This window comes from Psychrobacter glacincola (assembly GCF_904846075.1).
GTDB classification, from domain to species: domain Bacteria; phylum Pseudomonadota; class Gammaproteobacteria; order Pseudomonadales; family Moraxellaceae; genus Psychrobacter; species Psychrobacter glacincola_C.
Genome location: NZ_CAJGZH010000003.1, coordinates 230,686 through 346,028 on the forward strand (window position 1 = coordinate 230,686; position 115,343 = coordinate 346,028).

Consider the following 115,343-nt stretch of genomic DNA (forward strand, 5'->3'; position numbering starts at 1 on the left):
CAGCACCTGCTTCATTTGCATCATCCCGTAACGGCGACTTTTGAGTTGAGTTAGCTCATCTTGATTGGCATGCTGCAGAATTTCCTTTTTACTGTCATCTAATATTAGTAACAAAGTACGAAACATATAGATAATAAAAATAGCTTTTGGTAGCGCCATATAAATATGTGTAGAACGCCAAAAAAAAGCGGAAGATCGGCGCAATTGATCAACACTGTCCCAATTTAGCGTGCCATTTTGAAAAATAGAGGCAGAGATGGCATTTTCGATTGTCGTAATTTCACTATAATTGATATAACTATAATAGGTATCAAGAGGAATGACCGTGAGCGTCATTTGACGCAGATTGGGTAAAGTAACGCCAAGATAAGGAATAAATGTGACTGCTAGAATGACGGCTGCATGTCCTAAAAATGCTCTCCATACATAGCGCCGACGTATAAGCATCATCCCCAATATCGCACCGCCGACTAAAGAGACGCCCGCGACCAAGCTACTATGTCCTAGAACTAAAATAACCATTGCAATATAGGCACTATAGACCGTAATTAGTATGCTTTGCCATTTATACAAATTGCTATTGGCTTTTTTGACAGGTGAAAAACGACTGGTCATCCATAATAAAAACAAAGCTACCAGTGTCACGCCGAACCATAGTGGATACAGCAGCGCTATATCGACATAGGTGTCATAAATATCGCGGCGCCACCAAACAAATAAGCACCATAGCCAGTGTAAAGACACCTCCATCACCATAAATAAAGCCAGTAATGACGTTTTATCAGCAGCTTGCCACTCAAAAATTGCTTGAGATAGCTTGGTGTAGCCTAGATGAGATATCGATACAGCCATAGTAGGGCTACCGCAAATAGTGAAAGTAATTAAGTCGACATTAAAACCATTAAATAAAAATCAAAAGCCTGAATCAATAATAATAAATGATATGACTTTTTACCTTATACCATTCCCAAAAACTTAAGTAGATAAGAATGCGAGTGTCGGTACTACATTTTGTAAACTAAATGGGAGTTAACCCCGACAATTTCATTTTTAAAAATAAATCCCACTTATCTAGTGTGGCAATTTCTGTCGCAGTTATCAATCTATTTAGTGCCTTCATGCGTCAATATATGACGCATGGTTTTTGGATAACCTGTCAATTGATATTTCAGCTGAGTTAACATTCAAAACTGTATTCAGCAATGAATTTTCGGCTAAGAAAACATTGCAAAAGACTGCCAAACTCCTTGCTGATCAGGGTTCATTGTCGGTACATCACCCAAACGACGCCACGGCATATTGCTACCATGAAAGTCACTGCCGATCGAGGCGACAAGATTGTGGGCAGCGATACTGCGATCGACCATTCTGCGAGTACTAACCGGTTCGCTATTCGACGGCAGCTCACAAGCATCGCCACCAAGACCAGCAAACTCTTCAATCAGTTTACGGACTCGTGTTGCTGAAAGCTGATAACGCGTGGGATGCGCCAACACCGCCTTGCCACCACAAGCATGGATCAGCTCAATGCCGTCAGCCATGCTCAGTGCATCAATCGCCACATAAGCAGGCTTATTGTCTGCCAAATACTTATCAAAGGCTTTTTGTACCGTCTTGACTTCACCACGCTCAAACAATACTTGACCAATATGCGCACGCCCGACTGCTTGCGGATTGCCGCCAGCTTTATCAAGTACGGCTTGCCACAGCTCATCATAGTTAATATCTAATAGCGCGCTGAGCTTTTCAGTGATTCGTTGACCACGCGTGGCACGGCTATCCTGTAATTGTTGCAGCGTTGCATGCATTTTTTCGCGATCGGTAAAATCTAGCCCCAGCACATGGATGATTTTATTGGTTGATTTATTTTTTCCATAACCACCAATAAGTGTATGCTCACAGCTTATCTCGACCCCATTAATCAGCTGCATATCGCAGGCAATGGCAGCCGCACGCGCCTCATCAATTCCTGCCAGCGTATCGTGATCGGTCAATGCCAATACATTGACGCCGGCCGCATGGGCGCGCTGCACCACTTCCGTTGGTGCATAAGTACCATCAGAGCAAGTGCTGTGACAATGTAAATCGAATTTCATAAGAGAAGCCTTAGCATTAAAAATTAAAAGTGTAGAAAATAAAAAAATGAGCACATTGGCAATAAGCCGTTATATTTGGCAGTTGTCATGATTATGAGTCATAATCATCAGATATTGCTACGCAGGCCTGTGATATAGCATGATTATCGTGTTGATTGCTTTTTTTTGGCGCAGTAGACGTGTAAACTACCCCATACGTTTTTGTCGGACATCCCCTTTGCTATGAAAGCTTTATTAGACTTTATTCCCTTAATTGCCTTTTTTATTGCTGCTCGCTACAGTGGTATCCTAGCGGGGGCAGGTGCGTTGCTCATCGCCACTATCATTGTTTATGCCATTCATTTTATTCGCCAAAAAGGCACGTTTGATAAACAGCAATGGGTTGTCTTACTATTAACCATTTTGTTTTGTGGTGGTACTTTATTATTGCGTGATGATATCTATCTGCGCTGGAAGTCACCTATTATCAACGGTATCTTTGCACTAACACTTTTAGTCAGTGCTGCGATTAATAAGCCACTGATGCAACTGGCAATGAAAGATGTTTTTTTGCTGACGATGAGTGGTTGGAAAAAACTCACTCTCGCTTGGGCACTATTCTTCGCCTTTATGGGCATACTGCATTATATCACAGCGTTTACGATGTCAGATGAGGCATGGATTAACTTTAAAACTTATGGCTGGATTCCGATTATGTTGGTATTCGTCATCGCCCAGTTTGCCGTATTAAAAAAGCACCTCAACCCTGCGCTCACGGATAAAACCGTCAAATAATACTCAATTCATCATTTTATAATAAAGCCAATGCTATTTCTAAATGCCAATAGTGACAATCATTAATCGCAATTAGCTCGGGCGCATTAAGCAAAACACTTTAAATCAATCATAATTTTTATTAATCGAGGAAGTCTCATGTCCTTATTTGCCATTATTGGTCATGACGTGGCCAATAGCAGCGCACAACGTCAGATTACCCGCGCTGAACATGTCGAACGCTTGCAAGCTTTAGATCATGACAATCGACTGATTATCGCTGGTCCAACACCCATCGAGCATGGCAAAGGTGAGATGTCAGGCAGCTTAATTATTGCTGACTTTGACTCTGCAGAAGCAGCGCAATCATGGGCAAACGATGAGCCTTACTTACGTGATGGCGTGTACAGTCACGTAGATATCAAACCCTTTATCCATACATTGCCAAAAGCGGATGACAGCGCATCAGTTAAAGTAGCAAAATCGTGATTCAGTGCCTATCTTTGTTAAAAAGTCGCTCTTATCAGCGTAGCATTGTTAGTATGATTTTTATGGCTACTGTTTCAGCACAGGCTGCGCCAACAGTGACGACTATCGATGTGGCTGATCCAACACTCACGACACCCGTGCCAGCTCAACCAATATCGACCGCTCAACCAACAAAAAACTCAGTGATGAATATCAGCGATACATTGGCGGCGCAATTACAACCATCTGATAAGGCCTTATCCGATGCCAATCAGCAGCTATTAAGCCGTAATGCACAGTTGCAGCGCGAGTTGAATGACTTGCAAACTCAAGTGAATGTTTTGGTCTACGAGAGCAAAGGTCAGCTTTTTTTATACGGTGCATTCACTGTCTTAATTAGCTTGCTAGTCGGTATTTTTATTTCTTGGCTGGTGTTTGTTCGCCGTGAACGTTGGTAACTAGTACCACGCGCTTTTTATTGATTTATCTTATGTGACTGTCTATGTCTAAATCCATGTTCGAATCAAAAGATACTGATACATCGTCGACAACCTCTAAAAACACTCAGTCACTAAGCTTTCACTCATCAAATATCACCCCTGCCAAGATTGATTGGCAGATGGATGATACGGGTAATAAAGTGCCGGTATCGGGTGAGTTTGGTGATGTTTACTTCTCAAATGCTGATGGTTTAGCGGAATCGCGTCATGTGTTTTTGGCACACAATCAATTGCCTGAACGACTGACCAATCTTGCACCAAATCAATGCTTTACGGTTGCTGAATTGGGCTTTGGTACTGGACTGAATTTTCTCGCTACATGGCAGCTATGGCGACAGCTGCGGGATATACACCCTCAATTAGCAACTGCAAAACTGCAGTTTATTACCACTGAAAAGTTCCCGATACCCCTTACCGACCTTACCCAAATACTTGCCTTATGGGGACAGCGCGCGCCTGAATTGACAACACTAATAGAGCTATTATTGGCGGCCTATCCGCCTCTTATTGCGGGCTGTCATCGTTTGAGTTTCTTTGATGATAATTTGACCGTTGATATATGGTTGGGTGACGCAGCTGAGAGCTTAGCCAAACTGGCAAATAACTCTTCTAGCTCGCATGTACCTTATGTTGACGCTTGGTTTTTAGATGGTTTTGCGCCCTCTTGCAATAGTACCTTGTGGGCGGATAGTATTTTTGCACAAATGCAGCGTTTATCACGACCCAATACAACTGCCGCCACCTATAGCTGTGCCGGTATCGTCAAACGTGCGCTGCAAGATTGTGGCTTTCAGATTAAAAAAGTGAAAGGCTTTGGTCGTAAGAACGAAATGCTAACGGCGATCATGCTGGATACCATAAATTTAACTGACAATAATAATGGCAACAATAGTAAAGACACCAATAGTAAAGACACCAATAGTAAAGACATCACCTCTTACAATAATACTAGCACCGCCGCGCCCGACAACGATAGCCAATCTGCCAAACCCACTGACAACCTGCCCGCCCATAGCATTGTCATTGGCGCTGGCGTTTCGGGGCTATTAACGGCTTGGTCATTGGCCAATCGTGGTATTCAAGTGACTTTGCTAGATAAATCAGCACCTTTGGCAGGCGCATCAGGCAACCCTCGCGCCCTACTTGCCCCCAAGATGACGCCCATTCATCATGTCGATGAACATTTGCATACCATGGGCTATCTCTATAGCAGCAGGCTATATCGATGCTTAAATGTAGACGCTAAAAAATCAGGATTAGTGCCAATAGTTGAACCAACGGGTGCTCTTGATCTGCTTATGAAAGCCAATATTGGCACAGAGCAAATCGCTGATTATCCCGATGAGATGGCCACCACACTATCCCATGAGCAGGCGCAAACTGTCAGCGGGTTAAAAACACAAGATTTATCAGAGAATTTGTATTTACCGCAGTCTGGCTTGGTCAATCCACAAGCATTAAAAGATACTATCCTAATGCATCCGCTCATCCACTTTCAGCAAGTAGACGTTAAGAGTATTAGCGAAACAAAAGAAAGTGTTTGTATCGAAGGCAGTAATGAGGATAAACAGACGATATCCATTAGCGCTGATAACGTGGTCATTTGCGCAGCTTTTGAGAGTCATCAACTGGACAAGCGTATTTTTGATTGTCGTAAAATTCGTGGTCAGCTTTCTTGGTTTACGCCCACAACTGAGCAGCTCACCATATTGCCCAAAATACCGCTTAAATACAGCGGTTACTGTGCGTTATTTACCGCGCAAACAGGCGATGCACAATTGAACGATGTTGTAGAACAGCACTCTCAGTTTTTATTAGGCGCAAGCTTTATACGTAATGATACAGACATAGATATCCGCACAAAAGAGCATCAGATTAGCCGCGACAAACTAGTGACTGCCATTCCTGAGATGGACTCGATTATTCCAACAGATATTAGTTTGTGGCAAGGACGGGCGGGGATTCGCACGCAAACGCCTGATTATCATCCTATCGTTGGCGTACTAGCAGACAGCAAAAGAATTTGGGTAATGAGTGCGATGGGTGCTAAAGGGTATGCCATTGCACCAATATGTGCTGAAGCGTTAACAGATATGATGTTAGGAACATTTGCCCCCTTATCAACAGCGATGCTTGCGCGCCTGTCGCCAAATCGTACGCGTTTACAAACACCGCTTACTTGAGATTTTTAGTCAAAGGTTTAATCACTGCCTTCCATTCTAGATTTAACCGCACCAAAAAGTGATTTTCCAGTGTCAGAGTCGCGGGACTCTTGATGACCAATTTTAGTACTACTTTGAGTATCAGTCGTAATCATTGGTGCAGTTAAAGTGCGAATCTGTGCTTCGTCACGGGTATTTTTTTGGATGGTCACTGCAGCAAATAAACTCATGGTAAATGCCATCATATAAAAGCCCTTTTCACTTAAGCTTAAACTTCCCGCATTCATCAAACCAATAGCGATTAGCGCAATGGATAATCCAAGAGCCGCCCAGCTGATTAGATAATACATATTGGTTGTTGGAATACCTTCACTACGATCACGAAGGGTTTTTTGCAAACTAATTGCTGAATAAAGACCTAGCGCCAGCACCGCTATATAATAGCCTTTTTCATTTAATAACATACTCTGTGCATTCCATAAGCCAAGTAAATACGCTAGGACACCCACCAACATCACCGCCCAAGAAGTCCCGACGTAAGCAGTAGTTGGTTTATAAGCGGCTAGCTGACTCTTCGTAATCGTGTCATTATTCATCATCTTCCTTAATTAGAAATAGGCAAACACTTAGTCGTAAAATATATAGTGGTAAGATACATAATAGCGAGATAAACAGTAGCGAGATACAACTTTTATCGACCGCTATTTTGCCTTAACATAACACAAGCATGTTATATTGTAATCTAAAAACTTTTTTTAGATAAATAGCATTGTTTATGAAAGAGCCCCGACATGTCTTTTTTTACCTTACTCATTTTGCTTAGCCTAATTGTTATTGTGCCCATATTTTTTGTGATGAAAGAAAAGTCTAAGCACACACAGATTGCTTCTATACAGCGGCATCAAGAATACTTAGCTTCTGCGAATCTTGTCGCTACCCAGTCTAAAGCAGAGATGGCGGTAAACAACGAGGTAAATCATGAGCGAGCTAACGGGCTCAGCATGATTAATTTTTCAGCTCGACATCCTTTTATCAAGCTACTTTATGACGAGCAAGTACCTAAGGCGTTTCGTTCTGTGATGGATGATATTGGACAACAATATGAGTCCACCCATCATGAAGAAATCACTGAATCACAGCTATTTACCCTTAATAAACTCATCACCACACGTGTTCCAGAATTGATTGGCGACTACCTTAGCCTCGATCAACATTATGCCAAAACAGTCATTATTGATACCGGCAAACAAAATACCAGCTATGACATGGTATTAGATCAATTAAACTGATTTTAGACTTCTCTCAAAAGCTCAATATCCAAAGCCAAAGTGGCGTTGTAGACAAGCTACTTGCCAGCCGTCGATACTTAGATGACGTGTATAAAGAAAGCGGTATGGCAGCCGACAATCTAAAACTGAAATAATAATGCGTGTAGATAGTAAGCAAGAAATTGATAGTAATAGCAAATGACGGTCATATTTGACTTTGAGGGATAAATAAGTCTACGTCGTTCACTATATTTAAACAAAAACTCTGCCAATGGGTAGCCGTATGATTATGAAAATCGATGCTCTTACAATTGCAAAATCAAAACCCTTTTTTCAGGCAATTTCTGCTATTTTTTTAAGTCTCTCACTATTGAGTGCTTGCCAAAAAACACCAGAGCCTGAGACAGATAACGAAACAATCTCTGAAGCGGCGGTACAAACCACACCCGTGACTACCAATATTAATGTTGATAAGACCGCTAATAATGGTGATGATATCGCAAATTCTGAAGTAAGCTCAGAACAAGATGTAAGCTTAACTGAGCTAGAGGATGACCTTGGTGCAACAGACTCGGCAGTAAACAATACTGCACCAGCACCAAATCCAGAACAAGCCATTAAAGGCGCGCAAATTACTGATGTCCGTTATAAAAATGCGGCTGGTGAATCACTCTCGGTCGTTTTTGAAACCTCAGCAGCAGGCGTACTCAACGCTATCATTAGCCTACCGAACAAACCAAAAATGACACTAAGTGCGCCAGAAGGCCAAGGCAATAACCCAACTTATCGATCAAGCGATGGCAGCATCCAACTGGTCAGTCATGCAGGCGGCGGCAGCATTGATTTTATTAAAAATAATAAAGTCACTAGCTTTGATGCAGTCAGTGCCGAAGCAGAAGTCATCACTGATTAATTGATTAAAAAATACAGCTTAGAACCTTTAAAAGGTTACATAAAAGAAATCTCTTGAGCATTAAAAAGGCGGTAAATATTTATTATATTTGCCGCCTTTTTAATGCTATTAACTTTTCTCTAGCCAAATCCAGTTACCTTGCCAAACAGACTGACCAGCCAACTGATTACTGCCCACAGTCCCCAACCAACCACCACAATAACGATTAATCCCAACAGATCAGGAATGTGCAAATACAGCCATGCAATGATAGGATTGTGCCAAAAAGCGCCAAAACGGCTACGTTGCTTATCTTCTAGCGATTGATGCAAAAATGGCCGATCCATATGCATGGTTTCGGTGATGCCATATTCATCGTGCAGATGCTCATGCACGATACCCAAGGTCTTACGACTGGGGCGAATAAAAATATCGAGCAGCGTGCCAATACCCGGTACGATACCAACGACCATGTCAATGAGTGCCAGTCTGACCGCAGGCGTCATTTTATGCACTGGCACTCCCAACTGACGCCCTAATACAAAAGCATAGCTGGTTAAAGCCAGTCCCGCTAAATCTCCTGCCAGCGGAATCGTCGAAAGCGCCGCATCTGCACCCATGCCTTGTTTGGTAAAAGGCACACGTACCAGCGAATCCATCGTATTAGCAAACTTAGCCAATTTACGCTCGGTGGCGATCACTTGTTCGCGTGTGAGCCCATGCTCAGCTAACTTTGCTTGATAATCGATAACAGGTGCATTGGCATCAGAAGATTTTTTCGCTTTTGACTTTGAGAGCTTTTTGAAGTTATCCATTAAAAGTCGTCCATAAACAAGCGATTGCGATGAGAGCAAAGACGTAACGCCCTACCCATATATTGGCTAAAAACGCTTGGAAACAGGCTCTTGCATTACGAGTAGCACAAGCGCTATTTTGCTTAGCAAACATCATCGCCACTAACGCCAAGCCAAATACTGGCGTCAGGCCTAAGCTTGTCGGTGCAAAGTAATGCCAAATGGTCGCGCCCATAATAAGCAAAAACAATGTTTGTAACAGCGAGATAATAATCACATCATAGCGACCAAATAATATCGCCGTTGATTTGACCCCAATTTTTAAATCATCTTCACGGTCAGCCATAGCATATTGGGTATCATAAGCCACGGTCCAACACATATAAGCAATAAACAACAACCAACACCAGATATCAGGCGCGCCTTGTATCGCCACATACGCCATCGGTATCGCCCAACCAAAAGCCGCTGCTAAAAACACCTGCGGCAAATGGGTAAAACGCTTCATAAATGGATAAATGAATGCCAATAACACTGCGCCAAGCGACCAGTAAAATACGGCTATAGGCAAAAAGAACAGCAAACTGGCACTGAGTAATACCAATACTAAAAAAGCAGCGATTGCTTCTTTAGCAGACAGACGCCCATCAGCTAATGGACGTCCTTTGGTGCGGGTCACATGACCATCGACCTTACGATCGGCAAAATCATTGATCGCGCAACCTGCCGCCCGCATAAAAATTGCGCCAAGCGCAAAAATCACCAACATCTTAAGACTTGGTAGACCTGCACTTGAACCTTGCTGTTGCGCTTGACCCATCGCCGCCAGCATTACGCCCCATAGCGTTGGCCATAATAATAGCTCAATACCTACTGGTTTATCAAAGCGCGTCAGCTGCAGGTAAGCTTGTAGTTTGTCGTTAAATGTCATGGCTTTTTATTATCATTAATAGAAGGTTTTTTTGTGCGTGTTTGCCTACTTTTTCGGCAGCTCTTATATGAAGTGCTATTACATTGAATTATTAATACATTGGCGAGCTACTGAATTTGCTGCCACAATTTGTTGGCCTCGATGAGCGAAAGCTCAGGATATTGTTTGCGTAAGGCTTTAATGGCAGGAATTTTGTCTTTTTGTGCGGCTTGTTGACGTAAAAATGCCAGCTGCTCTTTAGGATTACTTAACTCTTTTAGACGTGCTTCAAGTCGCAAAATTCTGGTACGCAGCATAATATTGATTAACAATAACGCCGCGCCCATCACCCAAATTATTAATACAGACATTCCCTGCTCCTAAATCCAATCACTCTAAATTTTACAAATATGAAGTTGCTAACTGCGCGCTCTAAGCTCAATAACTGAGTCAAATAACTTAGTTCAACAGCTAAGTTCAATCGCTAGGCGCATTTATTATGATGAGAAACGGCTATTAAACAAAATAACCATCAAAGCGTACGGCTTCGTTATGCCAGCTCTCACTTGGTTGTTGATGCGCAAGTAACGGCGCAAATTGCGGACGCTTAACGACCACGCGCCCCTGTATGTTTGTGTTCTGTCCCTTTTGACGGATGACTGCTTGCGCACTTTGTAGCAACTGTTCTTCTTGTTCTAGCGTTGGTGGGCTAGCCAATTGGTGTAAGGCTTGCATGTGCTTGCCCACTTTAGCGCCTTTACCCGTTTTGCTATCTTGATAACTGTCTTCCGGAAACATAGGATCCAGATACACCACATCGACTGCTTTCATATCGATTTCTTTAGTGTCATCTATCGCATCTGCTGCTAGAGTTGCAAAATAGCCAAGCGCATCGGTATTGATAATATGCAGACGGCTCATCAGCTTTTGCCAATTTGCTAGCCCACTCATACGCTGCTGTTCTACTAACAATAACAATGCCATTAAGGGCTGCTGCTCGAGCATAATGACCTGTGCACCCGTACTGGCTAATATCAAACTGTCATGACCAAAGCCTGCTGTGGCATCGATAACATGACTGTCAGATGTGATTTTGACTGCTTGTAATAATAACTCAGACTTACGCCCCGCACTCACCACACGGCGTTGCAGCTTATCCCATTCTGGTGCAACGCTTAACCCATCGCTCAGCCATGATAGCTTGTTTTTTTTATCCAACAACAAAATAAGCTGGGTAGCTGTCTGGCTTAACTGCTGGCGCCGTTTTTGACTAAGCTTATCGGTAAACAGCTCAAGGTGTAAGATAATGGGTAGCTGATGTGCGATTATCAACGCTTGTATATCTGCAACCTGACTATGCTGCGACTCGCTGGCATAGTATAGTTGGCAGTGCATAATGTTACTACTCTCTTTGAACCCTTGGCGTGAAGCGGTCATCTCTACTTTCCTATTCGCGGCTTATAGACTCATCCCACAATCGGCTCTAGCCTGCCATTTGATAACCAAAACCCCAAGCCGCTATTAATACAATGATGCCAGTAATAATGCGTAACCACGCAAATATTTTAAAATCACGACGACTGACCCATTCTACTAGCAAACGGATACAGAGTAAGGCGACGATAAATGACACCACCGTACCTATACCTAATACCAGCCAATCCTCGCTATTGGTCAATACATCATGGTGCTTCAGCAAATCCAATAATGCCGCGCCCACGATGACTGGAATACCCAAAAAGAAAGAAAATTCAGCGGAAGCTTTACGTGAGACGCCGAGCCATAGCGCGCCGATAATTGTCGCGCCTGAGCGTGATGTTCCCGGTATCAATGCCAGACATTGCAGCAGACCAATCATCAACGCGGTTTTTAGACTGACGTCTTCTGCTTCTTGCGCAATAATCGTTTTCGGGCGATTTTCTACATAGAATATCAATAAACCACCGATAATCAGCATAATTGCCACGACGATGGGATTAAATAAATATGATTTAATCTCATCAGCGAAGGTGAAGCCAACGATCATCACCGGAATAGTCGCCACAATCAAGCTAAGTCCTAGCTGGCGTGGATTACTCATGCCTTCAGCTTTGCCTGTCAGCAGACCCATAAGCGCTTGCCATAGTCTGTCCCAGTAATCATAAATGACCGCTAAGATAGCGCCAAGCTGCACCACTACCACAAATAAATCGACTTTTTCTTTGGTCCAAAAGCCCATCAAATCCGCTGATAAAATCAAGTAGCCAGTGCTAGAGATGGGTAAAAATTCAGTGATACCTTCAACGATACCCATGATAACAGCTTGAATTAATAAAATGATATCCACGATGGCTTTCCTAAATATGGATCTATTGGCTAATAGCGTTTTAGAGTATTTTTATATTTTATATAGCGCTGATAATGGCTGGCATTAATATGATGGCTACGCTTTACCTTGTTCTTTAAGTGTTTTCCACGCTTGATTGCGCAGATACTTTGGTAACGCTTGCGAGGCTTCTGTGCCGCCTGTCTCCATAAATTGAGCAATACCAAGCTGCCCTATCACAGTAGCATCAGGGTGAATATCTGCCTGAATGATCTGACCGTCATGTAATGTTAATAACGGCGCACCATTGCCAGCAATGGGAATATTAAGCACTGTCTGGCTGTCATAATCGAGCAACTGCTCGGTATCTTCGCCATTTTCTTGATTAACCGCCTGCATAAGGTTGTCTATTAGCACATATTGCCCAAAATAAACTTGCTGCATACGCGCATCAAGGGCGCTATACACTTCGGTCACACCATATTTTTGATACGCCGCTTGCGCAATCGCTTGTAGGCTTGAGACTCCGACACAAGGAATATCATGGGCGACAGACAATGCTTGTACTACTGCCGTATTAATCCGTATGCCGCTAAAGGCACCAGGACCACGGTTAAATATCAAGGCTTGTAAATCAGCAAGGTTGAGCTTAGCCTCGGACAAAGCGGCATCAATCATCGGTAGAATTTGCTGGGTTTGCTGGCGTTTACCCGTCTCCGTATGACTCGATAGCACTTGACCACTGGCATCTAAAATCGCGATCGAACACTGATCAAACACGGTATCCATTGCTAAAAACATCATAACCTCGGCCTATTCACTTAGCATTATAAAACAGCGCCTATCATAGCATTTAGGATAGGCAAATTTTATTAATTTCTAAATTTTCATACTTAATCCATCAATATTTATGGGAACATGACAGACATAAAAAACCCCAAAGCGACTTGCACCTTGGGGTTTTCATTAAGAATTCAATACTATAGCAATCTAAGCATCTATCAATTAAAAACGGGTTTTAAACTTTTTTGGCGCTTGATTCTGCATTTCCTGCATTTGTTTTTGCATCTCTTCGGTGCTTGGCATGTTGTTTGGATCTAGACCCATCTGCTTAGCCATTTGTTGTGGATTCACATCCTTGACGCCGCCTTGCTGACCGCCGCCACCAAATAAAGGACCGCCACCGCCGCCACCTGCACCGCCGCCACCCATCAACCCTTGCATCGATTTCATCATTTTACTGATACCTTCAGGCTTAGAGATCATTTTCATCATTTTTGCCATTTGTTTGTGTTGTTTAAGCAAACGATTGACGTCTTGAATCTCACGTCCAGAACCTGCGGCAATACGGCGCTTACGGCTTGGGTTAATTTTATCGGGATTTTTGCGCTCAAATGGCGTCATCGAATTAATCAACGCTTCCATTTCACGTACTTTTTCTTCTGGCTTAGCATCTTCGACCGCTTTTTGCATATCCGAGCCGCCCATACCTGGCATCTTATCTAAGAAGCCTGCCATGCCGCCCATACTTTTCATTTGTTGGAACTGGGTCAATAGATCCTCAAGGTCGAAATCGCCGCCCTTTTGCATCTTTTTAGCCATTTTTTCGGCTTTATCACGGTCGATTTTTTGTTCAACTTCTTCGACTAGGCTTAAGACGTCACCCATACCAAGAATACGCTGAGCGATACGTTCAGGATGGAACAGCTCTAACGCGTCTAGTTTTTCACCGCGACCTAAAAACTTAATCGGTTTGCCAGTAATCGCACGTACAGAAAGTGCCGCACCGCCGCGAGCATCACCATCGGTCTTAGTTAAAATCACACCCGTTAATGGCAGCGCATCATTAAAGGCTTTGGCAGTATTTGCCGCATCTTGACCAGTCATCGCATCGACGACAAATAGCGTTTCAGAAGGATTGACTGCTGCAGTTAACGCCTTAATCTCAGCCATCATAGTCTCATCGATAGCCAGACGACCAGCGGTATCAATAATCAAAATATCTTGGTACTGAATCTTTGCTTCTTCGATAGCACGTAAGGCAATATCAATCGGGTTTTCGTCGCTACTTGAATTAACAAACTTGGCATTCACTTGACCTGCCACTTGCTCAAGCTGAGCAATCGCCGCTGGACGATAGACGTCAGCGGATACTAGCATCACCTTTTTCTTATGACGCTCTTGTAAAAACTTCGCCAATTTACCGGCAGTCGTGGTTTTACCTGCACCTTGCAAACCAGCCAGTAAATAAACAACTGGTGGCTTACCCGTCATCTCAAGCTGCTGATTGGCACTGCCCATCATTTCGGTCAGCTCGTCATGGACGATTTTGACAAAGGCTTGCCCCGGTGCCAATTCTTTCAGCACTTCCGCGCCAAGCGCTTGCTCTTTGACGCGCTTTACAAAGTCACGGGTGACGGGTAGCGCGACGTCGGCTTCTAGTAGCGCCATACGCACTTCACGCAGGGTATCTTTGATGTTGTCTTCGGTCAACTGCCCAGTACCGACGATATTGCGCAGGCTCGACGATAAGCGTTCTGTTAAGGTATCAAACATAAATAACTCTCAGTTAAAATAATTCTTGGTGAAAACAATATTTACTTAAAATAATGCTTACTTAAAACAATACTTAGTGAAACTGGCTTCAGCTCAAATGGCGGATAAATATTATTAGGGAATACTGTAAAATATTTAATCGTATCTTCATAAAAACAATGATAAAAAACAGTCTATTATCAACACTATAGCACCAAGAAGATGCCAAAATTATAATGATTTTGCAAATACAGCATTACCAAAGCTTGGCGCGGCACTTTATGACTTATAGACAATCGCTTTATAAGCTAGGCATATTAGCGCTCATTCAAGCAAACTTGGCCAAGCATTTATAAGGAATAAGCAAGTTGGTGCTCAATTGGCACCCATTTTATGATAAATTGGACGATTATTCTAATCATTCCGATAATACCACTTTAGCATTAAATTGAGCGGCTATTTTGCGCTCAGTATGAGATGAGGCATTATATCTGTGCACTTTGCATTCTTACTTGCTAGCCTAGCCTATATCTTAGTCAGTGCTTACCTTAGTTGGGCACTGACTCGGGATAAGCCTATCCATAAAGGCATCAGTTTGGGATTATTGATGGTCGGCATGCTCGCGCATGCGGCGCTACTTTATCCTTATGTTGTGACGCTTTACGGGCTAAACTTTAATCTTTTTAATATCATCAGCCTAATCAGCTTATTCTTTTTGTTCTTCTATTTTTTATTTTGTTTGTATCGCCCTATTGTCAGTCTGGGCATACTGGCAGCGCCAACAGCATTGGTAGGGTTGACAATTGGCTATATTGGCCGTGCGCCTTATCAACCCATTACAAATATCAGTATTGGGCTTGAAGCTCATATATTACTATCACTTGCCGCCTATTGTGTGCTGCTGATGGCAGCGGTGCAAGCGCTATTTTTGCGCCTACAAATACGCGAACTCAAGCACCACTCTATTCATCGCTTTTGGGTCAATAAACTACCGTCACTACAAAGTATGGAGAGTCTATTATTCGATATGCTATTGGTCGGTTTTGTCCTACTAAGTATCGCATTGGGCATTGGCTTTATCTATGTAGAGGATTTGATGGCGCAGCATATTGTGCATAAGACCGTGTTTAGCCTGCTGTCTTGGTTATTGTTTGGGGCGCTTCTGGTCGGTAACTGGCGTGCTGGATGGCGGGGCAAACGTGCCGCCAATATGACTATCTATGCTTTTATCCTATTAGCCATTGGCTTTGTGGGCAGCAAGTTTGTGTTAGAGATGCTGATATAAAATCAGCGCTGCAATAGCAATAGGTCCAGAAAAAAGCCGTGAGTATTAATGAATAATACTCACGGCTTTTTTTAACCTTCTGTTAAACAGCACTTCTCAATTTGAACTCGCTCTAATTAAAGGCTAATTAAAAACCACGGTTTTATTACCCGCTACAATCACGCGGTTTTGTACATGCCAGTTCACGGCGCGTGCCAAGACATTACGCTCGATATCACGACCAATAGCGCGCAGCTCGGTCACACCTTGACGGTGAGTGACTCGGTGTACATCTTGCTCAATGATAGGGCCTTGATCAAGCTCAGCGGTAACATAATGCGCGGTCGCGCCGATGAGTTTCACACCTTTATCATAAGCCTGACGATAAGGGTCAGCCCCCACAAATGCAGGCAAAAATGAATGGTGAATATTAATGACTTGCATCGGCCAACGCTTGACAAAATCAGACGACAATATCTGCATATAACGCGCCAACACTAGCAAATCATTACCTTCCATCAACTCATGAATTTGCTCTTCTGCTTCTGATTTATTGTCTTTGGTCACTGGTACATGATGGAAAGTGATGCCAAAGTTTTCTACCGCTTGACGCAAATCTTCGTGATTACTAACGACAGAGGTAATCTCGCAATCAAGTAAACCTCGCTGATGCCGCCATAACAAATCCAACAATGCATGATCAAACTTCGATACTAAAATGCCAACTTTCGTCTTAATCGCATTATCATGTAAACGCCAAGCCATGTTATGGCGCTTGGCTACCGTATGCGCAAAACTGGCTTCAAAATTATCAATGATTTCGCTCAATCCTGCCAAAGCAAACTCTAAACGCATAAAATATTGACCACCCTCATGAGCAGTTGAATACTGATCGAGAGTGATAATATTAGCGCCATAGCGATGGATAAACTCAGATACCGCTTGCACGATACCGGCTTGATCACGGCATTTAATCAATAATGTGGCAGTATCGATTGCCGTCTTGTTAAACAGGTTATTAGATAGTTTATAAGATGAGTTTTTTACTGAAGTAATTGTTGCAGTGTCTGACATAGTGCGCCCAATCAAAAAATTAAACTTGCTACTGACTTTCAATACGGTCGTTAGCATAGGAAACCGACTATTCTAATCGCTTTTACCTAACTTTGCTGATTGAGTTGGTTGTATTTCGTTATTGAGGTTATAAATACAAAAACCCCCAACGCGAGGTTAGGGGTTTTTGTATTTATAATGGATTCTATTTAGAACTAGAGCAACTTAAATCAGTACCAAATGGACTTGTCCAGTTTGGTCGAATTGGTATGCCAATATTCACGTCAGTTACTAGAGTAGGGAAACCTATCACACGAGATTGCTGTGACTCACTACCATCTACACTAGTATTGACTGTAACGCTAGCTTTGTACCAGTTTGCATACTCTTTAGGGTAACGTATAGAGAAATCTACTCTACCAGTATCATCTGTTATAAAATTAAAATTCTGGCTAGAAGTTACTTCTTGACCATTCTCATTGATAACTGCCGCTACGTTAACAGGATCTAATTGACCGTTATTGTTGAAATCTTCATTAGGATCTAAAATGCCATTATTATTTTTATCTTCTTTGCCACAAGAAACCGACTCTTGGAACCAGACAGTCCTGCCAAATATATCCTTAATGATACTAAACTCACCTTTTAAATAACTATCAGGAATCAAATTAATAGAGACTGGTTGATTAATAGCTGGCTTACCAGCACTATTGAGCACACTGATTGATCCTTTCTGGAAGTAATATACTTGATTACTACCTGCAGAAACTTTGTCTGCAAATGCAAAACTAATATAGGTCGACTTTGTTTGGACTGTGATTGCTGAATTATCTAAGAGTGTGTTTACTGCTTTTTCCTTACCATCTGGTAATCTAATTGACTGAACCTGTGCTTCAATGACAACACCATCTGTACTTGTTGAGTTTTGGCCTGCATTATAAGTCGTTACAGCTCGACCATTATCATCAGTATACGCCACCGCTTGGCTTAAACTTCCACCAGATGCATCTCTGGTCGTCGTAAACTGTACAATAGCATTTTTGACAGGAGCATCATCCTTGTCCAAAACTCTAGCCATTACAGAGGTAGAGCCGCCCACACTTAAGACTGCACGCTCAATCTGTAGAATCAATTTTTTCGGCTCGATAGAGACAAAACTCAATACTGTCTCTTTACTATCATTGCCATATTCCGCTCTTACAGTTGCAGTTCCAGGTACATTAGATTCTACATAAAACTCAACTTTTTTACCCGTAACAGTCAATGTACGACGCGAGCTTCCTTGAACATCATTCACTGATGCAAATATTTTTCCCTTATTTGTTGAGACATTAACGCTATCTCCATCAACAGCATCAGGCACACTCAAGATGACTTTCTGTCGATCACCGACAATAATATCTGTAGTTGGAGAAAACCCTATGTTTGAGCTACTCGTAGATACTACCGTTAAAATATCAGGAATACGCTGGCTAACTTCAACGCCTTTACCTCAAGACTGAATAAATAGTTATCATCTACTGGTTTTAAACTAGAAGCATTTAAGTCAACTGCAAAATTACCATTGTTGTCAGACTTTCCAACCCCAGCTTCCGTATCGTTGCTATAAATAATAAAATCAGCATTCGCAACTGGTTTTGCTGCGCCATCTAAGAGTTGCCCAGATACTCTAAAATTATCTCCTGCATTTACTGCATTCTTAGAAGATACCACGTTACTTACACGAGTACCTGAAGCTATGATTGGTAAGTTTTGTTCAACAATACTGTTTTTACCATCATCAACAACAACGTTCAATACACTCTCGTGGTTCAGTTGAGCATCAACACTTACTCTACTTTGTATCAGCTCGATTTCGACTAGCCCTTCATTATCTGTAAGCTGCCGAGAAGTTCCATTCAATGACAAGCCATATAATGCAGCATCAGCAATACTGACGATGACAGGCACTCCTGCAATAATACCGCCTTTTTTATCAGTTACTCTAATACTAACTGTTGTCTTATCTTGGCCAGTCAATAGCTGATTTTTATCAGAGGAGATAAAAACATCATATACATTTTGTTTTTCAATATCAGCGTTGTCATTCGAGCCATATAGTTTAATAGATTTTGTTACATTACCAATACTAGCTTCTACTATCAATCCATTGTTTATAAGATAATCACTTTGCTCTGTAGATAATTGATTTAGCACCTCTAATCTGATTACTGCTTTGCCATTTTCATCCGTAGTAATCTTGGATTGAGAGTTACTAAATACACCTGTAGCTTTAGGGTCAGTAATTTTAAAAGTTACAGGTTGCTCTGCTAGATTACCATTGTTTGCATCTAACACTAAGGCAGTCACTTCTATAGAAGCTCCCTTAGTCATTTTAATCCCACTATAATTGGAAGATATATATATTTCACTTGCTTTAGTAGCAGAATCACCTGGAATTTGACCATCAGGGGTTACCTGCACCAAACCTGTATCAGGAGTGGGTGCAATAGAATCTACAGTATCACCGCCACCGCCACCACCACATCCAGCTAGAGTTAGTGATATTGTTAACGCCGTAAGCTGAAATAATTTAGAGGTAAAAGGTAATGAGCTATATGACATGTTTTGGACTCCGCGTCAGCAGTAATTTATTCGAGCAAATAAACAAAAATCATTACACAGAATCATAACAGATTGGTAATGATACATAGATTTACATTAACACCCGTTGTATTAACAGATTGTATTAAATATATAACAGCAACTTTACTGACTTTTGTCATAACTTACAACTAAAAATTAATTTTTACTATTAAATAATCAACAACATAGCCAGTGAATTTCAGGGTATAATAGCCATCCTTTAGATCGACAATAATCATAAAAATATTTGAGTATTCATCTCTTTTATGGTATAAATGTCGGCTTTAAAATTTTCTGAATTGGTACGCTTGTTATTTGCCTTTAGATAACAGCAATATCAACTCAACATTCATATAGTTTTGTTTGGTGCAAAGCTGCCGCTTGCTGTGTCCATGCCGCAAAAACGTGCAACTTGCCCAGACTGGTATGAGAAAAACTCATACCTCATAGATTAGGAGTTCGCCATGTCTCGAGTTTGCCAAGTGACTGGAAAGCGCCCTATGGTGGGTAATAATGTTTCGCACGCAAACAACAAAACCCGTCGTCGCTTTCTACCAAACCTTCATAACCATCGTTTTTGGGTAGAGTCTGAAAATCGTTTTGTACGTCTACGTGTGTCTACCAAAGGTATGCGCACTATTGACAAACTTGGTATCGATAAAGTGTTAGCAGATATGCGCGCACAAGGTCAAAAAGTATAAGTTAAGACTGGCAGCTTAATGTCTCGATAATTTTCGTCATTTAAGCTGCTTTTCTACTACATCATTATATTTGTAGTTACTTAATATTTTAGATCCGTACCTATCGTTTGAAGACCCCTCATTTACAGGAAAGCTATCATGAGAGATAAAATTAAATTAGTATCAACAGCTGGTACTGGGTATTACTACACCACTACTAAAAACAAACGCACTATGCCTGGCAAAATGGAAATGAAGAAATTCGATCCAAAAATTCGTCAGCACGTGATGTTTAAAGAAGCTAAAATCAAATAATTGCTATAATTTATAGAATATATTTTTATAAATACGTTCTATATATAAGTTACTTGAAAAAAAAGGGTATATCAATTGATATACCCTTTTTTACGCTTGCTACTTTTAATGATGATTATTTTAATTAACGACTACTAGCCAACTTAACAGCAACCCATCTCATCACTAACTATAGTGCGTCGGCTCTTTGTCATAAACATGCGCATGCCATTGGCTCATCTGCTTTTGCATAATGACCTGAATCGCGGCATGAATCATATGCTGACCTATCGCTTGGGTGTCACTACCGAGCAGCTCTTTAAGCTTTTCAGAAAAATCAATGGTCATCAGCGGCGCTTCGTCTTGTTCCGCGTCACGTAACAATAAGCGACCATCTTCTGCCTCTACCAACTCAAGGGTAGTCTCTTTGGCAAATCCTGCAAATTGATCCGTACTTTCGTTATCTACTTCTATATCATTATCGATATCGTATGGCATGAATTGCTTCCTCATTGTCCCGTCTAATACTTGCAAGAAAAATCGCGCACCGCAACATTATTGTTTTACAGTAATACGGGTAAAACTATCTTAGTCATACAATGGACGCTTTGGTCTTGAAATTCAAGGCTTGTCACATAAGTCTTCTACATAAAGGCTCTTTGGGTGTGCTATCACTGATAGTATTAGCGCCAGTAGCGTAATTTTGCCACAGTAAATAAGAAGGCAACAAACATACCGAGATAGTACATAAGCTTTAACTCTAATGTCGGATCTCGATATTTAAACGGTAAGGCTACAGTGGCGGTGGCGGTCGGAAATATCAACAGCATAAGCAGCCAGTTTTCGATGACATTTAGCCAGCCTTGTAAATCAGTACCGTTACGCAATGATGCCAGCCCAAGTAGCAAACAGGCGATAATTAAGCTGGTGAATAAGCCATTGGGTAGGTCTTTTGGATAGATGATATTGGCAATCTTGGTCGGTATGATTCTCATGTAAAATTCCAGTCACGCTTGTAGCGCGTGACTTAATAATTAAAAATTGTGTAAAAACAGCCTATCATAAATATTGCAGTGCACTATTTACCAAACAGCTTTATCTCTGCTCATAAGACTCTAACTGTAAGTACCCATTAACCAAAGCATCGATATACAAGAGGTTAAATAGCCCAAGCTAATAGCATTCCAGCTCTCTATATGCATGCCTTTGACTTTGTTAAGTATCTTAGAACCTAGCCAAAAAAACAGGGGAATGCCCAGCATAAATGCAGGCACAATGACCGCAGCATGACGTAATACTTCACCAGTATCATCACCCACCATTAGCCGAAAGCCGTAACCTGCCAGACTTAGAACCAAGGCAAATACAGCCAAGCCAATAGTGATACCCTTTGGCACCAAGCTGCGTTGCTGTGTCTCATTCTGAATTGGCTGCTCAGTGCTTTGCTCTGACTCAGGTGATTCTGACGAATTGATTGAGTTTTTTGTGTCCATATTTCACCTTTACGTAACTTGCCGTTATGCATCGTTATCCGTTATACAGCACATTTTGCTACTATTCTTTTATGACGAAAATGACTGACGAACGTATTTACCAATCACATAAGACCGTGGTTATTCATTACCATTAGCCAAAGCCAGCTCAGCACGCATAGCATCAATAGCCACTTTATAGTCATCTTGGTTAAAGATCGCCGACCCTGCCACAAACATATCAGCACCCGCTTCGGCAATGGCTCGGATATTACTGGCTTTGATACCGCCATCTACTTCTAATCTGATATCACGACCACTGGTGATGATGCGCTGACGAACTTGGCGCACTTTTTCTAACGTCCCTTCAATAAATGACTGACCGCCAAAACCTGGGTTGACGCTCATCAATAAAATTTGATCTACCTTGTCCATCACATAGTCTAAATAATGTAATGGCGTTGCGGGATTCAATACTAAACCACATTCAGCACCGCCATCTTTGATCAGCTGTAAAGAGCGATCAATATGCCCACTGGCTTCTGGATGAAAAGTGATAACACTCGCACCTGCTTCCAAAAACTGCTCAATCATGCCGTCAACTGGTGAGACCATCAAATGTACATCGATTGGTGCATCAATCCCATAATCACGCAGCGCCTTACAAATCATACTACCAAAAGTGAGATTGGGTACATAATGGTTGTCCATTACATCAAAATGAATCACATCAGCGCCTGATTCCAACACCCTTTCAACTTCTTCACCTAGACGTGCAAAATCAGCTGAGAGTATTGATGGGGCGATAAGATAAGGTTTAGAAGGAATAATCATAGTTGAGCTACCTGATTCTGTTGAAATAAAATACGAATAAAATAAAAAGAAACTAAGGACTGGCTTAAAAAAACTGTGCCTTTAAAGCAATAATGTTAAGAACTCAAACTACTAGCGCTGCTTATACTGGGTTTTGCAATAAGCACGACCGACATCGAAGCCTCGCTTAGCTTGATGTTTGGTCGCGCGATTACTGACACGCTGACGCCATAAGCGAAAAGATGACGGCTTTAGCGTTTGGCGCATCAGCTTAATCACGCCTGCTTCATTCAGACCATAGCTATGCTCTATCGCCGCAAACGGTGTTCTGTCCTCCCACGCCATTTCTATTACTCGTGAGACTTGCGCGTCATCTAGCACTTTATCACCAGACTCATTGACTACGGTTGCGATAAGCTCATCTGAACGTGTCTGTCTGTCATTTGATTCAGTACTAATATCAGCAGGCTGATTATTTTTTAGAGCCGCTTTCATATCGGCTTGCATGGTCGCAAGCGATGACTCAACGGTTTGCTGCTTACAAGCCAAACCATCGGCTACTAATGCTGTCAGATTACTTACCATAAAACCTTACCTTTAAAGATGCTTAACAGATACTTAGCCGACTTTCATTTTATATTAATCTATTTTATATCAATAAGTACGCTTGACTAAATAATCAGCGTAACTGTCTGTCAATTTATCGATCAGATCATCATTCTAATACTGGACTTAGCTCATTTGCGCCATACGCCAGTGATGTTCAATATGATCGTTAATCACCGTTTGAATAAAATAGTAGCTATGATCGTGACCCGCCTGATAACGCAAGGTTAAGGGCTGATTGGCTTTGTTACAAGCATGTTGCAATTTGGTGGTTTGCAGTTGACCCTCTGCTAAAAAATTATCAGCCGCGCCTTGATCCACCAAGATACTTGCATACTGCTGCCCCGATTTTTCAATCATCTGCGCAGCATCTGCCTGCGCCCATCGTGATTTATCATCGCCGAAGTATTCTGTATAAGCGGCTTGCCCCCATGCCGACTCACTGGCCGCGCACACAGGCGATAAAGCTGAGACACTCACAAACTTGCCTGGAAACTTAAAGCCCAATAGTAATGCTCCGTGACCGCCCATCGAATGCCCTGTCACGCCGATACTGTCAATAGGAAATTCTGAGCGTAACAAGTCATATAACTCATCAACGATATAGCTTTGCATATTAAAATGCTCTGACCAAGGTGCTTGCGTCGCATCGACATAATAGCTGGCACCCTGACCGACAAAATAGCGGTCGTCGTTTGGCACATCGCTGTCATCACTACTTCGAGGTGATGTATCAGGGGCGATAAATATCATGCCAAGCTCGCTGCATTTTTGCTGAAAATGCGCTTTGTGGGTGACATTATCAGCATTGCAAGTGAGACCTGATAAATATAGAATCGCAGGACAACGGCGACCAGCAAGCGCTTCATCTGGCAGATAAATGCTAAAGGTCATCGGCGTTTTGGTCGATGATGATTGATGCCTATAGTAATGCTGCTCACCATCAAAACAGCGGTTGACGCTGATCTGCGTGATTTTTGAGTTGGTAGATAAACTGTGTTTATAAGAGTTGTTCATAAGCGACATCCTTTTTATCCAAAGTAAAGTACACGATGACTTATAAAAAGCATTGGTAAAGTAATACTAGTACTTCTCCAAACTCACTTAGTACTCAATCATTATACCATTCACAAGAATTAAAGTAGTAAGGAAAGCGAGTGTCAGTATTACAGATTCTAGACTGAACGAGCTTAATACGGCTCATCGTGATTTTTGGGTTGCGGGTTTGGGGTTTACTGTTAGTTGTTAATTGGCAGTGATCGCAGTATTAGCCACTGGCTGACCAGAAGCACTATCCTCTACGATATTAATGGCGATAGAATCACTGTCATTAATAATGCTGGCAACTGGTGGTCGGGTTTTATCAAACAATACTTGTTCGAACGCTGGCAAAGCAGTCTCCATCAGACTACCAATCACCATCTGCGGCTCTGATGGTTCAAAACCCATCGCACTTTCACGCTCATTCACACGCAAACGGGCAGCTTTAAAGGCAGATTCAAAACTGGTATTGCTACGCAGGCTTTCAGCAAAAAACGCTTGCCCAAAATAGGTCATCTCAGCAGTATTGGTACAGCCAAACGATGCCTTATCCACCGCTGATGCGGTAATCACCACCGTGGTTGGAGAGGCCAATTCATCGATAAATGAGCCTGAATAGCAAGCAGATACCACAATCACCCGCCAGCGAATACCTGAAGCGTCTAGCGCCTCCCGTAACCATGCGGCGTCTAGATTCTCCATTGCTAATGGTGGATTTGCTAATTGAATGATATTTTCGTTGCCGTGTGAAGACAAGGTTAGGAATAACACATCCTCATCGGCATTCATCTGCTGACCAATTTTCTTTAATCCACGCAGAATACTGGTTTTGGTAGCGATTGGCTCATCAAGCCAACTATAAGTATTGTTGATCAACGAGAGTGAATGTCCACTAGTGCCAAAACGCACATCGAACAGCTCACGCACTTTATTAATCTCAGAGCGAAAAACGTCTTGACCAGAGAATCCTGCCACACCCATAAAATACCAGTCGGTCTTGCCTGAAGTACTGGGATCGATACTATTTAATGCTTGCTGTAACAAACGAGGTTGCTCATATAATGCTGCTTCTGCTAAAACAGGCTCTACAGGAATCTGCTTAAATATAGGCTGGTCCGCGACATTACGCTGCCAAATCGTCAACAGTGCGACTGCACCTACCAATACAATGACCCGCTCCCACCACGGTATGCGTAGACGACGAGAAAAAATCCATAATAACGCCAAGGTCTGCCATAAAAACAGCACCAAAAACAGTATGGGTAAAAGTGAATAGCTCCAATCTGGCAACCAACCATAACTGCCTAAAAACTGCACCAAACTTTGTAATAATGCAGATAAGGTATCAGCCACTAACCACAATACCACGGGCACAAACACCAACGTTTGATTGCCAGAACGCCGTGCCAAAATGATGCCGCCCAATAAAATTATCATCGGCCAAATCAAGTAGCTGACCAACCCTTGCTCATTAAAGATACTGCCATTTTCCGCGGCCAACCACGAAAACAGTACATTACTACCGAGTGCCAATAGTGCAAATACGGCAAACTGGATAAAGGTTGGTTTTACCCAAGAAAACGCGCGCGTCGACCCTACTAGCATCCACAAGGTTGCAATAATATTGGCAGCGAAATTGAGCGAAAAACGCTGAAGCGATACGGTTTTTAACGACGCAAGTGACAAAGACTTAAACCTCTAGCCAGTCGAGAAAAGAAAGTGAGTTGATGATTCTTGGTGTGGCAGCTACCTACGAAATGTCATTAATTCACATTTTTTATATAGCATATGGACATCAAGATTACATGCAATTCACAATGAGATGATTTTAAGAGACGAATAGCAAAGACTAAAAATATGACTAAACAGTTTAGCTCGCTAATATAACGCGATTGTAACGGATTGTCGGTCAAGAGGATAAGGCTGATTTGTAAAATTCGCTTAAATTTGGCTAAGAACATATAAAAAAAGGAGGTCTTGAATCCAAGACCTCCTTTTTTCTCAATAATGACTGTATCAAAGACTCACTACTATCTCATCAAAAGCTCATTCACACGTTTTAAATAAGCGGCTGGATCATCTAATTGACCGCCATCTGCTAGTAAGGCTTGGTCAAAAATTACTTGCGCCAATTTATCAAAATCGACGTCAGATTGCTCGCTAGTCTCTAACTTTTTAATCAATGGATGATCAGGGTTGACCTCTAATGTCGGCTTGCTTTCTGGCACATCTTGACCCATTTGTTTAAGCATCTGAATCATTTGCGGCGATAGCTCACCTTCCCCAACGACCAAGCAGGCAGGACTATCAACCAAACGCGTCGATACTTTCACATCTTTGGCACGTTCGCCTAACGCTGCTTTAAGTTTATCAACGACTGGCTTCATGGTTTCTTGCGCTTTTTCTGCTTCCGCCTTTTCAGCTTCGTCTTGCAAATCGCCCAAATCAACGGCACCTTTCGCGATATTTTGTAGCGGTGTCTCATCAAATGAGGTCAAGAAATTCATCGCCCACTCATCAACACGGCTGGTCATCAAAATAACTTCGATACCTTTCTTTTTAAACAGCTCAAGTTGTGGGCTATTTTTAGCAGCTGCTAGATTGTCAGCCGTTAGATAATAGATGGCTTTTTGACCCTCCTTCATACGCGCTTTATAGTCTTCAAAGCTGGTCGTCACACTATCCTGAGTACTGGTCGCATAACGTAGCAATTTGGCAATACGTTCTTGATTGCCCATGTCTTCGCCAACGCCTTCTTTGATAACATCACCAAATTCAGCGTAGAACTGCGCGAATTTTTCTTGCTTATCACTGTCTTCACTGTTGGCTAGACTGGCGAGCAAAGTCAAAATACGACGGGCGTTACCATCGCGGATAGACTTTACATCACGCGACTCTTGTAATAGCTCGCGGCTGACGTTCAATGGCAAGTCGGCTGAATCAATCACCCCTTTCACGAAACGCAGGTACATTGGCAATAATTGCTCAGCTTCATCCATAATAAAGACGCGCTTCACGTATAGCTTTAGTCCATGCTGCTGGTCACGAGTATATAAATCGACAGGGGCTTTTTTCGGAATATATAGTAGCTGAGTATACTGAACACGACCTTCGACACGGTTATGCGTCCATGCTAGTGGCGCGTCCATGTCATAGGTGATATTTTTATAAAAATCGATATACTCTTCATCTTCAATCTCAGATGCCGTACGTGTCCATAGCGCGCTGGCTTTGTTGATAGTTTCCCATTCATCAGTCAATACCATCTCGCCACCAGCAGGTGCGTCGTCGTTCTCATTCTCTTTGACATCTTCTTGCCAAACTTCTTTACGCATCTGAATCGGTAAGCTGATATGGTCTGAGTATTTATTAACCAACTGCTTAATTTTGCCACGGTCTAAATAGCTGTCTTCACCCTCAGAATATTGCTCTTTTAAATGCAAAGTAATGGCAGTGCCACGAGTTTCTTTAGTGATAGGCTCAACGGTAAAGCTACCCGTACCATCTGATACCCAGCGCACGCCCTTATCCGCAGGCTCGCCCGCTTTACGTGTTTCAACGCTAATCGTATCGGCAACGATAAAACCTGAATAGAAGCCAACCCCAAACTGTCCGATTAATTGACCATCTTGCTTTTGTGATTCAGACAGCTTGTCTAAAAATGCTTTAGTACCGGACTTGGCAATCGTACCCAAGTTTTCGATGGCATCAGCTTCGTTCATGCCGATACCATTATCGGTAAAGGTGATGGTTTTGGCATCTTCATCGACAGCAATGCGAATGCGCAGCTCGCCATCGTCTTCATAAAGACTGTCATCATTGGTCGCTTCAAAGCGCAATTTATCACAGGCATCAGAGGCGTTTGAAACCAGCTCACGCACAAAGATATCAGAATTAGAATAAAGCGAATGGGTCACTAGATGTAGCAGTTGCGCTACTTCCGCCTCAAAGGTATGTTTTTTTAATTCAGGGCTGCTTTTATTAACATTGATGCTATCAACTTTTTGGTTATCAACTGGGGTCTGTTCACTCATAAAAAACTCCTTTAATTTATGTCAAAAACGTATCATAAAATAGCAATCATTTGACTGTCTCTACTCAGCTACAAATTAAGCAGTTCAATTTTGAATATCGCTAAGCTGTTTATACTAATAGGGGCGCAGCAGAAAATTTCAAGCTAAAAAGCACAATTCAACAAAAACACCGCCCTAGTTTCCTAAGGCGGTGTCGTTATATCGATAATAGGTTTAGCAAATAGATTTAGTAATACGTTTTTAGATAAACCTATCAACTATAAGCAGCTTGGCAAATGCAGCGCTGGATCTGACTCACGAGCATTCATCGCATCTTCAACCGTTAAGCCTAGTGCTTTGGCAACGCCTGCGCCATAAGCAGCATCACACCAGTTACAGTTGCGAATGTGGCGATACTGAATAAAGTCCGGCACACCAGCCATATTATTCGCTGTGTTTTCAAATAGCACTTGTTGTTGCTCAGCACTCATCAAATTAAACAATGCGCGAGGTTGGCTAAAATAATCGCTATCATCTTCACGGAAATCATAATGCGCCGCATAGCCGTCAATTTTTAATGGTGGCTCAGCATAATCAGGTTGCTCTTGCCACTGGCTAAAGCTGTTTGGCTCATAATGCGGGCGACTGCCATAGTTATCATCGACACGGCCTTGACCATCACGATGATTGCTCATCACAGGGCAACGCGGCTTATTGACCGGAATCTGTTGATGATTGACACCGACACGATAACGCTGAGCATCGGCATAGTTAACCAAGCGGTTTTGTAGCATTTTATCTGGTGAAACGCTGATACCCGGTACCAAATTACTTGGGGCAAATGCGGCTTGTTCCACATCGACAAAGTAGTTGTCAGAGTTTTTATTTAATTCAAACTCACCCACTTCAATCAGCGGATAATCCCCTTTTGGCCATACTTTGGTCAAGTCAAACGGATGATAAGGAACAGTATCCGCCTCAGCTTCTGGCATGATTTGCACATACATTTTCCATTTTGGGAAATCGCCATTTTCGATGGCATCGTACAAATCTTTTTGATGACTCTCACGATCAGAACCAACCACCTCTGCCGCTTCTGCGTCGGTTAAGTTCTTGATGCCTTGTTGCGTGCGGAAATGGAATTTTACCCAAAAACGTTCTTTGGCTTCATTCCAAAAACTATAGGTGTGCGAGCCAAAACCATGCATATTTCTGTACGAGGCTGGCAGACCGCGATCACTCATAACGATAGTAACTTGATGCAAAGCTTCTGGTAATAAAGTCCAAAAGTCCCAGTTGTTGGTCGCCGAACGCATATTGGTACGTGGATCGCGTTTGACGGCTTTGTTTAAATCTGGGAATTTGCGCGGATCACGTAAGAAGAACACAGGTGTATTATTTCCCACCATATCCCAGTTACCTTCTTCGGTGTAGAATTTCAAAGCAAAACCGCGGATGTCACGCTCAGCATCAGCCGCGCCGCGCTCACCTGCGACGGTACTAAAGCGCGCAAACATCTCAGTCTGTTTACCCACTTCGCTAAAAATATCCGCACGGGTATAATTAGTGATGTCATTGGTCACGGTAAAAGTACCAAATGCGCCAGAGCCTTTGGCGTGCATACGGCGTTCTGGAATCACTTCACGGACGAAATTTCCTAACTTTTCATTGAGCCAAACATCTTGCGCCAATAATGGGCCGCGTTTGCCTGCGGTCATGCTGTTTTGATTGTCTGCCACTGGTGCGCCATTGCCCATGGTCAATTGGGTCGGTGCATAAGGACATTTTTTATCGCTCATATCGTTGTTTATGTCGTTGCTCATAGTCATACTCCTGTGAATAGCAAATGGATTAAAGTACAAAACCTATTCTGAATACGCTTCTATTAATAGTTCCAGAATAGTTGTCAGCTTGTTCGAAAAACGGTTTGTTTTTTTCATAGTAATGTCTAATGACAGTCATGTTCTGTGGTTAGATACTATTACAACCCATTACCATTGATTTGTATAATTAATTAATTACATGATTTCGTTTTGTTTTTCAGAACCACTTAACTTGTTTTTTACTCATCCAAATACTTTACTCCTTAGGATGGTTGTTATTAACATCGATAAATATTAACAGTGCAAGCACTCTCTATTAGCCTTGCTATCACTTTTTTAAAGCGAATTGACCATATCAAATAGAGCTTAATTAAATACCACAGAGCAATTAACGCGGCATCGGACGAATCGTCAATATTTGCTCACTACGACCAAAAGGGCCATTGATGTCATGTAACACAGCGCTCGTTAAACCAATGCCATCATTGCCATACTGTTGCACCGCTTCGATGCCAAGCCAGCGACCTTGCGGCGCGCGATGCATATGAATTTGCAAATCCGTATTGGGAAACATCCATTCTAATTCTGACAAGCCAAGCCCAAGTCGCGGCACAACGCCATTGGCCGTATCGACCATGCCCAATAGATGCACCAAGTCATCAGTTGGCTTGCCCTCAATCATCTCCACATCATTAGTAATCCAGACCATACCGCGTCCTGGGCGACGCTGCGTATCATCAGCGACCAAGCGCACACTCTCAATAAACCCGCCCGGCCAGCCTTTCATGTCTTCCCAAATGGGCAACTCTTCGGGCTTATGTACCGCTTTTTGGTCTTCAATGCCTGCAATATCGCTGGTATCTTGGGTCATTAGACGCCATGCCCGCGCGATAATCGCATCACGACCGCGACTGCTCATGACTGCTTCAATAAGCTCAATGGTCTTGCCCGGACGAATACAACGCGTGGTAACGGTAAAGTCATCCAGTGGAATCAATCCTAAGATATCTAGGCTGATACGAGCGATACGCATGTTTTCTTGCGGCGCATAACCGTTGAGCTCAGCCGTGAGCAATCCTGTCGCTGGTGCCATATGCTGTTCATGCTCATTCCAAGCACCTTGGGCATGTTTGGTTGGCTGATAATGTGCGACGTTGACGCCGTCTTCTCGCTGTTCGCGTTTGATAAAGTTATAATAAGCTGACATGACTGTCCTATGATTTATTTGATAAGCTCTTGTTGTTTTAATTTAAGAACCTGTCGACTCTTAATGACAAAAAATAATGCAACGACCATCGCGGCAATTAATACGCCATAAAAAACACTCTTTTCTCGCATAAAATGCAGAATATTACTGCCTAACACGAATCCCACCACCACGATGACAAACAAATTCACTTTCAATTGTTTATTAACCTCAGCGAGAGTGGCTTCTGCCAATACAAATCCTTTTTTTTGCTTTTTCATTTTGCGTTACCTACTATACGTTACCTATTAGATGTCTTGTACAAAGCCTTATCTACTTACCCACTTGGGTGACTGGGATACGCAAGGCTTTAGGCAGACTGAAAGTGACATTTTCTTCGATGCCTGATAGCTCACTCGGTAAATCACCACCCCAATCTTGCAACTGCTGTAGTACTTCTTGAATCAGTACTTCGGGTGCTGATGCGCCAGCGGTGACGCCGATACTCTGCACACCATCTAACCAGCTTTTATCCATCTCACTGGCATTGTCGATTAAATACGCACGGCAATTCATCCGCTCAGCCAGCTCACGCAGACGATTGGAATTGGATGAATTGGGCGAGCCGACCACCAAGACCACCTCACAGCGACTGGCTAAGTCTTTTACCGCATCTTGGCGGTTTTGCGTGGCATAACAGATATCGTCTTTGCGCGGACCTTGGATACTAGGGAATTTTTCACGCAGTGCATCGATGACGCGCGCTGTGTCATCCATAGATAAGGTCGTTTGGGTAACAAATGCCAAACGTTCGGCATTTTGTACGCTCAATGCTGCCACATCGGCTTCGTTTTCAACCAAATGAATGTGACCGCCGTGGCGACGGTTAAAGCGCCCCATCGTGCCTTCCACTTCGGGATGTCCAGCATGCCCAATCAATACCGCATCCATACCCTCTTGCGCAAATTTAGCGACTTCGATATGTACCTTAGTGACCAGCGGACAAGTGGCATCAAATACGGTCAAATCGCGGCGCTCAGCCTCATCTTCGACAGCTTTTGAGACGCCATGAGCAGAAAAAATAACGATAGAGCCATCTGGTACTTCATGAAGTTCTTCCACAAAGACCGCACCGCGATTGGCCAAATCAGAGACGACAAATTTATTATGTACCACCTCGTGACGGACATAAATGGGCGGTTCAAAACGTGTCAATGCTTCGTTCACAATCGCAATCGCGCGATCCACACCAGCACAAAATCCACGTGGATTGGCAAGATAAATTTGCATAAGAGGGCCTATCATTAGATAATTTATTATTAAAGCTTAAATACACGACATTACTGTCAAAAGCTCTAATTCAAAAATTGGGATGAATTCATTACGCTACTTTAGCATAATTTACTTTTATTGCCTTTGAAAATAGCACGGTACTAGAGGCTGTTTTAACTAGAAGCACCCACATATTCATACGTTCAAAGTATTTCTCCATAGTGGCAGCGTTAACTGCACTTAATGCACCAAAAATGTGATTTATACTGAGTCGCCCTATGCCATCTTTACGCCGCTTCGATGATAACGACTGGTCAAAGGCGGCTTTAATTAAAATAAAAGCCACAAAAGCAGTTTATAATAGTGCATCGATGACAATGTCTATCGCCATACATGATGGCGATTTTTCTTTTTACCAGTTTTGAATTGTTTACTAAAACAGCTTTGGCTCTTTTACTCGCACAGATTTGACTAGCACACACTCCATTAGGACACATTGTATGACAGGTTCATTATTTATTATTACTGCCGCCTCAGGTACGGGCAAAACCTCACTGGTAAAGCAGCTACTTGCCACGACTAACGACTTAACCGTCAGCGTATCACACACCACGCGCACGCCACGTCCCGGCGAGATTGATGGTCACCATTATCATTTTACCGACGTCGAAAACTTTGTGACTGCCATTGGTGAAAACAAGTTTTTAGAACATGCTGAGGTCTTTGGTAATTACTATGGTACCTCGGAGCAAAGTGTGCGGACGCAGTTAGAAGCAGGCGTCGATGTTATTTTAGAGATTGATTGGCAGGGCGCACTACAAGTCAAAAAAATCTTTACTGACGCCATTATGATTTTTATTTTACCGCCAAGTATTGCCACTTTACGTCAGCGTCTATCGACGCGTGGGCAAGATACTATGGAGGTAATAGAGCAACGTCTGGCTGGCGCAGTGACTGAGATGGCGCAATATGTCCATTTTGATTTCGTGATTATTAATGACAATTTTGAGGTCGCTTTAACTGAGCTAAAAGCCATTATCGTGGCGGATAGGCAGACGCTTAAGCGTCAACAGCAGCGGTATCATCGCACCATCAGCAATTTACTTAGCAATAAAGTAGAAGAGTAAAGCAAGAACGAAATACTACTGTCAACTCAGTCGATGAGCGCTTATTAATAGATACGTTAATAGACACGCAAAAAGCAACTACTCGGCTGGGCAAAAAATGCTATAATGTCTCGCTATCCCCCTTTATATTTTGATATTATTTTTATTGAGTGGCGGGCAAGCTCCGTGACTAATAAAAACAACCGAGGTAGCTACATATGGCACGAGTGACGATTGAAGATTGTTTGGATAATGTTGATAATCGCTTTGAACTGATTTTAGTGGCAAGCAAACGCGCACGTCAATTGGCTAAAGGTATCGCTGAACCATTGGTTGATGTGGATAATGACAAGCCTACGGTATTAGCATTGCGTGAAATCGCTGCTGGTAAAATCACTCGCGATATCCTAAATCAGCCAGAGCACAACTTTGCCACCAGTTCATTAGATTTGGCACTGTCAGGCGATCATGGTTTTTAAGACACTGTATTATTAAGATACAGCATTGAAGATTTGTCTTATAAAAACTATAAAGCTAACCACTGCCTTATAAGACAAATACACACAGTGATGACATATTGACGAGAGACCACAGCATAGGCTGTGGTTTTTTGGTTGTAATAGCTGGTTGCTGTGATATTGCTTTGACTGTTTTAGTCGCCATTTATACCTCAAAACCTACCATTGAGTTAGAATTTCTAAATTTTTATAGCACCTGTTCGCTTAGCAGTTGACATTGAATGCGATTTACGATTAATTAGAGGATGGTCTACCTATTTTTATCTTTTTTCTCGAGATTTTTTATATTTATAGTATTCCAGCATTCATTCAGTCACCATTTACCCGATAGACAGTCAGGCAAACAGGTAATGGAAAATAGGATCGTTACTTTATGAGTCAAACCTTACCCAAACTCAGCCATCATTTAGTCGATGAGGCTCAATATAATTTACTGCGCTCAGTAGGTTACCTCACTGCTGCTGAACGCCGTGATATTATTGATGCCTGTGAGTTCGGTGATATTGCGCACATCAAAGATAAGCGTAAATCAGGAGAGCCTTATATCACCCACCCGATTGCGGTGGCCGAGATACTGGCAGGTTTTCGTTTGGATCGAGATACGATTATTGCAGCGATTTTGCATGATACGGTCGAAGACACCGAGGTGAGCGATGAGCAGATTGAGCAGCGCTATGGCAAAATAGTGGCGAGACTGGTCGACGGTGTGACTAAGCTAAAGTCGTCCTCCCACAATAAACAGCAAAACAAAGCAGCCACCTTCCATAAAATTTTGACAGCCACCCTTGCCGACCCACGCGTATTGATTATTAAGCTTGCTGACCGCTTACATAATATGTCGACACTAGATGCGGTACGTCCCGAAAAACAACGCACCACAGCACAAGAAACGTTGGATTTTTATGTGCCGTTTGCGCGGCTAATGGGTCTCAATGATATTGCCGATTATATTGAGGTGCTCTGTTATCGTAATCTTGATTCTGACATGTACAACAAACTGTCTGACAAGCTACTACAGCACGGGCTTGGGCGTAACTTTCAAAGAGAGGCCATCCATCGCTATCTGAGTATTGTCCTCAATAATTTGGGGTTGAATGGTCTGGTCAAAGTTTTAGACAATCGCGTGGTCATCTACCGTCAGTTTTTCCGCAATCGCGGTGAAATCAACGCTCTGCTCCGTCATTATGCCTTTGAGATTGTCCTCGATAATGTCGAAGCCTGTGACAAGCTGGCCTATTACTTAATTAAAAAATACCAGATTGATGACTCTCATATCGCTGATAATATTCGTCGTCCGCTACCGGGTGGCAATCAGTCGCTCACGCTTATCTATGAGCGCGATAACGATGTCGTCAAAGTGACGATTTTGACCAAGCAAATGCAAAGCGCAGCGCGGCTTGGTGTCATCGGTGCAGAGCATGCCTCAGACGTTAGCCAATCGGTTATTCAAGCCTCATTACGCAATATGAAAGACTTGGTCGATGAAGACAGCTTAGATGAAAATAGCCCAGACTTTTCAGCGGCAGTCTCTACCATTAATGAGCTGATGGATTACCTACACTCCAGTAAAATCATCTGTTATAGTCCAAAGGGTCGCGCTTATGAGCTGCCACAAGGCGCAACCGCGCTAGACTTTGCTTACGCTGTCGGACCGATGGTAGGCAATGTAGCCGTTGGCGCCAATATCGATGGTAAAAAAGCCAAACTTGGCACAGTCGTTAAGAATGGACAGCTGGTTGAAATAGAAGTCAATAGCCACTCAGAACCAAAAGCAGAATGGCTAGGATTTGTCGTGACCAATAAAGCGCGTGAAGAGATTTTGCGTTGGTTTAAAGACTTGTCTCCTGCTGATAAGCAACACCATGGTCAACAAGCCTTAGATCGGGCGCTAAAAACCTATCAAAAAAGTCTCGATGACTTAACCGATAGTGATTGGAAAAACCTCACTGAATGGCGTGGCTTGACCGAAAAATCCGAACTATTCGAGCAAATAAGCTCTGGTACGTTATTACCACAGCTGGTAGTAACTCGCTTGTTTAGCGATGAAGTCAATGATTTGCAAGCACAAGAACACAGCGATGATATGACCCAACCACAGCAGCTGATAGTCAATGCGTCTGGGGTTGAGCTTGATTTTGCCAATTGTTGTCATCCTATTTATGGTGACCCTATCGTCGGTCACTTATCCCGTCACGGTCTGGTGGTTCATCGACACAAGTGCTTTTCACTTGACGATATTCGTAAAGACAATCCTTATCAGGTTATACAACTGCGCTGGCGTAATGACAAGGCCGTAAAACAAGGTGACGCTGGCGAGTATGACATAAAAAATACCGGAAAAATTCGCTTTCCAGCCTATTTAAAACTATCTATTGCCCTCAGCGACGAACAGATTACTGAAGTCATCTATCATTTACGCCAATTAAATATAGGGGTAGAAAAAGTAGATGTGCGTAGCAGTGACACCATCATCCATATCATCGTTCGCAGTCGCAATCATCTAGCACAAGGCATTCGCGAGCTACGCTCCTTGCTAGGTTTCCCAAACATCATCAGGCTGTATCAGCTGTAGTGCTGGTAACAAGGTGTAGTGCGCGTGATAAATTGCCACCAACACTCACTCAATAGAACATTGAATAATGGATTTAGAAAATTTTAGAAAGACCTGAAATAATGATAAACTGTGTTTTTTGATTTTTAGCAAATAAACGTAGAGCGTGTCATCATTTGTATGGTGAAAAACGAGATGTAAATGATGAATAATGCGCCCTTACCTACCAAACCAGAAAAAGATAAAAAGGATATAATATGACTCGTCAAACCATTCAAACTGATAAAGCCCCTGCTGCCGTTGGTACTTATTCACAAGCCGTCAAAGTTGGTAACACCGTCTATATTTCAGGACAGTTGGGTTTTGACCCTGATACCATGGAATTAAAAGAAGGTTTTAAAGCACAGGCTGAGCAAGTGTTCGAAAACATCAAAGCCATCTGTGAAGCGGCTGGTGGCAGCTTAAATGACGTGGTTAAATTTAACGTGTCATTAACGGACTTGAATGATTTTGCGGCACTAAACGACGTGTTCGTTGCCAATTTGAGCGAGCCATATCCTGCCCGTGCAGCTGTCCAAGTAGCGGCGTTACCTAAAGGCGGTGTGGTCGAGATTGAGTCTATCCTATATATTGAGTAACTTAAGCCGTATCATCATGTAAATGGTAAGGCTTAATATATCGACGTACTTAATTCTCAAGTCATTACGTCAAAAAAGCCACTGCTAAAAAGTAAGGCCAGAGTAAGCCCAAATATCACTATTTGGGCTTACTGCTATTATTATTATCAATATTACGATCTAGTTATCTAAAAGCTGGTTATCTAAAGTCCATTTACCTGAAAACTGGGAACGCATTCTATGTTGGTACAAGTTGCTCTACCCGTGCCCCTTTATCGGGTATTTGACTATAGCGTACCAGCAGATATAAACGCCTTATCAAGCCCTCCTTTACCCCATATTGGCTGCCGTGTCGAAGTATCCTTTGGTCGTCAAACTTTAATCGGTATCGTCGTCGCTCATATTCCAGAAGCAAATAGCAGCGTGCCATTTAATAAGCTAAAACCTATCAATAAATGCTTGGATGCTGAGCCTATTTTAGAGACCAGTATGCTAAAGCTGGCACATTGGCTGGCGCGTTATTATCACTACCCGCTTGGTGACGTTTTAGCAGTCATGCTGCCAACTCTCGTTCGTCAAGGTAAGCCGCTAGATTTACTGATTACCCATTGGCGAATTTTGCCACAGGTAAGCGACGATGACTTTCGTGCCAACGCCAAAAAACAAAAACAACAATTTGAGATGCTTAAGCTGCATGGCGAGCGCGGCGCGAGTGAAGATGTTTTATTACTAGAGGGCATGGAGCGGAGTTTTTTAAAGGCGCTCGAAGACAAAGGTTTAATCGAGCACTATATTCAGACCAAACAATCACCTGCGCCTGTTAAATTAGCAAAAATGCCCCTTGATCTCAATGACGAGCAACAACTCGCCGTTACCGCTATTATTGCGGCTCATGAAGCCAATCGCTACACGGGATTTTTATTAAATGGCATCACTGGTAGTGGCAAGACAGAAGTCTATCTGCAAGCGATGCAAGCCGTATTGGAAGCTGGCAAGCAGGTGTTGATTTTGGTACCAGAGATTGGATTGACACCGCAAACGCGCGCGCGTTTCGCCAGTCGCTTTGCCGCTCACATTGTCTTATTGCATTCTGGCATGAACAATACGCATCGCCTGCAAGGTTGGCAAGATTGCCGTACCGGTCATGCGCAAATTATCATTGGAACGCGCTCAGCGGTGCTCTATCCCTTTGCAGATTTGGGCTTAATTGTCGTGGATGAAGCGCATGATGGCTCTTATAAGCAGCAAGATACCTTGCGATATCATGCCGCTGACGTGGCGCTTTATCGTGGACTACAAGCTGATATTCCTGTCGTACTTGGTACGGCGACGCCATCTCTTGAGCATCTAAAACTGGTCGATGACGGTAAGCTGGTAGAGTGCCAACTGCAAACTCGTCCAGGTAATGCGAAGCTTGCGACCATGCAACTGATTGATGCGCGCCTGCAAAGTACTCATCAACAAACGACGGACGACGGCGCGCGCTATGATACTGGGCTGACCGATGCGCTTATTGGGGCAATACGGCAAACGCTAGAAGCAGGCGATCAAGTATTAATATTTTTAAACCGTCGTGGCTATGCGCCAGTTTTGCTATGCGAAGCTTGCGGTTGGCAGGCAGATTGTCCGCGCTGCGACGCGCATCTAACCGTTCATTATAATAGCCAGTCCCAACACAACGCTTATAGTAGCTCCTATTTAAAATGCCACCACTGCGACTGGCAAGCTTATATTCCAAAAATCTGCCCTGATTGTGGCAGTCAAAATTTGGATGCCAAAGGGATGGGCACGACAAGGCTCAGCGAAAACCTGCATGCAATTTTTGCCAATCCGCAAACCAGCAAAGAGCTATATCCCATTATCCAAATCGATCGCGATACCACCAGACGTAAAGACAGCTGGGAGAATATCTATCAGCGTATCAATCAAGGCAATCCTGCCATCTTGGTTGGCACGCAGATGGTCGCCAAAGGTCATCATTTCCCCAATGTTACGCTTGTCTGCTTGCCAAACGCCGATCGTGGTTTCTTGTCCGCCGACTTTCGCTCGCCAGAACATACTGCGCAATTGATGATTCAGGTCGCAGGACGTGCCGGTCGCGGTGATAAATCTGGTCGTGTACTCATTCAAACGCTGCAACCAGATAATGAATTACTATTAAAACTGGTCAAAGATGGTTATTTGTCTTTTGCTCGCGAGCTATTGCAAGAGCGTAAAATGATGGGCTTACCGCCACATAGCCATGCTGCCCTGATACGCTGTGAAGGCAAAACTCTTGCTGCCACGACCCAAGCCCTTAAAGATGCCATTGCCATTCTGCCAAATGGACATAATCTGGCCGTACTAGGACCTATCGATGCACCAATGAGCAAAAAGAATAGCCGTTACCACGTCCAACTGCTGCTGTTAGGCAAAGACAGACAGCAATTACACCATGTATTAAACCAATGGTGGCAGCCCGTACTGACCTTGCCAAGTGCCAAGTACCTTAAACTCACTTTGGATATCGACCCTGTTGGTTGGTAGCCGCCAACGCCTAACCATCACTCTTCAATTTGGATTATCACTTTATCGCTGTCCGCTACTAGGGCTTGTGCCCATTTAGAGGATAGTTGATTGAATTGAGGACACACCCCAAAGAACGCTATTCGAAATAGTAACCAATGGTTTACTGCCTAGATACAGCAAACATTTATTAAATATGCTAAATTCTTTATATCTGGCTAGTTTGCGAACAGCAAGCCCAGCCTTATAAGCCATCAAATTTCCTCTTCTGTCATCCTGAGTGTTGTTATGAGTCAAAATACATCAAACGCTGAACAAGGCAAGCATTCTCATCAGAATGATAATGTTAATGTGGCTAACCATCTGCTTAAAGAGGATGAGAGCAACTACACTCATGACAATCAAGCCACTCACGATCACGATGAACACTTAGAGCAAACAACAGCCCCGCGAGATACCAAGGGCTATCAGCGCACCTTGCTGTTCAGCTTTATCATTATCACAGGCTATATGTTTATTGAAGCCATCGGTGGCTGGCTGACTGGCAGTTTGGCGCTATTATCTGATGCAGGTCACATGCTAAGTGATGCAATCGCACTTGGCGCGACGTTAATAGCATTTAAAATTGGTGAAAAAGCAGCCACTCATCAAAAGACGTTTGGTTATAAACGCTTTGAGATTTTAGTCGCAACAGTCAATGGTGCGACGCTGGTCATTATTGCGCTAATGATTTTTTATGAGGCGATTAAGCGCTTCAATTCACCGCCTGAAATTGCTACCCAAGGCATGCTTATCGTTGCTACCATTGGTATGTTGGTCAACATTTTGGTCGCTTGGCTGATGCATCGAGGCAGTCGCAGTGGAGATGCGCATGGTCACAGTCATGCTGGTAGTCATAAAGACAGTCACGAAGACACTCAAGGAAAAAATGAGGGTAAAGCACCGGTCAATCTGAATATGCAAAGTGCTTATTTGCATGTATTAAGTGACTTAATGGGTTCGGTTGCCGCTATTGTTGCCGCGCTTTTGATGATGAGCTTTGGCTGGGTTTGGGCGGATGCGGCGGCCTCGGTGATTGTCGCCATATTGATTTTGTTTAGTGGTTACCGCGTCGTCCGTGATTCGGTCCATATCCTGATGGAAGGTACGCCAGAAGGTATATCGCTAGTTGAGGTCGAAGACAAATTACTTGCCCACCCGCAAGTACGACAAGTCCATGACCTGCATGTTTGGAGTATCACCAGCGGTCTCAACGCCCTATCGTGTCACGTGGTCGTCGATGGCGAAATGAGTATTTATGAATCCAGTATCCTAATTACCAGTTTAGAGCAAAGCCTCCTTGAGCTTGATATTCACCATGCGACCATTCAGGTTGAAAGCTTAGCGCATCCGCAAACCAAGACGCATAGCGATGCGTTAGTTTGCGATATCTCACAGCAGGCGACTGATACCAATAATCATATTGGTCACAATCATTAAGCATGAGACATTGAAAGTCAGACTTTGAAAGTCAGAGATTAAACATTGAAAAGACCATTCTTCATTCAAGTATCAATTTAGACGTTGCCTATGATTGGCGACGTTTTATCAAGTGGTGGCAATCATAACGCCATATGCACCACATTAGCCAAAGCGTTGTTATTAACCAAATACCTAATCCCAATGATAAGAATATGATTCAAATCCAAAAATCTCATGCGTCAGTCCTGATGTGCGTTAAATAAGCAGATGCCATATATGACGCAACTAGCAACCAAAATCCAAATAACCGCGCCAGTCCTGCCCCGAAAATTCTTAAAATTATTTTGCTAAAAGTCTTCAATAATCCGCGCAACTTACAATCAGCGGACGAATCATCATGCATGAACATAACTTCTTATGCGCCGACATAAACAGGCTTTATTTTAAATAAGCTTATATCACGCCGATTTTTAGCATTGTAATAGCATGTTAAAAATGATGGGAAATTTAGCCTCGCCGCCATATTTTTCATATAAATTCTGTATACTTAAAGCTGAAACACCCAATTTACCATTAATGGATTATTTTCTGCCATGTCGAGACGCTCAGCTCCTTTTGTTGCTCCAAGCCACATTGATGACCCTATCTCAGCAGAGGGTAAAAAGCATGCCAAAGCATTGTTATCAACATTGCAAGAGGATATTGCTAGCTTTCGAGATGAGCAGTTTCCGCCTGATATTTTGCATCAAATTCGTGATATGCCAATTTATGAAGGCAATATCGCCGAAGTCCAAGCCTATCAGCAGCGTTGGCATAATCTGCTTGAGCGCGCCATGGCGTTTTATCCTGCGGCCAACCTACCGCCCGATCATCTGCCGCTACCAGCCAGCCTTGAGATACCGCAATTTATCTATCATGTGCAAAGGCTACATTTGACCAAGACCCGTGCAAAAGAATCGAAAAGCTTCGGTTCGGTCGGTGCGCTTACTGATAAGTGTGGTGATTATAGTGCTGATGAAATTGCGCGTATGAGTGCCGTATTTGATAATGATGATGAGGCGCGTTTGGTGGCGCATCGTGAATTTATTGATTTGCGCGCCTATGTATTTTGCCGTGATAGCAAGGGCGAGATGCTGGAGCCTGAACGCGTGCGTTTTTATCGAACGGGGCTTATCGTCCATGCGCTGCCCGATTTCAAAATCGTAGACAGTCGCCAGACCCCGCGTAAACGCCGTAACGATGCTTATAACAATCCACTTGCCGATAATGGTGTGTGGAAGATTTATCGTAAAAAATAACGTATGCTAAGATTTTTTATTTTTGCTATGCCCATATTGTAACGCTTATTTTATCATGATTGCTAAGGATCCCAGATGTTCGCTGCCGCCACCGGCTCACCAAATTTAATGTTACAAGCTACAATCTTCTTAGGAGCAGCCCTGCTCTTTGTACCCCTTGGTAAACGTTTTGGCATTGCGACGGTCTTAGGTTATCTCATTACAGGATTGATATTGGGGCCCAGTGGTCTGGACGTCGCAGGCGATGCTGAGAGCTTGTTGCACTTCTCTGAGTTTGGCGTGGTCATGCTGCTGTTCATTATCGGGCTTGAGCTGCAACCCTCACGATTATGGGCACTGCGGCGTTCGATATTTGTCCTCGGTGGTTTGCAAGTCGGTCTGACTGGCACATTACTAATGGGGCTGTTACATCAAATTTTTGGCTTACAGCTCGATACTGCTTTTATCGTCGGTTTTGGCCTTGCCTTGTCGTCCACAGCTTTTGTATTACAAATACTGACTGAAAAACAGCAGCTTTCTAGCACCCACGGTCGTGAAGCGTTCACGATTTTATTATTCCAAGATATTGCAGTTATCCCTTTGCTAGCCGTCATTCCTTTCCTATCAGGGGTGCGCGAACAAAGTTATGATTTGATTTATTTTGGCAAAGTTTTTGCGGTTTTTGCTGGACTGATTTTTGCTAGTCGTTATGTCGTTCGTCCCTTCTTTAAGTTTGTAGCCTCTAGTGGTGCATCAGAACTGCTGACCGCCATTGCGCTATTTATCGTGATGGGTGTGTCTATTTTGATGGGTCAAATTGGTTTATCGATGGCATTGGGTGCTTTTTTGACAGGGGTACTGCTCGCAGATTCTGAGTATCGCCATGAGCTAGAAGCCAGTATTGAGCCGTTTAAAGGGTTGCTACTTGGCTTATTTTTTATGTCGGTCGGTATGCTGACTGATGTCAAACTTATCTTGGCAAAACCTATGTTTATCATTGGCTGTGCAATGGCATTGATGGCTATCAAATTTGGTGTAATTACCGCCATTGCAAAGATATCAGGCAATCGCTGGCCAACCAGTATCAGACTGGGTGTGACACTCGCTCAAGGTGGTGAATTTGCTTTTGTTTTATTCAGTGTTGCTACTGCTCAAAATGTGTTGCGACCTGAGCTTGCCAACACCCTGAACCTTATCGTCACTATCTCCATGGCACTCACACCGTTGGCATTTTTGTTACTTGAGAAAATCGGTGAGCCGTTATTTGCCAAAAGCAAACCCAGCCGCGAATACGATGCCATCCCCGATCATGAACATCAAGTCATTATTGCTGGCTTTGGGCGCGTCGGTCAGATTATCGGTCGTGTACTACGCATGCACAACATCGAATTTACCGCCATTGAACGCTCAGCGAATCGTGTCGATTTCGTTCGTAAATTTGGTAACCAAGTCTATTACGGCGACCCAGAAAACCCTGAGATATTGCGCGCGGCTGGTATTAAAAAAGCCCGTGTGTTCATTTTAGCCATCGATGACTTAGAGCGCTCTATCACCACGGCTCAATACTTACGTAAAAACTATCCAGACTTGATTGTCTTGGCACGGGCACGTGACCGTCAGCATTATTATCGATTGCGTGAGGTCGGTGTGCGTCATATTTGGCGTGAGACTTACCTATCGTCCTTGGATATGTCGCGTGAATCGCTACAACTGCTTGGCATCTCACCAGAAAAAGCGCGCGAGACGGTGCAAACTTTCCGTGATTACGACGATGACTTGATTGAACGTCAGCAAGCGATCTATGATGATGAAGCCAGCATGATTGAATCCGCACAATCAGCGATGGCAGAGCTAGAAAGCTTGTTTGATGAAGACATTGATAAAGCCCGAAAAATGGACTTAACGGATTTTTATGACGCGCTAAAAAGTAAAGCAACACCCGTTGATAAAAAGGACGACGTTGCAACTGACTCTAACACCTAAGTATTTATATATTTTAAAGCATGTTTTATGATTCACAAATAGGCACTGTCAGTGTCATCGTTAAATCATCAAACATGCCCTAATCAGGCATACAGCTTGCCGGTGCCAGCCTTTTATTTAGCGAACTCGTACAGCTCCAACTATCGCTGTCTGGCACATGGTAAAAAACCAGTGTCTGCTGATTTAGATAGCGGATAGGGAACTGAACATTTTGTATGGTCGCAATGACTGCACAATCCGTTTCTACTATGCCAGCGGCCTTTTTATCGATATCAATTCGTATCTGCTGAGTGCCTGTATCGATAGGCAAATGAATCGGACATTGCCCTGTCTGTTGATAAATCAGTGCCACACGATTTTGTGCCGTTTTGGCTGTATCATACGCATCGAACAGCACTTCATTGGCTTTTGGCTTGGCAATAATTGGTAAAAACTGTATCTTAATGACCATTAAAGCAAAGGCAAAAATACCAAACCCCAATCCTAGCCCAAATAGACTGACCCCGCCTTCTCGGCGCAGATGCGCCTTTTGCGCTGCTTCATCACGCGGATAATCATCGATAGCATCCGCAATCTCACGTCGCGCCATGCGGTAATAATACGCATCCGTCCAACGCGCCACCATAAATGACCAAAATAACCAAATGATCGCAGCAATACCTATGCGTGTCGCCATCTGGTAAGCATCAGGGATGAAGGACATCGCCAAAAATTCAAACGCAACCAGTACCAATGCCACATTGAGCTGGATAAACGACCAGCCTGCTACGCTATAGACAATCGCATCCATATAGCGTTTGCGATAGAGGAGCCAAGGAAACGTCACAAAAAATGCTGCCCAATGCCATTTTGGCGACAGATAACCTTGCGCATCGAACTGCTCAAAACGTTTCAGATAATAATGCTGGCTACGGTGACCGATGAACCATTTATCAAGTTGTGTACGCTTAGCAGGAGTCAGCTGTTCTTGATAAAAAGGGGGCGGCGAATCCGTCTCGATAAATAGCATAGATGACCCCTATTAACGATGAAGAAAAATTTAAATCCATTACTCACTTTATATGATAACGCCAAAACCGATGTGCAGAACAGTAAAACGACAGATAAATACCGTTAATTCAATGTAAAAGAAAGTCAAGGTAACCGAATGCCAATCTATATGTGATACGTCAAACAAGATCAGCGCTTTCACTCTTTTATGTTGGATCAGCAATAACAATATTAAAAAATTATTGTCCGTTCACAGCTGTATAGATTTAACTTATAATGAGCATACATCACCCATTTTATGAAGCCTTGTCAATCCTATGATTCCACATCCTAATATTAATGATAACATCGATAGTACGAGTACTACTGATGAGCAAAAAGTCCTCAGTACTAACACCGAAAGCCTTACTCATACTGACATTGAATCCCGTATTAGTAATGAGAGTGAGCCTGAAGAAAGCAAACATCTACGTATCGTCAATACTTTTATGAAACGACGTACGCACATGAATAAAAATGCCGAACTGGCACTGACCGCGCCAGAATTTGCTGAGTATCTGGTTAATAACAGTTTCGGTGATGGCAATCTTGATGGTATTGACAATCTACGAACGCTATTCGCTGATAGTCCTAACGGTAGTGAAGCACCGCTTACCTTAGAGATCGGTTTTGGACTGGGTGATTCGTTCATTGAGATGGCAGCAGCAGAACCTAGCCGCAATTTCGTTGGTATCGAAGTGCACGAGCCAGGTATCGGTAAATGCGCCTATATGGCAGGTACTCAAAATTTAAATAACGTCAAAATCATCAACGGTGACGCTATTCAACTGCTCAAGCAACTACCAGAAAACCATATTGATCGTATCCAGCTTTACTTCCCTGACCCATGGCAAAAAAAGCGCCATCACAAACGCCGCTTCGTCAGTGCTGAACGCATGGCGATTGTGACTCGTAGTCTAAAGCAAGGCGGCTGGTTCCATACCGCAACCGACTGGGAGCATTATGCCTTTTGGATGGTTGAAGTTTTAGACGGTTTTACTGGTTTAACCAATCAAGCAGGCGCAGGTAACTTCACCGACCGCCCTGACTTTCGTCCAATGACCAAATTTGAGCGCCGCGGTATAAATAGTGGACATGGCGTTTGGGATTTAATCTATATTAAAGACTAGATTCGGCTCACTTATCTTCGATGACTTCTGCATAGCGGCTAAATTATTTAGCCGCTTTTTTGTGCTTGCAAATTATCTAATGACAATATTATTTGATTTTTTTCAGCTACAACCCTTAATAGACAAGCTATAAGTATTTTTATTAAAAATAATAAATTTTTTTTAATACGTGAAACATCGTCTATTTTCATAGAATTTTTAAATAAATAACGCTACATATAGGGGTAAAAAATATATTCCAGCGCCACACTCACAGGTCACCTACCTACTCAAACATTGATAGTATAAGGGATTCATGAGTTCTCCCCATAAGCTGTGGATAACCCTGTGCATAAGTACGCACTTGACAACAATTTCCCTAGATAGCTCAAAGGATGAGGTAAAATCGTTCATTTTTTATACAATTTAAAAAACCTTTTAAATCAGTAAGTTAAATGGCATTTCATAATACTGTAATTTATTTTTAATATATTTTTAAATTAAATTAATCCTCACTGATGTTTCACAAAAGCTAAATTTAGACGCTTTATTTCTTGTGGACAACTTTTAATGCTATTGACAAAGGGCGACATTATCCTATCCAAAAATAGGATGTATTCAGCAACTAGATTACACAAGTTATCACTTATATACAATGCGACAGTTAGTGTCGTTTAGCATCATTGAATCCTCTATATGCTCCTTGGTTTTTGTTATAATCATCTTATCTAATCAACCGCACTTTAGAAAACAGTTAAGGCTTAACGAGCATAATGTTACCTACAAATTACATCTGTTGCCGCTGATTATGAACTTAATTTTACTTTTATCGTTATTTGATTTTACTGTATAGTAGAGTGATATATCCTATATTACTGTCTACACCATCGATACCCTAACCCATTCATCCTAGATAGACATTGAACGAACGCTGCCTATTATTTAGATAGCCATCAGCACTATTGAGCCGTTAACCTTCATAGCTACAAACATTTTATTTATCATACCAAATTTATAGTTTTAACCAATGATTGAAGACAAGGAATCCAGTATGGACGACAATAAAGCCAAAGCCCTTAAAGCAGCACTCGGTCAAATCGAAAAGCAGTTTGGTAAGAATACCATCATGCATTTAGGTGACGACTCAGCTATTATGGATGTCGATGTAGTATCAACAGGTTCGTTGGGTCTGGACATTGCACTTGGCATTGGTGGTCTACCAAAAGGCCGTATCGTAGAGATTTATGGCCCAGAAAGCTCGGGTAAAACGACCATGACGCTACAGGCGATTGCAGAATGTCAAAAACAAGGCGGCACCTGCGCCTTTATTGATGCTGAGCATGCGCTTGACCCTGTTTATGCGCGTAAACTTGGTGTAAACACTGACGAGCTATTACTTTCTCAGCCTGATAATGGTGAGCAAGCACTTGAAATTACCGACATGCTTGTGCGCTCTGGTGCTATCGATATGATCGTCATTGACTCAGTCGCCGCTCTAACGCCACGTGCGGAGATTGAAGGCGAGATGGGCGACTCACATATGGGTCTGCAAGCACGTCTGATGAGCCAAGCACTACGTAAAATTACTGGTAATGCCAAACGCTCAAACTGTATGGTGGTATTTATCAACCAAATTCGTATGAAGATTGGTGTGATGTTTGGTAGCCCTGAGACCACGACTGGTGGTAACGCACTGAAATTCTACGCCTCTGTACGTATGGATATCCGCCGTATCGGTGCGGTCAAAAATGGTGATGAAATCATCGGTAACCAAACCCGTGTCAAAGTTATCAAAAACAAAATGGCACCGCCTTTCCGCCAAGCAGAGTTTGAAATTACTTATGGTGAAGGTACCAACCACTTAGCCGAAGTGATTGACTTGGGTGTTGAAATTGGAGCCGTTGGCAAAGCAGGCTCTTGGTATAGCTATGGCGACGAAAAAATCGGTCAAGGTAAAGCCAATTCTGTGCTGTTCTTAAAAGAAAACCCTGCGATTGCGCAAGAAATCGAAGCTAAAATCCGTGAAGAAAAGCTTGGATCAAAGAAAGAGACCAAAGCCGAAGATAAAGCCAATGAAGCGTTGGTTTCTGACCCTGTACAATAACGGCGCAATGATTAACCGTTATCAATAATCATGACTTGTTATGAAAATTAAAACCTTAGCTGAAATACTCGCTGAATCCGATGCCGATTCAGCGAGTAGTCCTACTATCAAATCAAAAAAACCGTCCAAATCTTCCAAACACTCTGAATCCTCCAAATTTTCTCAGCATTCCTATCAAGGCGATCCTAAAAAAACGGCTAAGACACGCAAGCATTTAACTTACTATCATGAAGACCATTCATTATCTGACGATGCTGAATTTGCAGTAGAATCCGTTGAGGCTCACTCTTCTACCAATAAAAATCCTGCTAAAACTAAGAAACGTAAAAAGCGTTTTCACCCAGCGGCTAACTTTAGCCCTGAGCCTAGTGACGTGCCTGCTTATCAGCAACCAGAAGCGCAAAGTATCAAAGAGATGCTGGCTGAAGTTAAACAAAATATTCATGATGAACCAGACGATAGCGCGGCTACTGATGATGAATTTAACAAAGAATCACAGTATACAACCGATGCTGCCATTACCAACACTTCTGCGCACAGCACAGTCGACAGTCAGATGGATAACCTACCCGCTGCTCTTAAAGCCTATCTGCGCACGCCTGAACAACGACAAGCAGAAATAGATGAGATGAAAGCCGAAAGTCGTTTACGTTGGTTGGCGTTTTATTATTTATCGCGCCGTGAGTACGGCAAGGCTGAGCTGAAGCAAAAGCTTATTGATAAGGAGCAAGCCTTAGATAAAATTGATACGCTACTCGATGAGTTTGAGGAAAAAGGCTACCAAAGTGATTATCGCACGACGCTCATGCTCATTCGTGAAAATATCCGCAAAGGTCGGGGACGTGGACGTATCAAGCAGGAGTTTTATCGTAAAAAAATTGCCATGCCCAGTAATATCGATGAGTTAATCGATATGGCAAATGCAGAGTCAGAAGAGTTTAGGGAGTTTGTAGATGATAGTGCAGATAATCTGGTAGATGGTATCGATTGGCTCAAACTGGCAGTCACAGCGCGCACTAAGAAGTACGGCGATGACATACCCACTGAACAAAAAGACAAAGCAAAGCAGCTACGGTTTTTGCAATATCGAGGCTTTCAGAGCGATATCTGTTTTGCCGCGCTCAATTATACATTAGACACATTAGATGAGCGCTTTTAAGCCACCCTCACCTTTTTTAAGAACACATATCTGTACATAAGACAATATGACTTGAGCGATCTATTAATAATAGCCGAGCACTTTCCACCAAATCAAACCAGCACCGATCCAGATGACCAAATTGACCACACTCATAATCGCGCCAATACTCCACCACTCTCTTAACGTCACATAGCCAGAGTTAAAAATGACTGGCGCAGTACCAGTTGCGTAATGCGTAAGCGTCATCATGATGTTGCCCGCTGCGGCCAAGATAAGCGCATATAACATCGGCGGTGCGCCCAAGCTTAAACCCACCGCATAAAATGCTGCAAATAATGCAGTAATATGAGCCGTGGTACTAGCAAAGAAGTAATGGATATATAAGTATACTAGGGTCAGAATAGTCACAGCCCCTATCCAGCCAAGCCCAGTCGTGCCAATCATCGATTCAATATTGCCAGAGAACCAGCTTATCAGTCCAAGCTTATTAAGATAAGCGGCCATCATAATAAGGGCGCCAAACCAAATAATGGTATCCCATGCTGACTTCTCTTTTAAAATATCGTCCCAAGTCAGTACCCCAGTCAATATTAAGGTCGTCAAACCAATAAATGCTGTGGTGGTAGCATCGACGCTATATTGCTCACCTAACATCAATGCGGGAATATTCGCCCACAATAACAGCATCAGAGCAAATACTCCGAGCATGATTTTTTCTTGGCTACTTATTTTTCCCATTTCTGCCAAATTTTCCTTGGCAAAACCTTTTGCATCGGGCGTGATTTTAACATCAGGTGGATAAATTATATAAATGACTAACGGCATCACAAGCAGGCATAGCATACCAGGTACAAACATCGCCACCGCCCAAGTAGTCCATGACAGCTGAATATCACCGCCTGTGGCTTTATTCACCAAATCTACAACCAGCGGGTTGGGCGCAGTAGCCGTGATAAACATCCCAGAGGTAATAGGATTGGCGTGGTAGTTCACCATCGCCAAATAGCGACCAATCTTATTTTGAGTGCCTTCCTCAGGTGTTGAGTGAAAGCTTTGCGCGATAGACTTCATAATAGGATGAATAATACCGCCGCCACGTGCCGTATTAGAAGGCGTAATAGGTGCTATCATCAATTCAGCTGCAGTCAAAGAATAAGCCACGCCGATGGTTTTTTTACCAAAAATAGAAATAAAATAATAGGCAATACGCCGACCCAAACCCGTTTTTATCAAGCCACGCGATATCATGACTGCAATACCAATTAGCCAAATCAACGGACTTGAGTAGCTTGATAGTGCATCGCTAATGGCTTGTGCTGGGCTATCACTAGTCACGCCTGTAAGTGCGACTAGGGTGACTGCAATGATAGCAATGGCACCAATGGGTAATACTTTGCCGATGATGGCGACAATAGTGGCGATGAATAACGCCAGCATGTGCCATGCTGCAGGGGTAACGCCAGTAGGCACTGGTATCACAAACCAAATGATCAAGCCGACCAAAATGGCAACCGCTGCTTGAATAGGCTTAAATGGCATGATTAACTATCCTTATAAATGCTTATACCATCACGCAGTCATATTATATAAAGGATCATAAAGTAGCCACTGCGACAAAAGACTAAATGAATCATATGACCATCTTATAAGATTTATAGAATTATTTTTCTATTATTCACCATTTTTAACATATCTATTTAGAATAAAGAGTAAATATTCAGTAATTGAGTACCAATAGTAGGGTTAAACTAACAGCCATAAAAAAGAGCACGTTGGATAACGTACTCTTTTTTATAGTACTAACTTTGTGGCATTAACGATTGCGACTTTCTTTAAAAAATAAGTTTATTTTAACGCACCTAATCGACTAGATAGCTGATTGATGATTTGATCAATCTCTTCATTGGCTTCAGATTCATTATCTAAATTGCCACTTGGTGTCAGCTGATTCATTACTTCTGGCAGCAACTCAGCCAGACCTTGACGGACTTCTACGTCATTAGCACCAGTATGTGCTGCAACCTGCTGAATTTCACTTTCATCGAATAACTGACTGATATCATTTGGATCAAGGTTATCATTGTCTTGTTGGTACTCATCCAAGAACGGGCTTGGTTTTCATAACCCATACCTGTGATTTTTGATAATGCACCACTCAAGCCGCCATTGCGTTTGATCCAGCTTAGTACCATTGGCATAAGTGCAGCGATTAGCATACCTTTACCACCGAATCCAGATTTTCTCGTTTGACCACCCATGGCTTGACCACCCAATACGCTGCCTAATATGTCTCCAAGACCGCCGGCATTAGAATTGACGCCGCCACGTTGATTGCCACCAGTGAGTCCACCGCCTGTTAACCCACCGAGAATATCATCTAAGCCAAAACCATTGTCTGGCTGACGATCATACTGGCGTGGATTGTAGCCTCCAGTTTGACTACCACCGCCGAGCACGCTACCCAATATATCCCCAAGACCACCTGTACGACGTGGATCAATGCGTTGATTTACAGGATTACGCTGCGCATCTTCAGGATCCATCGCACGACGGGCCACCTGACTAACCAAATTCCCTAATAAGCTCATTCTCGATTCCTTTTTGTCATATTATTTATTATCTATAAACCGCTAAAAACTTCGCTGCTAATTTAATATATTAAGCAACAGCTCGATTTACTTATGCGATTCACAATTCTCTTGCAATATAACAAATCTCTTTCGCTATCCAGATAGGTGTTTTGTTATGACATGTAGGCGTTCGTAAATTCTTGGAAAAAACCGCTCATTGGGCGCTATAAAAAATGCTGTCTTAACTCGTATTTTCGGCGTTTATATTAGGCATATTGAACATTCAACCATGGCACTGATAAGCACTATTTATGAATATTCAATATAATCTAGCCAAAACATTCAACTCTCGCCATTGTTCAGGGCTCACTTGATCTCGAAAGATGGTTACTGATAAAGAGCGCTGATAAGGCTCTATAACATTGAATTCAAAGCTTATCGCCCATCGATATCCAGAGACAGCGATTAATTGTGCCTGCCATAGCTCATCACCGCGACCTGTACGGATCAGTAGCTGCCAATGTTGATCAACACGATGACTAAGTGGTGGCTGGCTAAGGTGCAGCAGTATGGGTCGTGATAATGTCAAATAAATAATCACCACGGCGGTAACGATTAAAATAAGCACATATTGCCATAACAGTAAAGAAGCGAGCCATGCCAGTACAACCATGACGACGGTCAACCCACTATAAAGCAGCAAACGAAAATAGCTGGCAGGCCGAATAGCCGTATCAATACGCAACGAATTTGCCAAGGTCATATTTTATTACCAAAAAAAAACGGCAGACCATTATGTTGCTCAAGCTTAGCTATGCCAGCTCTAGACAACCATTTTTTATATCTAAATCAGTTTTTAAGTCAAATCTTTGGTATGACGCCATGTCTTAATTTTATTGACCAATGCCCATATCTCTTCATTTTCTGGACGATTTTGATTGGTAAAATAATCTAATAAATCAGGGTCTTCATGAGTCAGCATTTCTGCAAACGTCTCTTGTTCAGCAGGCTCTGCCGTTAAGTAAATCTCTTTGACATAAAGGTCAATGTAAAAGTCTAACTCTTTTAATCCGCGGCGTGCTTGATAGATAATGCGACGCTGTTCATTGGTTGGTTCTGGCTGAATCGAGGTGGTCATAAAAGTACTCTCATTATTTTAAATTAGGGTTAAAGATAATTATGCGCAGATAATTGACGCCACAAGCCGACTGCTTGCTGCATCATCGCCACATTATGGGTGCGTATAATGCCAGCGCCTTGCTGTAGGGCAAAGATACCAGCTGCCGTACCTACCACATCACGATCTACCGCGTTAGTAGTAGTAACGACTTCGACGCCACTCTTGCTCAATACTTCCGCTAAAAAACGCTTGCGCGAAATGCCAAACATCATCGGAAAACCAAGCGCTTGTAGCCTGCTAAGCTGGCTTAATAGTGCGCAATGATGCTCATAATCTTTCGCAAAACCAAAGCCTGGGTCGATAATAATTTTCTCACGCTTAACACCGATTCTTGTTACTTCCTCGATACGCGATAATAGCTCAGCCCTTACGTCACTAATGATGTCGTCATATTGTGCCAAATTATTCATCGTTGTTGGCTCGCCGCGCATATGCATGAGCATGACTGGTATATCAAGCTCAGCCGCTAGTACTGCTGCACCCTCGCGTTTGAGTGCTCGTACATCATTCCAAATATCAGCACCAGCGTCAAAAGCCGCTTTCATAACCTCTGGATTACTGGTATCAATGGATAGCCAAATATCCTCCCCGCAATGCCGGCGGATGGCTCGAACCACTGGCGCAACACGCTGCAGCTCTTCAGACGTGCCCACAGCATTCGCATTGGGGCGAGTAGACTCACCGCCAATGTCGATAATAGTCGCGCCCTCTTCTATCATTTGCTGACAATGCGCAACAGCCTTATCTACCGCATTGAACTGTCCACCGTCTGAAAACGAATCGGGTGTGACATTAAGAATACCCATAATATGAGGCTGCGATAGATCTAGTGTTTTATCACGACTTGATATCTTATAGCTGGGTAAGGGCTGAAATAAGGACATAACCAAATTATCTCTCATTAAAACATTCTAATTATTGCAGACTGCTTGTTATGCGTTGTGCTTATGATACCAGTAAACTCTATTCTGTACTAAACCCTTCACGAAATATGGACAACAAAAAAAGCCCTTTATGATAAAGGGCTTTTTCTATTGAATATGAATCAATTAATAACTACATCGCTGGTAACGGTGGCGGTGTTGAGTTGGTTGTTTTAATATCATTCTTCGATAAGTTGACTTCGTTGTGCTGATAGACTCTAGGTGGACGTGGGTCTTCACCTGCTAAGATATCTTGCAACTGATCTCGGTCAATCGTTTCCCACTTCATTAGGGCATCTACCATCGCATGCATTTTTTCTTGATTACCTTCAATCAATTCACGCGCGATATCATATTGCTCCTCTAACATACGGCGAACTTCTTCATCGACCTTTTGTTGCGTGGCTTCTGAAATCGTACGACTGCTAGAGCCAAAATAGCCTTGCGAGCTGTCCTCATCTTCATAAACCATAATACCAAGCGCATCAGACATACCGTACTTCGTTACCATGGCGCGAGCCATCTTGGTTGCACGTTCGAAGTCGTTAGAAGCACCCGTCGACATTTGATTGATAAAGACTTCTTCAGCGATATGACCGCCGAATAAGATAGCAATATCGCTCAGCATTTTTGATTTATACATGCTGGTTTGGTCATGCTCTGGCAACTGCCAAGTAACCCCAAGCGCAAAACCACGCGGCATGATCGTTACTTTATGCACAGGATCGGTACCTGGTAGTAGCTCAGCGACTAAGGCGTGACCTGCTTCATGATAAGCGGTCGCACGGCGCTCCTCTTCACGAATGACCATTGATTTACGCTCAGGACCCATATATAACTTGTCTTTTGCATCTTCAAAGTCATTCATATCAACGCTGGTCTTGTTGCGACGTGCTGCAAACAATGCCGCTTCGTTGACAAGGTTGGCCAGCTGCGCACCACTAAATCCAGGCGTACCGCGAGCCAGTGCATTGGCATCCACACCGATAGTATTCGGCAGCTTTCTCAAATGCACTTTAAGAATTTGCTCACGGCCTTTAATATCTGGCAATCCTACTTGTACCTGACGGTCAAAACGACCTGGACGCAATAGCGCTTTATCAAGCACATCCGCACGGTTGGTCGCGGCAATGACGATCACGCCTTCATTGCCTTAAAAACCATCCATTTCGACCAATAATTGGTTCAGTGTCTGCTCACGCTCATCATTACCGCCGCCCATACCAGAGCCACGATGACGACCGACCGCATCAATTTCATCAATAAAAATGATACAAGGCGCGCTCTTTTTAGCCTGTTCGAACATGTCACGTACACGTGATGCACCGACACCAACGAACATCTCAACGAAATCGGAACCTGAGATAGAGAAGAACGGTACTTTAGCTTCACCAGCAATGGCTCTTGCTAACAAGGTTTTACCGGTACCTGGAGGGCCAACCATTAAGATACCACGTGGAATCGTCGCACCAAGCTTGGTAAATTTATCAGGGTCGCGTAAAAACTCGACCACTTCGACCACTTCTTCTTTGGCCTCTTCACAACCAGCCACATCTTCAAAGTTCACCTTGATTTGGTCTTCAGTCAACATTTTGGCTTTGGATTTACCAAAGCTCATAGGGCCACCGCCTTTACCGCCAGCGCCACCTTGCATGTTACGCATGAAGAATAAAAACAGACCAATAATCAATAGAATTGGGAAACTGGCTATCAGTAATTGCATCAAGACGCTTTGGCGTTTTGGGGCAGTCCCTTGGACTTCGACTTGGTTCTCACGCAGCAATGGCATGAGCTCATCATCTGACACAGCTGGTCTAATGGTCTCAAATGATGAACCATTTTTCTTTTCGCCGGTGATTTGCTCGCCATCGATTTCAACGCTGGCTACTTGGTTTTCTGACACGGCGGTCACAAACTCAGAGTAGTTAAGGCTATCCGGCTCGGATGATTGGTCAAAGCCGCTAAACACCAGCACCAAAACGCCGATTACCACCAGCCACAATAAGGTATTTTTTACCATGTCGCTCACTAGTTATTCCCATCCCTTACTTATTGGTGTGTTTATTAAACACGTGACGTCTATAAACGTACCGCTCATTTTTTAGTAAATATATTCATAGCCAAAATTTATAAGTCAGACTCATACAACTCAAATTAAGTCAGACTCATACAACTCAAATGCTGCATGGGGACTGTTTTCACAAGTTATAAATATCAATGACCTATATATCTATCGTAGATGAGCACATCAGGCGCTTATTGTCAGACGACTTTGCCTAAAACATATGCTTGAAACAAAGTTAATATACCATGATATGTGGTGCTAACCTGCATAATTCAAGCAGGTTTCGCTATTATTCAGTTAACGATTGTAGCGAGTTCAATACGCTCATGAGACTATGTTATGGTGACACATTATCTCGCTTACAATGGCTGTGAAATAACGACGTTATGATTATTTAATCGCTATCCAAAACATCTCTTTTGACCGTGGTCGTGACGCACCTGGTTTAATACTACGGATTTTACTAAAATCCTGCTGCATCTGCTTGCGTAATTCTTGTGTGCCTTCACCTTGAAACACTTTCATAATAAGTGCGCCACCTTCTGGTAAGGTTGCAAGCGCGAAGTCCACTGCCAGCTCGCATAAATACATCATACGTGGCTGATCGATTGCGCTGTTTCCTGCCGTATTTGGTGCCATATCGGACAGCACTACATCGACCTGCCTATCACCAACCTCTGCCATGATCGCATCAAACACTTCTGCTTCGCGAAAGTCGCCTTGAATAAAGGTCACATCAGGCAATGTATCCATCGGCAGAATATCAGAGGCAATCAAAATGCCTTTTTCGCCTACTAGCTGACCTGCCACTTGAGACCAACTGCCTGGAGCACTGCCCAAATCTACAACCGTCATGCCTTTTTTAATAATATTGGTCTTTTCATTAATTTCTAATAGTTTATAGGCGGCACGGGCACGATAGCCATCTTTTTGCGCTTTTTGCACATAATGATCGTCAATATGCTCTTTCATCCAAGCGCTACTACTCTTTGACAGTTTTTTATTTTCGATACGCGTGGCCAAAATACCTGCTCCTATTGCTTTGCAAAACATTCATACATATTACTGAAGTAGCTAAAAGATTTCTTAAGCACTTCGATATGGTTTAAATTCATTCGAATATGCTATCAATCAAGATTTTTATACATTTGCAGTCTTAAACTGACTAAATTCTATTGGTTAAAACACTGATTTATCAGACAGTAGCGTTTATAATGTGCCCAAACATTCAGTTTAACATTTTCATCACGTAAAATCGTGCAAAATCCTGCTGATCTCATGCAAGATGACCACAGATTATCTATAATGGTCGTCAACTGCTCTTAATAGCACTGTCTTTTATTTTTACCAACACCTAGGAATTCTATGCAACTCGATAACGCTACCATCAAACGCCTAAGAGGCATTGGTCACGACCTCAAACCTATCGTCATGATTGGCAACAAAGGTATTACCCCAACCATTACTGAAGAGATTGATCGCGCGCTATCAGATCATGAGCTCATCAAAGTAAAGCTGCCTGCTGGCACAAAAGAAGAGCGCGATGTCATCGGTGCGGAACTTGCCAAAGCGGCTAACGCGTCTTTGGTTCATTCTATTGGTCGTATGGCATTGTTACTACGTAAAAATCCAAACGCCAACCCAAAATTGTCTAATTTAGCACGTCATGCATAATAATATGTGATGACCAGCTGGTTTGAGTGATGGTATGGTATGCCATATCAACTCAAATCATAGCCATATGGTGACGATAAATGTAAAAGCCGCGATGCATCTTGCTCGCGGCTTTTATGTTGTCTGCTCGTTTTAGATTTACTTAGCGTGTAATATTAGCTCGCTTAGTCGGCACAATTTTTCTTATAGTTACTTCTATATTTTCATTGTCGGGTCTTAACTTATGAATCAATCATTCAATCTCTATGTGGCCACCGAAACCATAGTAAACGATGCGCAGCAACTGGGTGTAACAGTGGATGAGTTGCAGCGCATTTGTATAAATGTGCGTGCTCAGATTATTCGACAACCATCACTCCACTTACAGCTAACCTATCGACTCACCCTGCCCAACCAAATGCTAGCAAAGCAGCTAAACTGGTCAATGTGGCAGCAAGCGCAAGTAAGATTCGATGATTACTTGTGGGAAGAGACTTGCCTTGAGTGTTTTATCGCTGGTCGTCTGATCGATGATAAAAATCTAACGAATACCCAAAAGGCAACGCCCTATATCGAGATTAATGCCAATCCAGACGGTCGTTACGCGCTATATCAATTTGAAAGCTATCGTAATCCTGCGACCTTACCACCAACACCCTTACATGCAGCTGATGGACAAGCGCGCGCGTCTATTAATTGGATAAATAATGTAAAGCCAACATTAAGGTACGTAGAGAATCCTTTATTTAATGATCCATCAGTCGCAAAAAACCCTCATCATTATGAGCGCAGCTTTGGGGTGTCGATGACCCAACTACCGAATCAGCAGTACGTCATCGCAAATACTGTGATTGAGCAAATACATCCTTGCGTTATTTTATGGTTTGGTGAGATTGCTTTATATTTTGCCCCAAACCACGCCTCCCCGCCTGACTTTCACAATCGTAGCCACTGGTCGAGATTTGAGCTTTAACTCTACTTTTAACTTAAGCATTACAACTCCAAGCGCAAAAAAAACCAGCAACGCTATAAAGAGCATTACTGGATTTGGAGAAAACTTTTAACTTAGACTATATCTAACTGTCTACTATTTATCAGCCATCGCAAGGTAAATACCACGGTCTGATGCATCATCGACATATTGCGAATCACGCCATGTCGTATAGCTGTAAGTGCCACTGTATGGGCTAATGCTGTTTTGGCGGAAATCAGATACCCAATCGTTACCATCAAAGATCTGGATATGACCATGTGGACGGTTTGACGTACGATTATAGACAACGACGTCACCCACTTGTGGCTGCATATCATTACTGATCTTGGTAAAACCTGCTTGAGCAAGTGTGCCGCGAGAGGCATACTGATAAGCTGAAGGGTTAGGCGTAAATTCGTAACCTGCTGATTGTAGCGCTTTACGTACATAGCGAGCACAGTAGCCAGAGCTTCTAGATAACGCTACTCGCGATGCACTTGCCGCTGCGATAGCAGGAGCAGAATTGCGATCAGGAGCGCGGCTTGATTGCTGCTGACGCTGCTCATAAGACAAACGGCTAGTAAGCGAAGCAAGCTGGTATTCTTTTTGCTTGGCATGCGCACTTAAATTATCAATGGCTTGACTGATCTCATCGTTGCTATATACATGGGCACCACTGTTAGTGCTATAGATATTGCGGCTAGAACCGTAGTTCGCAGAAGCAGAGATATTAGTGATGGTATGACTCAAGGTATTATTTGGTTGAAAGGTTGTTTCGACAGCACCACTTGTCTGTGCTATACCCATTCCCAATACTGACAAAATTAATAAAGCTTGTTTCATAAATTTACTACCTATTGTTAATACAAGACCGCTCGTCATCCGTGACAAAGCATCAATTAGTTTAGAGGAGATGATCATTACAAAACATGATAAAGTCCTTGTTAAAACAGCCCGCTATTTCTTCTGTAGTGACTAATGCTGGTATTATCTATTAATACCATATTCCGCTTAGTTCACTGTCTCGCAAATCGTTCAGTATCAATTGCCTTTAGCATGTCAATTATGAATATCGATTTTGTCACCTATTAGATGAGTCATCACGATGTCAAAAAAACAGCCAAATCGGCTTGCCCAACTTATCGACCATCAAGCTTTTGCTGGTAGCGCATTACCCCGAACGCTTGCTGACAATATGCGGCTATACATAGAAGCGACCAACGAGGTAAAAGAGCTACTGGTAGATTGTCTACCTGAAGAAATTCTTAATACCTGTTGGGTCGTAGGCCTCACCTCCGAGCAATTAATACTCAGTGTGGGCTCAATGACTGCTGCCAATCATATTCGCTATTTGCAGAGCGCTTATTTGCAAGTCTTAACAGAGCAGTCAATTACATTTAAACAACTCAAGCAAATTCGCGTCGTCGTCGCTAAAAATTCAGCTGATAATCATTCATCTAAACAACTATCAGCAGCAGCATCAACTTTGTCAAAGTCTAGTAAAGCCAATGAAAATCAGGCTCTTAGCCAAAACACAAAGCGGACTATATCACAGGCCGCAGAGCATGTCACCACTGATGAAAATCTCAAAAAAGCACTTTTGCGTCTGGCAAATCATTGAAATTATTAATATTGCTATGTAAAGTTGTGTAAACAAAACCGTAAAAATCAGCTGATAACGCTGCGATTTTGTAATGACGCAAACAAAAAAAATCACCTGCTAGCTCCGTTCACATTATGAACGTCACCAACAGATGATTGAAAAACTATCCACAGCTTTGATATTCTCTACTCTAGAGCAGAATTGTTAAAATAATCTAAACAATACATTCAAAAAAACGAATATTATTAGAATGTAATTACAGCCGGATTATGTAATATTGCGTAAATGTTTCGATACTTCGTGTATATTCCTGTATTCATCCTTCAACAGTCAAACCTTCGAGAGGTAAATACTGAATTGGGCATGTTACATTGTCATCAAAAGTTACAATTTCAAAATTATTATGGTCAGATAGTATCTCACGTACCAATAAATTGTTTAACGCGTGACCAGATTTATAAGCATTAAATCGACCCAAAATCGGATAGCCAATCAAATATAAATCACCTAAAGCATCCAAAATTTTATGGCGAACGAACTCATCATTAAAACGCAAGCCTTCTTCGTTAAGAATATTTGCCTCATCAATAACGATAGCATTATCCATACTGCCTCCTAACGCCAAATTATTCTGACGTAAGGCTTCTATGTCTCGTAAAAACCCAAAAGTACGGGCTGAACTCAATTGCTCAATGAAGTTTTGCGTCGAAAACTGCAACTGGGCATGCTGAAAATCTTTGTCGATAGCAGGATGATCAAAATCAATCTCAAAATTCAGCTCAAACCCTTCATAAGGACGCAGTTCTGCCCATTTATCGTCTACTTTTACTCTTACAGGTCTGACGATTTTTATAAACTTCTTTAAAGCATCTTGTTCACAGAATCCGACGTCAAGCAGCAACGCTACAAAAGGAGCGGCACTACCATCCATAATCGGTATCTCTGAGGCCGATACACGAATTAAAAGGTTATCCACGCCAAGTCCTGCAATGGCACTAAGCAAATGCTCGACCGTCCCCACACGTGTGCCACCAAACACTAGGTTTGACGACATCATAGTGTCTTGTACTAAAAAAGCACTGGCTGGAATCGGCTGGCTGCCTTCGATATCAGAACGCTCGAAAACAATACCCGTATCAATAGGTTGCGGATGAAACTCTAAGTCAACAGGCTGACCACTATGGAGACCAATACCTGTAACAGCAATCGCAGTTTTTATGGTTCTTTGGTTCATGGCTGTCTTCTCACATATTTTGTTACAATTGCCATAGTGTATCATTACCCGCCCCTAGTTCGCCATAGCTAAAACTCGCTAATTTCCTTATCTCCTTGATTGATAACACTTATCGTCAATAAATTTTGATGGTTTTCATGTCTTATTGATCACATTGCCTCTGTTAACACAGGGAAATAACAGCCAAATGTTACAATCATAAATTGTTTTATGCGCCTATTTATTAATGATTATTTTCGCATTGAGAGGCGATTTTTATAAATAGAGCGCTCTCATAGCTGAATCTGTTTGCTAATATATGGACATTTTCTATACGTACAAAAAAGCCAGCAACTTAGTACTGGCTTTTTTTATTCCAAACATCTGAAAATATTATTTATTTTGTTGACGTTTTAGATAGTCTTGAATGCTATTGGTTTTGGTTTTCGCCTGCTCTTGAGGCGCGCTTGAGCGAGTAGCACTAGCCGTTTCTTGATACATCTGAGCTTGCGATTGCTTCTGGCTGTTTAAAGCACTGGTATGCACGTTAGGGTCAACAGGTTGAGTGCTATTGACAGAAGGGACTGGTGCCTCGACTACTTCTGGCTCTTGCCCAGCGTTTTCATCTAAAGTCAGACCCGTTGCAATAACAGTGACATGTAAGTCATCACCCATTTTTTCATCAATCACTGAACCATAGAAAATATGTGCATCGTCAATATCTGTAATTTCTTCGACAATAACACTGATTTTGCTCATCTCATCCAATGAGAGTGATTCAGAAGAAATTACGTTAACCAATAGACCTTTTGCATTTTCTAAACGCAAGTCATCAAGTAATGGTGATCTGATGGCTTTCTCAGTTGCTTGACGCGCACGATCATCGCCGCTAGCACGGCCGATACCCATCATCGCATGACCTTTGGCAGTCATAGCAGTGCGGATATCGTTAAAGTCGATATTGATCATACCTTCACTAGCGATAGTTTCAGCAATACCTTGAACCGCATGTAACAACACATCGTCCGCTTTTTTAAAGGCATCTTGCATAGAGATATTGCCATAGACACTCATCAACTTATCATTCGGAATCGTAATGATAGAATCAACAAAGTTGGTCAATTGCTCAATACCAGCTTTAGCGGCTTTGATACGTTTGCCACCTTCAAACTTAAATGGTGTAGTCACGACCGCAACTGTCAACACTTCCATTTCTTTAGCAATCCGAGCAACTACAGGCGCTGCACCCGTACCCGTACCACCACCCATACCAGCAGTGATGAACACCATGTCTGAATGTTCGAGTAATGCACGGATGGCTTCTTCTTCACTTTCTGCTGCTTCACGCCCAACTTCTGGGTTCGCCCCTGCGCCCAAACCGCGATTCGTTTTTGCGCCAAGTTGCAATTTATGCGGTGCAGTTAAACGATCAAGCGCTTGTTTATCCGTATTAGCACAGACGAACGTTACACCTCTAATCCCTTGTTGTACCATATGTTCAACCGCATTACCGCCACCACCACCAACACCGAATACAGTGAAGCTTGCTTGGCCGTTATTTTGAGGCTGGTTATCATCTGGCATGGTGTATTTTGACATAAAAAGGTTTCTCCAGTTGCAGATAGCGTGATGGTCGATACTTGGTAACACACTTATATGGCGCGCTATCGACTTACTATATATAATTGTATTTAAATAAAACAGGGCAATGGCTTAGATAATTGTGCTAGCCAAAATATGCCAGTATGGTACAGGGTGTTACTTTTCGTATTCTTGCCTATTATATAGCTGCATACTCTTATACTGCTTAATATAAGTATGTTTTGCTAACAGATTATAATATCTTTTTGAGTACACTAGCAAAACGCTGCCCTGCACTTTGAAAAACACCAGTGACTCGATTTTTTTGAATCGCTTCAGGCTCGCTTTTTTCACTACGGCGAAACTGCTCGCTTTGACTATATAATAGTGTACCAAATGCCGTTTGATAAGCACGATCATTTACTTGACTGTTTAGCTGCTTAAATGACTCATCATTATCAAAATGATTATGAGCACTAATAGCAGGATGAGTGTTGGTTAATACTACGGGCATTTTGAGCAATTTTTTGGTAAAGGGTATCATACCTTTAATCGCCGTACCGCCACCTGTGAGTACGATACCTTTGTCGATATAGCCGATGAGATCAGCCTCATGTAATTGACGAGCAACTTCCGTAAATATCTGCACATAGCGCGCTTCAATAATACGGGCTAGATTATAAATACCAATATTAATCTCGTCACCTGTTCCTTGTGGTTTAAAGATAAAGAATGAGCTAGGATCCACACTATTGACATCGACAGTACCATGGGTTTTTTTCAGCTTTTCAGCTTCAATCATGGAGATACCAAAATCAGCTGAGATATCCATCGTTACTTCGTGGCTGCCTGTCGCGATACAATGGGTAAATATGAGCTTGTTTTCTTTATAAACGCAAATACTGGTCGTACTAGCACCAATATCTACCAAACAAACCCCTTGCTGGCGCTCGTCACTCATCAAACTATATTCAGCACTCGTCACTGCATCAAATACAATGTGGTCAATACCAACATCACAGCTTTGCAGTAATTTTTGAATATTCTGACGACTAGCAACGGGCATCATCATCATGTGGTACATCACAGTAATATTATGCGCCATCATTTCGATCGCATCATCCACCATGAAATCTTGATCATCAACATAGATACCCTGCTGACAGCAATGCATTAAATAATAGTCTGAAGATAGATCGCGTGACTTGGCATTAGACAACGCCTGCACCATATCTTTGGCACGTACCGCCTCATCTTCTACACGTACCTCGCCTGCACTATTTTTGCTCGATAATTCCGGTGTCGCTAAGGTCAACCACACACTGTGCACACGGCAATTGGCAGTATCTTCTGCTTCTTGAATGGCTTGCTTAATAGCACCTTGTAGACGTTCACGGTGTTTTATTTGACCTTGGTAAAAATCGCTATTTTTGACTTGTCCCGCGCCCAGAATACGGATGTCTTTTGCAGAGACAACGTTACCAATGACGACATAGACTGCCGTGGCACTTAGATGGACAACAACCAGATTTTCAGTATTTTTCATGGTACCAGACAAATTATCGCTAAACAGGAGACCAAATGACGTCTCCATTAGATCATTAAAAAAAGCGTTATCAACACGCTATGATGTTGTATATTCTGTGCTACAAACTATCAAAATAGCTCAAACTAAAATGCTAACCAGTTTTTGCTTATGCTATCTATCTATCGTTATTCTGCTTCATCGATTTTTGGCTGTGCCATATCCCAAGCGATGGTAAAACCATTTTTATAGCGCAAATCTACAGACTGTATTTCGCCTCGACGCTCACTTAACTGATTGCCGAGCAGCTGACTCAAACTCAGCAGCTTTTGTGCAGTATTCTCATTATCAACAATCACACGCAGTCCATTGTCAAAACGAATCAGCCAAGTCATTCTTGGTGACAGGATAATATCTTCGACTTGCATACCAAGTGGCGCATACCAGTCGTTAACTTGCTGCATCTGCTGCATGATAACTGGGGCTTGCGTTATCTCACCTTGTAAGGTGGCGAAGCGTTCTTGCGTCAGATCTTTACTATCAGCAGGGACAAAAACCGCACCTTTTGCATCCACCAAACGCTCTGTACCAAAATTAGCAACCGCTTGCTTAGGTAATGCAGTAACGACTATGCCCCGTTGCCAATCACGAGAAATGCTGACCTGATCAACCCAAGCCAGACCCGTCGTAATATCTCTTAACGCTTGCAAATCAGAGGTAAAAAAGCTGCTTACCTTTTGTTGATTCATAACCTGTTGCAATGCGCGATACTGGGTAACTGTTAAACCCTGATTATTCACATGGATAGAAGCTGGCGGTGCATCACGCAACGCTTTTCCACCCATTATCAATATCAGTACGAGCAACCCTAGTACCAATACCATAAAAAAATATTTGAGCGAAGTCGGTACTTGGAACTTAGAGTTTGGGCGACGGGTTTTATCACTCATCAAGTCAGTTACCTCGTTGACAGTTTGAGCCATAACGACCTTTGTCCCTATATTTGCATAAAACTGATCATGCTATTTATAAATGTAACTCTGCATATTTTTGCAGAAGCCTATTAAGTTGACATATTATCAAAATATTTTACTAAAACGATTTATAGGATGACATTATGCTCATTTAAACGTAACATTTTTCTTAATTTATGAATAACTTATGAGCTAAATTCATAGAAAACAGAAATATCACTAAAACAGACCTATAATTACAATATTAACGTATTTTATGGTTAAACAATAGCTTAACCCCTACTAGTGACAACGAATTTACACAAGTTTACATGACGCTGTGGTATAGCAGCTCTAGTGATACATTAACCCGTTCTAGTCTAGTAGTATTATCAGGCTATAAGAAAAATTTAACTCTAATGATTCATAAGTTTTGTCACTGGTTTATTAAGACAGCCTATCAATGACAACTGTCTCAATAAATAGCAATAGCATTATGAACAATGCTAAAAAATGAGCAATGTTAAAGAATGAGCAATATTAAAAAGTAGCATTGCTAAATAACTATTTAAGTAATAACTGCTAAACAAATCACTCTAATGTCTGCGCTAAAATATGCCAGCACAATGCATCAAAGTCCATGCCTCGAGCCTTGGCTGCCATCGGAACCAAGCTATGGCTGGTCATGCCTGGCACTGTATTGATTTCAAGCAACCAGAAGTTGCCTGCTTCATCTTGCATAGCATCGATGCGTCCCCAGCCTTTGGCATCAACAGCACGGAACGCTGCAAGGCTCAAATCTTGTAAATGCTTTTCGTCAGCAGCGCTCAGACCACAGGGGATATAGTAACTGGTATCATTGCGATTATACTTGGCTTCAAAATCGTAGAAGTTGGTAATATCAGCAGGCTCAAGACGAATGACTGGATAGGCTTCATCGTCGATAATGACGATTGTAAACTCGCGACCAGTAATCCAGCGCTCAGCCATAACTGCATCACCGCACTGTACCGCCGTTGCATAAGCCGCTGGCAACTCATCAAGATTGTTGACCTTGGTCATACCAATACTGGAGCCTTCATGAACGGGCTTGATAATAAGTGGTAAACCTAGCATGTTGACCACTTGCTGCCAGTCAGTCTCAGCTGTTAATAATGAAAATGGCGCGGTTGCTAACCCACAACCCTGCCACAATTGCTTGGTACGAACCTTATCCATACCCAACGCTGATGCCAGAATGCCTGAACCTGTCTGTGGAATATCAAACCATTGCAGCACACCTTGCAACAAACCATCCTCGCCGCCGCGACCATGCAGTACGTTGAACACGCGGTCATACTCGCGTAGCTCCGTGATGTCTTGATGCTTAGGGTCGAAATGAGTGGCATCAACGCCTTGGTTTTGTAGCGCCTGCAATACAGCGGCACCACTGTCTAACGACACGCTGCGTTCATTGCTACTGCCGCCGTAGACAACCGCCACTTTACCAAATTGTCTGGCATCTTTTGCATCACTGGTCGTCGTGTTTAGAGTGGCATCATTGCTCTCTAAATTATCTGAATTTTGAGTGCTGGTATTTTCTTTAGTATCAGTCGTCATGAAGATCGTTCCTAGAATTTTTTAGCTTACTTAATGTAAAGGTTATTGGCAGCCAAGTCGACAGCGATCTGCCCTACATTACCTGCACCTTGAGTAATGAGCATGTCATTGGCTTTTAATAAACGCTGCATGACAGGAGCTAAATTGTCCTTGTCAATAATTGTCGGTTCAACTTCACCGCGCAACCGAATACTACGTGCCAATGACTTGGTATCAGCGCCAGTAATTGGGCTTTCTCCTGCTGAATATACGTCTAATAATAATAATTCATCAACGCTGGAGAGTACTTCGACAAAATCATCAAAGCAATCTCGGGTACGACTATAACGGTGCGGCTGAAACATCATTACCAAACGACGTTCAGGGAAACTTTGACGCGCCGCTTTAATGGTGGCATCGACTTCTTTTGGGTGATGACCATAATCGTCAATCAATAAAACATTACCATCATTAAGACTGACAGAGGCATGCTGCTCAAAACGGCGACCAACGCCTTCAAATTTTTGCAGAGCGCGTTTGATCGCTTCGTCATCCACACCTTCATCAGTCGCCATCGTGATAGCAGCAAGCGCATTGTAAACGTTGTGAGTACCAGGAATGTTGAGGGTCAAACGTAAAGGTTCACGGTCACGGCGCAGTACCGTGAAGTGAGTTTTAGTACCTTCCGTCACTAAGTCGATGGCTTGAACGTCGTTAAAAGGCTCAAGTCCAAAGGTCAGTACGGGACGACCAATATCATCAATCATGGCATACAATTCTGGGTCGTCACCGCAGACCACCGCCAAACCATAGAATGGCATGTTTTGTAAAAACTGAATATAAGCAGCTTTTAATTTATCAAAACTATTCTCATACGTTTCCATATGGTCTTGATCGATATTGGTGACAATCGCGGCCATCGGATGTAACGATAAAAACGACGCATCAGACTCATCGGCTTCTGCCACCAAGAAACGACTGCTACCTAGCGCAGCATTTTTACCAGATGCATTCAGCTTACCGCCAATCACGTAGGTAGGATCGAGTTGCCCTTCTGCCATCATGGTAGTCAACAAACTGGTCGTCGTGGTTTTGCCATGAGCACCAGCAACAGCGATACCGTGACGATAACGCATCAACTCGCCCAGCATATCGGCACGGCGTACCACCGGCAAACGCGCTTCTAGTGCCGCTTTTACTTCAGGGTTGCTGCGATCAATCGCTGACGATACAACGATGACATCAGCATTAGCGATGTTCTTAGAATCATGACCGATCGCAATATCAATACCAATCTGTGCCAAACGTTTGGTCACTAAGCTCTCAGCAATATCAGAACCACTTACTTGATAACCTTGATTGTTCATCACCTCCGCGATACCGCACATCCCCGAGCCACCAATACCGACAAAATGCAAATGCTCAATACGACGCATTTCTGGTATTTCAATCAAACGCTTAGGTAGAGCTTTCGCAGGGTTAGACATAGGGCTTCTCTTTATTAAAGGCTAATAAAATTTAGTGTATCAAAATAATTGGTAATAAAAACAGTCAGCTATAAGAATATAGGCTACAGCGTTTGCCAGATAATATCAGCAACTTGCTTGCTCGCACTTCGATTGGCAAGGGCATGGCCTTTTTGGGCCATCGCTAGGCACTTCTCTCGATTAAGGGTAGCAAGCTCATTGCTCAAACGCTGCGCTGTCAACTCAGACTGCGGTAACAAAATCGCCGCATCGTGTGAGGTTAAAGTGCGGGCATTAGCAGTCTGATGGTCATCTACCGCGTGCGGCAGCGGTACAAAAATTGCGGCAATACCAACGTTCTGGATTTCCGTAACCGTCAATGCGCCTGCTCGGCAAACAATAACATCTGCCCAACTATAAGCGGCGGCCATATCGTCGATAAAAGGCTGTACCACAAACTTGTGCATATTCAAATCTTGCTCATCGTAAGCCGCTTGTGTGGCAGCCTCATTGTTACGCCCGCATTGGTGACGCACTTCAAAAGGCTGATTGAGCAATGCCAGCGCTTTTGGCACAGTGTCGTTTAAGGCTTGTGCACCAAGTGAGCCACCCACCACCAACAATTTGAGCGGTGAGTTGTCATTAACATCATAACGCACCGTCGGTTCAGAGACACCAGTGATGGCATTGCGTACTGGGTTACCCACCGTTTCAAGCTTAGCATCCTGTGCACTATTGGCAAAGGTATCCTCAAATGCTTGCAGCACCTTGGTTGCAATCTTGGATAGGTAGCGATTACTCATGCCTGCAATGGCATTTTGTTCATGGATAATCAGAGGCGTATTGGTCAGACGTGCGGCGATACCGCCAGGCGCTGTCACATAACCACCAAAACCGACAACTATGTCAATTTGATTACTACGAATCACCTTTATAGCGGCCATTGTCGCTGACAATAAGGTCACCGGCAACTTTAATAAACGCCCGATTCCTTTACCGCGTAAACCCTGCATCTCAATCGCATGAAAAGGATAACCAGTCGGTGCAACCAAGCCATTTTCCATACCATTTGGCGTTCCTAGCCAATGAATAACCGCACCACGCTGAGTCAATTCCTCAGCCACTGCCAGTGCTGGGAACACATGCCCACCAGTACCCGCGGCCATCATTAATATATGCGGTGCTTTCATGAACGCCTGCCTATCTTTTCTTTATTTATATGAAGGACTTATTATCCTATGATCATCTTAGTCATCAGCCAATAATGACCCTATAAAATCTCGCATAGTATAGTGTAAATCGTTGGCTGATATATAGCACTTTATGCACTGTCAATAACAAAAATCCAAGCCGCGAGCAATCACGACTTGGCTTTTATAAATACTATCGAAAAATCATAAAAGCATCGTTTATAAATGACGTTTTATCGCCTTTTTATGCGCTATGAAAATATGCTGTTTATCAATCTATCTTAGCACACTGTTTTTTAAGTATTGTGCGCATAGCTTAGTGATAAATCACTCTATCCTTACAGTGTTGCGCAAACTGCTACTTTATTCTCAATGGCGATGATAAAATCGGTCGCAATATCTGTACCGCATTGATCATCAATCTCACGTACACACGTTGGGCTGGTGACATTAATCTCGGTAATACGACCGCCGATTAAATCGAGCCCGACGAACATTAGACCTTTTTCTTTAACAATCGGGGCGACGACTTCTGCCACTTGACGTTCGACATCGGTGAGCGGCATCGCAACACCGCTACCACCCGCCGCAAGATTACCACGGGTTTCGCCTTTGGTGGGAATACGCGCCAAGCTATAATCGACCACTTCACCATCAACGATCAACACGCGCTTATCGCCTTCTTTGATCTCTGGTAAATAACGCTGTGCCATAATCGGCAAGGTTTCAAGCTCGGTTAAAACCTCAAGCGTGACACCGATATTTGGACTATCTGCGGTCAAGCGGAAAATACCCGTACCGCCCATACCATCTAATGGCTTAACAATGACGTCTTGCTGCTCAGCGATAAACTTGCGAATATGCGCCTGTTTACTGGTCACAATCGTTGGGCTCATATAATCGCTAAACCACGTGGCAAAGAGCTTTTCATTACAATCACGTATCGCTTGTGGGTCATTGACCACTAGCACGCCTGCCGCTTTGGCATGATCAAGCATATAAGTGGCATAAATAAAACGCATGTCAAACGGCGGATCTTTACGCATCAACACCACGTCATAGTCGCTGATTGGCGCTGTCGCTTTATCCTCTAACGTATAAAAATCTTTAGGATCACGCTTGACGGTCACTGACTGCGTATCAACCATCAGTTGCCCACGATCCAACCACAAATCATGAATCTGACAATAGCCAAGGCTGTGCCCACGGTCTTGTGCCGACCACATCATAGCAAGGGTCGTGTCTTTTTTATAATTAACTTGCTCGATAGGATCCATAATAACGAGTATGTTTAACGATTTTTTTTGATTTGCTTGGCTCATAATAAGGCTCACTTACGTTATATTATTAATATAGAACAGCTTCGAACTCAGTGCCCAACTATACGCCGTACTGCGCGCGATAATGTTGCATCTTGGCAAGTTGGGTCGCGTCTTTATGCTGACCGCTTTGTACGCCATGGTCATCTGCCAAATAACTGATTAAATCATCGATATCGACGAGTGCACGCACTGGTACCTCTAATGTCGACGCCAACTCTTGAATAGCAGAATGCTCAGCCTGACCTTTTTCTTTACGGTCAAGGGCAACGATAATACCAGCAACGCTAGCGCCCGCTTGCTCTAAAATCTCAACCACTTCGCGCATCGCCGTACCAGCGGTAATGACATCATCGAGTACCCAGACTGCTTTACCACTAACGTCAGCGCCTACTAAGTTGCCACCTTCGCCATGAGTTTTGGCTTCTTTACGATTATAGCCCCACTTGGCATTGATACCATGATGAATCCATAAGGCTTGCGCGGTTGCTGCCACAAAAGGAATACCTTTATACGCTGCCCCAAATATCACCAGCTCCTGCTCATCTGTACCGTTATGACTAGCAGCCATTTGCTCAGCCAAGGCATCAGCATAACCACACGCGAGCAACGACAACATCTCACCTGACGCCAGCAAGCCTGCATTAAAAAAATACGGACTGATGCGACCAGACTTGAGGACAAACTCGCCAAATTTGAGAACTTGATTGTCTAAAGCCAGTTGGATAAATTGGTGTGAGGAGAAAGAAGGGTGTTGCGCATTAGGCATTGAGGCATTAAGCATGGAAGCGTTCCTATTGACAAAAAGAAGAGCAAAAAATTGGCGTTATTGTACGCATTATTGATCAGCTTGACCAACCATTGATGTCGTAATCCTGCATGTTAGGATAACGAGTCAATAGGCCACTGCGCGATGAGAGATTAAAATAACACTGACCGTCATCACTCACTTGTATCTCCCAACCTAAATGATACGCGGCAACAATAACATGTCCTGTGAAAATGCGTATTTGACGGTAGGCATGGCGCTGCGATGGCTCACAAATGATTTGACTCAGCAGATAACTGCGTATGTGCTGACAGATTTGCGCGGCGCTATAGCGGTGATTGATACTTTTGCGTGTCTCGCACTGCCTCAATGCATGGACAGCGACGCTACACGCCATAATGTCAGTAGCCAAACTGCCCTCGCCTGTCTCAAATTGCTGCGGCTGCAACACCACCTGCCAATCTTCGGCGTAAACACTGTTGAGCAACTCATCTGGATTATACCGTTTGGTCAATGCACGTAAAGAAGCCTGTTTGTTTTTAGCATTACTACTAACGCTCGTATCGATACTTACAGAAGAGCCATTCAGTGCAAAACCGTAACGATGCAGTTTTGGATAAGCACGAAGCGCCTGCTGAATATCAGCCATGTCGAGCAAAGTCATACCATTTAATGATGATAATAATGGTTGCGCGCTGTGATTGTGATAAAAGCTGTCTGGAAACTCGACAAGCTCTGCTGCCCGCAGTAATGACAGATGCTCGCCCAATACTTCTGAAGCAATCAGCGACCATTTTGACAAGCTGTGTTCTTTAGGCTGATAAAAACGCGCAGAGCGACCATAAAGTCGTTGCAACTGACCATTTAAGCGCCTAGCAGGCTCTGGAATATCGCTCAAGGGTCTGGCAGGATCAAGTGCCAAGCGACTCGGGTCAAAATTAGGATGTACAATCGCAGGTTGGGTACTATCTGGCAAAATAGACGACTGCTCAGCATTGCCTTCTGAAATTGTACCGCCTGCTGCTGTAAGATCAGCACTGGGTAAATGAGTGTCAGAAGTAGAAGGCTGGGTCATGAAATCTCCATAAGCTATAAAATATAAAAACAATTCTAATTAAATCAAACTGGCATATTATTCTTGATGTTGTTCTTGATGTTGTTCTTGATGGCGCAAAATATCACGGTAACCAACTTGCCAATCAGGATATGCCAACCAAGCTAATGGAATATTACTGTGCAAGCGTTTTCCCGTAACCGCTGCTTTTTCATTGTCAAGAGCAGGAGGCGTTTCATTTATCTGCTGACTTAACCAGACGCCCAACTCTAAAGTCGTGACTGGCGCGTAATCAGTAGCAATATACAGGGGCTTGGGCGCATCGATAGTCAGTACGTTAGCGATGATAGCGACCAAATCGCGATCCATAATCCGATTGCTCCAATGCGCGGCTGCCACTGCTTCCTTTTGTGGCTCGCGGGCTTTACGCAGACGCATGAGACGCGCGCGGCCATAAATACCGCTTGGACGAATGACAATGGCTTTATCCCCAAAACCTTGTTGTAGGACTTGTTCTGCTTGCAATATCACCTGCGATGCTTCACGCTCTGGCGTCACAGGTGCAGTATTGTCATCAATCCATTCGCCATTATCTTGCCCATAAACACCCGTTGATGAAATAAAAACAATGCGTGAAAGGTTGGTGAGTTTGTCCGCAAGCGTTGCCAAATGCTGGCTAATTGCTAAGTAGCTATTATGATAGCCACTGGTCGAATAATCATCGGGGGTAACGATAATTGCTATCGCCGTAAAATCTTGCAGCTGCTCAGCCGTCAGAGTCAATGCATCGGCTTGCATAAATTCAGCGTTATCATCCAAAGAGTAATGATGGCGCTCACCACGAGCCAAACCTGTGACATTCAAGCCGTCCTGTGCCAGCTGGTTGCTGACTGGCAAACCAATATCACCTTGACCAATAATCAATAAATTTTGCGTACTCATCATTTATCCTCTATTCGAACGCCATTTCTAATGACTGCCCATACATCTTTTCAATAATCTATACACCTTTTCAGTAATAAGTGTTAAAAATAGCGTCTGTACGACAGCTGGATGTCTTCCTTGGCATCGATACGATCTTGCCATTCGTAGTTGGCATTGATACGTAACGCTTGTTTTTTATCGATATCATATTGTAACCCTAATGTCGATATCGGCTGCCAGTAATGACCACGGGCATTAGACTCGTCGCTGCTGCCATGATACCAATATGGCAGTTGTAATTCAGCCTGCGCACGTAACTGATTGTTAATCTGATAACGGCAACCGGCATTGACGCCTGCGCCGACACGATAGCCTTTATTAATATCGCGTCCTGCTTGCGCCGTTCCTGCCAAAAGCGTATAGCATAGCTGTGGCGGCATCTCGCCTGTGCCCGCGCTAGGTGTGCCAAACGCCCACGACCAACCGGTCTCATAGCCCAAACTACCGACTAAATGATCGCTGCCCTCTTGCTGCGAGCCGTCATTTACACGTGTCGCTTCAATACTGGCGCCCCAGGTTTTGCCTTTTTTAGCAGAATTAACCGGATTAAATGAGCGCCCTCGCACCAAGGTCACATTTTGCAAGACCACACTACTTGGCTGATTGGCTTTATCATTATCGGTGTCATATAGACGCAAGGTTGCAGCCGCGCCTTCTAAATCAAAGAACTGCGGAAATCCTGAAGGACGATCGAGGGTATCGTGATAACCTGCCCGTAGACCTAAATCGATATAGTTATTATCACCGCGCTGCCCTAGCCCGATAAACCCAAGTTGCAGCGGATGCCTGTCTATAGGATTGTTATCCGCTACTGCAATACGCCGTGGCAATAGCGTTTTTCCGTCGGCGGCTATGCTCGAGGTTGGATTCAATTGGGCAGATTTAATCTCATTTAACGTCTGCTTGGCGCTATTATGATAGCCCAATTGCTCACGCTGCTCTTTAACCTTATTTAACTGTGCTTGGCGTAAGGTGCTATCGGCGGGCGTATAGTTGGTGCTGGCAAGTAAGCCTTCGCTATTAAGTAACTGCACGACATCTGAAGGAATCACGGCATAAGGCAAGCGACTTAATAAATGCTGCTGCGGACGTACCACGTCAATCAAGCGTAAAATCTCAGAGGCACAGTTATCAGTGGTGAAATAATACGGCAACTTCAAATCTTTGGTTTCCCAAACATGTAGCATAATCTGTTGCACTTCCGCTGGGGTCAAATCCAATTGATACGTCCACGCATCACGCTCATCTTCTTGCAGATACTTCGCCAGCTTTTCTGGATAAGGGTCAATTTCAATCAGATTGTCATAACCGCCGGTCATCGATTTGATGGCATATACCAAAAAACTATCGGTTGCATCGCCGCCTACCGTATAATTTAGCGCAACTGCATGATGAATTTGGCTCGGATCTGCCACACTGGCTTTTGAGTCGATACGCAATAAAGTATGAGCAAAGGCTGATAAAGGGTTGTCTAAATACTCTTGGGCAAACATGATAGATAGCTGCTCGGGAGCAATCTTCTGCATCCATTCATTCAATTCGGGACAGTCAACTTGTAGCGTCGCCTTATCAATGTTCAATGTATCGGTCAACCATTGTACACGCGCTGGAAAACGACATAATACCGAATTGTTGGCAGTATTTTTTTTGACAGTACGGTTATTCGTCGTCGCTACCTCATTAGCGAGAGCGACGAGTAATGCATCTAGCTCGGCAGCTGAATCATGCTGTCCATTCTCACTTAAAAAAAAGTCAGCCTCATCAACCATGCTGGTGTTTTTTTTCTTACCAATCAAATTCTTTTGATCATCAAAGAAATATAATAAACGTCGCCATGTCGTATGTTGGGCTAAGTTTTGTGTTGCTGCTTGCTCACGCCACTTGGCTAATAATTGCTCAGCGTTACTTTTTTCTAGCCCTTGGGTATCTTCTGGAGCGTCATTATTTGGCGTATTATTAGCGATTGCAGCAGCTTGCGGCGTAGGCGCTAATGCCTCTGTCGTTACTAATGATGATGGGGTTGGCAAAAAAGCTTGCGTTTGTGCAGAGAGTAGCAATCCTGCAATAGCAAGTGGTAAACGCGCTCGTTGACTCATAGTAGTTAGGGTACAATCTACAGATAAAAAATTAGGCTTTAGAGACATGGGGTAAACCTCGCACGTTATTATTCATACGCCGATAGCGTGATTGATGGCTGGTTGATAATGCCGATTGGATCGTCCACTAAAATAACCTCAAAAACCATATAAGAGCTAGATCATTGAAATATCTTAGTCAAAGTGGCTGTTATCAAAGTTGTTACTATCAAAGCTACTGTTATCAAGGTAGCTATTATCAGACTGGCTATTGATTGATAAAAATGGCTAGCAACCAGCGGTCAATACCCACTTATTAATATCATGATAAAAGAGAATATTATGTCCATAGCACCAATAACGATTAACGATGGCAGATTATCTGCAGCCACATACCTTGCATCACCAAACTGCAATCTGCGACCAACAGATATGAGTATTGATACTATTGTTATTCATAATATCAGCCTACCGCCGAACGAGTTCGGAGCATCTGATACTAACGGCTTACATTACGTCAAGACCTTGTTTACCAATCAATTAGACTGGGAGGCGCATCCTTATTTTCAAAGCATTAAAGGTACAGAAGTTTCAGCACATTTATTTATAGAGCGCGATGGCGCGATTACCCAGTTTGTCAATTTTAACGAACGCGCGTGGCATGCCGGACGCTCCAGCTACTTGGATCGCCCTGAATGTAATGATTATAGCATTGGCATTGAGCTTGAAGGGTCTGATTTTGTGTCCTTTACCGCCGCCCAATATGAAGCGCTTGCCAAAGTTATCGTTGCTATCTATGACGCTTATCCAAAAACTCGCAGGCATCTCACCGGTCATAGTGATATCGCGCCCGGTCGCAAAACAGATCCCGGTGATTATTTTGAATGGGCAAAATTACGTGAGATGGTCGCCAACATTCTTGAGGGTTAAGTCATATGGATAATTATTTTGTCAGTCCTGTTACAAGCTCTATTAACAGTTAACTGTATGCATTATATTCCACATCCAATCCATTTATCTCGATTATGAAAATGCTATAATTCGTCAGCTTTTTGATAGCAGCAACTTAGTAAACAACCATCAGTAAACAACCTTCAATAAACAAATTAGCACAATAGGTTCTCATGGCAAAAAGTCGGTTATTTCGTTCAACCATGGTGGTCAGTAGTATGACCATGCTGTCTCGTATTTTAGGTCTGGTACGCGATGTCGTATTGTTAGGCGTCTTTGGCGCTGGTGGTCTGATGGATGCCTTTTTAGTCGCCTTCAAAATCCCAAACTTTTTGCGGCGTTTATTTGCAGAAGGTGCCTTTAGTCAAGCCTTCGTCCCTGTGCTATCTGAATACAAAGAAAAATATAGTTTGCAGCAGGTACAAATCTTAGTCAGTCGTACTTCAGGCGCTCTGTTGTTAATTTTGTCGATGCTTACCGTCGTTGTTATTTTAATGGCACCGTGGGTCGTGACTTTATTCGCGCCTGGTTTTGCTGATCAACCAGGTAAGTTTGCTATTACCGCTGAATTACTGCGTCTGACCTTTCCTTATTTGCTATTTATTTCTATGACCGCCTTTGCCAGTGGCATTTTACAAAGCTACGGACGCTTTGCTGCGCCTGCCTTTGCACCAGTGTTGCTAAACTTGTGCATGATTGGTGGCGCATTAATTTTTGCTCCTATGTTCGATGTTCCTATCATGGCGCTAGGCTACGCGGTCGCTATCGCAGGATTGTTGCAATTCTTACTGCAGCTACCGCAGCTATGGCAACAAAAGCTGCTGGTCGCACCCAAAGTCGACTTTCAGCATGAAGGCGTTCGCCGTATTTTAAAACTCATGCTGCCTGCTATCTTTGGCGTCTCTGTCACTCAGATTAATTTACTGCTCAATACCATTTTTGCCTCATTGATGATTGGCGGCTCAGTTTCTTGGCTGTATGCCGCAGAGCGCATGAGTGAGCTGCCATTAGGCTTGATTGGCGTGGCAATCGGTACAGTCATTTTGCCCAGTTTATCAAAAAGTGAGGCGCAAAAAGACGATGTTAGTTTTAAAAAAACCATCGATTGGGCGGCACGCTTAATCATTTTAGTCGGTGTCCCTGCATCAGCAGCGTTGTTTATACTTGCCGATGTACTGATGCAAGCGCTGTTTTTGCGCGGTGAGTTTACCTTACGCGATGCGCAGATGAGTTCGCTCGCATTACGTAGTATGGCTGGTGGTATTTTAGGCTTTATGCTTATTAAAATCTTTGCCCCTGCTTTTTTTGCCCGTCAAGATACCAGAACACCCGTAAAAATCGGTATCATTTCTGTCTTTGCCAACATGATTTTTAGTGTCATTTTCATCGGTATATTTTATTTCTTAGAGATTCCACTACATGGCGGCTTGGCCTTAGCAACTACGGGCGCGGCCTTTGTGAACGCAGGCTTATTATATTACTTCTTACATAAACGTGATATTTTCCGCTTTGGCAGCCATTGGAAGAAACTATTCACCCAGTTTGCGATTGCGACCAGCGCTATGATTGGCGTACTTTATGTCATGCTGCCTTACTTCCCTAGCGATGATGCTCAGTGGCGACGTATCGCCGCTTTGCTCATTATGTGTGCCGTGGGAGCACTGGTTTATGGCGTGGTATTACTAGCCACTGGTTTCCGTCCGCGCCAGCTAAAGCATGGTTAAGCAGCTTCACTTACGAAACCAAAACAAGCTTAGTAAGAGAATGGATAGTGAATGATGCAGATAGTTGCCATAATTAACCATTAACGAATAAATGAAATCTGAGGGCTAATAATGTCAACCGAACGAGCAACCTTACTACGCTTACCAACCATACTGACCGCTGGTGTACTTAGCACTGGACTGCTTTTGAGTGCTTGTAGCGATAACGATAAGACAGCTAACAGTGCCGAAGATACGGCAGCCATCGCTGAAGGCAGTTATGATAAAAGTATTGATGCTGAAAATAGCGCTGCTAATCAAACGTCAGCAGTGGATGCGAATAGCACAGTTGACAGCAAGCAGATGACTGACAATAGTAAAGATGAGACGGCTATTGATAGTGATAATATTAACCCAGTCACTTCTGCGACCAAGCAAAAAAGCCTCGTAACCAATCCCACCCAAGCTGGTACGCCGGAAGATACTGTAAAGCAAGCACTAGATAGCTTGTATTATGGCGAGGTAAAGGAAGCTGTTAAATATTATAAAGTAGATATGGCAAACTTCGAAGAAGAGCTGGCTAAAACCCAGTATGCCTTTCAGCAAACCGTCGATGGCGTCACTATCACCGATACTCAATACAGTGATGATAAAACCCGTGCCACCATCATTGGGGAGCTGATGCTAAAAGGACAAAGTGCGCCTGCACCGTTGACATATGAGCTGCAAAAAATTGAAGGTCAATGGAAAATCCTAGGATAAGACGCCTTGCTGTCCTCATTTAAAATCACTTTAGCTTAAGTTATTTTAGCTTAAGTCACTCGAACTTGAGCTATCTTATCTTCAATAATTTTATTTGATACCAATCAAAATTTGATATTAATCTGACGACACTGCCTTGCCAAGCATCACAACATCAGCGATAAAGCCTTGCATATCACACACTTTTGGCATATATCCCCATTGCTCAAAACCAAGCTTACGGAACAATCCTAAGCTTGGCTGATTGTGCGCAAAAATAAGCGCGATTACATTATGAATGCCTAGGCTTGGCGCTTGTGTCAACATCCAGCATGTCAATAAACTGCCCAATCCTTGACCGTGAAAATCCTGATGCAAGTAGATACTAATCTCAGTGCTGATATGATAAGCCGGTCGTGCATATAAATCGCTAAAGCTGCCCCATGCAACGATTGTTGCTGTCTCTGTTTTCACTGCATTCTGCGTGGTCTTATGCATCACTTTTACCACATAAATAGGACGCGTCGGACTGTTTATATGCTCATCAAACCAATCTGCACGCTCTTCACAAGTCACTGGAGTAAGATTGGCAGTGGCTTGCTTACCTGCAATAGTCTGATTATAAATCACCAAAATCTCTGAAAAGTCGTCTCTACTTGCACGCTGCACAACAAACTCATCAGTGAGATAGTGTTCTAACAAAACAGTTGGTACAGCATTCAAGGCAGCAACGGGCATAAGGTCTCCGTAATTATTAATTAATAGTCTATGAGTGATAATTGTTGCAAGATGATCCATCTATACAGAGGGTCATTACAAAAGCATGTGGACAAACATCACGGTATTTTAAGATGACAGAGCGGATAGCGCCATACTTTTATTGTCAGTAGACTATAGGATGTTAGTGTGGTCATTTTACTTTATAATGGCTGATTTTAAACACATTGATTTTGGTACGGGTGTGTTTTTTATCTGGTTTTATCTATCATAGCTGAAAATTTATGAACACCTATTTTCTTGAGCAACTGATTGCCTCACCAAGTAATTTGACTGCAAATACTAGTCCATTAGATTTAGCGCCCTGTGTGCTCACTATCGGTAACTTCGATGGTGTCCATCTTGGTCATCAAGCGATGCTTGAACAAGTCCGTGATATTGCGCATGCACAAAATCTTGGTTCTGCTGTCATGATATTTGAGCCACAGCCTCGTGAATTTTTTGCGCCAGCCACCGCGCCTGCTCGCCTCACCAATCTCGCTGAAAAACAAGCTTTGTTAGCAGAATATGGCGTTGAGACCTTGATTGTGGCAGGATTTGATGCAGAGTTTCGCTCGCTATCCGCCCAAGCATTTGCGGATCTTTTAGCCCTGCGCTTAAATGTCAAGGCGTTGGTGTTGGGTGATGACTTCAAATTTGGTCATGACCGTACTGGTGACAGTCAGTTTTTACGGAATTATGGCTTAGATGTTACCAACCTGCATACCGTCATTGATGATAGTGGTAAAGCGGCACGTATCAGCTCTACTCGCGTTCGAGACTTACTATTGGCTGGTGATATTGACGCTGCTAATGCGCTACTTGGTCGCGATTATGCGATTACAGGAATGGTCGTTGGTGGCGATAAAATAGGTCGTACCATGGACTTCCCTACTGCGAATGTTGACCTGCAGCGTTTAAAACCTGCCCTGCATGGTATCTTTGCTGTTGATGTCGTCAGCCTCGACGAGGATGGGCAAGTGATTGCTGATGGCTTATCGGCACTTGCTATAGATGGCAAATCAGGTATCTCAGGATTACGTTCCAACAGCCTCTTTGGGACAGCCAATATTGGCACCAGACCCTCTGTCGATAAACAACATGATTGGCGTTTGGAAGTGCATTTCCCAGAATTAAATGCCGATTTATATGGATTAACTTTACAGGTTCGATTTTTGCATTATTTACATGGTGAACGGCATTATGATGGCTTAGAAGCATTAAAAACAGGCATCCATAATGATGTGAAAGCATTGATTGAGTGGCGAGAGCAGCAGCCCAGTTAGATAGCTAATAGGCTTAAATGCGGGCGTCGATATTTATAATTTATAAAAAAACCCACAGCATTTATAACGTTTGTGGGTTTTTACTTAATAGAGGTTTTTCTAAGCATCTGGATGCATACGTACGTTTAAGTCATCGATGACCTCTACCCATTCCGCATCTTTTTCCCATTCTTCTTGTAGAAAAGCACGCTGATTATCTGTCCAAATGCTCGCTTCTATCAACTTCTCTTCTTTATCCAACTGATTATTTTCAATAAAACTATCAATCGCTGCATCTGAGCTATCAAGTCCCAACTGTGCAAATAATTCATTCATATTGTATTCTGGTTCACCCAACATGTTTTTCTCCTTAAATGGTACGAGTGTCTTTGTGTTTATTATCTAAATTGACACATTTATTGTAGCAAGCTTTATTTTAATAGCTGTTAATCAACGTGTATCTAACGTTATCAATTGTATTTTAATAGGCAGACAAGACACAAAAAAGCCCTCTAATGTAGAGGGCTTTTTTAGATCAATTTCTATAAAACAGCTTTATGACATGATAATATCGTGACATTGGCGGCTTATGGAAGCAGGTGTGCTACCGCATCACGCTCTTCGCTAAGTTCTTGCTCAGTCGCTGCCATTTTCTCTTTAGAGAAATCTGATGACACATCAACGCCATCTACGATAGACCAGTCGCCGTTAGTGCATGTGCATGGGAATGAGTAGATTAAGCCTTTTGCGATACCGTATTCGCCGTTTGAATAAACGCCCATTGATACCCAATCGTTCTCATCAGTACCCAATGCCCATGTACGTACGTGTGCAATGGCCGCGTTGGCAGCAGAAGCGGCAGATGATGCACCGCGTGCTTTAATGATTGCAGCGCCACGTTGTTGTACTTCTGGGATATAAGTCGCTTCGTACCATTCGCGATCAACCAAATCTAATGCAGGCTTACCGTTGACAGTAGCAGCAGTCAGATCAGGATACTGCGTTGATGAATGGTTGCCCCAGATGATCATTTTTTTCACGTCATTTACTGTGCTGTCAGTTTTGCCAGCCAACTGTGCCATGGCACGGTTGTGGTCTAAACGAGTCATCGCAGTGAAGTTACGTGGATCAAGATCTGGTGCATTACGCTGAGCGATAAGGGCGTTGGTGTTGGCAGGGTTACCGACAACCAATACTTTTACATCACGGCTTGCAACGTCATTCAATGCTTTACCTTGTGCTGAGAAAATCGCAGCGTTGGCTTCTAGCAAATCTTTACGTTCCATACCTGGACCACGTGGACGTGAACCGACTAGCAGAGCATAGTCAACATCTTTGAATGCAACGGTCGCATCATCAGTCTGCACAATACCTGCTAATAAAGGGAATGCACAATCTTCTAATTCCATGACCACACCCTTTAGGGCGTCAAGTGCTGGAGCGATTTCAAGCAATTGCAAAATAACTGGCTGATCTTTACCTAGCATCTCGCCAGATGCAATACGAAATAACATAGCATAGCTGATATTACCAGCGGCACCAGTGACGGCAACACGTAAAGGCTGTTTCATTGACATTGAATACTCCCTAATTATAGATTAGATAATTCATGATTCTGATTGATGGTTCTAATGGATGACTATCGTTGTAAATAACGACTTGCCTACTGAATATAGCAGTCATAAACCGAGAGCTAGTGTAGCACTTCGTTCAGCAAATCGTCTAGAGACAATAAGACGCCGACCACCGATTATATTGTTACATTTTATACGGGAGGATTTTTTACCTACTGTAAACCTATACGGATACAGTGCTAGAAGGCAATGGAAGGCAGCTGATAACAGCATTTAGAAGCGTTACATACAGTGATATAACGCTTAAAATAAGCGAATATTATTAGGGCGTGTCCTCAATTCAAACAATAAGCATTTAAATGGGCTAAAAAACTATTTTCCACCCGAAATGACGAACTTACTGCCACAATTATTCACAACATTATGACATGTGCCAAATTCGCTCCCTTCATAACAAATATGGATATCCGTCAATGTTGATTGACGACGACTGCCCGCTTGGCAAATCAAATCAATACTGTTTGAGGACATACCACTATTAAGCTGGGTCATTTGACTGATAAATCGAGATTTAGAAACCGTATAGCTATTACCCGTATTAAGCTCGTTAGGCAGCTTTAATGCGCCAGCATAATTGGTAATCTGGCGGAAATAACTACTGGCACTAAGCGGACTACACGCCCCATAACGCTGCCAAGCTTGGCTACGTACTGTCGTATCAGGCATGATACGGTTGACGACTTTTAACTGTAACGGTGTCAGACGTGGCTCACTACCACGTCCGCAGCGCTCACCATAGCCCATATCTAGACCTGACACTGTCAACGAATAACCCTCCAAGCATTGACGCATACGGGCACGCGTCGGCTGTATGCTACACAATGCTGGCGTCATCTCAATCATCAACACACGCTGTCCGCTCTTAACAGCGCTCGCGGCATGTACCGGCATCATCATAATGCCTTGCAACATCACTAATGCACCGATACTTAGCGTCGTATTTAGTTTATCCATAGATGTATTGGTTATCGAGCTTGATTGGTTTAAATCTGGCGTCAGAGTAGATAGCGAGAGCATCTGCTGAATAGATGACTGATGCCTAACTTTTAATAACAGGGGCAGATTGAAATATTTTTTGATCATAGGGGCTGAAGGCATCTAGCAATGATAAAAACATGGGCTATCGTTTAGCTCATAGTGTTCGACGTATAAACACTGATAAAACTAAGAATAGAGCTAACAAAAATGTGTGCGTTGATTGATAAGCACTTATTATAAGCACGTATAAAAGACACTAATTGATGCAATGGTAGCAAAACGTTTTTTTTAATCTATAGCAGAAACGTAAACATAAGCTAATGATAGCATCAATAGTACAAAAATATCGCAACGTTAGCATGTCATCATTAGCGAGGTTGGGCGTCGAATTAGGCATCGCGTCAAGACAAAACTAGTTTTGATTGCACGATCAAAAGTGACATAAAAAAACCATTAATGATTGCTCACGAATGGTTTTTTTGGTTTATACATTAGCATTTTAGAGCGCGGCAGGTATCGTGCCCATACGCTGGCTAATAGGCTGACTACGACCTAATAGACTGCTATAAATGGTGGCATTTTCCATCACGTGTTTAACGTAATTACGGGTTTCAGGAAAGGCAATCGACTCGACGTACTGGTCGGCTGCGAGCGAACCATATACTGGTTGCCAACGCTTGGCATTGTTCGGACCCGCATTATAGCCAGCCGTTACCAACACAGGTTGACGGTTTAGCTTACCGAAAATTTCACCCATATACCACGTGCCATAACGAATATTGGTATCGCCACTATTGGCACGGCTGGCACTATAGGTCTCACCTAAGTTACGAGCAATGTATTTTGCCGTGTCAGGCATCACCTGCATCAAACCACTAGCACCAACATTTGAGCGTGCTGATGCAACAAAACGACTTTCTTGACGCATGATGCCATAAGCCCAAGCAGGATCGATACCAGCAGACTGACTATAACGTACGACTGCATCTTGATGCGGCATCGGATGTGATAACGCTAAGCTGTCTACTCTATCAGTATTATCAACGGCATAAATTGCTCGGTCGAGCCAGCCCATATCATAGGCTTGACGAGCAGCGGCAATAATCAAGTTATCATCACGCTTGTCGCGCGCCTGCTTTACCGCCCAGTTCCATTCACGATTGGCATAGGCACGGCTGGCGTCAGCATTATATAGAGCAAAAGCACGCGCAAAGTTGGCATCTTGCATGACACGTGCGCGATCAGCGGTACTGACATTTGGTAAGTTATTACCACCCAAACGACTGGCATCAAAACGCTGACCCACTTTATCCTTTGCCATTAAGCCATAATAGTCATTATTTTTTGCCAAGTTTTGATACATTTTTTTAGCAGTATTACGCTTGTTAGCATCGCTTGATTGCTCGTAAGCGCGAGCCAGCCAATATTGCCACTGGTCACTTTTTTGGGTTTCAGCCTCCATTTTTGAGATGGCTTCGACCACATCGTCCCAGCGGCTAAAGCGAATCGCTGCCATGGCATAATCTTCAGCTTCTTCAAAATTAAAATCTTCGTCTAGGCTATTGCGGAACCAGTCAACCGCCTCAGCATTAAAACCATCATCCGTATTATGATTCATACGTTGCACCCCAAGGATGCGATACGCATAGCGACGAGTCTCCGCATTCAACAATTTAACTGAACGCTGATTGTCTTGCTTAACATCAAAATCCAACTGTAATGCAGCTTCACGGTAAGACTTGTCAGCAACGCGTCCCATGGCATATAGATATAAGTATTGATTGTTTTGACTGGCAGGTTCTCGACTAAAACGGCTAAAAAAAGCAGACGGATTCAGTTGAATCTCACTCAATGCTGAATAAGCAATGGGCGTTCCTAAACGTGATGACAATGCCATAATGTCACCCGTTTTGCCTTTACGTAACATACGCTTGAGCCGCGCCGCGCGATCCTGATTGCTAATCAGCGCGTTATTATTCATCTCCATCGCGAGCTGGTCACACAAGGCTGGCTGCTTTTTGGTCGTCAACCAAACTTCAGACTTGGCTGCCATAGCCCGCATAGTATCACCGCCATTATTGAACCCAAGCGCCACCGCACAGCGCTCACTGGCATCCGCATTGGTAATCAAATTCGCAACTTGGCGTACTGAGGCGTAATCATTGGAGCCTGCTTTGGTCTCAGCAAAATCGGCCACCAGCTTTTCTGCCATTACCGTATTTGGATATTGACGCACAAACTGTGATACTGCCGCCGAACTTTGCGAATTAAGATCTAAATTCATACGCCAATAAGTGGGATACATGGCAAACAAACCGCCGCTCATGGCTTGCTCATAATTGTATAAGGCACTGACATCACCGCGTTCTGCCGCAATTGCCGCTGCTGTAAATGAGCTCACACCATTGTCTGACTGATAGCCACTGTTTTGTTGATAGCTGCCTTCTTGCTGATAACTGTCCTCTTCGCCCCAGGTCAGCTCAGCACAAGCCACCTGTGACAATCCTAGCGCACTCATTGCTGTCGCCAAACTTAACGCACTGACTCGTAGCGTCCTTGCTTTCATTCGTTTTGCATCTTCATTTTGCTTAATAGATTCTCTATCCTTGATGCTATGAGCAACCTGCGGCTTTGTCATACTGACTCTCTTTGTAATGTGTCCAAATGATTTGGCTAAATAATATATTTAGCATAACAATGCCAAAACGGCGTAAATCGCGATTTAATCAATCGCGCTAATATGGTCGCATTCATCATACTATACTCGTTGCACTTTCAACCATCACCTTTACCTTTTGTTAATAAATACGATAGCACGGTGTAACATAGAAGTGATAGCAAGCCATAATTTTTGCCAAACGCGTTACTAGCAGCAGTAAACAATTGATACTGTTATAAATAATTGATCATAACGACCAACAATTGACTCTGCTAATTTTTCACATTGTCATAGGGTTGTGATAAAATACGCCACCTGTTAATCACCTATCACGCTATATTTTTAGTCAATCATGGACTTATCCTTATGAGTGTTACTGTATTTAATCCCCGCATCGATGACACTGCTGTCGCTGAAACAACCGATACTGCGCCTGCTGTCACTGCACTCAAAGAATCAAGTTCAGCCCAAGCACCTGTCAAAACAGCGACTAAGAAAGTCTTTGTCACCACGCAGGGCTGTCAGATGAACGTCTATGATTCTGGCAAAATGCTGGACGTGCTCGGCGATTCCCACGGTATGGAAGTGACTCATGATATTGACGAAGCCGATGTATTGCTGATGAATACTTGCTCTATCCGCGAAAAAGCGCAAGAAAAGGTGTTTTCAGAATTGGGTCGCTGGCGTAAATTAAAAGAAAAGCGTCCTGATCTTGTGATCGGTGTTGGCGGCTGTGTTGCCTCACAAGAAGGCGATAACATTCAAAAGCGCGCGCCTTATGTTGATATGGTATTTGGCCCGCAGACTTTGCATCGTTTGCCAGAGCTATATGATCAATCACATGAGCAGCGTGAAATCGCACCAAAAAATCGCATCGGCACAGTTGACGTATCCTTCCCAAGTATTGAGAAGTTTGACTTTTTACCAGAGCCAAAAGTAGAGGGATTTAAAGCTTTTGTTTCTATTATGGAAGGCTGCTCGAAGTATTGCTCATTTTGCGTGGTGCCTTATACCCGCGGTGAAGAATTGTCACGCCCACTTGATGACGTATTGGCTGAAATTGACAGTCTTGCCGCTCAAGGTATTCGTGAAATCAACCTATTGGGTCAAAACGTCAACGGCTATCGCGGTGAAAAAGACGATGGCAGCATTTGCCGTTTCGCTGAGCTGTTGCATTATGTCTCGCATGTTGATGGCGTTGAACGTATTCGCTACACGACCAGCCATCCGCTAGAATTCACAGATGACATCATTGATGCCTATGCACAATTGCCAGAGCTGGTATCACACTTGCACTTGCCAGTACAGAGTGGCTCAAATGCTATCTTGGCAGCGATGAAACGCAATCACACGATTGATGTCTATATCAATCAGATTAATAAGCTCAAAGCCATTCGTCCTGATATTCACTTATCGAGCGACTTTATCATTGGCTTCCCTGGCGAGACCGATCAAGATTTCCAAGATACTTTAAATCTAGCCAAAGAATTGAACTTCGATCACTCTTATAGCTTTATCTACTCTAAGCGTCCGGGCACGCCAGCGGCTGAATTACCAGATGATGTGAGCTTCAAAACTAAAAAAGAGCGCTTGGCAGAATTCCAAAAAGTTATCATTGATTCAACACTAGCGAAAACGCATGAGATGGTTGGAACCACCACTCGCGTTTTGGTGGAGCAAGTTGCCAACCGTCATCCTGATTGCTTAATCGGTACGGCAGATAACACCCGTACGGTTATGTTCCCTCATGATGTTGAGAGAATGGATGAGATGTTAGGTAAACTCGTGAGCGTACGTATTACTGATTTCGTCAGTCCTCACATGGTAAAAGGTGAGCTAATCGAAGTATTGGCGTAACCGTTAAGTTTTAGATTTCAGTAAAAATAAAAAAGCCGTTCACTATAAATAGTGAGCGGCTTTTTGATTCATAAAGTGGGTTAGTTTTATCAAGCTCTCAAAGAGAGTGCAAACGATACTTAACTTTCTAAATGATTGCTGTAAAGACATATTGAGATATTGACTTTTGAACACAGTAAAAGTGCTATAACACAAAACACTTCATTAAGAGCTCGTTAATATATTCCTCATTATCTTTCAATGCCATTGGTTCTAACCCATAAGCTTGAAAACCAAAATTTTTATAGAAATTAATAGCAGGCTTATTATTATCAGCTACAGTAAGTAAAATTTGTTCCACATATTTTTTACTATACTCCATAACTTCCCTAAGCAATTGACTTGCTATGCCTTTTTCTCGGAATTCAAGTTCAATGAATACACTGGATAGATACGCTTTATGAGAAAACTTTATTCCAGTCTCTTGTGTGAAGGTGGCTAAACCTATGATTTTATTTTTATGATAGGCGCCAAATACAGTTGAACTTGATAAGCAATTTTCAAAAAAAATTGGAGGTTTTGCTACTTCTGCTACATATGTGGATCCAAACATTCTTGGAGATTTTTCTAGAGCTGAAAGTCTAATAGTTCTGAAATCGTTAAGCTCATTAACACTTAAAATTTTTATCTCAATATTTAACATACGATCATCTGCCCAATCATAAAATACCTAATAGATCAAACTAAGCTACCTGTCTCAGTGTGCAGGGTGAATTACTTTTGTCAAACTCACGTAGAAAGCGCCGATAAAACGTAACCCACTAGATTCGTTTTTTAAACCATAAAGCTATTTATTACTTCAGCCAATAAAGCGGCTGCAATAATGATAAATATAACCCCGCAACTACGATTGAGCCACGCTAAACGATTGCCAACATCGAGCCAACTTGCCAGCTTTGTACCACCCAAGGTATAAACGATTTGCCAAATTGTTTCACTTAAGAACAACCCTATCGTTAATAAAACATATTGTGGCCATAACGGCGCACTAAAATTGATAAATTTAGGAAAGAAAGCGGCAAAAAATAAGATGGCTTTGGGGTTAGATAGCGATACCCATACACCTGTACGAAACAAGGTCACATTGCTTGGCGAGATTCTCACCGCTGCGCTTGAGAGCGAACGCGGCTGCGGTGTACCAGCTGTATCTTCACTGCCAGAAATAGAATATTCAGCCGCGACTTCTTCGCTCATTTCACGAGCATCACTCATCAAGCTGCCATCGCCTGCATCGCGCCAAGAGCTAATACCCAGATAGATTAAATAAGCCGCACCCACTGCTTTAATGACTGTCAACAACCAAGGCGACTGGCGACTGATCACATCGAGTCCAAGTAGTGTCGAAAGCAGTAATATAAATAACCCGAGGCTCAGTCCTGCCAGCGTCCACAATGTGCGCTTTACGCCATAGTTCATGCCATACTGAAACGCGAGCAGCATATTGGGACCTGGGGTGGCTGAAATAAAAAACGTACTTGCAAAGAATACTGCAAACAGATGCCAAGACATCGACCAACCCCTACTTTATTATTTATAAAAATTTATCGTAATACTGCCAAACTGCTAAAAAATAAACACCGCCATAAAGACGGTGTCTTTTCTGCTAACTCGTCACTTGCTGATAACAGAAAGGAACACTTGCTGATTTAATCCATCAATTGATCGCACAGCTGTCTAATAACTTCTGTAAAAAACCATCACAGCGCTCAATTTCACTCAGCTTAACGTATTCATCAGCTTTATGCGCCTGCTCAATACCACCGGGACCGCAGATAATCGTTGGGATGCCAGCATTGGTAAATTGCCCGCCTTCAGTTGCATAAGCCACTTTATGACGTTTTTCATCGCCCGTCAAAGCAGCTATCAACGCTTGTAGCTCAGCACTGTCGTTATCAGTCATTGCCGGTACGCTTTCTTCTTGCAGCAGCTCAATGCCAGTATCGGCAGCGCTTGCTTGCATTTGTGCGCTAAGCTCTGCAACCTTCGCCTGAATCGGCGCGAGGATATCCTCTTGTGTCATATGCGGCAGGTTACGATAGTCAAAAGTAAACTCACATAGATTGGGGACAATATTGGTCGCCGTGCCACCTTTTATAGTGCCTACAGACAATGTCGAATAAGGCACATCGAACAGCGCATCATTATCACTGCGATGACTAATCTCTTCTGCCAACTCATCAACATAACCAATCAAACGACTGGCATAGCTGATAGCATTGACACCTTGGGCGGTCAATGACGAATGCGCAGACTTACCATGGACGCGGCAACGATAAACGGCAATGCCTTTATGTGCCACAACCATCGTCATATTGGTTGGCTCACCGACGATACAATAATCAGGTTTGATACCACGTGCTTTCAAATCTGCCAGTATCAATGGCGCACCCAAACAGCCCACTTCTTCATCGAATGACAATGCTAAATGCAGTGGACGACGTAACTGACCGCTATTTGATAATTGCACAGCGCGTGGTAATAACGTCAATGCACAAGCGATAAAGCCTTTCATATCACACGCACCGCGTCCGTATAGCTTATTGCCACGTATCGTCGCAGTGAATGGATCTGACGTCCAGTCTTGACCATCAATTGGCACTACGTCAGTATGACCAGACAGCACCAGACCATGATTGACTTCGTCAGCGTTTGCCCCTGCTGGCACAGTAACGAATAGATTGGCCTTGTTTTTGGCTTCATTAAAAGTCAAATCTACTATCAAACCCAATTGTTCACAGTACGCTTGCACATCTTCAATCAATGCTAAATTTGAATGGCGACTGACCGTATCAAAGCCAATCAAGCGCGTTAGCCAATCGATACTATGCGCAGGGTAAGACGTATTTTTGAGCTGATTATTATTGTTCGAAGTCATGAAATATCCTTATCACGATATAATACCGATTTTAGAAATACGGTTAACGGTGTTAAATTTTCCAAGCCTACTAGATGTAGTACTCGCACTCATTTTTCGCTACTGTAATTTCTGGAATGGTAAAAATAGAAAGCGTTAGCGTCTTTGAAATGCGCGCTGTTGCAGCGCCTTTACTTCTGCATCTAATCCAGCAATCGGACCTTGTACTGGTATGTTCGGAGCCACTTCTTGAATACTTAATGAATTGATCGGTGATGTTGATGTCACGCCCATCTCCTCCATCCACTCATCCAACTGTTTTGATGAGCTGACATAAACGATACGACCAAGCCCTGCCCACGCATGCGCGGCCGAACACATGGCGCAATGCTCGCCTGAGGTATAAACCACAGCGTTAGCACGCGCCTCCGCTGTCATATTTGCTGCTGCCCATTTGGCAACGGCAATCTCAGGATGATAAGTAGCATCGACAGAATTAGCTCGGTTACGATCTTCATGCAGCACATGACCATCGCCGTCGACCAATACGCTACCAAATGGCTCATCGCCCGCCTCTACAGCTTCAGTAGCAAGCTCAATAGAGCGGCGTAAATGAATCATATCATTGTCAGTTATCATCTCCATCTCCTTTTATCACTTCATACTAGGACGTGTTGAATATCAACTCATATCAAAGCATTTACGATAGCGTCTTTATTATGAAGGACGGTTTTGATTCATCGCATCAACGACTGGCGGCATTGGCTTTGGTAACTTGCCTTCTGCCTGCAGCTCTTTGGTGGTTTTTGCATCGATAGCCAGTCCAGCAATTAGGGCAATATCTTTGACAGGTTTACGCGTGCGAGTAGCAAAGCTCACTGGCACCATGCGCGCAAACTCATAAATATGCAGATAAGACTCTTCGCCACCTTCAAAGTTTTCATCATCTTCTAAGCGAATACCACCGATTTTAGCCAAATCAGACAGCATCTCATTTTCGTCACCACTGAGACCACAGTCGGTAATCCCAAAACCCGTCATAAAACCATTTGCCCACTGTTTCAATGCCATCACACGCTCGTACAAATCATGTTCATCATCTGGTACTAATGGCGTGTAAGAATAAGCATCGTCTTTGTCTTTAAGCTGAAAAACAGTGTCTTCCGCTTCTTCTGTTAACAGTGTCAATGCCTCATCAGGTAAAGGCGCAAAACTGAGCTCCTCAAATACCTTAGCCCATACTTGCTCATCAGGCGCATTACAGGCAGTCATAAGCCCTGTCATCAAGCCATGCACCTCGCTGATAGATACGTCAGTCCAGTCATCAAAAGCAGTCAGCCATGTATTCCAGCCAGATATATTGTCATTCATAATAAAGATCCTAGTGATTGATTATTGCTTAAAAAATAAAAATAGACGAATAAGATAGGTGTGAGACATCGCTTGATATTATCAATCAAACCATAGCTAATAAAAATAAACAAACAACGCCTAATATAGGTAATTACTTTGTTGATATAGATATTATGCGGTCACCTATGGCATTATTAAACGCAGAGAACAAAATTCATTCACGCTTACTTGTTAAGGATAAAAACTGACTATGTATGATCAACTTAGAATATTAGAAAAAATGATACTCGACATAAAAAAACAGTATCAGCTTGTCAGTGCTGAACTTAGCAGCCTCAAACAGCATCCTGTTAGCGACCCTAAAGAGCTTGCAGCATTAACGACCAAGCTCAACACTAGCCATAGCGAACGCGACAGTGCCAAAAAACAATTGCACGATCTCGACAAGCGCTACCAAAGCTTGGCTGAAGCGCATCATATGATAGGCGAAGAGCAAGACAAACTGCAAAAACAGGTCAGCCAATTGCAACAACAAAACAGCCAGTTACAGCAACAAAACAATGAATTAAAGCAGCAATATAGCGATATTAAACAGCAAAACAGTGAGCTGCAGAAAAAGAATCAATTGGCAGCGGAGCGTACACAAGTTGTATTAAAACGCTTAACTCACATCGATCAAGTAGAAGGCTGATCAGGGATGGCAATAAACGATGACCGATCATCACTGCTTGCTAATGAACTGACAAAATCAAAACGGTAATATCTTATATTACTCATTTTACTGACCAAACATTGTAGGATTTATCATGACCGATGACCACAAAAACTCTGTAGAAAAATGGCCGAAAAATGGCCAACAGCAGAATATTTCTTCTAAACCACAACCAGTCGCTGCAACTGGTTCAAATACGTCGAGTGCTACTGTGAAAACCACTATCCCTGAACCACAAATTAAAAAGGTTGATATTGCAATTGCGGGTGTCACTTACCCTATTTATTGCCCAGTACACGAACAAGAAGAGCTGCTCTCAGCTGTCTCGTATATTAATAACCATGCGCTAGATCTCAAACGAGATGCGCCAAGCCTCAGTCAAGAAAGCATCTTGGTACTGTGCTGCTTAAATTTGTATGAAAAAATACACACCAATCAAAGAAGCGATGAAGATCGACTACAGCAAGACAAACAATCTGAAGCGCTATTAAATAAAATTATGAAAGACGCACAGTCTGTTTTATAAGCGCATATTACGCGACGAAACAATAAGCGCTTCGCTCTGATGAGCCAAGCGCTTTTTTATGCCCAAGCCATAATCTAATTGTTTATACGTTAGGGTTATAAACCTTACCTGCATGAAAATCTGCTTGATGCTCATAATTGCAAAAAAACAATGCTTGGTTTTCGCCGATAGCACTCTCACTATTTGCAGCCAAGTTGGGCTTGGTTTCAAGGACGCCGCGGTATTCAGCTAAGCTGTTGCCACAAAAATTGCACTGACGCGGTGTAATCACATCCCCTTTTTTTGGCATCATGCTTTTGGGCGCACGCGGGTACATAAATTTATAAAAACCCCACATTACTATCCAAATAACGATGATGATAATGATAACAGCAAACACGGCAGTGCTCCTTTGAATATGAGTAAGCGCTATGAATGATAGAAGCCGCTTGGCGGATTATTCAATACGTCTGAACAGTATAACTTAACCAGCAATACTGACGATAGTGCTATGCTTTAGTGAGTTAATTGTCCATCCATTTATCATGATAATTTATCAAAAAATGCCATGATACGGTGTAAAAAACTGGCCATAGCGGGCCAGTTTTTATATTAAACAGAAAATCAAGTGAGCGATTTATATTATTGAAACTATAGCTGCAACTCACTGATATCAGCGACAGTTAGAAACAATGCGCGTACTTGCTTAAGCAGCGCTAAGCGGTTGTTTTTAAGGGCGGCATCTTCACTGTTGACCATCACATTATCAAAGAATTGCGTCAACGGCTCATCTAAGCTGGCAAGCGTTTGCAATACTTGTGTGTAATCCGCTTGCTTTAGCAGCGGTTTAACAGCCGTCTGCGCTTGCAGTACACTTGCATATAAGCTTTGCTCCGCAGGCTCAGATAATAACGATTCATCGACATTATCAGCAACACTCACTTCTGACTTGGCTAATATATTGGCGACACGCTTGTTTGAATCAGCAAGCATTGAAGCTTGTGACAATTCGCTAAAGGCTTGTACCGCGCGAATACGCTGATCAAAATCAAGCGGCATATGCGGGTTAATCGCTTGCACTGCCTGAATGGTATCGACGCTCACGCCCTGCTCGGTATACATAGCGCGATAGCGCGAGTTTAAGAATGCCATGACCTGAGTAAACGTATCACCCATTTTTTCAATCTTGCTGCCTTCAGCGTCACTATAGCCTTTGATTGCTTGTTCAACGAGCGCAACCAGATTAATTGGCAATTGCTTTTCGATCAAAATACGCAAGATACCGATGGCTGAACGACGTAGGCTGAACGGATCTTTTGACCCTGTCGGCGCTTGGTCAATGGCAAAAATACCAACAAGCGTATCTAAACGGTCAGCTAATGCTAAGCAAATGCCAATTGGCGTCTGTGGTAATACGTCACCACTAAACTTGGGCAAATATTGCTCTTCTAAACTTGCCGCGACTGCTTCAGGCTCATTATTCAAACGCGCATAATAAGTGCCTGCAATACCTTGTAATTCAGGATATTCACCGACCAATGAGCTTGCCAAATCGGCTTTTGACAAAATACCCGCACGCACCGTTTCATCGATATCAATCTGCTGACCTTGCTGTTGCATCAAGGCGGCAATAAAGGCGGCAAGCTTGGCAATACGCTCAGATTTTTCCCAAATCGTACCCAGCTTGTCTTGGAAGACGCGAGTTTTCAAGCTTTCTGTCAACGCAAATAATGGCTGTTTTTGATCTTGTAAGAAGAAAAACTCGGCATCGGCCAAACGTGGACGTACGACTTTCTCATTACCTTCGATAATTTGATTGGGATCTTTTGACTCAATGTTGGTAATAAAAATAAAGTAAGGCTGCAACTTACCTGCTTTATCGGTTAAGCAAAAATACTTCTGATCCGCTTGCATGGTAGAGATAAGCGCTTCTTGCGGTACCTGCAAAAAACGTGGCTCAAAGCTTGCTCGCAGTGCAATCGGGAAATCAACCAATGCGGTGACTTCATCCAACAAATCTTGCGGCACGATAGCATCAGCATTGACCTCATCTGCTAGTGCTTTGACTTGGTTTTTGATCAGCATTTGACGCTTATCAAAATCAGCCACAACTTTTAAACCGCCTAGTAATTCTTCGTAGTCATTGGCGTGCGCGATCTCATGATAATTAGGACTATGGAAGCGATGGCCACGTGTTTGCGTTCCCGTCTGATGGCCTTGGATAGTCGCATCAATGATAGTACTATCTTGCATCAATACTGCCCATTGTACTGGACGCACAAATTCATTGCGGCTGGCACCTGAACGCATACGCTTAGCAATCGGTAAATTGTCTAGTGCAGTCTGAAAAATGGCAGCTAACAGTTCAGTAGTTGCTTGACCATGAATGACTTGCTCATAACCGACATAATCACCTTTATCGGTGTTAATCGTTATCAGCTCACTGGCTTCAATACCTAAGCCTTTCGCAAAACCCATTGCCGCGCGTGTTGGATTACCTTCCGCATCAAACGCGGCTTTAATCGCAGGGCCGCGTTTTTGCTCACTGCGATCCGGCTGCTTATCGCTAATACCCTGAATCTGAAGTGCCAAACGACGCGGGGCAGCAAAGGCTTTGATACTATCGAAGCTGATTTCTGCTTCATTTAATTGTTCGGTGACACTCGCTTGTAGCGCATCACGTAGGTTTTAGGCTTTTTGGAGGTAGCTCTTCACACCCCAGTTCAAATAGAATAGTACTCATGGGAATCTCGGTTTATTAAGAATTTTTTATATTTAAAAATTGAGTAGATTATAACAAAATCATGGTAATCAAAAATTGATCATATTATTGTGGAACACTATTTTTTATGTTTCGGAACCATTTATGATAGATCATGAAAAGCTGCAAACTCTAGTCAAACAGCTTTACAACACCGTCAACGAATTGGAAAACATGTTTCCCGGTCGACACTTTACTCCAGACGGTCATTTAGTAGGTAGCTTAGGTGAATGCTTGGTAGCAGATGCTTACGAGCTAGAACTATTAGCTGCAAGTAACAAAGGCTACGACGCTATAACGAAAGACGGTTTGAAAGTTGAGATAAAAGCCACTCAATCTAAATCTGTTGCCTTTCGAAGTGAACCTGAACATGCAATTATTATTAAAATAATGCCAAATGGTACATTTGAAGAAATATATAATGGCTCAGGTTCGCTTGTATGGGAGCAATTTAAAAATAAAAAACGACCTAGTAACGGTCAGTTCCAAATCTCTATTACTAAACTTAAAGCACTCAATGCAATGGTATCTGAACATGATCGAGTACCTAAAATTAATATTTAGAACGAAAACTACTTATCTTCACCTTGTTCTTTTGGCAAATACTTATCGAGCGCCGCTTGACGATGCGCCTCATCTGCCAATGGAAAACCCAATTTTGCGCGTGCTTCAACGTAACCAATGGCAACCTTACGGGCAAGCGTACGCACACGTAGGATAAAACGCTGACGTTCGGTCACTGAAATCGCACCACGAGCATCAAGTAAATTAAAAGCATGTGAGGCTTTTAGTACCATCTCATAGGCAGGTAATGGCAAACCTTCGGCCACCAATTTATCTGCTTGCTGCTCATAAAAGTCAAACATCTCGCCCATCATTGGCACATCAGCGTGCTCAAAGTTATAAGTCGACTGCTCAACTTCGTTTTGATGGAAGACATCGCCATAAGTGACGCGACCAAACTCACCATCTGCCCAAACCAAATCGTAAACGCTGTCAACACCCTGCACGTACATTGCTAAGCGCTCAAGTCCATAAGTGATTTCACCAGTCACCGGGAAGCACTCAAGACCGCCTACTTGCTGGAAGTACGTAAACTGCGTCACTTCCATACCGTTGAGCCAAATCTCCCAGCCTAGTCCCCACGCACCCAGTGTTGGCGACTCCCAGTTATCTTCAACAAAACGCACATCGTGCACCAGTGGATCGATACCGATGGCTCTTAATGAATCCAAATATAGCTCTTGTATATTGGGTGGATTAGGCTTTAGAACCACTTGGAACTGATAATAATGTTGCAAACGGTTTGGGTTATCACCGTAGCGACCATCGGTCGGACGACGTGATGGCTGCACATAGGCAGCATTCCAACGCTCAGGACCTAACGAGCGTAAAAATGTCGCGGTGTGAAACGTACCCGCGCCGACTTCCATATCATAAGGCTGCAAAATAACGCAGCCCTTATCGGCCCAATAATTCTGTAGGGTTAGAATTAAATCCTGAAACGTCATCGGTTGAGGGGCTGTATTTTCTATCATCGGAGTTGTCGCTTGGGATGTCATAGTTTGGGTTTTCATAGTAAAGCCACTGTGGAATGGATATTTATAAATAAAGTTTTGATAGCACTCGTATAGCCTATTCGGCAACGACTCTATTTGCCTGCTCACCTTACTAAAAATTGACTATTTTATCTATATTTACATCAATTAAATTTATGCTGCAGACCTAAATAAGTCGTTATAAGGCTCATTTATAATCAAACTGCTGCAATATAGGAGGCACAAAAGTAGCAGATAAAAAAATACCCAAATGCGCGAGCATCTGGGCAGGAGGAAAGGTATGTCTTTAGTATCCTGATGAGTCAGGCTTTTTGTTTTTTAGTCGAACTGCTATTCTCTTTTTTTGGTAAAAGTCTATCTGAACTAATCTCGATAGTAATGCTATCAAAACGATACTATTAAAACGGTACTGCTATTAAGGTATTAAAAAGATAAGAGCAAATATAAAACAATCTTATTGGTAAGACGCACTAGTCGCTTTTGGCATGATTATCCACAAAATTATATAAATTAAGATGCCAGGTACTGCTGCACTCAAGGATGAGATAATCACGAATAATACTCTCACCCAAGTCGGTGACCAACCAACGTATTCGGCAATGCCGCCCATCACACCTGCTATCATGCGATTGTTCTGTGAGCGATGTAGTTTTGCTAGTTTAGCCAAATCAAATACCTCTCTATCATTTCTATTGTTATTTAAAATTCTGCTTTTTTTCTTCTATTTTTATGCTTTTTTCCGATTGTAGTCAGGAAGCTGCTTAGCCTTCTCAACTTATGAATAAGTATAGCAACTATTTAATATTTATCTGTTGAACGTATAGACGTACTTTGTGAGTTTATGCTAACCAAGCTTGCCCTAATCTGTCATAAAGTCTCATAAACTGCTGATTTTAAATAGTTATTTCAAAATGTTTCACGATTAGCTTTATTGCTGCCATATTACACATGTTGTTACAAATCCAATTTTCAGCCATTTTCAGCACATAGATATTGTGTAGATGGAGCTTGAAAAATGGTGAGATACTCAAACAATCACAGTTAAATTAATAACTTGGTAATGCTTTTATCAGAAAAAGTCATATAAAAAAACACCCCTTTACAATAACCTACCTGTAAATCGCCTTAAACCTTTATAACATGCTGGTAAATAACAGATATTCCAGCAGTCTATCGATAAAATTAGTGCAATTAAGAATAAATAAAAATTAAGGAAAGCTATGTACGAGTCAGGATTGATGATTGGACATTTTGAGCCACTACATTTAGGTCAAATGCGCAGTATATTGGCTGCGGCAGGACAAGTGAAAACCTTGCATATTATCATTATGGCGCATCCAGCACCGCATCCAGACTTTGAGATTACTTTGCAAGATAAAGCACGTTGGCTACAGATGGCGTGTGCTGATTTGCCATTTATCCAGATTCATACCACTCATGAGATTGGGCTGCCGCTACATGATAGCTTCTTCGATGTGACAATCGACATTCCCGCCAGCAATGCCAAACTACAACGTTTGACGATAGCGCTCGACTTACCAGCAGATACAGTCTTGTTTGTCGCAGAAAACCATCCATTGGCGCAGAGTGATGTCTATGAGCGATTATCGATGCCAGTCATCACGACCCCGCTACAGCCTGAGTTTGATTCTTATGCCATCGCTCGTAATCCAGTCGCACATTGGTCAGCTATTCACCCGCAAGCGCGCGGCGACTATACCAAAACGGTGGCGATTGTTGGCGGTGAAAGCTCAGGTAAGACCACATTGGTGCATAAACTGGCCAATTATTATGGCGCCAGCTTTGCTTTAGAGATGGGACGCTTATATGTCGGCACTGATTTGGGCGGTAGTGAAGTCGGTCTACAATACAATGACTATGGTCCGATTGCCCTTCAGCATGCTCAAGCTATAAGAGATGCGGCGGCTAATGCGACCGCTCCTGTCACCATCGTTGATACCGATTTTGTGACTACTCAAGCATTCTGTGAAGAATATGAAGGTTGCAGCCATCCTTTTGTGGCGGCTTGTATCGATGAGTTTCGCTTAGATCATACCATTATGCTGGATAACAATACGCCGTGGATTGATGATGGCATGCGCTCATTGGGCACGCCTGAGGCGCGTGGACGCTTTGAGCGACGTCTCGTCGATATTTTTGCTCGTCATGATATCAAACCGCACATGGTGGATCAGCCAGATTACGATGCGCGCTATCAGCAAGCGCTGCTGCTTATCGATCAGTATGTTTATGGCAAATAGACGACAGGGTAAAAATAGCGATGGCAAGAATAGCGATAATACAAAAATAATATGATACTAAAAAATAAAATAAGAACTCATTGTAGTTTTAATACTTTAAGGAAAAAGGCTTTATGCGTATTCAGCTATTAGATAATATTACTGGAAAGTGGGCGATGCAATGGATTGTCACTTGGTTCATTTGCGGGGTAATAGCATTATCCACAGGTTTTTGGCTCACGACAGAACACACCACACTTGATATGTTTTATTTGGGCGTGTCTTTCGTTGGTTTGGTCTGTGTGGTTTCGCTATCATTTCGCAAAAACGTCATGGGCAACGGGTTGGGAATGGCAGCGACTGCGGGAGAAGTCGTCGTGCAGGCGACGTCTGGTGCAGTCGGTTTGATGCTCGCGCCGCTCTTTAACTTTTTCACCCATGTCTACGGTATTTTTTATTGGTCAAAACATACCGATCCTGATGGCGACATGATACCAAAGGCGGCGAGCAAAGCGGTTTGGTTAATTACCGCCGCCTTTATTATTCTTGGTCTCGCACTTTTCCCCACAGTAAATGATTTACTCGCCAGCTATGGCTATGCAGTGGTTGAAGATGATAATAGTAAATTTCTAGGATTTATTTCCTTCTTTTGGATCAACGTCATTGCTTTTGTCCTCTCCATTACTGCACAAGCCGCGATGATTTTGCGCTATTCATTTAACTGGTGGTTATGGATTATCGTTAACTTTGTCTGGCTCATCGTCAATCTAATGTCAGGCAATTATATTTTTGCCATTCAAACCATGATATATCAAATAAACGCCTTTATCGGTTTGTATGAATGGCAGCGCAGTGAACAAGGTTAACGCTTATCTTGTATGGTCATAAGTGGTGATATCTTAAAAGAATAAAACCAAAGAGCTCGCAGATATTGGTAAACATGTTAATAACGTTATAGGTTTTGACTGTGGCGTCTATCAGATAATGTGGTGGACTGGCTCAATTAGTGCTACAACTGATAGGAGAGATTTTTCAATTTATCTACTAACATGGAGGTTAGTATGTCTCGTACTCAGCAAAAACGCCTGTCTAAACGCACACTTGAGCAATGGCTTAGTGAATATTCTGTCAGTCATCAAAACCTAGTCAATAAGAAGATCCATTGGCTATGCGTTCCCACGATATTTGTCAGCCTGTTAGGCATGGGCATGTCGCTATCAGTCTGGTTTACCTTGGTACTTAGCGCGTTGGTATTGTTATTTTATATGCGTCTATCCACGCCGTTATTCTTGGCGATGGGAATGTTTATTCTTATTTGTTTGTCAGTAATGGCATTATTACCATGGGGCTTTAAGGTTTGGGCAGCTGTTTTTGTGGTTGCTTGGATTGGACAGTTCATTGGTCATAAAATTGAAGGCAAAAAACCCTCATTTTTTGAAGACTTACAATTTTTATTAATTGGTCCAGCATGGGTAGCTAATAGCTTGATGGGTCGTAAAAAAAGCCAAGCCTAACTATGTACCCTTGATAGTATATTTAAGCTTAGTATCTTTAAGCTCAGTACCGTTAGAATTAGCACCTAAAAAACCACTATCTAAAACTGATATTTTGACTCAAAAAAGCACCGCTCAACAATCCGTTAAGTGGTGCTTTGTATATTAAGCTATCAAAGAACAGGTTATGAAAAATAAGCTATCAAAAAAATTTATTGACTGTAATTAACTCCTCTAACTTTCAGAACAATAACACTGTAAATATAGCGTCAAATAGCCACAACAGAACCGTTTACTTCAAAATAGAACCATTCATTTTAGAATAGAGCCAACAGCATAAATTCAATCTATTCGCCCGATAGTTAATACGCGACAAGCCTCTACGCAATGTACTGTAGAAACTCTTCATTACGCGCCATCACCGATAGATACAGCACTGCTGTCCCGTCCTAAACGCTGAGTTGGATTTTTCTGATCGACACATTGACTTGATCGAAGAAGGGTATGAGTTGGTCGAGTATTAAGAGCTGCAAGATTCCAGCGACCAAACAAAACGGTTGGCGCTGACTCGTTATTCGCTCTGTACCAGTCCCGATTATCTGAGCAGAATGGGATTACTTGAGACGCTAGCAGATTTGGAGAATCATGAGTTTTTACAATATGGTCTGGGCACAACAAGCAACCTAGAGCTGACCGATGAAGAAGGCAGAAAGCATAAGCACACTATTTATGCCAAAATTAACGCCACTAATGGTGATTTTTTGGTAGCTATGGTCGTCAAAGGTCAGGGCATTACCTTTATACAAGGTCGATACCTGAATACAGTGTCGATACCTGAATACAGTGTCGATATTTGATCACGCGAATAACATCACATGTCTATCACAGTCGAATTATCGCTTATAGCCTGCCGAATCCAGCAATCTTAGTTACTTATGCGCCTTACTCAGTGATAGCAGAAATGACACCAATCAATTTTTTGGTCTTATATCTTGCTTCTGCTAGTGCCATCTTATTCTGCGCTACCACGGTCAATACACACGGCTTACCGATATAGTCAGTTTTGACAAATAGCATATTTCCAGCAGTGGCTTCGACGATAGTGATGTCGCACTTGCCCTGCTTCATTTGACTCGCGGATGAATCGCTCAGAGCTGATAGTGTGCTACTCATCGCCGCAAACTTGTCCGTTTGATTGCTCAATTCACTGATCGAAAAGCAACTAATGGGAAAGCCATCTGTGGTGCATAAGCTAACCAATATGACTTCTCTATTGGCGTCACACAATGCTTTCATATGGCTTAATAACGCTATTTTTGCTGGTGATTTTTCGTCTAATTTTTCTTTTAACATAGTCATATCTGGCATTAGTCTTGATTATTAAGGGTATTAAATAATGACAACAGAGACACAGCGGACTCTCTGTTCCTAGGATCTGTATGGAGCACAGGTGCCACCACATTATGCTGCATCAACATCACTCTTATTTCTTGTCCCAGTGCTGAAAGGCTATCTTTGTCAGCATCCTCGCAATGAGTGATACCAATGATACACGTGGTCTGATTTTTTTCTGGTGCAAAAAAGTGTAACAGCTTATCTAAATTGGCATAATCGGGTGTCTCGCCATATCTAATCAAAATGAGCAATCCCCATAGCGACTGATTGACGAACTCCCATAAAAAAGAAAAACGCTCTTGACCTGGCACGCCGTAAATACCTAGCGCCATATCGTCAGACAGAGTGATGCGCCCATAATCGATGCCGACCGTCGTGTACTCTTTACCGATATCGATACTAGATTTTGCTTCTGTTTCGATGGGGCTTATCTCGCTTAGGGTTTTGACCAACCGAGTTTTTCCAGCACCTACTTCCCCAATAATTGCTAGCTTCTGATAATTCAATTTTTTACCTCATTCCTAAGAATTTTTTGATCGCACCATAGAATTTGTTAGGCTTTTTCTCATTTACGGTTTGCTCATGTATCGGTGCTGCCTCTGTGACACTCAATAAACCTAAACGATCAAACTCTCTGATAATCTGTGTGACTTGATGATGGCTGCCAAAATCACCACTATGCGCTAGTGCATTAAACGAATAAGGCTTTTTAGTCAATTTGATACACAGGTTCATAATCATTTGCGGCTGGCTTTCATTGTTGAGATCAGGCCATGCCAGCAATCTTAAATCCTTACCTTCATAATACTTTTCAGGCACCGTATCAGATTTTTTTATATCAATAAACGGTTGAATACGTCTTTGTTGAGACTCATCAAAGCTGTTTAACACAGCGCTATTGTTCTCAATGAATGCATTAAAAAAGTTGCCTTGATCCACAAAATCAAACACGCTCACAGCCCAATTATGAAAGCTGCGTTTGATCACGCGCACATCCAAAAACACCCAAAGATCTTCATGTCTAGGATCAGAAGCTATCTTACTCATTAACTTGTCTACTTCAAGATAAGGGCCTTCTAGCACTTGCAGGTACTGACCGTCACGGTAAGAGATGATACCCGTAATTTGCGATTTTGGATTATGCTTACGAGAGACGCTAACGATGTCTGATAACCCAGTAGGCATTCGAATAGTACGATCACTGATTGGCACTCTACTGACATATGCAATACACTTCATTTTGCCACCACTTGATAAAACGGCTCACGCTCGTTAAGTTATTCCTACTGCCTATAAAATAATAATTCGCTATGTACAGTACGTACATAGCGAATTTGACCTTGTTGCCAGTCTTGTCTTATTTAAGGCGCGATAAGCAACAAGGATAGTTTGATAAATCACTCATTTTTTGAACACGACCAACCGAATTATATTTCTAGTTTATTTTCTACGGCTTGTACCTTACGGCGGGCTAATGCAAGATTGGCTTTTGATTTATCAAGCACCAAATAAATAAACAAGTCTTCATGCTTGGCTGTAGGACGAATGATGTGCAATTGAGACTCCAAGGTGATTAACATATCTTCGATTTCACCTTTGATATCTAATGATTTCATCGTTGCTACTTTCGCCTTTACCACTTGCGAGTTACCTGCTGCTGCAAGTTCTAAGTCAACGCCGCCGCCAGCCATACCAAGTACCATGCCTGACATATAGTCGACGATACAGCCACCCATTGCACCATCAAGATTCATTAATTCTTGTAACGACTCATCGATATTTGACATACTTTTTCCTGTTTATCTGATTGTATTTAAATGAAGTCATTCCATCACAGAAATGCCTTCGTAGTTTCAAGGTATGAAGCTAAATTTAGCTTATTATTTACTCTTTTTATTATTAGTATATCTTAACGTACACTCAAAACTTATAAGATAATTATAACAATAAAATATCAATAACTAAGTATGTGGTAAAAACGATATAGTCTATTTATAAACAAAGTCTACATACCGTAGCGGTGGTCATTATATTCCATATATTAGACTCGATGACGCTTGCCCCTAACCACTCATGAACAAAAAACGACCGTTGAGTAGGAAAAAATAAAAACATCGAATAGTCATGCGGATTTAAAGCTTAAAACCCCCACTCTTGACACTAAAATGCCATTGATCATTAAGTCATTTCAAGCAAAAAAATAAGGAAAAACGATGCCAGATTTACTTATAAAAAATGCCCAATTACCCAATCATAAAAACTTGGTTAATATCAGTATAAACGGCGCTTATATTGAGAGCATTGACGACGTTGCAAAAAAAACTGAACATGATGATGCGCCAAGAGCACTTTACGATGCTAAAGGTTACTTTGTCTGTGCAGGATTCTATGAGAGCCACATTCACCTTGATAAAGCCTGCATCCTTGATCGCTGTACTATAGAGCAAGGTGATTTAAACGAGGCTGTTGAAGAAACAGGTAAGGCTAAAAAGGATTTTACGGAAGTAGATGTGTTTAATCGTGCTTCACGAGTGATTGAGATGGCGATTAAAAAAGGCACCGTTGGTCTGCGCACCTTTGTTGAAACAGATTCAAAAACAGAGATGCGTGCCTTTAATGCCATCAAAAAAGCCCGCGATACCTATGCATTTGCCATCGATATAGAGATTTGCGCCTTTGCGCAATCAGGATTGAGCAATGACCTGCATACTTATGAGCTACTAAAACTGGCATTGTCGCAAGGCGCTGATTTGGTTGGCGGATGTCCATACAAAGATGAAAATCCTCACAAGCATATTGAAATGGTGTTTGATTTGGCTGAGCAGTTTGACGTCGATGTTGATTTTCATTTAGATTTTGATCTGGATCCACAAGGCTCGAGCATTCCAAAATTGGTTGAAGAAACCATCAAGCGCCATTATCAAGGTCGCGTGTCTATTGGTCATGTGACTAAATTATCGGCGATGGACAAAGACAAACGTATAGAAATGGCTGCGTTACTGAAATTCGCTGACATTACCTTGACGGTGTTACCAGCCACCGACATATTTTTGAATGGACGTGATTATGATGCGCTCATTCCTAGAGGCATGGTCAACGCCAATGAGCTATTAGCAATGGGCATCAATACGACTATTTCTAGCAATAATATTTTAAATGCTTTCACGCCTTACGGTGATGCTTCACTGATTAGAATGGCAAATATGTATGCCAATATCACTCAATTAGCAAAAGATGAGCAGATAGCGGAGGTATTCGATATGATTAGCAAAAATGCAGCGAAGCTTTTGTCACGACAAACGGAGATTAAAGTAGGAGCACCGGCTACCCTAGTCATATTAGAAGCGAAAGACGCGGTAGAAGCGATTAGAATCAATTCACAAGCCATCGCAGGCTTTAAAAATGGCAAGCAAACCTTTTGCAATGAGGTCGCCCATATTTGCTTTTAATAACTTGAGTAACTTGAATACTCTTTAATTGAGCACATTCAGTCAATTGAAAGATACAGCCTATCAATGCGCCATTATATTTATCATAAAACATAGGCTTAAAACGATAAAAGCGTCACCCAACTATACGTTGAATGATGCTTTTCATAACGGTTTTTCACTACTTACAATAGCTTTAACATCATGGTTTAAATACCTTCATATGCAGATAAGCTTAGTCTAAGGTTTGCACACCGCCGCCATTCACAAATATGGTTTGACCACTGACCCACTCAGATAGTGGTGCGGCAAAATATAGCATAGCACCAGCGATATCATCGGCTTCACCCAGACGTTGAATCGGCGTATGCTCTAGCATTTTCTTTTCGATTTCTGGTGTTAGTACAGTTTTTAACGCATCAGTACGCGTGGCACCAGGGCCAACCGCATTGACGCGTACCTCAGGGCCAAAATCATGTGCCAAGTTCGCCACCATATGATTGACAGCCGCTTTTGATCCTGCATAACCACTCATGTTCGGGCTTTTATTGATACTCGACATCGAAGTGGTAAATACAATCGAACCATAACCCGACGCTTTCATGTGTGGCACGCATAATTGAGACAAACGCCAGCCACTAAACACATTTAACTCAAAGTCACGGCGAATATCATCGACCGATGCGGTGGCTGGGTTTTCACGACCACCGCCGCCGCCACCAGCATTATTGATTAAAATATTGACCGTGCCAAATTCAGCGACGACCTTATCTACCATAGCGACCAAATCTTCATCTTTTAAGATATTACATTCGACTGCCAAGCCTTTTACACCATAAGCTTCGATATCCTTGACCGCAGCCTTTGCATCTTCTAATTTTAAATCAGCAACAGCGATATTTGCCCCAGCTTGTGCTAGACGTAACGCCGTTGCTTTACCAATACCATTTGCACCGCCCGTCACAATTGCGGTTTTTCCTGACAGATCAAATAATTCATTAAATGCTCTATGTTTGAATTCTTGCATAATTATTCCTTATTATCATCATGGTCTATAGATGGATTATTTGTTGTTATATTCGTTTAAACGATCTATATAATTATGCATGATTGAACTGAGCCTAATGTGTCAAATTGACCACCTTTTGTAACTTAGTTTTGGCGCTGCAACTTTTAGTAATCTATGTCGTGAATTCAGTCGATAGTAACTTGGCATGTCATCGAAATGTTCTTAAGAAATAATGACAACCCTTAAAATCAGGACAAAAAAAAGCCTCACAATAAAGTGAGGCTTTGATGCTTTTTCAAGCCATATTTGGAGCGGGAAAAGAGATTCGAACTCTCGACCCCAACCTTGGCAAGGTTATGCTCTACCACTGAGCTATTCCCGCTGATTATCGAATTGTAGTGTTGTTAACAACAACTCCGTCTCGATAGGCTGGCTATTCTATCAGATATTCTAACCCTGTCAACCTTATTTTTAACGTTTATTTCCAATATTATGTCTTTAACTCGCTATTTATTGATGTAATTATCATAAATAATTGATTTAGAAATAATTATTTATTTTAAATAATATCAGTTATTTTTCAGAATAATGTTAAAAATCTAAAGCTCTGTCCTTGTAGGTAGTATCTCATTGCCTATGAGACTATTTTTTGACTGAGATTTATGCCGCCTATCAAGTTTATAGACGTTAATAGCGAAAAATAGATTTGTTGGTGTCAACGTCCCTCTCACTTACAATCCTACGCTGTATTGTTACTTTTCCTGCATTGGTTTTGCCTTAGTAACATTATTATACTTATGCCTAATGACAGTTCGGGTAAAATTTTACTGTTGAGGTCACGTAGCAAGCATAGGTAGAACATTAATAAAAAATTGCCTTACTTGCCGCTTTGGCTTTTTATCCCACAAAAAATGTAACACGAGTCATTTGAACGATAATCACTTTAACGACAACCGCTTTATTATTAATAGCCGCTTTGATAACAGCTGCTTTGTTATTAACCGCCACTTTGTTCTATTTTACTTTTTATCATTTACAGCGAGGATGTTTATTATGAAAAAATTACTGACCAGCACCGTAATGGCCGCTTCATTGTCGGCACTAGCCCTGACAGGCTGTACCAGCACCACCAGTACTGGGGCCGTTGGCGTTGACCGTCAGCAGCTATTACTGGTTTCTAGTGAGCAAGTTTTGCAGCTGTCTGCACAGAGTTATGCCAAAACGTTGCAAGAAGCAAAATCGCGCGGCGTGTTAGATACCAATAAGGTTCAGCTTAATCGCTTAAAGAACATCGCTAATCGTTTGGTCGGTCAGGTCGGAGTCTACCGTCCAGATGCGGCGAAATGGCAATGGGAAGTGCATACGATCAAATCTAATGAGCTGAATGCCTTTGTGGTACCGGGTGGTAAAATCATGTTTTACTCGGGTATCATTGACCGCCTGAATCTCACGGATGATGAGATTGCGGCTATTATGGGTCATGAGATGTCACATGCGCTGCGTGAGCACTCACGTGAACGTCTCTCACGTCAATATGCCACACAGACTGGTATCGGCGTGGCTGCTAGCATCTTTGGACTGTCACAAGGTCAAGCTGAGCTTGCCAACGTCGCTGGTGATTTGGGACTGAGCCGTCCACACAGTCGCACACAAGAAGCTGAAGCCGATCAAATTGGTCTAGAGTTAATGGCACGTGCTGGCTATAATCCGCAAGCAGCGGTTACCTTATGGCAAAAAATGCAAAGCGCTAGCCAAGGTGAGCCACCGCAGTTCTTAAGCACTCACCCGACCAGCAGCAATCGTATTGCTCAATTGCAATCATTAATGCCTAAAGTGATGCCGCTTTATCAAAAAGCGCGTCGCTAATGAAGTGGTTTGATTTCATGCTTTGAGTAAATGGCTGTTACTTATAATGATTGTTACTTATAAAAGCAGAGTACAGGTTATCAATTGTGCTCTGCTTTTTTATGCTGATAGCTAACAGATACCGCTACTTGCCATGACTAGCTATTAGCTCTCGTCATTAAGACAGTATGTTAAAAAGAATATCTTTCATTGCTATATTTTTTAGAAACAGGATAGCTCAAAAGTGTAATCGCTTACAGGCACACGCCACTTAATAGCAGGTTTTACCGCTAATAGCGTCTGCTATAATGGGCATTATTTGCAATTCACAAATTGCTAAGTATGATACCGCCAAGTACTATTAGGCAAAATATATGGAAAGATTATTATGAGTAAAACACCGACCGCTGATGCGCTCAATGCTGAGCTACAAGCGTTGCAGCCGCAACATATAGAATTGTTGAATGAATCAATGAATCATTCTGGTTATTTTGATGGCAAAGAAAGCCATTTTAAGCTTACGATTGTTAGTGATGCTTTTGAAGGCAAAAGATTGGTCGCACGCCATCAGCTTGTATATAGACTGGCAAACTCCTTATTAACCTCGCAAGGCGGTCAAATCCATGCTTTAGCGATTCATGCTTATACCCCAATAGAATGGCAAGGTCAAAGCCCTGATAGTCCGTTATGTGCTGGACAAAACAAGGGCTAATAACGAACTATTGCGAAGGTAGTGTTTTCCATACCATAATCATATGTAACCAGTAAGCGCTGAAACTGCACCTTTAAAGGAAATAATATCTCATGAAACATCTACACATGCTCATGGCTGTATTGCTCATTGCCCTGTTTTTATATCAGAGCTATTTGGTATTAAGCTCAAACAAGCAAGCGCCACGCGTGGTCAAAATCTCTTCGCACATTCTCTATACCCTCATTATTGTGTCAGGGGCAGTCATGCTAATGCAGCTGATGAGTGCCAATGCACCCATACAGTGGGTATTTGCAAAAGTAATCTTACTCGTTGCGGCTATCAGTGCCAGTATTAAAGCGTTTAATAATAACGCCACATCTAGCCAAAGAAAGACCGGTATTCTTATTGCTGGAGCGGCATATGTGGGCATTGTGGTACTAGCCTTTGCTAAACCTGGTAACTTATTTTAATAAACATATCATATTTTAATTGCACAAATACTTATATTACTAGCATTGAAAATATTTAATAAGTGCCATATTTTCAATATCTTAATCCCATTATTTTTGCTATCTTACATAAATACAATCGCCTCAACCTAGCCTAATGGAGCCACTATGAAAACTCTTACTGCAGCGACACTACTGGCGACAGCTGGCATTTTTGGTCTCTCAGGCTGTGCCTCGACGGGCAATGTCACGCCACAATATGTGCCGCCAAGCACGTATCAAAGTTACGATTGCCAAGCCCTTAGCCAAGAATATACCCGCGTCAATCGCTATGTCGACGCGGCGCGCAATGAGCAATCAACTTTATCCGCCTCAGGTGTCGGGGTTGGGGTTTCTGCGGGACGCTGGGGCATCTCCCCTAATATTAGCTTTGGCGTTGGCAAAAGCAACAATACCAAGGCGCGCGATGCAAAATTATCACGGCTCTATGGCGAGCGTGATGCAATCATTCAATCCGCCCGCATTCAGCGTTGTAGCTTTGCCAATGGTGTTAAGATTTATGGCGAGTAATACGTGATAGGTTATGTTTAATAAGTTAAGTTTGATAAGTAATATTTAACTGTTCAATCCTTTGATGACTTTAGATAGTATTTGTTATAAAAAAGCCAGCATGCAATAAGCATACTGGCTTTTTTATAATCATAATTCGTTAAAACTCAAGAATGTAAGCTTTGTACCCACTGAACAATTTGATCGCTAGGTAAAGCACCAGATTGTCGCGCGATCTCTCTACCATTTTTAAAAGCCACCATGGTTGGCAAACTGCGAATATTATAAGGTGCCGCCGCTTGCTCATATTTATCGGTTTGTATTTTGGCAAAAACCACTTGTGGCAGTTGCGCCGCTGCGGCTTTGAACTGCGGTGCCATCATTAGACACGGCTGACACCAACTCGCCCAAAAATCAACGATGGTCAAGACCTCATTTTTTTGAATGACTTTACGAACCGTTTGGGCATTTAGTTCATGAGGACTCCCCGTTAATAACGGCTGACCACATTTGCCACAATTTGGCGCAGCACTAAGTTTGGCTGCTGGTATGCGGTTGGTTGCCTGACAATGTGGGCAGACCAGATGAGAGTTTTGCTCACTCATTATAAGACTCCTATGCAAGTAGCATGGGTATTGGTCAATCAAAGTATCCAATACCCATGCTTGATTATGTATTTATGACAATAAATCTAGCGACTTTTTAACGCTTGCAGGTATTCATCCCAAGCATTTTATACAAAGGACAAAAGCGGAAGAGTCCTGTGAGTAAAGGTACTAAGCCAATCACGCCCCACCAGCTTTGAAAATACAAACCCAAGCCGATAATCACAACACCCGCGATAATACGTAGTAAACGCTCAGTACTGCCGATATTAATTTCCATGGTTCAATCCTTAAGTGTGAAGGCTTAATGGTAGAGGGGTAATATAGCCATGTGTTTACGGTAAAGACTAGCATTATGATGGCTTATACTCGTATTGTGCTTACGTAACGTGATGCATGTTTATAATGTTTGCTTCTTCTGATGTCTACTTATCCTGATATCTGTCTTATTGCCCAAGTACATTAATCGGTACTTTGAGATAACGGGTACCATTGTCTTCTGGCTCTGGGAAATGACCTGCATCGATGTTTACTTGTACCGATGGAATAATGAGACGCGGCATATCAAGAGTGGCATCGCGGCGCTCACGCATTTGCACAAACTCTGCTTCATTGATGCCATCTTTGACATGGATATTGCCCAGTTTTTGTGCAGCGACAGTCGTGGTTGGACAGTGCTGGCGACCCTTGCTTGGATAATCATGGCACAGATATATTATCGTATCTTCAGGGAGCGCAAGGAGCTTCTTGATTGAGTGGTACAGCGTCTTGGCATCCCCACCTGGAAAGTCACAGCGAGCCGTCCCGACATCAGGAGCAAATAAAGTATCACCAACAAAGACCACGGTCTTTTCATCATCAGTAGCAATATAGGCCATATCTGCCGGCGTATGACCCGGTACATACATGACCGTAATAGTAATATTGCCCAGCGCCAAAGTATCGCCCTCATCCGTTAGAATATCGAACTGGCTGGCATCGGTGCGAAAGCTGGTATCAAAGTTGAATATTTGCTTAAATATTTTTTGCACTTCGGTGATATGTTGACCGATTACCAACTGCCCACCGAGTTTGTCTTTGACGTGTATCGCGGCGGATATATGGTCAGCATGCGCATGAGTCTCTATGATGTAAACCAGCTCCCAACCATGCTCTCGGACGAACCCAATCACCTCATCGACACTAGTAGTACTAGTGCACCCTGACTTAGCATCAAAATCCAATACAGGATCAATGATGGCACAGACTTGTTGTTGAACGTCCGCGAGTACGTGAGTATAAGTTTCTGTGTCGCTATGTAAGAATGAATGAACTTGCATGGCTACCTCTTTACTTTTAGATGAATATTTTATTTTTTGATAAATTGTTCAGTATAATATGCGCCAGCTTCTACTTATCGTATTGACCGCCACATATTTATCAACGATGCATATCAATATAGCAACGATTTAACATTTTATCAATTTATATAATGTAAATAATGATAACTTGCTATCCGTGTCAATATCATTGATAATTAATCTTATCTTAGCTATTAATCCTAAATCTTTTATTATGTCTTATATAAGGAGCTTGCTCTGACTACTTCTACTTCAGCATTGAGCACCTCGACTACTAGCATTGATGATGCGTCATCTAGCGTAGCAGACTTTGCACCTAAAGACCTTGCTGAGCAAATGCAGCAAGCGTCCATGCAAGCCAGCCAACTATTAAAGTCGCTTTCACATCCAGACCGCTTATTACTCTTATGTCAGTTGACTCAAGGAGAGTATTGCGTCAGCGAGCTTGAAAGCTTAGTCGGTGTTGGTCAGCCAAGCTTGTCACAGCAGCTTGGTATTCTACGCAAAGATGCGCTGGTGACGACCCGCCGCGAAGGCAAGCAAATTTATTATAGTATTGCCAGCGACGATGCCTTGGCAGTGTTACATTTATTGTATGAACGCTTTTGTGCCAAAACTGACAGCTAGTTTGTTGGCTTGAATTTTGAGCATCACTTGTTAGCGTCATTTTTCAGCATAACTTTATGAATTTAGCGCTTGGCTGTATTTAACCTTTTCTTTTCTTTTATTCAATTTTTTCTACTATAGTCGGTTCAATATAGTTTAGATACAAGGAAGGCAAGCGAAAGTACTACAAATAGTAGACTAAGCGAGCCTGACACCGTATCTGATTTATATAGGATTGACTATATATTGTGATGACATATTGCTATGCCTTCTATCGCCGCTCGTCTGATTCCTGCTTGGTTGCGTCAATATCAGCTGTCTGCCTTGCCAACTGACGTTGTTGCTGGGTTGGTGGTTGGGGTGCTCGTCATTCCACAAAGCTTAGGTTATGCGGTATTGGCAGGATTGCCACCCGTCTATGGACTCTACGCGGCCATCGTTCCCGTGCTGGTCTATGCATGGA

109 protein-coding genes, 1 tRNA gene and 2 pseudogenes (2 of these 112 only partly in view) are annotated in these 115,343 nt (G+C 42.6%); 42 read left to right on the plus strand and 70 right to left on the minus strand.

All coding sequences use genetic code 11. The features are described 5' to 3' along the window. Positions 1 to 852 carry the 5' portion of a GGDEF domain-containing protein gene (locus JMW85_RS12110; RefSeq protein ID WP_201581952.1) on the minus strand. Its footprint begins 606 nt before the window's first position, so the window shows 852 of its 1,458 coding nt (coding positions 1–852); it begins with the start codon at positions 850 to 852; the stop codon falls past the left edge of the window. A 362-nt stretch (positions 853 to 1,214) separates the two neighbouring features. Then, a complete protein-coding gene (locus JMW85_RS12115; RefSeq protein ID WP_201581953.1) occupies positions 1,215 to 2,096 on the minus strand; it encodes a PHP domain-containing protein in 882 nt (293 codons plus the stop codon). Positions 2,097 to 2,318: 222 nt separating this feature from the next. On the opposite strand from JMW85_RS12115, the gene ispZ reads away from it, so the two are divergent. From ispZ to mnmD, 4 genes are all read left to right on the plus strand, one after another. Beyond that, the gene (gene ispZ, locus JMW85_RS12120; protein WP_045444273.1) at positions 2,319 to 2,870 is read left to right on the plus strand and encodes a septation protein IspZ; all 552 of its coding nucleotides are present in this window, start codon (positions 2,319 to 2,321) and stop codon (positions 2,868 to 2,870) included. A 138-nt stretch (positions 2,871 to 3,008) separates the two neighbouring features. Beyond that, the gene (locus JMW85_RS12125) at positions 3,009 to 3,338 is read left to right on the plus strand and encodes a YciI family protein (RefSeq protein ID WP_109589571.1); all 330 of its coding nucleotides are present in this window, start codon (positions 3,009 to 3,011) and stop codon (positions 3,336 to 3,338) included. A 62-nt stretch (positions 3,339 to 3,400) separates the two neighbouring features. Further along, positions 3,401 to 3,775 (plus strand): hypothetical protein, encoded by a 375-nt coding sequence (locus tag JMW85_RS12130; protein ID WP_227681862.1) that lies wholly within the window; start codon positions 3,401 to 3,403, stop codon positions 3,773 to 3,775. A 44-nt stretch (positions 3,776 to 3,819) separates the two neighbouring features. Further along, on the plus strand, positions 3,820 to 6,000 hold the full coding sequence (mnmD, locus tag JMW85_RS12135) for a tRNA (5-methylaminomethyl-2-thiouridine)(34)-methyltransferase MnmD (RefSeq protein ID WP_201581955.1): 2,181 nt from the start codon (positions 3,820 to 3,822) through the stop codon (positions 5,998 to 6,000). A 17-nt stretch (positions 6,001 to 6,017) separates the two neighbouring features. On the opposite strand, the gene yiaA is transcribed toward mnmD, so the two are convergent. Next, positions 6,018 to 6,575: an inner membrane protein YiaA gene (gene yiaA, locus JMW85_RS12140; protein WP_055124683.1), complete on the minus strand. Its 558-nt coding sequence runs from the start codon at positions 6,573 to 6,575 to the stop codon at positions 6,018 to 6,020. A 195-nt stretch (positions 6,576 to 6,770) separates the two neighbouring features. On the opposite strand from yiaA, the gene JMW85_RS12145 reads away from it, so the two are divergent. Continuing rightward, on the plus strand, positions 6,771 to 7,268 hold the full coding sequence (locus JMW85_RS12145; RefSeq protein WP_201581956.1) for a hypothetical protein: 498 nt from the start codon (positions 6,771 to 6,773) through the stop codon (positions 7,266 to 7,268). Between the two features lie 262 nt (positions 7,269 to 7,530). Further along, complete coding sequence (locus JMW85_RS12150; RefSeq protein WP_227681865.1) at positions 7,531 to 8,160, plus strand: hypothetical protein; 630 nt, start codon at positions 7,531 to 7,533, stop codon at positions 8,158 to 8,160. Positions 8,161 to 8,279: 119 nt separating this feature from the next. Here JMW85_RS12150 and JMW85_RS12155 read toward each other — a convergent pair whose 3' ends face one another. From JMW85_RS12155 to ffh, 7 genes are all read right to left on the minus strand, one after another. Beyond that, positions 8,280 to 8,954: a DUF4112 domain-containing protein gene (locus tag JMW85_RS12155; RefSeq protein WP_227681866.1), complete on the minus strand. Its 675-nt coding sequence runs from the start codon at positions 8,952 to 8,954 to the stop codon at positions 8,280 to 8,282. Next, positions 8,947 to 9,864: a 4-hydroxybenzoate octaprenyltransferase gene (gene ubiA / locus JMW85_RS12160; protein WP_201581957.1), complete on the minus strand. Its 918-nt coding sequence runs from the start codon at positions 9,862 to 9,864 to the stop codon at positions 8,947 to 8,949. The genes JMW85_RS12155 and ubiA overlap by 8 nt, the downstream gene beginning before the upstream one ends. Positions 9,865 to 9,971: 107 nt before the next feature. Then, positions 9,972 to 10,214 (minus strand): hypothetical protein, encoded by a 243-nt coding sequence (locus JMW85_RS12165; protein ID WP_201581958.1) that lies wholly within the window; start codon positions 10,212 to 10,214, stop codon positions 9,972 to 9,974. A gap of 145 nt (positions 10,215 to 10,359) precedes the next feature. Next, positions 10,360 to 11,280 (minus strand): class I SAM-dependent methyltransferase, encoded by a 921-nt coding sequence (locus JMW85_RS12170; RefSeq protein ID WP_201581959.1) that lies wholly within the window; start codon positions 11,278 to 11,280, stop codon positions 10,360 to 10,362. Positions 11,281 to 11,326: 46 nt separating this feature from the next. After that, on the minus strand, positions 11,327 to 12,169 hold the full coding sequence (locus JMW85_RS12175; RefSeq protein ID WP_109589588.1) for an undecaprenyl-diphosphate phosphatase: 843 nt from the start codon (positions 12,167 to 12,169) through the stop codon (positions 11,327 to 11,329). 96 nt (positions 12,170 to 12,265) lie between these two features. After that, positions 12,266 to 12,949 (minus strand): tRNA (adenosine(37)-N6)-threonylcarbamoyltransferase complex dimerization subunit type 1 TsaB, encoded by a 684-nt coding sequence (gene tsaB, locus JMW85_RS12180; protein WP_201582164.1) that lies wholly within the window; start codon positions 12,947 to 12,949, stop codon positions 12,266 to 12,268. 204 nt (positions 12,950 to 13,153) lie between these two features. Next, positions 13,154 to 14,704: a signal recognition particle protein gene (gene ffh, locus JMW85_RS12185; RefSeq protein WP_201554674.1), complete on the minus strand. Its 1,551-nt coding sequence runs from the start codon at positions 14,702 to 14,704 to the stop codon at positions 13,154 to 13,156. Between the two features lie 472 nt (positions 14,705 to 15,176). Here ffh and JMW85_RS12190 point away from each other — a divergent pair, with 472 nt between their 5' ends. After that, entirely contained in the window at positions 15,177 to 15,968 is a 792-nt protein-coding gene (locus tag JMW85_RS12190) for a cytochrome C assembly family protein (RefSeq protein WP_055124689.1), read from the plus strand. Between the two features lie 123 nt (positions 15,969 to 16,091). On the opposite strand, the gene purU is transcribed toward JMW85_RS12190, so the two are convergent. The 3 genes from purU to JMW85_RS12205 form a co-directional block, all read right to left on the minus strand. Beyond that, a complete protein-coding gene (purU, locus tag JMW85_RS12195; protein WP_227681868.1) occupies positions 16,092 to 17,021 on the minus strand; it encodes a formyltetrahydrofolate deformylase in 930 nt (309 codons plus the stop codon). A 184-nt stretch (positions 17,022 to 17,205) separates the two neighbouring features. After that, on the minus strand, positions 17,206 to 18,363 hold the full coding sequence (locus JMW85_RS12200) for an Ig-like domain-containing protein (RefSeq protein WP_201581960.1): 1,158 nt from the start codon (positions 18,361 to 18,363) through the stop codon (positions 17,206 to 17,208). 86 nt (positions 18,364 to 18,449) lie between these two features. Further along, positions 18,450 to 19,604 carry an Ig-like domain-containing protein gene (locus tag JMW85_RS12205; protein WP_201581961.1) on the minus strand — a complete coding sequence of 385 codons (1,155 nt, stop codon included), beginning with the start codon at positions 19,602 to 19,604 and terminating at the stop codon, positions 18,450 to 18,452. Between the two features lie 485 nt (positions 19,605 to 20,089). Between JMW85_RS12205 and rpmB the strand changes: the two genes are divergently transcribed. Further along, positions 20,090 to 20,326 carry a 50S ribosomal protein L28 gene (rpmB, locus tag JMW85_RS12210; protein ID WP_010201401.1) on the plus strand — a complete coding sequence of 79 codons (237 nt, stop codon included), beginning with the start codon at positions 20,090 to 20,092 and terminating at the stop codon, positions 20,324 to 20,326. Positions 20,327 to 20,464: 138 nt separating this feature from the next. Continuing rightward, positions 20,465 to 20,620, plus strand: coding sequence for a 50S ribosomal protein L33 (gene rpmG / locus JMW85_RS12215; protein WP_045444249.1), 156 nt, complete (start codon positions 20,465 to 20,467; stop codon positions 20,618 to 20,620). A 165-nt stretch (positions 20,621 to 20,785) separates the two neighbouring features. Here the strand turns inward: rpmG and JMW85_RS12220 are convergent, their stop codons facing one another. The 12 genes from JMW85_RS12220 to ispH form a co-directional block, all read right to left on the minus strand. Then, positions 20,786 to 21,097, minus strand: coding sequence for a hypothetical protein (locus JMW85_RS12220; RefSeq protein WP_045444246.1), 312 nt, complete (start codon positions 21,095 to 21,097; stop codon positions 20,786 to 20,788). A gap of 185 nt (positions 21,098 to 21,282) precedes the next feature. After that, positions 21,283 to 21,594 carry a hypothetical protein gene (locus tag JMW85_RS12225; protein ID WP_045444243.1) on the minus strand — a complete coding sequence of 104 codons (312 nt, stop codon included), beginning with the start codon at positions 21,592 to 21,594 and terminating at the stop codon, positions 21,283 to 21,285. Between the two features lie 120 nt (positions 21,595 to 21,714). Beyond that, positions 21,715 to 22,092, minus strand: coding sequence for a hypothetical protein (locus JMW85_RS12230; RefSeq protein ID WP_227676610.1), 378 nt, complete (start codon positions 22,090 to 22,092; stop codon positions 21,715 to 21,717). A gap of 120 nt (positions 22,093 to 22,212) precedes the next feature. Continuing rightward, a complete protein-coding gene (rpe, locus tag JMW85_RS12235; RefSeq protein ID WP_055124691.1) occupies positions 22,213 to 22,905 on the minus strand; it encodes a ribulose-phosphate 3-epimerase in 693 nt (230 codons plus the stop codon). A 111-nt stretch (positions 22,906 to 23,016) separates the two neighbouring features. After that, a complete protein-coding gene (locus JMW85_RS14500; RefSeq protein WP_374220464.1) occupies positions 23,017 to 23,298 on the minus strand; it encodes a TIGR03643 family protein in 282 nt (93 codons plus the stop codon). A gap of 318 nt (positions 23,299 to 23,616) precedes the next feature. Further along, entirely contained in the window at positions 23,617 to 24,507 is an 891-nt protein-coding gene (gene fghA, locus JMW85_RS12245; protein ID WP_201581963.1) for an S-formylglutathione hydrolase, read from the minus strand. Positions 24,508 to 24,735: 228 nt separating this feature from the next. Further along, positions 24,736 to 26,217: a C13 family peptidase gene (locus JMW85_RS12250; protein ID WP_201560665.1), complete on the minus strand. Its 1,482-nt coding sequence runs from the start codon at positions 26,215 to 26,217 to the stop codon at positions 24,736 to 24,738. A gap of 344 nt (positions 26,218 to 26,561) precedes the next feature. Then, positions 26,562 to 28,565, minus strand: coding sequence for a molecular chaperone HtpG (htpG, locus tag JMW85_RS12255; protein WP_227681870.1), 2,004 nt, complete (start codon positions 28,563 to 28,565; stop codon positions 26,562 to 26,564). A gap of 257 nt (positions 28,566 to 28,822) precedes the next feature. Further along, on the minus strand, positions 28,823 to 30,343 hold the full coding sequence (locus JMW85_RS12260) for a catalase (protein WP_201582167.1): 1,521 nt from the start codon (positions 30,341 to 30,343) through the stop codon (positions 28,823 to 28,825). Between the two features lie 412 nt (positions 30,344 to 30,755). Continuing rightward, a complete protein-coding gene (locus tag JMW85_RS12265; RefSeq protein ID WP_201581964.1) occupies positions 30,756 to 31,574 on the minus strand; it encodes a thioesterase family protein in 819 nt (272 codons plus the stop codon). Positions 31,575 to 31,588: 14 nt separating this feature from the next. Then, complete coding sequence (locus JMW85_RS12270) at positions 31,589 to 31,834, minus strand: hypothetical protein (protein WP_193008579.1); 246 nt, start codon at positions 31,832 to 31,834, stop codon at positions 31,589 to 31,591. A gap of 52 nt (positions 31,835 to 31,886) precedes the next feature. Then, the gene (ispH, locus tag JMW85_RS12275; protein ID WP_045444223.1) at positions 31,887 to 32,843 is read right to left on the minus strand and encodes a 4-hydroxy-3-methylbut-2-enyl diphosphate reductase; all 957 of its coding nucleotides are present in this window, start codon (positions 32,841 to 32,843) and stop codon (positions 31,887 to 31,889) included. 482 nt (positions 32,844 to 33,325) lie between these two features. Here ispH and gmk point away from each other — a divergent pair, with 482 nt between their 5' ends. From gmk to JMW85_RS12315, 8 genes are all read left to right on the plus strand, one after another. Continuing rightward, on the plus strand, positions 33,326 to 33,952 hold the full coding sequence (gmk, locus tag JMW85_RS12280; RefSeq protein WP_045454143.1) for a guanylate kinase: 627 nt from the start codon (positions 33,326 to 33,328) through the stop codon (positions 33,950 to 33,952). Positions 33,953 to 34,149: 197 nt separating this feature from the next. Then, positions 34,150 to 34,410, plus strand: a complete 261-nt coding sequence (gene rpoZ / locus JMW85_RS12285) for a DNA-directed RNA polymerase subunit omega (RefSeq protein WP_045444217.1) — start codon at positions 34,150 to 34,152, stop codon at positions 34,408 to 34,410. A gap of 412 nt (positions 34,411 to 34,822) precedes the next feature. Further along, entirely contained in the window at positions 34,823 to 37,021 is a 2,199-nt protein-coding gene (locus tag JMW85_RS12290; RefSeq protein WP_201581965.1) for a RelA/SpoT family protein, read from the plus strand. 236 nt (positions 37,022 to 37,257) lie between these two features. After that, entirely contained in the window at positions 37,258 to 37,638 is a 381-nt protein-coding gene (locus JMW85_RS12295) for a RidA family protein (protein WP_045444211.1), read from the plus strand. 219 nt (positions 37,639 to 37,857) lie between these two features. After that, positions 37,858 to 40,143 carry a primosomal protein N' gene (locus JMW85_RS12300; protein WP_201581966.1) on the plus strand — a complete coding sequence of 762 codons (2,286 nt, stop codon included), beginning with the start codon at positions 37,858 to 37,860 and terminating at the stop codon, positions 40,141 to 40,143. Between the two features lie 267 nt (positions 40,144 to 40,410). Beyond that, the gene (locus tag JMW85_RS12305) at positions 40,411 to 41,601 is read left to right on the plus strand and encodes a cation diffusion facilitator family transporter (RefSeq protein WP_201581967.1); all 1,191 of its coding nucleotides are present in this window, start codon (positions 40,411 to 40,413) and stop codon (positions 41,599 to 41,601) included. Between the two features lie 575 nt (positions 41,602 to 42,176). Further along, on the plus strand, positions 42,177 to 42,881 hold the full coding sequence (locus tag JMW85_RS12310) for a hypothetical protein (RefSeq protein ID WP_201581968.1): 705 nt from the start codon (positions 42,177 to 42,179) through the stop codon (positions 42,879 to 42,881). Positions 42,882 to 42,956: 75 nt separating this feature from the next. Then, a complete protein-coding gene (locus tag JMW85_RS12315) occupies positions 42,957 to 44,843 on the plus strand; it encodes a monovalent cation:proton antiporter-2 (CPA2) family protein (protein ID WP_201581969.1) in 1,887 nt (628 codons plus the stop codon). Between the two features lie 79 nt (positions 44,844 to 44,922). On the opposite strand, the gene JMW85_RS12320 is transcribed toward JMW85_RS12315, so the two are convergent. Further along, positions 44,923 to 45,852 (minus strand): pilin, encoded by a 930-nt coding sequence (locus tag JMW85_RS12320; RefSeq protein WP_201581970.1) that lies wholly within the window; start codon positions 45,850 to 45,852, stop codon positions 44,923 to 44,925. 298 nt (positions 45,853 to 46,150) lie between these two features. On the opposite strand from JMW85_RS12320, the gene trmB reads away from it, so the two are divergent. The 3 genes from trmB (at position 46,151) to JMW85_RS12335 (ending at position 50,244) form a co-directional block, all read left to right on the plus strand. Then, positions 46,151 to 47,002 (plus strand): tRNA (guanosine(46)-N7)-methyltransferase TrmB, encoded by an 852-nt coding sequence (gene trmB / locus JMW85_RS12325; RefSeq protein ID WP_201581971.1) that lies wholly within the window; start codon positions 46,151 to 46,153, stop codon positions 47,000 to 47,002. A gap of 1,030 nt (positions 47,003 to 48,032) precedes the next feature. Beyond that, positions 48,033 to 49,085 (plus strand): recombinase RecA, encoded by a 1,053-nt coding sequence (recA, locus tag JMW85_RS12330; RefSeq protein WP_055124705.1) that lies wholly within the window; start codon positions 48,033 to 48,035, stop codon positions 49,083 to 49,085. Between the two features lie 40 nt (positions 49,086 to 49,125). Next, positions 49,126 to 50,244: a regulatory protein RecX gene (locus JMW85_RS12335; protein WP_201581972.1), complete on the plus strand. Its 1,119-nt coding sequence runs from the start codon at positions 49,126 to 49,128 to the stop codon at positions 50,242 to 50,244. Between the two features lie 63 nt (positions 50,245 to 50,307). Here the strand turns inward: JMW85_RS12335 and JMW85_RS12340 are convergent, their stop codons facing one another. The 8 genes and pseudogenes from JMW85_RS12340 to JMW85_RS12370 all read right to left on the minus strand — a co-directional run bounded on the left by JMW85_RS12340 (position 50,308) and on the right by JMW85_RS12370 (position 57,987). Beyond that, positions 50,308 to 51,765, minus strand: a complete 1,458-nt coding sequence (locus JMW85_RS12340; protein ID WP_201581973.1) for an anion permease — start codon at positions 51,763 to 51,765, stop codon at positions 50,308 to 50,310. Between the two features lie 306 nt (positions 51,766 to 52,071). After that, the gene (locus tag JMW85_RS14475; protein ID WP_265090755.1) at positions 52,072 to 52,329 is read right to left on the minus strand and encodes a YidB family protein; all 258 of its coding nucleotides are present in this window, start codon (positions 52,327 to 52,329) and stop codon (positions 52,072 to 52,074) included. Next, positions 52,218 to 52,814, minus strand: coding sequence for a YidB family protein (locus JMW85_RS12345; RefSeq protein ID WP_265090756.1), 597 nt, complete (start codon positions 52,812 to 52,814; stop codon positions 52,218 to 52,220). Before JMW85_RS12345 ends, JMW85_RS14475 begins: the two co-directional genes overlap by 112 nt. A 301-nt stretch (positions 52,815 to 53,115) precedes the next feature. Next, positions 53,116 to 53,559, minus strand: coding sequence for a protein YgfX (locus JMW85_RS12350; RefSeq protein ID WP_201581974.1), 444 nt, complete (start codon positions 53,557 to 53,559; stop codon positions 53,116 to 53,118). A gap of 93 nt (positions 53,560 to 53,652) precedes the next feature. After that, entirely contained in the window at positions 53,653 to 53,934 is a 282-nt protein-coding gene (locus tag JMW85_RS12355; protein WP_201540475.1) for an FAD assembly factor SdhE, read from the minus strand. Between the two features lie 29 nt (positions 53,935 to 53,963). After that, positions 53,964 to 54,860 carry a dihydropteroate synthase gene (gene folP, locus JMW85_RS12360; protein ID WP_201581975.1) on the minus strand — a complete coding sequence of 299 codons (897 nt, stop codon included), beginning with the start codon at positions 54,858 to 54,860 and terminating at the stop codon, positions 53,964 to 53,966. Between the two features lie 172 nt (positions 54,861 to 55,032). Continuing rightward, positions 55,033 to 56,928 (minus strand): annotated as a pseudogene (gene ftsH / locus JMW85_RS12365) (ATP-dependent zinc metalloprotease FtsH). A 426-nt stretch (positions 56,929 to 57,354) separates the two neighbouring features. Further along, positions 57,355 to 57,987, minus strand: a complete 633-nt coding sequence (locus JMW85_RS12370) for an RlmE family RNA methyltransferase (RefSeq protein ID WP_045444188.1) — start codon at positions 57,985 to 57,987, stop codon at positions 57,355 to 57,357. Positions 57,988 to 58,329: 342 nt separating this feature from the next. Here JMW85_RS12370 and JMW85_RS12375 point away from each other — a divergent pair, with 342 nt between their 5' ends. Further along, positions 58,330 to 58,638, plus strand: a complete 309-nt coding sequence (locus tag JMW85_RS12375; protein ID WP_045444184.1) for a YhbY family RNA-binding protein — start codon at positions 58,330 to 58,332, stop codon at positions 58,636 to 58,638. A gap of 223 nt (positions 58,639 to 58,861) precedes the next feature. Then, complete coding sequence (locus tag JMW85_RS12380; protein WP_201581976.1) at positions 58,862 to 59,590, plus strand: hypothetical protein; 729 nt, start codon at positions 58,862 to 58,864, stop codon at positions 59,588 to 59,590. Positions 59,591 to 59,704: 114 nt separating this feature from the next. Here the strand turns inward: JMW85_RS12380 and JMW85_RS12385 are convergent, their stop codons facing one another. Then, the gene (locus JMW85_RS12385; protein ID WP_045444182.1) at positions 59,705 to 60,433 is read right to left on the minus strand and encodes a CHAP domain-containing protein; all 729 of its coding nucleotides are present in this window, start codon (positions 60,431 to 60,433) and stop codon (positions 59,705 to 59,707) included. Between the two features lie 262 nt (positions 60,434 to 60,695). Here JMW85_RS12385 and JMW85_RS12390 point away from each other — a divergent pair, with 262 nt between their 5' ends. Next, positions 60,696 to 61,211 carry a hypothetical protein gene (locus JMW85_RS12390; RefSeq protein WP_201581977.1) on the plus strand — a complete coding sequence of 172 codons (516 nt, stop codon included), beginning with the start codon at positions 60,696 to 60,698 and terminating at the stop codon, positions 61,209 to 61,211. Positions 61,212 to 61,509: 298 nt separating this feature from the next. Here JMW85_RS12390 and lpxC read toward each other — a convergent pair whose 3' ends face one another. The 12 genes from lpxC to JMW85_RS12450 form a co-directional block, all read right to left on the minus strand. Beyond that, a complete protein-coding gene (gene lpxC, locus JMW85_RS12395; protein WP_201581978.1) occupies positions 61,510 to 62,427 on the minus strand; it encodes a UDP-3-O-acyl-N-acetylglucosamine deacetylase in 918 nt (305 codons plus the stop codon). Between the two features lie 372 nt (positions 62,428 to 62,799). Continuing rightward, complete coding sequence (gene ftsZ / locus JMW85_RS12400) at positions 62,800 to 64,005, minus strand: cell division protein FtsZ (RefSeq protein ID WP_045454113.1); 1,206 nt, start codon at positions 64,003 to 64,005, stop codon at positions 62,800 to 62,802. A gap of 235 nt (positions 64,006 to 64,240) precedes the next feature. After that, a complete protein-coding gene (gene ftsA / locus JMW85_RS12405; RefSeq protein WP_201581979.1) occupies positions 64,241 to 65,533 on the minus strand; it encodes a cell division protein FtsA in 1,293 nt (430 codons plus the stop codon). A gap of 167 nt (positions 65,534 to 65,700) precedes the next feature. Next, positions 65,701 to 66,495, minus strand: coding sequence for a cell division protein FtsQ/DivIB (locus JMW85_RS12410; protein WP_201581980.1), 795 nt, complete (start codon positions 66,493 to 66,495; stop codon positions 65,701 to 65,703). A gap of 561 nt (positions 66,496 to 67,056) precedes the next feature. Continuing rightward, positions 67,057 to 68,064 (minus strand): D-alanine--D-alanine ligase, encoded by a 1,008-nt coding sequence (locus JMW85_RS12415; protein ID WP_201581981.1) that lies wholly within the window; start codon positions 68,062 to 68,064, stop codon positions 67,057 to 67,059. A gap of 26 nt (positions 68,065 to 68,090) precedes the next feature. Beyond that, positions 68,091 to 69,530 (minus strand): UDP-N-acetylmuramate--L-alanine ligase, encoded by a 1,440-nt coding sequence (murC, locus tag JMW85_RS12420; protein ID WP_201581982.1) that lies wholly within the window; start codon positions 69,528 to 69,530, stop codon positions 68,091 to 68,093. Between the two features lie 83 nt (positions 69,531 to 69,613). Continuing rightward, on the minus strand, positions 69,614 to 70,699 hold the full coding sequence (gene murG, locus JMW85_RS12425; RefSeq protein WP_201581983.1) for an undecaprenyldiphospho-muramoylpentapeptide beta-N-acetylglucosaminyltransferase: 1,086 nt from the start codon (positions 70,697 to 70,699) through the stop codon (positions 69,614 to 69,616). A gap of 338 nt (positions 70,700 to 71,037) precedes the next feature. Further along, complete coding sequence (gshB, locus tag JMW85_RS12430) at positions 71,038 to 72,021, minus strand: glutathione synthase (protein ID WP_201581984.1); 984 nt, start codon at positions 72,019 to 72,021, stop codon at positions 71,038 to 71,040. Between the two features lie 58 nt (positions 72,022 to 72,079). Then, positions 72,080 to 72,802 carry an orotate phosphoribosyltransferase gene (gene pyrE / locus JMW85_RS12435; protein ID WP_372886432.1) on the minus strand — a complete coding sequence of 241 codons (723 nt, stop codon included), beginning with the start codon at positions 72,800 to 72,802 and terminating at the stop codon, positions 72,080 to 72,082. A gap of 61 nt (positions 72,803 to 72,863) precedes the next feature. Then, a complete protein-coding gene (locus JMW85_RS12440) occupies positions 72,864 to 73,862 on the minus strand; it encodes a hypothetical protein (protein WP_201581985.1) in 999 nt (332 codons plus the stop codon). Between the two features lie 57 nt (positions 73,863 to 73,919). After that, a complete protein-coding gene (locus JMW85_RS12445) occupies positions 73,920 to 74,783 on the minus strand; it encodes an SDR family oxidoreductase (RefSeq protein WP_201581986.1) in 864 nt (287 codons plus the stop codon). Between the two features lie 83 nt (positions 74,784 to 74,866). After that, positions 74,867 to 76,969, minus strand: coding sequence for an Lnb N-terminal periplasmic domain-containing protein (locus tag JMW85_RS12450; protein WP_201581987.1), 2,103 nt, complete (start codon positions 76,967 to 76,969; stop codon positions 74,867 to 74,869). 273 nt (positions 76,970 to 77,242) lie between these two features. Here JMW85_RS12450 and ampD point away from each other — a divergent pair, with 273 nt between their 5' ends. From ampD to JMW85_RS12465, 3 genes are all read left to right on the plus strand, one after another. Further along, complete coding sequence (gene ampD, locus JMW85_RS12455; protein WP_201581988.1) at positions 77,243 to 77,830, plus strand: 1,6-anhydro-N-acetylmuramyl-L-alanine amidase AmpD; 588 nt, start codon at positions 77,243 to 77,245, stop codon at positions 77,828 to 77,830. Positions 77,831 to 78,024: 194 nt separating this feature from the next. Next, positions 78,025 to 79,575, plus strand: coding sequence for a murein biosynthesis integral membrane protein MurJ (gene murJ / locus JMW85_RS12460; protein ID WP_055124723.1), 1,551 nt, complete (start codon positions 78,025 to 78,027; stop codon positions 79,573 to 79,575). Positions 79,576 to 79,686: 111 nt separating this feature from the next. After that, on the plus strand, positions 79,687 to 80,316 hold the full coding sequence (locus JMW85_RS12465; RefSeq protein ID WP_201581989.1) for a hypothetical protein: 630 nt from the start codon (positions 79,687 to 79,689) through the stop codon (positions 80,314 to 80,316). 117 nt (positions 80,317 to 80,433) lie between these two features. Here JMW85_RS12465 and JMW85_RS12470 read toward each other — a convergent pair whose 3' ends face one another. Next, positions 80,434 to 81,033, minus strand: a complete 600-nt coding sequence (locus tag JMW85_RS12470; RefSeq protein ID WP_201581990.1) for a GNAT family N-acetyltransferase — start codon at positions 81,031 to 81,033, stop codon at positions 80,434 to 80,436. Between the two features lie 263 nt (positions 81,034 to 81,296). Here JMW85_RS12470 and ribF point away from each other — a divergent pair, with 263 nt between their 5' ends. Further along, entirely contained in the window at positions 81,297 to 82,337 is a 1,041-nt protein-coding gene (ribF, locus tag JMW85_RS12475; protein WP_201581991.1) for a riboflavin biosynthesis protein RibF, read from the plus strand. Positions 82,338 to 82,436: 99 nt separating this feature from the next. Here the strand turns inward: ribF and JMW85_RS12480 are convergent, their stop codons facing one another. The 4 genes from JMW85_RS12480 to JMW85_RS12495 all read right to left on the minus strand — a co-directional run bounded on the left by JMW85_RS12480 (position 82,437) and on the right by JMW85_RS12495 (position 87,566). Continuing rightward, the gene (locus tag JMW85_RS12480; RefSeq protein WP_045444148.1) at positions 82,437 to 82,676 is read right to left on the minus strand and encodes a DUF2789 domain-containing protein; all 240 of its coding nucleotides are present in this window, start codon (positions 82,674 to 82,676) and stop codon (positions 82,437 to 82,439) included. A 227-nt stretch (positions 82,677 to 82,903) separates the two neighbouring features. After that, the gene (locus tag JMW85_RS12485) at positions 82,904 to 83,893 is read right to left on the minus strand and encodes a malate dehydrogenase (protein ID WP_173936711.1); all 990 of its coding nucleotides are present in this window, start codon (positions 83,891 to 83,893) and stop codon (positions 82,904 to 82,906) included. A 369-nt stretch (positions 83,894 to 84,262) separates the two neighbouring features. Beyond that, complete coding sequence (locus tag JMW85_RS12490) at positions 84,263 to 84,904, minus strand: hypothetical protein (RefSeq protein ID WP_055124727.1); 642 nt, start codon at positions 84,902 to 84,904, stop codon at positions 84,263 to 84,265. Positions 84,905 to 85,427: 523 nt separating this feature from the next. Further along, a complete protein-coding gene (locus JMW85_RS12495) occupies positions 85,428 to 87,566 on the minus strand; it encodes a lytic transglycosylase domain-containing protein (protein ID WP_201581992.1) in 2,139 nt (712 codons plus the stop codon). Positions 87,567 to 87,953: 387 nt separating this feature from the next. Between JMW85_RS12495 and miaB the strand changes: the two genes are divergently transcribed. Beyond that, positions 87,954 to 89,444: a tRNA (N6-isopentenyl adenosine(37)-C2)-methylthiotransferase MiaB gene (miaB, locus tag JMW85_RS12500; RefSeq protein ID WP_201581993.1), complete on the plus strand. Its 1,491-nt coding sequence runs from the start codon at positions 87,954 to 87,956 to the stop codon at positions 89,442 to 89,444. Positions 89,445 to 89,628: 184 nt separating this feature from the next. Here miaB and JMW85_RS12505 read toward each other — a convergent pair whose 3' ends face one another. From JMW85_RS12505 to JMW85_RS12525, 5 genes are all read right to left on the minus strand, one after another. Next, a complete protein-coding gene (locus tag JMW85_RS12505; RefSeq protein WP_201581994.1) occupies positions 89,629 to 90,126 on the minus strand; it encodes a GNAT family N-acetyltransferase in 498 nt (165 codons plus the stop codon). A 131-nt stretch (positions 90,127 to 90,257) separates the two neighbouring features. After that, the gene (locus JMW85_RS12510) at positions 90,258 to 90,992 is read right to left on the minus strand and encodes a LysE family translocator (protein ID WP_201581995.1); all 735 of its coding nucleotides are present in this window, start codon (positions 90,990 to 90,992) and stop codon (positions 90,258 to 90,260) included. A 145-nt stretch (positions 90,993 to 91,137) separates the two neighbouring features. Next, positions 91,138 to 92,358, minus strand: a complete 1,221-nt coding sequence (gene argE / locus JMW85_RS12515; RefSeq protein ID WP_201581996.1) for an acetylornithine deacetylase — start codon at positions 92,356 to 92,358, stop codon at positions 91,138 to 91,140. Between the two features lie 135 nt (positions 92,359 to 92,493). Then, the gene (locus JMW85_RS12520) at positions 92,494 to 92,976 is read right to left on the minus strand and encodes a nucleoside deaminase (protein WP_201581997.1); all 483 of its coding nucleotides are present in this window, start codon (positions 92,974 to 92,976) and stop codon (positions 92,494 to 92,496) included. Between the two features lie 78 nt (positions 92,977 to 93,054). After that, positions 93,055 to 93,708 (minus strand): UPF0149 family protein, encoded by a 654-nt coding sequence (locus JMW85_RS12525; protein ID WP_055124733.1) that lies wholly within the window; start codon positions 93,706 to 93,708, stop codon positions 93,055 to 93,057. 232 nt (positions 93,709 to 93,940) lie between these two features. Here JMW85_RS12525 and JMW85_RS12530 point away from each other — a divergent pair, with 232 nt between their 5' ends. Next, complete coding sequence (locus tag JMW85_RS12530) at positions 93,941 to 94,381, plus strand: hypothetical protein (RefSeq protein ID WP_045454070.1); 441 nt, start codon at positions 93,941 to 93,943, stop codon at positions 94,379 to 94,381. Positions 94,382 to 94,496: 115 nt separating this feature from the next. Then, positions 94,497 to 94,928, plus strand: coding sequence for a cell division protein ZapA (locus JMW85_RS12535; RefSeq protein WP_201581998.1), 432 nt, complete (start codon positions 94,497 to 94,499; stop codon positions 94,926 to 94,928). A gap of 82 nt (positions 94,929 to 95,010) precedes the next feature. Here the strand turns inward: JMW85_RS12535 and JMW85_RS12540 are convergent, their stop codons facing one another. Next, complete coding sequence (locus tag JMW85_RS12540; protein ID WP_045454062.1) at positions 95,011 to 95,307, minus strand: hypothetical protein; 297 nt, start codon at positions 95,305 to 95,307, stop codon at positions 95,011 to 95,013. Between the two features lie 251 nt (positions 95,308 to 95,558). Next, positions 95,559 to 97,650: pseudogene (glyS, locus tag JMW85_RS12545) on the minus strand (glycine--tRNA ligase subunit beta). Between the two features lie 123 nt (positions 97,651 to 97,773). Here glyS and JMW85_RS12550 point away from each other — a divergent pair. Beyond that, on the plus strand, positions 97,774 to 98,232 hold the full coding sequence (locus JMW85_RS12550; RefSeq protein WP_109591761.1) for a DUF6998 domain-containing protein: 459 nt from the start codon (positions 97,774 to 97,776) through the stop codon (positions 98,230 to 98,232). A gap of 8 nt (positions 98,233 to 98,240) precedes the next feature. On the opposite strand, the gene glyQ is transcribed toward JMW85_RS12550, so the two are convergent. Continuing rightward, positions 98,241 to 99,230 (minus strand): glycine--tRNA ligase subunit alpha, encoded by a 990-nt coding sequence (glyQ, locus tag JMW85_RS12555; protein ID WP_374220465.1) that lies wholly within the window; start codon positions 99,228 to 99,230, stop codon positions 98,241 to 98,243. A gap of 451 nt (positions 99,231 to 99,681) precedes the next feature. After that, complete coding sequence (locus JMW85_RS12560) at positions 99,682 to 99,894, minus strand: PspC domain-containing protein (protein ID WP_045454060.1); 213 nt, start codon at positions 99,892 to 99,894, stop codon at positions 99,682 to 99,684. Between the two features lie 553 nt (positions 99,895 to 100,447). On the opposite strand from JMW85_RS12560, the gene nadR reads away from it, so the two are divergent. The 4 genes from nadR (at position 100,448) to JMW85_RS12580 (ending at position 103,817) form a co-directional block, all read left to right on the plus strand. Continuing rightward, entirely contained in the window at positions 100,448 to 101,488 is a 1,041-nt protein-coding gene (nadR, locus tag JMW85_RS12565) for a multifunctional transcriptional regulator/nicotinamide-nucleotide adenylyltransferase/ribosylnicotinamide kinase NadR (RefSeq protein WP_201581999.1), read from the plus strand. A 113-nt stretch (positions 101,489 to 101,601) separates the two neighbouring features. Next, positions 101,602 to 102,333: a nicotinamide riboside transporter PnuC gene (gene pnuC / locus JMW85_RS12570; RefSeq protein WP_201582000.1), complete on the plus strand. Its 732-nt coding sequence runs from the start codon at positions 101,602 to 101,604 to the stop codon at positions 102,331 to 102,333. 195 nt (positions 102,334 to 102,528) lie between these two features. After that, positions 102,529 to 102,981: an Mpo1 family 2-hydroxy fatty acid dioxygenase gene (locus JMW85_RS12575; protein WP_198329499.1), complete on the plus strand. Its 453-nt coding sequence runs from the start codon at positions 102,529 to 102,531 to the stop codon at positions 102,979 to 102,981. Between the two features lie 536 nt (positions 102,982 to 103,517). Continuing rightward, the gene (locus JMW85_RS12580; RefSeq protein ID WP_227681872.1) at positions 103,518 to 103,817 is read left to right on the plus strand and encodes a LysR substrate-binding domain-containing protein; all 300 of its coding nucleotides are present in this window, start codon (positions 103,518 to 103,520) and stop codon (positions 103,815 to 103,817) included. Between the two features lie 85 nt (positions 103,818 to 103,902). On the opposite strand, the gene JMW85_RS12585 is transcribed toward JMW85_RS12580, so the two are convergent. The 4 genes from JMW85_RS12585 to JMW85_RS12600 all read right to left on the minus strand — a co-directional run bounded on the left by JMW85_RS12585 (position 103,903) and on the right by JMW85_RS12600 (position 106,142). Further along, positions 103,903 to 104,319 carry a roadblock/LC7 domain-containing protein gene (locus JMW85_RS12585; RefSeq protein WP_140412966.1) on the minus strand — a complete coding sequence of 139 codons (417 nt, stop codon included), beginning with the start codon at positions 104,317 to 104,319 and terminating at the stop codon, positions 103,903 to 103,905. An 8-nt stretch (positions 104,320 to 104,327) separates the two neighbouring features. After that, positions 104,328 to 104,861, minus strand: coding sequence for a GTP-binding protein (locus JMW85_RS12590; protein ID WP_060491787.1), 534 nt, complete (start codon positions 104,859 to 104,861; stop codon positions 104,328 to 104,330). Positions 104,862 to 104,865: 4 nt separating this feature from the next. Then, positions 104,866 to 105,594 carry a BLUF domain-containing protein gene (locus JMW85_RS12595; RefSeq protein ID WP_201582001.1) on the minus strand — a complete coding sequence of 243 codons (729 nt, stop codon included), beginning with the start codon at positions 105,592 to 105,594 and terminating at the stop codon, positions 104,866 to 104,868. 188 nt (positions 105,595 to 105,782) lie between these two features. Next, positions 105,783 to 106,142 (minus strand): hypothetical protein, encoded by a 360-nt coding sequence (locus JMW85_RS12600; protein WP_109591771.1) that lies wholly within the window; start codon positions 106,140 to 106,142, stop codon positions 105,783 to 105,785. A 426-nt stretch (positions 106,143 to 106,568) separates the two neighbouring features. Between JMW85_RS12600 and JMW85_RS12605 the strand changes: the two genes are divergently transcribed. After that, on the plus strand, positions 106,569 to 107,804 hold the full coding sequence (locus JMW85_RS12605) for an amidohydrolase family protein (RefSeq protein WP_201582002.1): 1,236 nt from the start codon (positions 106,569 to 106,571) through the stop codon (positions 107,802 to 107,804). A 214-nt stretch (positions 107,805 to 108,018) separates the two neighbouring features. On the opposite strand, the gene JMW85_RS12610 is transcribed toward JMW85_RS12605, so the two are convergent. Then, positions 108,019 to 108,810 carry a glucose 1-dehydrogenase gene (locus JMW85_RS12610; RefSeq protein ID WP_109591775.1) on the minus strand — a complete coding sequence of 264 codons (792 nt, stop codon included), beginning with the start codon at positions 108,808 to 108,810 and terminating at the stop codon, positions 108,019 to 108,021. A gap of 289 nt (positions 108,811 to 109,099) precedes the next feature. Further along, positions 109,100 to 109,174, minus strand: a tRNA-Gly gene (locus tag JMW85_RS12615). 671 nt (positions 109,175 to 109,845) lie between these two features. Here JMW85_RS12615 and JMW85_RS12620 point away from each other — a divergent pair. The 4 genes from JMW85_RS12620 (at position 109,846) to JMW85_RS12635 (ending at position 112,350) form a co-directional block, all read left to right on the plus strand. After that, a complete protein-coding gene (locus JMW85_RS12620) occupies positions 109,846 to 110,658 on the plus strand; it encodes a M48 family metallopeptidase (protein WP_201582003.1) in 813 nt (270 codons plus the stop codon). A gap of 367 nt (positions 110,659 to 111,025) precedes the next feature. After that, positions 111,026 to 111,349 carry a BolA family protein gene (locus JMW85_RS12625; RefSeq protein ID WP_109591779.1) on the plus strand — a complete coding sequence of 108 codons (324 nt, stop codon included), beginning with the start codon at positions 111,026 to 111,028 and terminating at the stop codon, positions 111,347 to 111,349. 92 nt (positions 111,350 to 111,441) lie between these two features. Next, positions 111,442 to 111,801 (plus strand): SirB2 family protein, encoded by a 360-nt coding sequence (locus JMW85_RS12630; protein WP_109591781.1) that lies wholly within the window; start codon positions 111,442 to 111,444, stop codon positions 111,799 to 111,801. Between the two features lie 147 nt (positions 111,802 to 111,948). After that, a complete protein-coding gene (locus tag JMW85_RS12635) occupies positions 111,949 to 112,350 on the plus strand; it encodes a hypothetical protein (RefSeq protein WP_045444098.1) in 402 nt (133 codons plus the stop codon). 146 nt (positions 112,351 to 112,496) lie between these two features. On the opposite strand, the gene trxC is transcribed toward JMW85_RS12635, so the two are convergent. From trxC to JMW85_RS12650, 3 genes are all read right to left on the minus strand, one after another. Beyond that, positions 112,497 to 112,934 carry a thioredoxin TrxC gene (gene trxC, locus JMW85_RS12640; RefSeq protein ID WP_201582004.1) on the minus strand — a complete coding sequence of 146 codons (438 nt, stop codon included), beginning with the start codon at positions 112,932 to 112,934 and terminating at the stop codon, positions 112,497 to 112,499. 97 nt (positions 112,935 to 113,031) lie between these two features. After that, positions 113,032 to 113,214 (minus strand): YgaP family membrane protein, encoded by a 183-nt coding sequence (locus JMW85_RS12645; RefSeq protein WP_045444095.1) that lies wholly within the window; start codon positions 113,212 to 113,214, stop codon positions 113,032 to 113,034. Between the two features lie 166 nt (positions 113,215 to 113,380). Further along, on the minus strand, positions 113,381 to 114,253 hold the full coding sequence (locus tag JMW85_RS12650) for an MBL fold metallo-hydrolase (protein WP_201582005.1): 873 nt from the start codon (positions 114,251 to 114,253) through the stop codon (positions 113,381 to 113,383). 279 nt (positions 114,254 to 114,532) lie between these two features. Here JMW85_RS12650 and JMW85_RS12655 point away from each other — a divergent pair, with 279 nt between their 5' ends. Both JMW85_RS12655 and JMW85_RS12660 read left to right on the plus strand, forming a co-directional pair. After that, positions 114,533 to 114,901, plus strand: a complete 369-nt coding sequence (locus tag JMW85_RS12655; protein WP_319020723.1) for an ArsR/SmtB family transcription factor — start codon at positions 114,533 to 114,535, stop codon at positions 114,899 to 114,901. Positions 114,902 to 115,144: 243 nt separating this feature from the next. Further along, on the plus strand, positions 115,145 to 115,343 hold the 5' end (the start) of the coding sequence (locus tag JMW85_RS12660; RefSeq protein WP_201582006.1) for a SulP family inorganic anion transporter. Its footprint extends 1,511 nt past the window's final position; only the first 199 of its 1,710 coding nucleotides appear in the window; it begins with the start codon at positions 115,145 to 115,147; the stop codon falls past the right edge of the window.

What these genes read in the sequence shown, in the direction of transcription:
- JMW85_RS12155 (WP_227681866.1), bottom strand. Translation starts at nt 8,954, where the DNA reads ATGGATAACTTCAAAAAGCTCTCAAAGTCAAAAGCGAAAAAATCTTCT.
- JMW85_RS12465 (WP_201581989.1), top strand. Translation starts at nt 79,687, where the DNA reads ATGTCAACCGAACGAGCAACCTTACTACGCTTACCAACCATACTGACC.
- JMW85_RS12530 (WP_045454070.1), top strand. Translation starts at nt 93,941, where the DNA reads ATGTATGATCAACTTAGAATATTAGAAAAAATGATACTCGACATAAAA.
- JMW85_RS12295 (WP_045444211.1), top strand. Translation starts at nt 37,258, where the DNA reads ATGACTCGTCAAACCATTCAAACTGATAAAGCCCCTGCTGCCGTTGGT.
- tsaB (WP_201582164.1), bottom strand. Translation starts at nt 12,949, where the DNA reads ATGTTTTTAGCAATGGATACCGTGTTTGATCAGTGTTCGATCGCGATT.
- JMW85_RS12315 (WP_201581969.1), top strand. Translation starts at nt 42,957, where the DNA reads ATGTTCGCTGCCGCCACCGGCTCACCAAATTTAATGTTACAAGCTACA.
- JMW85_RS12575 (WP_198329499.1), top strand. Translation starts at nt 102,529, where the DNA reads ATGTCTCGTACTCAGCAAAAACGCCTGTCTAAACGCACACTTGAGCAA.
- JMW85_RS12345 (WP_265090756.1), bottom strand. Translation starts at nt 52,814, where the DNA reads ATGAGCTTATTAGGGAATTTGGTTAGTCAGGTGGCCCGTCGTGCGATG.
- rpe (WP_055124691.1), bottom strand. Translation starts at nt 22,905, where the DNA reads ATGATTATTCCTTCTAAACCTTATCTTATCGCCCCATCAATACTCTCA.
- ispZ (WP_045444273.1), top strand. Translation starts at nt 2,319, where the DNA reads ATGAAAGCTTTATTAGACTTTATTCCCTTAATTGCCTTTTTTATTGCT.
- argE (WP_201581996.1), bottom strand. Translation starts at nt 92,358, where the DNA reads ATGACTTCGAACAATAATAATCAGCTCAAAAATACGTCTTACCCTGCG.
- JMW85_RS12490 (WP_055124727.1), bottom strand. Translation starts at nt 84,904, where the DNA reads ATGGATAAACTAAATACGACGCTAAGTATCGGTGCATTAGTGATGTTG.
- JMW85_RS12305 (WP_201581967.1), top strand. Translation starts at nt 40,411, where the DNA reads ATGAGTCAAAATACATCAAACGCTGAACAAGGCAAGCATTCTCATCAG.
- ubiA (WP_201581957.1), bottom strand. Translation starts at nt 9,864, where the DNA reads ATGACATTTAACGACAAACTACAAGCTTACCTGCAGCTGACGCGCTTT.
- JMW85_RS12355 (WP_201540475.1), bottom strand. Translation starts at nt 53,934, where the DNA reads ATGACCACCTCGATTCAGCCAGAACCAACCAATGAACAGCGTCGCATT.
- murC (WP_201581982.1), bottom strand. Translation starts at nt 69,530, where the DNA reads ATGTCTAACCCTGCGAAAGCTCTACCTAAGCGTTTGATTGAAATACCA.
- JMW85_RS12480 (WP_045444148.1), bottom strand. Translation starts at nt 82,676, where the DNA reads ATGTTGGGTGAACCAGAATACAATATGAATGAATTATTTGCACAGTTG.
- JMW85_RS12600 (WP_109591771.1), bottom strand. Translation starts at nt 106,142, where the DNA reads ATGTCAAATATCGATGAGTCGTTACAAGAATTAATGAATCTTGATGGT.
- JMW85_RS12385 (WP_045444182.1), bottom strand. Translation starts at nt 60,433, where the DNA reads ATGAAACAAGCTTTATTAATTTTGTCAGTATTGGGAATGGGTATAGCA.
- JMW85_RS12225 (WP_045444243.1), bottom strand. Translation starts at nt 21,594, where the DNA reads ATGAGAATCATACCGACCAAGATTGCCAATATCATCTATCCAAAAGAC.
- JMW85_RS12220 (WP_045444246.1), bottom strand. Translation starts at nt 21,097, where the DNA reads ATGCCATACGATATCGATAATGATATAGAAGTAGATAACGAAAGTACG.
- pnuC (WP_201582000.1), top strand. Translation starts at nt 101,602, where the DNA reads ATGCGTATTCAGCTATTAGATAATATTACTGGAAAGTGGGCGATGCAA.
- nadR (WP_201581999.1), top strand. Translation starts at nt 100,448, where the DNA reads ATGTACGAGTCAGGATTGATGATTGGACATTTTGAGCCACTACATTTA.
- miaB (WP_201581993.1), top strand. Translation starts at nt 87,954, where the DNA reads ATGAGTGTTACTGTATTTAATCCCCGCATCGATGACACTGCTGTCGCT.
- recA (WP_055124705.1), top strand. Translation starts at nt 48,033, where the DNA reads ATGGACGACAATAAAGCCAAAGCCCTTAAAGCAGCACTCGGTCAAATC.
- JMW85_RS12410 (WP_201581980.1), bottom strand. Translation starts at nt 66,495, where the DNA reads ATGGCTCAAACTGTCAACGAGGTAACTGACTTGATGAGTGATAAAACC.
- JMW85_RS12620 (WP_201582003.1), top strand. Translation starts at nt 109,846, where the DNA reads ATGAAAAAATTACTGACCAGCACCGTAATGGCCGCTTCATTGTCGGCA.
- JMW85_RS12445 (WP_201581986.1), bottom strand. Translation starts at nt 74,783, where the DNA reads ATGAGTACGCAAAATTTATTGATTATTGGTCAAGGTGATATTGGTTTG.
- JMW85_RS12290 (WP_201581965.1), top strand. Translation starts at nt 34,823, where the DNA reads ATGAGTCAAACCTTACCCAAACTCAGCCATCATTTAGTCGATGAGGCT.
- JMW85_RS12310 (WP_201581968.1), top strand. Translation starts at nt 42,177, where the DNA reads ATGTCGAGACGCTCAGCTCCTTTTGTTGCTCCAAGCCACATTGATGAC.
- JMW85_RS12610 (WP_109591775.1), bottom strand. Translation starts at nt 108,810, where the DNA reads ATGCAAGAATTCAAACATAGAGCATTTAATGAATTATTTGATCTGTCA.
- murG (WP_201581983.1), bottom strand. Translation starts at nt 70,699, where the DNA reads ATGAAAGCACCGCATATATTAATGATGGCCGCGGGTACTGGTGGGCAT.
- glyQ (WP_374220465.1), bottom strand. Translation starts at nt 99,230, where the DNA reads ATGACATCCCAAGCGACAACTCCGATGATAGAAAATACAGCCCCTCAA.
- ftsZ (WP_045454113.1), bottom strand. Translation starts at nt 64,005, where the DNA reads ATGTCAAAATACACCATGCCAGATGATAACCAGCCTCAAAATAACGGC.
- JMW85_RS12170 (WP_201581959.1), bottom strand. Translation starts at nt 11,280, where the DNA reads ATGACCGCTTCACGCCAAGGGTTCAAAGAGAGTAGTAACATTATGCAC.
- JMW85_RS12320 (WP_201581970.1), bottom strand. Translation starts at nt 45,852, where the DNA reads ATGCTATTTATCGAGACGGATTCGCCGCCCCCTTTTTATCAAGAACAG.
- JMW85_RS12260 (WP_201582167.1), bottom strand. Translation starts at nt 30,343, where the DNA reads ATGAGCGATAAAAAATGTCCTTATGCACCGACCCAATTGACCATGGGC.
- JMW85_RS12550 (WP_109591761.1), top strand. Translation starts at nt 97,774, where the DNA reads ATGATAGATCATGAAAAGCTGCAAACTCTAGTCAAACAGCTTTACAAC.
- JMW85_RS12415 (WP_201581981.1), bottom strand. Translation starts at nt 68,064, where the DNA reads ATGACGACTGATACTAAAGAAAATACCAGCACTCAAAATTCAGATAAT.
- JMW85_RS12505 (WP_201581994.1), bottom strand. Translation starts at nt 90,126, where the DNA reads ATGTTAAATATTGAGATAAAAATTTTAAGTGTTAATGAGCTTAACGAT.
- ffh (WP_201554674.1), bottom strand. Translation starts at nt 14,704, where the DNA reads ATGTTTGATACCTTAACAGAACGCTTATCGTCGAGCCTGCGCAATATC.
- pyrE (WP_372886432.1), bottom strand. Translation starts at nt 72,802, where the DNA reads ATGCTTAATGCCTCAATGCCTAATGCGCAACACCCTTCTTTCTCCTCA.
- JMW85_RS12145 (WP_201581956.1), top strand. Translation starts at nt 6,771, where the DNA reads ATGTCTTTTTTTACCTTACTCATTTTGCTTAGCCTAATTGTTATTGTG.
- JMW85_RS12585 (WP_140412966.1), bottom strand. Translation starts at nt 104,319, where the DNA reads ATGACTATGTTAAAAGAAAAATTAGACGAAAAATCACCAGCAAAAATA.
- JMW85_RS12450 (WP_201581987.1), bottom strand. Translation starts at nt 76,969, where the DNA reads ATGTCTCTAAAGCCTAATTTTTTATCTGTAGATTGTACCCTAACTACT.
- JMW85_RS12495 (WP_201581992.1), bottom strand. Translation starts at nt 87,566, where the DNA reads ATGACAAAGCCGCAGGTTGCTCATAGCATCAAGGATAGAGAATCTATT.
- JMW85_RS12635 (WP_045444098.1), top strand. Translation starts at nt 111,949, where the DNA reads ATGAAAACTCTTACTGCAGCGACACTACTGGCGACAGCTGGCATTTTT.
- JMW85_RS12165 (WP_201581958.1), bottom strand. Translation starts at nt 10,214, where the DNA reads ATGTCTGTATTAATAATTTGGGTGATGGGCGCGGCGTTATTGTTAATC.
- trxC (WP_201582004.1), bottom strand. Translation starts at nt 112,934, where the DNA reads ATGAGTGAGCAAAACTCTCATCTGGTCTGCCCACATTGTCAGGCAACC.
- JMW85_RS12340 (WP_201581973.1), bottom strand. Translation starts at nt 51,765, where the DNA reads ATGCCATTTAAGCCTATTCAAGCAGCGGTTGCCATTTTGGTCGGCTTG.
- JMW85_RS12390 (WP_201581977.1), top strand. Translation starts at nt 60,696, where the DNA reads ATGTCAAAAAAACAGCCAAATCGGCTTGCCCAACTTATCGACCATCAA.
- JMW85_RS12375 (WP_045444184.1), top strand. Translation starts at nt 58,330, where the DNA reads ATGCAACTCGATAACGCTACCATCAAACGCCTAAGAGGCATTGGTCAC.
- rpmB (WP_010201401.1), top strand. Translation starts at nt 20,090, where the DNA reads ATGTCTCGAGTTTGCCAAGTGACTGGAAAGCGCCCTATGGTGGGTAAT.
- purU (WP_227681868.1), bottom strand. Translation starts at nt 17,021, where the DNA reads ATGTCAGACACTGCAACAATTACTTCAGTAAAAAACTCATCTTATAAA.
- JMW85_RS12230 (WP_227676610.1), bottom strand. Translation starts at nt 22,092, where the DNA reads ATGGACACAAAAAACTCAATCAATTCGTCAGAATCACCTGAGTCAGAG.
- JMW85_RS12630 (WP_109591781.1), top strand. Translation starts at nt 111,442, where the DNA reads ATGAAACATCTACACATGCTCATGGCTGTATTGCTCATTGCCCTGTTT.
- rpoZ (WP_045444217.1), top strand. Translation starts at nt 34,150, where the DNA reads ATGGCACGAGTGACGATTGAAGATTGTTTGGATAATGTTGATAATCGC.
- JMW85_RS12380 (WP_201581976.1), top strand. Translation starts at nt 58,862, where the DNA reads ATGAATCAATCATTCAATCTCTATGTGGCCACCGAAACCATAGTAAAC.
- JMW85_RS12485 (WP_173936711.1), bottom strand. Translation starts at nt 83,893, where the DNA reads ATGTCAATGAAACAGCCTTTACGTGTTGCCGTCACTGGTGCCGCTGGT.
- JMW85_RS12265 (WP_201581964.1), bottom strand. Translation starts at nt 31,574, where the DNA reads ATGTCAGCTTATTATAACTTTATCAAACGCGAACAGCGAGAAGACGGC.
- JMW85_RS12605 (WP_201582002.1), top strand. Translation starts at nt 106,569, where the DNA reads ATGCCAGATTTACTTATAAAAAATGCCCAATTACCCAATCATAAAAAC.
- murJ (WP_055124723.1), top strand. Translation starts at nt 78,025, where the DNA reads ATGGCAAAAAGTCGGTTATTTCGTTCAACCATGGTGGTCAGTAGTATG.
- JMW85_RS12270 (WP_193008579.1), bottom strand. Translation starts at nt 31,834, where the DNA reads ATGAAAAAGCAAAAAAAAGGATTTGTATTGGCAGAAGCCACTCTCGCT.
- mnmD (WP_201581955.1), top strand. Translation starts at nt 3,820, where the DNA reads ATGTCTAAATCCATGTTCGAATCAAAAGATACTGATACATCGTCGACA.
- JMW85_RS12650 (WP_201582005.1), bottom strand. Translation starts at nt 114,253, where the DNA reads ATGCAAGTTCATTCATTCTTACATAGCGACACAGAAACTTATACTCAC.
- lpxC (WP_201581978.1), bottom strand. Translation starts at nt 62,427, where the DNA reads ATGAACCAAAGAACCATAAAAACTGCGATTGCTGTTACAGGTATTGGT.
- JMW85_RS12645 (WP_045444095.1), bottom strand. Translation starts at nt 113,214, where the DNA reads ATGGAAATTAATATCGGCAGTACTGAGCGTTTACTACGTATTATCGCG.
- JMW85_RS12535 (WP_201581998.1), top strand. Translation starts at nt 94,497, where the DNA reads ATGACCGATGACCACAAAAACTCTGTAGAAAAATGGCCGAAAAATGGC.
- fghA (WP_201581963.1), bottom strand. Translation starts at nt 24,507, where the DNA reads ATGAACAACTCTTATAAACACAGTTTATCTACCAACTCAAAAATCACG.
- gshB (WP_201581984.1), bottom strand. Translation starts at nt 72,021, where the DNA reads ATGAGCCAAGCAAATCAAAAAAAATCGTTAAACATACTCGTTATTATG.
- JMW85_RS12525 (WP_055124733.1), bottom strand. Translation starts at nt 93,708, where the DNA reads ATGAATGACAATATATCTGGCTGGAATACATGGCTGACTGCTTTTGAT.
- JMW85_RS12125 (WP_109589571.1), top strand. Translation starts at nt 3,009, where the DNA reads ATGTCCTTATTTGCCATTATTGGTCATGACGTGGCCAATAGCAGCGCA.
- ampD (WP_201581988.1), top strand. Translation starts at nt 77,243, where the DNA reads ATGTCCATAGCACCAATAACGATTAACGATGGCAGATTATCTGCAGCC.
- JMW85_RS12130 (WP_227681862.1), top strand. Translation starts at nt 3,401, where the DNA reads ATGGCTACTGTTTCAGCACAGGCTGCGCCAACAGTGACGACTATCGAT.
- JMW85_RS12150 (WP_227681865.1), top strand. Translation starts at nt 7,531, where the DNA reads ATGATTATGAAAATCGATGCTCTTACAATTGCAAAATCAAAACCCTTT.
- JMW85_RS12335 (WP_201581972.1), top strand. Translation starts at nt 49,126, where the DNA reads ATGAAAATTAAAACCTTAGCTGAAATACTCGCTGAATCCGATGCCGAT.
- htpG (WP_227681870.1), bottom strand. Translation starts at nt 28,565, where the DNA reads ATGAGTGAACAGACCCCAGTTGATAACCAAAAAGTTGATAGCATCAAT.
- JMW85_RS12520 (WP_201581997.1), bottom strand. Translation starts at nt 92,976, where the DNA reads ATGATAACTGACAATGATATGATTCATTTACGCCGCTCTATTGAGCTT.
- JMW85_RS12440 (WP_201581985.1), bottom strand. Translation starts at nt 73,862, where the DNA reads ATGACCCAGCCTTCTACTTCTGACACTCATTTACCCAGTGCTGATCTT.
- ftsA (WP_201581979.1), bottom strand. Translation starts at nt 65,533, where the DNA reads ATGAAAAATACTGAAAATCTGGTTGTTGTCCATCTAAGTGCCACGGCA.
- JMW85_RS12625 (WP_109591779.1), top strand. Translation starts at nt 111,026, where the DNA reads ATGAGTAAAACACCGACCGCTGATGCGCTCAATGCTGAGCTACAAGCG.
- rpmG (WP_045444249.1), top strand. Translation starts at nt 20,465, where the DNA reads ATGAGAGATAAAATTAAATTAGTATCAACAGCTGGTACTGGGTATTAC.
- JMW85_RS12115 (WP_201581953.1), bottom strand. Translation starts at nt 2,096, where the DNA reads ATGAAATTCGATTTACATTGTCACAGCACTTGCTCTGATGGTACTTAT.
- trmB (WP_201581971.1), top strand. Translation starts at nt 46,151, where the DNA reads ATGATTCCACATCCTAATATTAATGATAACATCGATAGTACGAGTACT.
- folP (WP_201581975.1), bottom strand. Translation starts at nt 54,860, where the DNA reads ATGTCCTTATTTCAGCCCTTACCCAGCTATAAGATATCAAGTCGTGAT.
- ispH (WP_045444223.1), bottom strand. Translation starts at nt 32,843, where the DNA reads ATGCAAATTTATCTTGCCAATCCACGTGGATTTTGTGCTGGTGTGGAT.
- JMW85_RS12205 (WP_201581961.1), bottom strand. Translation starts at nt 19,604, where the DNA reads ATGTCATATAGCTCATTACCTTTTACCTCTAAATTATTTCAGCTTACG.
- JMW85_RS12595 (WP_201582001.1), bottom strand. Translation starts at nt 105,594, where the DNA reads ATGAAGTGTATTGCATATGTCAGTAGAGTGCCAATCAGTGATCGTACT.
- JMW85_RS12300 (WP_201581966.1), top strand. Translation starts at nt 37,858, where the DNA reads ATGTTGGTACAAGTTGCTCTACCCGTGCCCCTTTATCGGGTATTTGAC.
- ribF (WP_201581991.1), top strand. Translation starts at nt 81,297, where the DNA reads ATGAACACCTATTTTCTTGAGCAACTGATTGCCTCACCAAGTAATTTG.
- JMW85_RS12350 (WP_201581974.1), bottom strand. Translation starts at nt 53,559, where the DNA reads ATGACCTTGGCAAATTCGTTGCGTATTGATACGGCTATTCGGCCTGCC.
- yiaA (WP_055124683.1), bottom strand. Translation starts at nt 6,575, where the DNA reads ATGAATAATGACACGATTACGAAGAGTCAGCTAGCCGCTTATAAACCA.
- JMW85_RS12470 (WP_201581990.1), bottom strand. Translation starts at nt 81,033, where the DNA reads ATGCCCGTTGCTGCCTTGAATGCTGTACCAACTGTTTTGTTAGAACAC.
- gmk (WP_045454143.1), top strand. Translation starts at nt 33,326, where the DNA reads ATGACAGGTTCATTATTTATTATTACTGCCGCCTCAGGTACGGGCAAA.
- JMW85_RS12510 (WP_201581995.1), bottom strand. Translation starts at nt 90,992, where the DNA reads ATGTCTTGGCATCTGTTTGCAGTATTCTTTGCAAGTACGTTTTTTATT.